Source organism: Rhizobium sp. TAL182 (genome assembly GCF_002117725.1).
GTDB classification, from domain to species: Bacteria; Pseudomonadota; Alphaproteobacteria; order Rhizobiales; family Rhizobiaceae; genus Rhizobium; species Rhizobium esperanzae.
Genome location: NZ_CP021027.1, coordinates 172420 through 287762, shown reverse-complemented (window position 1 = coordinate 287762; position 115343 = coordinate 172420). Strand labels below are relative to the sequence as shown.

General features: G+C 58.6%; 82 protein-coding genes and 24 pseudogenes (2 of these 106 only partly in view). 42 read left to right on the top strand and 64 right to left on the bottom strand.

The window, feature by feature from the left end:
* From Tal182_RS25810 to Tal182_RS25790, 3 genes and pseudogenes are all read left to right on the top strand, one after another.
* A pseudogene (locus tag Tal182_RS25810) lies at window positions 1-44 on the top strand (nitrogenase component 1); its annotated part reaches 247 nt to the left of the window's first position; the annotation flags it as partial.
* A 45-nt stretch (window positions 45-89) separates the two neighbouring features.
* Window positions 90-578 carry a NifX-associated nitrogen fixation protein gene (locus Tal182_RS25805; protein WP_085861394.1) on the top strand — a complete coding sequence of 163 codons (489 nt, stop codon included), beginning with the start codon at window positions 90-92 and terminating at the stop codon, window positions 576-578.
* 1039 nt (window positions 579-1617) lie between these two features.
* Window positions 1618-2550 (top strand): cation transporter, encoded by a 933-nt coding sequence (locus tag Tal182_RS25790; protein WP_012489540.1) that lies wholly within the window; start codon window positions 1618-1620, stop codon window positions 2548-2550.
* Between the two features lie 130 nt (window positions 2551-2680).
* Here the strand turns inward: Tal182_RS25790 and Tal182_RS25785 are convergent.
* The 4 genes and pseudogenes from Tal182_RS25785 to Tal182_RS25775 all read right to left on the bottom strand — a co-directional run bounded on the left by Tal182_RS25785 (window position 2681) and on the right by Tal182_RS25775 (window position 6395).
* Window positions 2681-4274 (bottom strand): annotated as a pseudogene (locus tag Tal182_RS25785) (IS66-like element ISRle3 family transposase).
* Between the two features lie 74 nt (window positions 4275-4348).
* A complete protein-coding gene (tnpB, locus tag Tal182_RS25780) occupies window positions 4349-4693 on the bottom strand; it encodes an IS66 family insertion sequence element accessory protein TnpB (RefSeq protein WP_085861393.1) in 345 nt (114 codons plus the stop codon).
* Complete coding sequence (locus Tal182_RS31950) at window positions 4690-5040, bottom strand: transposase (RefSeq protein ID WP_082935752.1); 351 nt, start codon at window positions 5038-5040, stop codon at window positions 4690-4692. Before Tal182_RS31950 ends, tnpB begins: the two co-directional genes overlap by 4 nt.
* A 626-nt stretch (window positions 5041-5666) precedes the next feature.
* A complete protein-coding gene (locus Tal182_RS25775; protein ID WP_051679592.1) occupies window positions 5667-6395 on the bottom strand; it encodes a carbonic anhydrase in 729 nt (242 codons plus the stop codon).
* Between the two features lie 635 nt (window positions 6396-7030).
* Between Tal182_RS25775 and Tal182_RS25765 the strand changes: the two are divergent.
* A pseudogene (locus tag Tal182_RS25765) lies at window positions 7031-7273 on the top strand (biotin/lipoyl-containing protein); the annotation flags it as partial.
* A 102-nt stretch (window positions 7274-7375) separates the two neighbouring features.
* Window positions 7376-8371, top strand: coding sequence for an IS30 family transposase (locus Tal182_RS25760; RefSeq protein ID WP_085859526.1), 996 nt, complete (start codon window positions 7376-7378; stop codon window positions 8369-8371).
* A 99-nt stretch (window positions 8372-8470) separates the two neighbouring features.
* Here the strand turns inward: Tal182_RS25760 and Tal182_RS25755 are convergent, their stop codons facing one another.
* Entirely contained in the window at window positions 8471-9208 is a 738-nt protein-coding gene (locus Tal182_RS25755; protein WP_085859525.1) for a hypothetical protein, read from the bottom strand.
* 292 nt (window positions 9209-9500) lie between these two features.
* Here Tal182_RS25755 and Tal182_RS31555 point away from each other — a divergent pair, with 292 nt between their 5' ends.
* Window positions 9501-9737, top strand: a complete 237-nt coding sequence (locus Tal182_RS31555) for a hypothetical protein (RefSeq protein WP_094299122.1) — start codon at window positions 9501-9503, stop codon at window positions 9735-9737.
* Window positions 9632-9958: pseudogene (locus Tal182_RS25750) on the top strand (ISNCY family transposase); the annotation flags it as partial. The gene Tal182_RS31555 and the pseudogene Tal182_RS25750, both read left to right, overlap by 106 nt.
* Window positions 9959-10187: 229 nt before the next feature.
* Here Tal182_RS25750 and Tal182_RS25745 read toward each other — a convergent pair.
* Window positions 10188-13151 (bottom strand): Ulp1 family isopeptidase, encoded by a 2964-nt coding sequence (locus tag Tal182_RS25745; RefSeq protein ID WP_245344885.1) that lies wholly within the window; start codon window positions 13149-13151, stop codon window positions 10188-10190.
* A 574-nt stretch (window positions 13152-13725) separates the two neighbouring features.
* A pseudogene (locus Tal182_RS25735) lies at window positions 13726-13947 on the bottom strand (hypothetical protein); the annotation flags it as partial.
* A gap of 88 nt (window positions 13948-14035) precedes the next feature.
* On the opposite strand from Tal182_RS25735, the gene istA reads away from it, so the two are divergent.
* Entirely contained in the window at window positions 14036-15322 is a 1287-nt protein-coding gene (gene istA, locus Tal182_RS25730; protein WP_085861389.1) for an IS21 family transposase, read from the top strand.
* A complete protein-coding gene (gene istB / locus Tal182_RS25725) occupies window positions 15322-16122 on the top strand; it encodes an IS21-like element ISSme2 family helper ATPase IstB (protein WP_085861388.1) in 801 nt (266 codons plus the stop codon). Before istA ends, istB begins: the two co-directional genes overlap by 1 nt.
* Before the next feature lie 503 nt (window positions 16123-16625).
* Here the strand turns inward: istB and Tal182_RS25715 are convergent.
* From Tal182_RS25715 to Tal182_RS25690, 6 genes and pseudogenes are all read right to left on the bottom strand, one after another.
* Window positions 16626-19505, bottom strand: coding sequence for a Ulp1 family isopeptidase (locus tag Tal182_RS25715; RefSeq protein WP_245344884.1), 2880 nt, complete (start codon window positions 19503-19505; stop codon window positions 16626-16628).
* A 561-nt stretch (window positions 19506-20066) separates the two neighbouring features.
* Window positions 20067-23333: a Ulp1 family isopeptidase gene (locus tag Tal182_RS25710; protein WP_085861386.1), complete on the bottom strand. Its 3267-nt coding sequence runs from the start codon at window positions 23331-23333 to the stop codon at window positions 20067-20069.
* 687 nt (window positions 23334-24020) lie between these two features.
* A pseudogene (locus tag Tal182_RS32955) lies at window positions 24021-24284 on the bottom strand (transposase); the annotation flags it as partial.
* 8 nt (window positions 24285-24292) lie between these two features.
* A complete protein-coding gene (locus Tal182_RS32950) occupies window positions 24293-24517 on the bottom strand; it encodes a hypothetical protein (protein WP_245344882.1) in 225 nt (74 codons plus the stop codon).
* Window positions 24518-25216: 699 nt separating this feature from the next.
* Window positions 25217-27385: a Ulp1 family isopeptidase gene (locus tag Tal182_RS25695; protein WP_245344894.1), complete on the bottom strand. Its 2169-nt coding sequence runs from the start codon at window positions 27383-27385 to the stop codon at window positions 25217-25219.
* A gap of 252 nt (window positions 27386-27637) precedes the next feature.
* Window positions 27638-28146, bottom strand: a pseudogene (locus Tal182_RS25690) (transposase); the annotation flags it as partial.
* 524 nt (window positions 28147-28670) lie between these two features.
* On the opposite strand from Tal182_RS25690, the gene Tal182_RS25685 reads away from it, so the two are divergent.
* A complete protein-coding gene (locus Tal182_RS25685) occupies window positions 28671-29558 on the top strand; it encodes a host specificity protein (protein WP_085861385.1) in 888 nt (295 codons plus the stop codon).
* A gap of 117 nt (window positions 29559-29675) precedes the next feature.
* On the opposite strand, the pseudogene Tal182_RS32945 reads toward Tal182_RS25685, so the two are convergent.
* A pseudogene (locus tag Tal182_RS32945) lies at window positions 29676-29940 on the bottom strand (LLM class flavin-dependent oxidoreductase); the annotation flags it as partial.
* 515 nt (window positions 29941-30455) lie between these two features.
* On the bottom strand, window positions 30456-31028 hold the full coding sequence (locus Tal182_RS25670) for a nuclear transport factor 2 family protein (protein ID WP_164517823.1): 573 nt from the start codon (window positions 31026-31028) through the stop codon (window positions 30456-30458).
* A gap of 780 nt (window positions 31029-31808) precedes the next feature.
* On the opposite strand from Tal182_RS25670, the pseudogene Tal182_RS25660 reads away from it, so the two are divergent.
* Window positions 31809-32366 (top strand): annotated as a pseudogene (locus tag Tal182_RS25660) (radical SAM protein); the annotation flags it as partial.
* A gap of 210 nt (window positions 32367-32576) precedes the next feature.
* Here the strand turns inward: Tal182_RS25660 and Tal182_RS25655 are convergent.
* The 8 genes and pseudogenes from Tal182_RS25655 to tssK all read right to left on the bottom strand — a co-directional run bounded on the left by Tal182_RS25655 (window position 32577) and on the right by tssK (window position 44666).
* Window positions 32577-33587 carry a LysR substrate-binding domain-containing protein gene (locus Tal182_RS25655; RefSeq protein ID WP_008536072.1) on the bottom strand — a complete coding sequence of 337 codons (1011 nt, stop codon included), beginning with the start codon at window positions 33585-33587 and terminating at the stop codon, window positions 32577-32579.
* Window positions 33588-33826: 239 nt separating this feature from the next.
* Window positions 33827-34105 (bottom strand): annotated as a pseudogene (locus tag Tal182_RS31940) (carbamoyltransferase N-terminal domain-containing protein); the annotation flags it as partial.
* 822 nt (window positions 34106-34927) lie between these two features.
* Window positions 34928-35122 (bottom strand): annotated as a pseudogene (locus tag Tal182_RS25645) (hypothetical protein); the annotation flags it as partial.
* Between the two features lie 143 nt (window positions 35123-35265).
* Complete coding sequence (locus tag Tal182_RS25640; RefSeq protein WP_085861381.1) at window positions 35266-36882, bottom strand: hypothetical protein; 1617 nt, start codon at window positions 36880-36882, stop codon at window positions 35266-35268.
* A 296-nt stretch (window positions 36883-37178) separates the two neighbouring features.
* Window positions 37179-40784, bottom strand: a complete 3606-nt coding sequence (gene tssM, locus Tal182_RS25630; RefSeq protein ID WP_085861380.1) for a type VI secretion system membrane subunit TssM — start codon at window positions 40782-40784, stop codon at window positions 37179-37181.
* Window positions 40785-40793: 9 nt separating this feature from the next.
* Window positions 40794-42083: a type IVB secretion system protein IcmH/DotU gene (icmH, locus tag Tal182_RS25625; protein ID WP_012489524.1), complete on the bottom strand. Its 1290-nt coding sequence runs from the start codon at window positions 42081-42083 to the stop codon at window positions 40794-40796.
* A complete protein-coding gene (locus Tal182_RS25620) occupies window positions 42083-43303 on the bottom strand; it encodes a type VI secretion system-associated FHA domain protein (RefSeq protein ID WP_210256236.1) in 1221 nt (406 codons plus the stop codon). The genes icmH and Tal182_RS25620 overlap by 1 nt, the downstream gene beginning before the upstream one ends.
* Window positions 43304-43310: 7 nt before the next feature.
* Complete coding sequence (tssK, locus tag Tal182_RS25615; RefSeq protein WP_016737477.1) at window positions 43311-44666, bottom strand: type VI secretion system baseplate subunit TssK; 1356 nt, start codon at window positions 44664-44666, stop codon at window positions 43311-43313.
* Between the two features lie 642 nt (window positions 44667-45308).
* Between tssK and Tal182_RS25605 the strand changes: the two are divergent.
* Both Tal182_RS25605 and Tal182_RS25600 read left to right on the top strand, forming a co-directional pair.
* Window positions 45309-45868: pseudogene (locus Tal182_RS25605) on the top strand (transposase); the annotation flags it as partial.
* Window positions 45869-46833: 965 nt separating this feature from the next.
* Window positions 46834-49317, top strand: coding sequence for a hypothetical protein (locus Tal182_RS25600; RefSeq protein WP_245344881.1), 2484 nt, complete (start codon window positions 46834-46836; stop codon window positions 49315-49317).
* 1216 nt (window positions 49318-50533) lie between these two features.
* Here the strand turns inward: Tal182_RS25600 and Tal182_RS31545 are convergent.
* A pseudogene (locus Tal182_RS31545) lies at window positions 50534-50924 on the bottom strand (IS3 family transposase); the annotation flags it as partial.
* Between the two features lie 126 nt (window positions 50925-51050).
* On the opposite strand from Tal182_RS31545, the gene tssA reads away from it, so the two are divergent.
* The 7 genes and pseudogenes from tssA to tssG all read left to right on the top strand — a co-directional run.
* Window positions 51051-52043, top strand: a complete 993-nt coding sequence (gene tssA / locus Tal182_RS25590; protein ID WP_004680423.1) for a type VI secretion system protein TssA — start codon at window positions 51051-51053, stop codon at window positions 52041-52043.
* A gap of 35 nt (window positions 52044-52078) precedes the next feature.
* Entirely contained in the window at window positions 52079-52633 is a 555-nt protein-coding gene (tssB, locus tag Tal182_RS25585) for a type VI secretion system contractile sheath small subunit (protein WP_085861378.1), read from the top strand.
* Between the two features lie 2 nt (window positions 52634-52635).
* Window positions 52636-54123 carry a type VI secretion system contractile sheath large subunit gene (tssC, locus tag Tal182_RS25580; protein ID WP_004680425.1) on the top strand — a complete coding sequence of 496 codons (1488 nt, stop codon included), beginning with the start codon at window positions 52636-52638 and terminating at the stop codon, window positions 54121-54123.
* A 115-nt stretch (window positions 54124-54238) separates the two neighbouring features.
* The gene (locus tag Tal182_RS25575) at window positions 54239-54772 is read left to right on the top strand and encodes a type VI secretion system tube protein Hcp (RefSeq protein WP_004680426.1); all 534 of its coding nucleotides are present in this window, start codon (window positions 54239-54241) and stop codon (window positions 54770-54772) included.
* Window positions 54773-54858: 86 nt separating this feature from the next.
* Window positions 54859-55362: a type VI secretion system baseplate subunit TssE gene (tssE, locus tag Tal182_RS25570; protein ID WP_004680427.1), complete on the top strand. Its 504-nt coding sequence runs from the start codon at window positions 54859-54861 to the stop codon at window positions 55360-55362.
* A complete protein-coding gene (gene tssF, locus Tal182_RS25565) occupies window positions 55362-57248 on the top strand; it encodes a type VI secretion system baseplate subunit TssF (RefSeq protein WP_008536039.1) in 1887 nt (628 codons plus the stop codon). Before tssE ends, tssF begins: the two co-directional genes overlap by 1 nt.
* Window positions 57212-58183, top strand: a pseudogene (tssG, locus tag Tal182_RS25560) (type VI secretion system baseplate subunit TssG); the annotation flags it as partial. The gene tssF and the pseudogene tssG, both read left to right, overlap by 37 nt.
* Before the next feature lie 105 nt (window positions 58184-58288).
* Here the strand turns inward: tssG and Tal182_RS33245 are convergent.
* Window positions 58289-58426, bottom strand: a pseudogene (locus Tal182_RS33245) (CoA ester lyase); the annotation flags it as partial.
* Between the two features lie 549 nt (window positions 58427-58975).
* Between Tal182_RS33245 and tssI the strand changes: the two are divergent.
* Window positions 58976-61003 (top strand): type VI secretion system tip protein TssI/VgrG, encoded by a 2028-nt coding sequence (gene tssI / locus Tal182_RS25555; protein WP_008536037.1) that lies wholly within the window; start codon window positions 58976-58978, stop codon window positions 61001-61003.
* Between the two features lie 457 nt (window positions 61004-61460).
* Here the strand turns inward: tssI and Tal182_RS33150 are convergent, their stop codons facing one another.
* On the bottom strand, window positions 61461-61589 hold the full coding sequence (locus tag Tal182_RS33150; protein WP_010068000.1) for a hypothetical protein: 129 nt from the start codon (window positions 61587-61589) through the stop codon (window positions 61461-61463).
* Window positions 61590-61719: 130 nt separating this feature from the next.
* On the opposite strand from Tal182_RS33150, the gene Tal182_RS25550 reads away from it, so the two are divergent.
* The 3 genes from Tal182_RS25550 (at window position 61720) to Tal182_RS25540 (ending at window position 63810) form a co-directional block, all read left to right on the top strand.
* Window positions 61720-62691 (top strand): hypothetical protein, encoded by a 972-nt coding sequence (locus Tal182_RS25550; protein WP_004680431.1) that lies wholly within the window; start codon window positions 61720-61722, stop codon window positions 62689-62691.
* Window positions 62692-63216: 525 nt separating this feature from the next.
* The gene (locus Tal182_RS25545) at window positions 63217-63522 is read left to right on the top strand and encodes a hypothetical protein (RefSeq protein WP_004680432.1); all 306 of its coding nucleotides are present in this window, start codon (window positions 63217-63219) and stop codon (window positions 63520-63522) included.
* Window positions 63523-63552: 30 nt separating this feature from the next.
* Window positions 63553-63810 carry a hypothetical protein gene (locus Tal182_RS25540; RefSeq protein WP_040111814.1) on the top strand — a complete coding sequence of 86 codons (258 nt, stop codon included), beginning with the start codon at window positions 63553-63555 and terminating at the stop codon, window positions 63808-63810.
* A gap of 341 nt (window positions 63811-64151) precedes the next feature.
* Here Tal182_RS25540 and Tal182_RS25530 read toward each other — a convergent pair whose 3' ends face one another.
* Together Tal182_RS25530 and Tal182_RS25525 are read right to left on the bottom strand one after the other, a co-directional pair.
* Window positions 64152-64451 carry a hypothetical protein gene (locus Tal182_RS25530; protein ID WP_004680434.1) on the bottom strand — a complete coding sequence of 100 codons (300 nt, stop codon included), beginning with the start codon at window positions 64449-64451 and terminating at the stop codon, window positions 64152-64154.
* Between the two features lie 256 nt (window positions 64452-64707).
* Window positions 64708-65163: a phasin gene (locus tag Tal182_RS25525; protein WP_010024976.1), complete on the bottom strand. Its 456-nt coding sequence runs from the start codon at window positions 65161-65163 to the stop codon at window positions 64708-64710.
* 462 nt (window positions 65164-65625) lie between these two features.
* On the opposite strand from Tal182_RS25525, the pseudogene Tal182_RS32940 reads away from it, so the two are divergent.
* A pseudogene (locus Tal182_RS32940) lies at window positions 65626-65755 on the top strand (transposase); the annotation flags it as partial.
* 41 nt (window positions 65756-65796) lie between these two features.
* On the opposite strand, the gene Tal182_RS25515 reads toward Tal182_RS32940, so the two are convergent.
* The 5 genes and pseudogenes from Tal182_RS25515 to Tal182_RS25485 form a co-directional block, all read right to left on the bottom strand.
* Entirely contained in the window at window positions 65797-66294 is a 498-nt protein-coding gene (locus Tal182_RS25515; protein ID WP_010005427.1) for a helix-turn-helix domain-containing protein, read from the bottom strand.
* Window positions 66295-66392: 98 nt separating this feature from the next.
* Window positions 66393-66782, bottom strand: a complete 390-nt coding sequence (locus tag Tal182_RS25510) for a hypothetical protein (RefSeq protein WP_004674958.1) — start codon at window positions 66780-66782, stop codon at window positions 66393-66395.
* Window positions 66783-66851: pseudogene (locus Tal182_RS33240) on the bottom strand (ATP-binding protein); the annotation flags it as partial.
* Window positions 66852-66963: 112 nt separating this feature from the next.
* Window positions 66964-67197 (bottom strand): annotated as a pseudogene (locus Tal182_RS32935) (DUF5372 family protein); the annotation flags it as partial.
* A gap of 883 nt (window positions 67198-68080) precedes the next feature.
* Window positions 68081-68257, bottom strand: a complete 177-nt coding sequence (locus tag Tal182_RS25485; protein ID WP_008536033.1) for a DUF3606 domain-containing protein — start codon at window positions 68255-68257, stop codon at window positions 68081-68083.
* Window positions 68258-68731: 474 nt separating this feature from the next.
* On the opposite strand from Tal182_RS25485, the gene Tal182_RS25480 reads away from it, so the two are divergent.
* On the top strand, window positions 68732-68926 hold the full coding sequence (locus Tal182_RS25480) for a hypothetical protein (protein ID WP_010068053.1): 195 nt from the start codon (window positions 68732-68734) through the stop codon (window positions 68924-68926).
* A gap of 58 nt (window positions 68927-68984) precedes the next feature.
* Window positions 68985-69095 (top strand): annotated as a pseudogene (locus Tal182_RS31935) (IS630 family transposase); the annotation flags it as partial.
* A gap of 209 nt (window positions 69096-69304) precedes the next feature.
* Here Tal182_RS31935 and Tal182_RS32930 read toward each other — a convergent pair.
* Both Tal182_RS32930 and Tal182_RS25475 read right to left on the bottom strand, forming a co-directional pair.
* A pseudogene (locus Tal182_RS32930) lies at window positions 69305-69578 on the bottom strand (IS630 family transposase); the annotation flags it as partial.
* Between the two features lie 90 nt (window positions 69579-69668).
* Window positions 69669-70580 (bottom strand): LysR family transcriptional regulator, encoded by a 912-nt coding sequence (locus Tal182_RS25475; protein WP_008536031.1) that lies wholly within the window; start codon window positions 70578-70580, stop codon window positions 69669-69671.
* Window positions 70581-70822: 242 nt separating this feature from the next.
* On the opposite strand from Tal182_RS25475, the gene Tal182_RS25470 reads away from it, so the two are divergent.
* The 4 genes from Tal182_RS25470 to Tal182_RS25455 all read left to right on the top strand — a co-directional run bounded on the left by Tal182_RS25470 (window position 70823) and on the right by Tal182_RS25455 (window position 74459).
* On the top strand, window positions 70823-71488 hold the full coding sequence (locus tag Tal182_RS25470) for an ABC transporter permease subunit (protein ID WP_016737469.1): 666 nt from the start codon (window positions 70823-70825) through the stop codon (window positions 71486-71488).
* 4 nt (window positions 71489-71492) lie between these two features.
* On the top strand, window positions 71493-72242 hold the full coding sequence (locus Tal182_RS25465; RefSeq protein WP_085861377.1) for an ABC transporter permease: 750 nt from the start codon (window positions 71493-71495) through the stop codon (window positions 72240-72242).
* A 57-nt stretch (window positions 72243-72299) separates the two neighbouring features.
* The gene (locus Tal182_RS25460) at window positions 72300-73142 is read left to right on the top strand and encodes a transporter substrate-binding domain-containing protein (RefSeq protein ID WP_085861376.1); all 843 of its coding nucleotides are present in this window, start codon (window positions 72300-72302) and stop codon (window positions 73140-73142) included.
* 81 nt (window positions 73143-73223) lie between these two features.
* Window positions 73224-74459, top strand: a complete 1236-nt coding sequence (locus Tal182_RS25455; protein WP_085861375.1) for a CapA family protein — start codon at window positions 73224-73226, stop codon at window positions 74457-74459.
* A gap of 79 nt (window positions 74460-74538) precedes the next feature.
* Here Tal182_RS25455 and Tal182_RS25450 read toward each other — a convergent pair whose 3' ends face one another.
* The 4 genes from Tal182_RS25450 to Tal182_RS25435 all read right to left on the bottom strand — a co-directional run bounded on the left by Tal182_RS25450 (window position 74539) and on the right by Tal182_RS25435 (window position 78989).
* On the bottom strand, window positions 74539-75024 hold the full coding sequence (locus Tal182_RS25450; RefSeq protein WP_085861374.1) for a helix-turn-helix transcriptional regulator: 486 nt from the start codon (window positions 75022-75024) through the stop codon (window positions 74539-74541).
* Between the two features lie 380 nt (window positions 75025-75404).
* Window positions 75405-76811: a hypothetical protein gene (locus Tal182_RS25445; protein ID WP_085861373.1), complete on the bottom strand. Its 1407-nt coding sequence runs from the start codon at window positions 76809-76811 to the stop codon at window positions 75405-75407.
* A gap of 2 nt (window positions 76812-76813) precedes the next feature.
* Window positions 76814-78067: an MFS transporter gene (locus Tal182_RS25440; protein WP_085861372.1), complete on the bottom strand. Its 1254-nt coding sequence runs from the start codon at window positions 78065-78067 to the stop codon at window positions 76814-76816.
* 70 nt (window positions 78068-78137) lie between these two features.
* Complete coding sequence (locus tag Tal182_RS25435) at window positions 78138-78989, bottom strand: AraC family transcriptional regulator (protein WP_244597459.1); 852 nt, start codon at window positions 78987-78989, stop codon at window positions 78138-78140.
* A 289-nt stretch (window positions 78990-79278) separates the two neighbouring features.
* Between Tal182_RS25435 and Tal182_RS25425 the strand changes: the two genes are divergently transcribed.
* Both Tal182_RS25425 and Tal182_RS25420 read left to right on the top strand, forming a co-directional pair.
* Window positions 79279-80292, top strand: coding sequence for a class I SAM-dependent methyltransferase (locus Tal182_RS25425; protein WP_085861370.1), 1014 nt, complete (start codon window positions 79279-79281; stop codon window positions 80290-80292).
* Window positions 80293-80455: 163 nt separating this feature from the next.
* On the top strand, window positions 80456-80926 hold the full coding sequence (locus tag Tal182_RS25420; protein WP_008536021.1) for a hypothetical protein: 471 nt from the start codon (window positions 80456-80458) through the stop codon (window positions 80924-80926).
* A gap of 104 nt (window positions 80927-81030) precedes the next feature.
* Here Tal182_RS25420 and traA read toward each other — a convergent pair whose 3' ends face one another.
* Window positions 81031-85719 carry a Ti-type conjugative transfer relaxase TraA gene (gene traA / locus Tal182_RS25415; protein ID WP_085861369.1) on the bottom strand — a complete coding sequence of 1563 codons (4689 nt, stop codon included), beginning with the start codon at window positions 85717-85719 and terminating at the stop codon, window positions 81031-81033.
* A 173-nt stretch (window positions 85720-85892) separates the two neighbouring features.
* Here traA and Tal182_RS25410 point away from each other — a divergent pair, with 173 nt between their 5' ends.
* Genes Tal182_RS25410 through traG form a run of 3 tightly spaced genes read left to right on the top strand, consistent with a single transcriptional unit; the run spans window position 85893 to window position 88319 of the window.
* Window positions 85893-86180 (top strand): TraC family protein, encoded by a 288-nt coding sequence (locus tag Tal182_RS25410; RefSeq protein WP_080712064.1) that lies wholly within the window; start codon window positions 85893-85895, stop codon window positions 86178-86180.
* A complete protein-coding gene (locus Tal182_RS25405; RefSeq protein WP_009983795.1) occupies window positions 86170-86409 on the top strand; it encodes a conjugal transfer protein TraD in 240 nt (79 codons plus the stop codon). The genes Tal182_RS25410 and Tal182_RS25405 overlap by 11 nt, the downstream gene beginning before the upstream one ends.
* A complete protein-coding gene (gene traG / locus Tal182_RS25400) occupies window positions 86400-88319 on the top strand; it encodes a Ti-type conjugative transfer system protein TraG (RefSeq protein WP_008536019.1) in 1920 nt (639 codons plus the stop codon). The genes Tal182_RS25405 and traG overlap by 10 nt, the downstream gene beginning before the upstream one ends.
* A gap of 8 nt (window positions 88320-88327) precedes the next feature.
* On the opposite strand, the gene Tal182_RS25395 is transcribed toward traG, so the two are convergent.
* Together Tal182_RS25395 and Tal182_RS25390 are read right to left on the bottom strand one after the other, a co-directional pair.
* Entirely contained in the window at window positions 88328-88597 is a 270-nt protein-coding gene (locus tag Tal182_RS25395) for a type II toxin-antitoxin system prevent-host-death family antitoxin (RefSeq protein ID WP_008536018.1), read from the bottom strand.
* A 154-nt stretch (window positions 88598-88751) separates the two neighbouring features.
* On the bottom strand, window positions 88752-89234 hold the full coding sequence (locus Tal182_RS25390; RefSeq protein WP_004676098.1) for a hypothetical protein: 483 nt from the start codon (window positions 89232-89234) through the stop codon (window positions 88752-88754).
* Window positions 89235-89736: 502 nt separating this feature from the next.
* On the opposite strand from Tal182_RS25390, the gene Tal182_RS25380 reads away from it, so the two are divergent.
* Window positions 89737-90042 (top strand): WGR domain-containing protein, encoded by a 306-nt coding sequence (locus tag Tal182_RS25380; protein ID WP_037147023.1) that lies wholly within the window; start codon window positions 89737-89739, stop codon window positions 90040-90042.
* 80 nt (window positions 90043-90122) lie between these two features.
* On the opposite strand, the gene Tal182_RS32440 is transcribed toward Tal182_RS25380, so the two are convergent.
* From Tal182_RS32440 to Tal182_RS32925, 6 genes and pseudogenes are all read right to left on the bottom strand, one after another.
* Window positions 90123-90290: a hypothetical protein gene (locus tag Tal182_RS32440; protein WP_004676096.1), complete on the bottom strand. Its 168-nt coding sequence runs from the start codon at window positions 90288-90290 to the stop codon at window positions 90123-90125.
* Window positions 90291-90635: 345 nt separating this feature from the next.
* Entirely contained in the window at window positions 90636-90959 is a 324-nt protein-coding gene (locus tag Tal182_RS25375; RefSeq protein WP_004676095.1) for a DUF736 family protein, read from the bottom strand.
* 600 nt (window positions 90960-91559) lie between these two features.
* Window positions 91560-91958: a type II toxin-antitoxin system VapC family toxin gene (locus Tal182_RS25365; RefSeq protein WP_008536014.1), complete on the bottom strand. Its 399-nt coding sequence runs from the start codon at window positions 91956-91958 to the stop codon at window positions 91560-91562.
* Window positions 91955-92221 (bottom strand): hypothetical protein, encoded by a 267-nt coding sequence (locus Tal182_RS25360; protein WP_004676093.1) that lies wholly within the window; start codon window positions 92219-92221, stop codon window positions 91955-91957. The genes Tal182_RS25365 and Tal182_RS25360 overlap by 4 nt, the downstream gene beginning before the upstream one ends.
* Window positions 92222-92305: 84 nt before the next feature.
* Window positions 92306-93168, bottom strand: a pseudogene (locus Tal182_RS25355) (DUF2493 domain-containing protein).
* A 237-nt stretch (window positions 93169-93405) separates the two neighbouring features.
* Window positions 93406-93663: pseudogene (locus Tal182_RS32925) on the bottom strand (toprim domain-containing protein); the annotation flags it as partial.
* Window positions 93664-93972: 309 nt separating this feature from the next.
* Here Tal182_RS32925 and Tal182_RS25350 point away from each other — a divergent pair.
* The 3 genes from Tal182_RS25350 to Tal182_RS25340 all read left to right on the top strand — a co-directional run bounded on the left by Tal182_RS25350 (window position 93973) and on the right by Tal182_RS25340 (window position 96690).
* Window positions 93973-95163 (top strand): DUF1173 domain-containing protein, encoded by a 1191-nt coding sequence (locus Tal182_RS25350; RefSeq protein ID WP_037146978.1) that lies wholly within the window; start codon window positions 93973-93975, stop codon window positions 95161-95163.
* 512 nt (window positions 95164-95675) lie between these two features.
* The gene (locus Tal182_RS25345) at window positions 95676-96122 is read left to right on the top strand and encodes a DNA-binding protein (RefSeq protein ID WP_244597434.1); all 447 of its coding nucleotides are present in this window, start codon (window positions 95676-95678) and stop codon (window positions 96120-96122) included.
* Window positions 96112-96690, top strand: a complete 579-nt coding sequence (locus Tal182_RS25340) for a PIN domain-containing protein (RefSeq protein WP_008536010.1) — start codon at window positions 96112-96114, stop codon at window positions 96688-96690. The genes Tal182_RS25345 and Tal182_RS25340 overlap by 11 nt, the downstream gene beginning before the upstream one ends.
* A gap of 43 nt (window positions 96691-96733) precedes the next feature.
* Here Tal182_RS25340 and virB11 read toward each other — a convergent pair whose 3' ends face one another.
* The 13 genes from virB11 to Tal182_RS25275 are packed head-to-tail and all read right to left on the bottom strand — an operon-like array spanning window position 96734 to window position 106861.
* Window positions 96734-97762 (bottom strand): P-type DNA transfer ATPase VirB11, encoded by a 1029-nt coding sequence (gene virB11 / locus Tal182_RS25335; protein WP_037146974.1) that lies wholly within the window; start codon window positions 97760-97762, stop codon window positions 96734-96736.
* A gap of 8 nt (window positions 97763-97770) precedes the next feature.
* Window positions 97771-98943 (bottom strand): type IV secretion system protein VirB10, encoded by a 1173-nt coding sequence (gene virB10, locus Tal182_RS25330; protein WP_037146971.1) that lies wholly within the window; start codon window positions 98941-98943, stop codon window positions 97771-97773.
* Between the two features lie 8 nt (window positions 98944-98951).
* Entirely contained in the window at window positions 98952-99809 is an 858-nt protein-coding gene (gene virB9 / locus Tal182_RS25325; protein WP_037146970.1) for a P-type conjugative transfer protein VirB9, read from the bottom strand.
* Complete coding sequence (locus tag Tal182_RS25320; RefSeq protein WP_008535994.1) at window positions 99806-100477, bottom strand: virB8 family protein; 672 nt, start codon at window positions 100475-100477, stop codon at window positions 99806-99808. Before Tal182_RS25320 ends, virB9 begins: the two co-directional genes overlap by 4 nt.
* A 1-nt stretch (window position 100478) precedes the next feature.
* Window positions 100479-100760, bottom strand: a complete 282-nt coding sequence (locus Tal182_RS32920; RefSeq protein WP_080712063.1) for a hypothetical protein — start codon at window positions 100758-100760, stop codon at window positions 100479-100481.
* 39 nt (window positions 100761-100799) lie between these two features.
* Window positions 100800-101732 (bottom strand): type IV secretion system protein, encoded by a 933-nt coding sequence (locus tag Tal182_RS25310; protein WP_037146965.1) that lies wholly within the window; start codon window positions 101730-101732, stop codon window positions 100800-100802.
* A 2-nt stretch (window positions 101733-101734) separates the two neighbouring features.
* Window positions 101735-101968 (bottom strand): EexN family lipoprotein, encoded by a 234-nt coding sequence (locus Tal182_RS25305; protein ID WP_008537008.1) that lies wholly within the window; start codon window positions 101966-101968, stop codon window positions 101735-101737.
* The gene (gene virB5, locus Tal182_RS25300) at window positions 101965-102666 is read right to left on the bottom strand and encodes a P-type DNA transfer protein VirB5 (protein WP_085861368.1); all 702 of its coding nucleotides are present in this window, start codon (window positions 102664-102666) and stop codon (window positions 101965-101967) included. Before virB5 ends, Tal182_RS25305 begins: the two co-directional genes overlap by 4 nt.
* Window positions 102663-105029, bottom strand: a complete 2367-nt coding sequence (locus Tal182_RS25295) for a VirB4 family type IV secretion system protein (RefSeq protein WP_085861367.1) — start codon at window positions 105027-105029, stop codon at window positions 102663-102665. The genes virB5 and Tal182_RS25295 overlap by 4 nt, the downstream gene beginning before the upstream one ends.
* Window positions 105022-105360, bottom strand: a complete 339-nt coding sequence (locus tag Tal182_RS25290; RefSeq protein ID WP_037145466.1) for a type IV secretion system protein VirB3 — start codon at window positions 105358-105360, stop codon at window positions 105022-105024. Before Tal182_RS25290 ends, Tal182_RS25295 begins: the two co-directional genes overlap by 8 nt.
* 5 nt (window positions 105361-105365) lie before the next feature.
* Complete coding sequence (locus Tal182_RS25285; protein WP_007636189.1) at window positions 105366-105665, bottom strand: TrbC/VirB2 family protein; 300 nt, start codon at window positions 105663-105665, stop codon at window positions 105366-105368.
* Entirely contained in the window at window positions 105662-106321 is a 660-nt protein-coding gene (locus Tal182_RS25280) for a transglycosylase SLT domain-containing protein (protein ID WP_037145469.1), read from the bottom strand. Before Tal182_RS25280 ends, Tal182_RS25285 begins: the two co-directional genes overlap by 4 nt.
* Before the next feature lie 3 nt (window positions 106322-106324).
* On the bottom strand, window positions 106325-106861 hold the full coding sequence (locus Tal182_RS25275) for a hypothetical protein (RefSeq protein ID WP_018446357.1): 537 nt from the start codon (window positions 106859-106861) through the stop codon (window positions 106325-106327).
* Between the two features lie 98 nt (window positions 106862-106959).
* Between Tal182_RS25275 and Tal182_RS25270 the strand changes: the two genes are divergently transcribed.
* Window positions 106960-107331, top strand: a complete 372-nt coding sequence (locus Tal182_RS25270) for a hypothetical protein (RefSeq protein ID WP_037145471.1) — start codon at window positions 106960-106962, stop codon at window positions 107329-107331.
* A gap of 774 nt (window positions 107332-108105) precedes the next feature.
* Here the strand turns inward: Tal182_RS25270 and Tal182_RS25260 are convergent.
* A pseudogene (locus Tal182_RS25260) lies at window positions 108106-109025 on the bottom strand (zincin-like metallopeptidase domain-containing protein).
* Between the two features lie 294 nt (window positions 109026-109319).
* Between Tal182_RS25260 and groEL the strand changes: the two are divergent.
* Window positions 109320-109529: pseudogene (gene groEL / locus Tal182_RS25255) on the top strand (chaperonin GroEL); the annotation flags it as partial.
* Window positions 109530-110290: 761 nt separating this feature from the next.
* Here groEL and Tal182_RS25250 read toward each other — a convergent pair.
* Window positions 110291-113089: a bifunctional diguanylate cyclase/phosphodiesterase gene (locus Tal182_RS25250; protein ID WP_085861366.1), complete on the bottom strand. Its 2799-nt coding sequence runs from the start codon at window positions 113087-113089 to the stop codon at window positions 110291-110293.
* Window positions 113090-113264: 175 nt separating this feature from the next.
* On the bottom strand, window positions 113265-115343 hold the 3' portion of the coding sequence (locus Tal182_RS25245) for a methyl-accepting chemotaxis protein (protein ID WP_016737440.1). Its footprint extends 183 nt past the window's final position; the window shows 2079 of its 2262 coding nt (coding positions 184-2262); its start codon lies off the right edge, out of view — the gene reads right to left on this strand; it ends in the stop codon at window positions 113265-113267.

Sequence of the window (115343 nt, the reverse complement as noted above, 5' to 3'; positions counted from 1 at the left end):
CAGGTCCCACGCTCTGGCGCACGAGCTTCACGGCGCTGACCGAAGCAGGCGCCATTGAAAAGAAGCCTTTCGATGAGGAGGACTAAGAAATGGGTACATTGACAGGAAGTACGAATGGCCCTGCTGTCAACGAAGATGGGGATCTCGCCACCCCTTTTCTCAGATGCCTGATAAGGCTCATCCGCGCTCAGGATGCCCATGGGGCGTGGGAAGGCAAATCGGACGCTGACCTGCTGGCCGACTTCATCCTCACCAAGGAGCAGCGCCGTAAGATCCCGATCATAGGCGATCCGGATCCTGATGTGCTGTGGAGGCTACAGAACTTTTACAGTTGCGTGGGGCTTGTGATCGAAGAGTGCACAGGCCTGTTGGCATCGCCGATCATGACGATCGGCCATGAGGGCTTCGGCCGCTTGCTTTTGACGACTGGACGGTTGGTCGTTCTGTCGAAGACCCTGCGCGATGTCCACCGGTTCGGCTTTGAGACGCTAGGCAAGCTCGCCGAGACCGGCACGAAAATGGTCGATGACGCTATTGAAGTTATCGAAACCTATCCCGACGTGGCGCGGGCATCATGACATCAATTTTCGAGGAAAGAGATCATGTCAGACATTGTGGAGCAGCTGAAGAAGGTCCGCAAGCTGCAGTCCCGCGCCGCCGCTGCCAAAATCTCAGCATTTGCAATGGCCAGAACGAGAGTTCGATGGTGAGCTCACTGGCATGATCATGGCTCTCAACCACGCGGCGGTTGCCGCCTGAAGAACTGCCAGACTCTCGTTGCCGCAGACGACATTGCTGCGCAATCTCGCGAACAAATCAGGAGAACGGTGTTGCGTTTCACAATCTTTTGCGGCCTCCTGCTGCTCGTCGTCTGGGCGAAGGCACTAACGAGTTACTTCGTCTGGCATTCCATCCACGAAGTCATCGTTGCAATGGTGGCTAGTTTGTTGCTTCTTCAGTGGGCGTATATCGCAAGCCTGCTCTTTTCCATCTGGCAATCCAGCCGTAATTACAGGAGTCGCCAAAGGGCTAGACGATCCGATCATCGCTAGACTAGAACGTGGTGTCAGCCACAGCCTATCATGAGGGCGAAAACCTCGGCGTTCTTTGGAACGCCTCTCATCAAATCAGATCCAACCATGAGTCAACGGAATTCGAACCTGCCGGATGACGTGGATGCGTCGAGAGCCCTATCGCCGCGCAAGCTCTGCAACCTCGGGCGTGCCATGATGACGTGTAACAGGTGGCCTGCTCATGCCCTATCTGTGGTGGCTCCGACTTCATTCGCGGCGGCGAGACCGTCAGCGAAGTGCTGGACTATGTTCATGCGTCCTTCCGTGTCGTGCATCATGTCCAGCCCCGCTTTACCTGCAAAGCAAAATTGGCCCTTGTTTAGATAGTCGAGGCCGCACTGCCAGAACACAGCGAGGCGATTTTGTCTTGTGGCCAGGTATGTGAAAGACGCTCATGCGAGCCCACTGGACAGGAGAGGTCAGCATTTGAATTTAAAAAGGTACCTTGATCCAAAAGTGGATGTGCTCGCTTCAGTAGCTGAATTGGATGGTCTGTACCGCGTCCAGAGGACCATAAAGAAACGTAAGTTATAAGGCTGAGCCTATGAATTTCATGAGAACGGAGCAGGGGCTTCTCTGCGTTTCAATTGCCGTTACCATCCTCCTTGCCTGCATCGGCATTTTGTTCGGGATCATTTCAGGTTCGTTCGCAATCATATTCGATGGTGTCTACGCACTGACGGACGCTGCTATGACTGTCGTAGCTCTGCTTGTTACAAAGCTCATCGCGTCATCCGAAGCGCCCTCCAGCAAAGGAAAACTTATCGAGCATTTCACGATGGGGTTCTGGCATCTTGAGCCCATAGTCTTGGCTCTCAACGGCATTCTCATAACCGGGTCGGCTGTTTACGCACTTGTCAACGCAATCGGCAGCATTTTGCATGGGGGACGTCCGCTCAACTTTAGTCAAGCGATCGTCTACTCCGTCGTAACACTCGGTGTGACAGCCACCATGGGGGTTATTGGTGATCGAGCTAATCGTAAGATCAAATCTGATTTCGTTGCCCTGGATACGAAAGCTTGGCTGATGTCCGCCGGGCTAACGATCGGGTTACTCGTCGCGTTTGCCATCGGATATTTCATTCAGGGGTCTTCTTACGAATGGATCTCGCCGTTTATTGACCCGGTCGCGCTGGCATTAATCTGCATTGTGATCATTCCCATTCCGGCGGGCACGGTTCGGCGAGCGCTCGCCGACATACTGCTTGTTACGCCATTAGATCTCAAACAACAAGTTGACGCGGTCGCCAAAACAATCATCGAACGACATGGATTCATATCCCACCGGGCTTATGTGGCCCGGGTCGGCCGAGGCCGGCAAATCGAGCTACATTTCGTTGTCTCAGAGGACCTCCCGGCGAGGAAATTGCAGGAATGGGATAAGATCCGTGACGAAATCGGGCTCGCGATTGGTAACGAGGGTCCGAGTCGTCGGCTCACCATCGCCTTTACAACCGATCCTGAGTGGGCGGATTAGGATTTTGAACCGAATTTGGAGCCCTGTATCGCAGGCATTCCATAACGGGCGTGATCCTCGAACCGGATGCATAGCTCGGCGTTTTTTCCAGCCACCATGCGTCAATTTGTAAGCGACAAGCCGTGGCCGTTCAGGCGGCGTAGTTCCATGGCATGAGCGCGTCGATTTCACTGCTGGGCCATCCATTCGCAAGGCGCTCAAGCGTCTGGGTCAACCAAGCTTGCGGATCGACTGCATTCATCTTTGCCGTTTGCAGGAGCGTCGCGATGGTCGCCCAAGTCCGGCCGCCACCGTCGCTTCCAGCGAATAGACTATTTTTTCTCGTGATCGCTTGGGGTCTGATTGCTCGCTCGACTATGTTGGAGTCGAGTTCGATGCGGCCGTCGGTCAGGAAGCGCTCGAAGATGTCTCGACGCGAGATGGCATACCGCAGAGCTTCGGCGAGTTTGGATTTTCCAGAGACCCGTGGCAGGGTCGCCTGCCAGAGAGTGAAGAGGTCACGGACGATCGCTGCGGAGATCTCCTGGCGTGCAGCGACACGAGCTTCAGGGCTTTGGCCGCGCACACGCTCCTCGATCTCCCATAACCTCGCCATACGCTCGACGGTGTCTGTAGCGACCTTCGAGCTCTTTGCGACATGCAACTCGTAGAACTTTCTCCGGCTGTGCGACCAACAGCCGGCCAGGATGGCGCTGTCATTGCCTCCATCTTTCCGGACGAGCTTGTTATAAGCGGCATATCCGTCGACCTGCAGGATTCCACGATAGCCGCTCAGGTGTCGTGCGACACACTCGGTGGCTCGACTGTCCTCGAAGCGATAGGCTACCATCGGTGGACCGCTGCCCCCAAAAGTCCGGTCATCCCTGGCATACGCCCATAGCCATGCCGTCTTCGCTGATCCGGAACCAGGTGCAAGTGTGGGCAAGGTCGTTTCGTCGGCAAAGATCCGTTCGGCCTTCTTGATCTCATCGAGGATGTAGTCGGCGAGGATATTGAGCTCGAACCCCAGCTTGCCCATCCATTGAGCCATCAGCTTGCGGTCGAGTTCGACCTTGTCGCGTGCGTAGATGGCTTCCTGGCGATAGAGTGGCAGCCCGTCGGCATATTTGGAAACGGCGATCTGGGCCAGAAGTTGCTTCCGTCGGAATGCCACCTTCGATGATATGTGCCGGAGCCGCCGCCTGGACGACACCATCCTCGTTCCTAAAGGCATACTTCGGCCGGCGGGTGACGATGACACGGAACTTCGCTGCCACGACATCCAGCCGCTCGGAGACGTCTTCTCCAATCAGGATTTTGGTCTTACCTGCATGTTCTGGAAGCTCTTCCGGTTCGATCACGACCTCGACGCGCTCAAGATGAGGCGCAAAGCCCTTGCGTGGCCGCGGAGCGCGTTTGCTGTCCGCGCTACCGCGGCCTTTCGTGACCTGAGCCTTGATCGTCGCAATGCCGGTCTCGATCTCTTCGAAGACAAAGGCATGCTGCTCGTCATCGACGGTGGATGATGCAAGCCTTTCCGAGCGTCGGCCAAATCGGGCGCGATCGAAAGCCTTCAGGATCTGCGTCAGCCGCTCGATGCGCTCATCGGCGTCCGCGTTGCGGGCCTCTAGATCGTCAACCTGCTTCTCCAAAGCCTCGACGCGGGCTGCTTTTGCGGCCATGGCAAGAACCATGGCTTTGAGAGCCTCTACATCATCCGGGAGCTCAATCTCGGGCCGCGTCATGGGTATGATCAGAGCATATTTTGCCGCGCTCCGCCCATGCTTTCAGGGACCTGATTCACTTCGCCGCAGCGGTTTTACCCAACAATCTCGGGAGGCTTCACCGGCGTGGATCGAACCCGCTTCCAGTCCATTCCGTCGACTAAAGCCAGAAGCTGGGCATGATTGAGCTGGACGCGATGATGGCCGATCCGGGGCCAGCAGAACTGGGCTTTTTCCAGCCGCTTCGCATAGAGGCAAACGCCGGAGCCATCCCACCACACGATCTTGACTCGGTCTGCTCTCTTGGCCCGAAAGACATAAAGTGCACCGTTGAACGGATCACTGCCAGCATCCCGTACCAGCGAAAGCAAGCTGTCCGGCCCCTTTCGGAAGTCGATGGGATGGCTCGCAAGAAAGACCTTCACGCCGGACCGGATCATGCCGACCGCACCGCTCGGATCACCCGCTGCAGGTGTGCTTCGCCGATATCTGCGTCGGCCCGGATAACGACGTCGCCGATGATAAGCTCGATCATCGCACGTGTGCCAATCGTCCCAGTCTCCGTCTGACCAGCCCGATCTTGCGAGGAGGATCGTTGTCCGTCACGAGCATCACGACGCCAGCCAAATAGCTGCGAGGGATGTATGCCGATGCGATGCGCAATGGCTGAGACGCTTGCGCCGGGCTCCATTGCCTCAGCCACAGCCCGCGCTTTAAAATCATCGGACCAGCGGCGCCGAAATTGCCGTGGGGCGCCCTCAAGCCGTTCCGGAACAGCCTCGATCATATGGAAGTTTCTAGTTCCAGAGCTAGGCGCAGACATAGAAGCTCACAGTTTGTGAATCGTCTGTCCGCAATACAGCGGCCAACGCTACTGACGCCAGATGGGGTCAGCTTGTCGCTTACGTCAATTTCACGGTTCGTACCAATCTTCGATCAATGCGGCCAGTTTCGATGCCGTAGTTTTCCGTTATGCCTCCAGGCGCGATACTCGATTCAGCGAATAGGGTTGGCTGAACCCAGATCGCGCCTTTGCGTTCAAGCTCCACAGGCGGTTTCGCCGTCTTGATCTTGTTGAGATCCTGCCGGAGGCCGATTGTCTCGCGTTCTTTGAAACGAGCGACGCCTATGTCCTTGTACTGGCTCAGGAGGGCGCGGCCCAGCTGCCCAGGTTCCGATAGATGTCATCGCGCAGCTGTCGGACCTGTCGATTGAGCTCACCAAGTTGCGCAGGCGTATGGTCGGAAATTTCCAGAAGAGCGTCGCCCAGGCAGCCAGCTCGCGACCTCAGCTCCGGCCCGCGTAACCCGCCGGGTGATGCTGCGGGCGGCAAGGGTCATCAGCGACTATGGTTCCGCGAACGCGACGAGGCGCCCGCGGATAGCCGTCGGCAACATGAAGTCGCCTCGTAGGTCAGACCTTGTGCAGAAAATCGACCACGCCGGTATCGAGATCATAATAGGCGGGCACGATCTTCACCTTGCCTTCCTCGACCAGGCGAGAAACAATCGCACTTTCGGTGAGGATGCGCTCGGCGCCGTTGAAGGCATTGGCATGGACGGTCTTGTCGACAAAATTGTCGCCGCGATCGGTCTCCGCCAAAGCCACGGGCAGGATCGGCTGGGTCATCTTGCCGATTGAGCCATCGAGCTTGGTGCCCTTGGACACGACCTCGCAGGCGGCGGAGACCGCCCCGCAACGCTTGTGGCCCATGACGACGATCAGCGGCGCATGCAGATGTTCGGTGCCATATTCGATCGTGCCGAGCACATCGGTGTCGACCACGTTTCCGGCATTGCGGGCGACGAAGAGTTCGCCGAGCGTCACGCCGCCGAATACAAGTTCCGGCACGACACGGCTGTCGGAACAGGTCAGCACGATCGCCCAAGGTGCCTGGCTCTTGGCGACGTCCTGCCGGCGCTTGGAAATATTGGCGGCGCAGGCTTCCGTGTCGGCGACGAATTTCTTGTTGCCTTCCTGGAGTTTTGCCAGTGCTTCATCCGGCAGGAGGGCGGGAGCGTTCGAGGCGAATGCCGGCATGGTCATGTCAAAGCCTGCAGTCATGACGGCCACGCCTCCGATGCCGGCAAATTTCAGCAGGGAGCGACGGCTGAGTGGGGAGGAATTGCATTCAAAGCACATGGTATCGGTCCTTTTGCAATATCCGGGATGGCTGCGGAGAAATGGCACCTGCTCCAAGTCATGTCCGGCAATTCTCCGGGAATCGGAGAATGGCCGATTGGTTATGCCTTGATATGGCACTCATCAAGCGGAATTTTGACGCATCGGAGGAGCTAAGCCAATCCTGGAGTATTGCCCCGGCCGTACGGTAGATCAACCCGGCCCTGACGGGTTCTGGCGAGGGATGCTCATGCGCGGCATATTGGGTTGCAAGGGACCCTTTGGGCGCTGCCTTCTGCTTCTTTAGTGGCTCCGCTGCCGCCGGCGGGATCGCATTCATTAACTCACTCGGGAACCTAGGAGCATTTGTGGGGCCGTTCGTTATAGGGTATCTCCGTAGTCAGCCCGGAGGTTTTTCCACAGGCCTATACGCTTTGGCAATCATGGGCCTAGCCGCGACAGTCATGTTGATTTTCCTCCTGCGCCTCCTGCGCCTCCTGCGCCAAACTCGATCGAAACAACCAGATGTTCTTGTGTTTGTTGTCACGTGAGCCGAGCCGGTTAGGTGCACAACGAGATGCGGCTCGGGTCCGCGAGGAACCAACAGCAAGAGCTCGCAAAATTCCTCAGCGTCACCGGCCGCCGTCTTCGCACCCAAGGCCGAACCCGGCAATGCCGCTCATGTCGGCGCACCGATGCCGGGCGCCATCTCGCGCGTCTTTGTGTCGCCCGGACAGGCGATCAATGCCGACGATGTGCTGGTGTCGACCGAAGCGATGAAGGTGGAAACGGCAATTCACGCCGAGGAGAACGGCACGATCGCCGAAGTTCTCGTCAAAGCCGGCGACCAGATCGATGCCAAGGACCTGCTTGTAACTATCGCGGCCGGTTCAGCGTAAAGTTCCATAACGTTGATTATGCTATTTGGTGTTGTAGCCGCGGCACATTCTATCTCGAACTGCAACAAAGGCGCTAAGCTGCCTGCTTTCGGGAGCCATGGTTTGAGCCGTACCTTTTCGCATTTGAGCTTTGACGAACGCCGATCGATTTCCAGGATGTTGGATCAGAAGTTTAGCCAGTCTGAGATCGCCAGACGCCTCGGCCGGGACCGTGCGACCATCTCCCGGGAGATCAAACGCAACTACTGGCACGATCAGGAATTCCCCGATGCCGAGGGCTACTGGGCGATGACCGCCAACGACATGGCGCGCGAAAGGCGCCGGCGGATCGGCAAGCTCTTTCGTCGCGAGGATCTGCGGAACGAAGTGATCGGAAAGTTGGAATCCGGCTGGTCACCGGAACAGATTGCTGGACGACTGAAGATCGAACCAGCGGCCAAGGCAAGCGTCTGTCACGAGACGATCTACCGATATGTCTATTCACCAGAAGGACAAAGGCAGCAACTCGCGCGGCTTCTACCGGAACGGCGGAGAAAGCGCCGGCCGCGATATGCTCGCAAGCCGCAGAATCCAGTCTTTCCAGATGAGCGTTCGATCAAACATCGGCCGGAAGCCATCAACGATCGCAAGGAATTCGGTCACTGGGAAGCCGATCTCATGATCTTCGAAAGGGTTCAGGGCAATGCCAATGTGGCAACGATTGTCGAGCGGACGAGCCGGTTCACCATGCTGTTCAAGAACAACGACCGGCAGTCCAAGCCGATCATGGAGCGGCTCATCAACGTGCTCAGCCCCCTGCCCAGGCATGCCCGGCAAAGTTTGACGTTTGATCGCGGATTTGAATTCGTCTCCTGGCGGCGACTGAAGCAAGGAATGGGAACCGATGCATGGTTCTGCGATCCGTCTGCGCCCTGGCAAAAAGGCTCCGTCGAGAACATGAATCGGCGGATTCGGCGTTACCTGCCGAGGGATACTGCTGTCCTGTCAGTTCCTGATGAATTGATAGGATTACTGATCGATCGGTTGAACAGTACGCCCAGAAAATGCCTTGGTTTCCACACCCCAGCTGAAGTGTTCAGGCGTGAAGTGAACAAATGACGGCAAGCCGGGGCGGAGGACGGATTTTATGAATGATCCTGCGGTGATTGCGCGGCGAGAGAAAGCGTTATTAGGCAGCCAGCGGCAGGATAGAGATCGTCAATGCACGCCGATATCGCTTTGCGTATCCGACTCTAACTGCAGGCAAGCTGCCCAAAGTGGCGTCTTGTGGAAGGATCCATCCTGCAGAAGAGAGAGCCCCTCTCGTGCCTCATAGAGCAAGCCGAGCCAGCATAAGCGTTGGAAGACGCCATACCGAAGATCGGATTTCAACTCCCAGGCTTCTATGGTCATTTCGGTGTCCGACAGAGGCGCCAGGTCTGGATAGAGGACCTTCACAACTTCCATTGGCGTGCAACCTTCTCTGGCCTTGATATTGAGAAGATTGAGGAACATGCGCCACCAGCGTAAACGCGCTCGGACCTCCTCTTCCCGCTCGGTGGCGTGGACATACGAATAGAGATAATCCGTGGCGACCAGATCGAAGAAGGCTTGCGGGTTCACCAGAAACTCCCGGCCGCGTCTGGTTGGCAGCAGCACATCCTTTTTCCGGCGAAGAAGCTTCAGATGATGGGTCATGTCACGCACGACCCAAAGCGGCGGCATGTCGCTTTCATTGAGCACCTTGTTCATGCTGTAGAGGTCTTCGGCTGTGAAGCCCGGCCAGAGGAAGTGCACAGCGGCCCAATGCACGAACTTGCGGTTCATGGCGCCGGTCGCCGTCAATCCTATGCCACCCTCACCGTCAGCATAGGCAATCGAAAGAAGCATGCCACGAACAAGTGGTGACAGAGCGGCGACATCGACGTCCCCGTGCAGATTGATTTCCGGAAGCATCGTGCGGCTTTGATCCCTACCCCGTCCCATGCAGGTGCAAGCGAGTATCAACCGGCGACGGAACAATTGCTACTGAGAAAGCTAAAGCCAAAGGGGAGCGTCATCACCCGCCCCCGTTCCTCCCTTGCAACCCGGCCCAGCCGGTCGGATCGGGGGCTGATCTCCCTGCCCTGTAGCAGCCTTAAGCCCTTGTTGCATTTACATTAGAAGTCACACGCAAAGTTGAAGTGTCCTGATTCTGCAAAGTTGGAATGTCACACTCTCCCCGTTTTGATGACGGCGGAGATTGCAGATGGGATTGATAGCGATGAGCGAGCGTGATCTGCAGCGGATCGAGGTTTTGTCGAAGGTTGCCGACGGCCGCATGACGATGGTGTCGGCGTCGCATGTGCTTGCTCTCAGCGAGCGCCAGGTGCGGCGGCTGTTGGCCGCTATGTCGAGACCTATGCCTATGCCGACGGCCGCCTCGATGTACGATGGAAGGGACATTCCCTGCCCTACAAAACCTTCGACAAGGACCAGCGGGTGACGCATGCGGCGATCACCGAGAACAAACGGCTCGGCGACGTTCTGTCTTATATCAAGGAGCGTCAGGAGCAGCCGTCGAAGCCGGTGGTGATGACCAACAGCGAGAAGAACGGCTATGTGCGACGTGCTCACGGTCCGGGACGGCGGAAGGATTTTACGAACGATCCGGCCGTCATCGAACGCCATAAAGCTGCGCTGGCAAAGCGCGATGCTGCCGAGTGAGGCGTCGATCGCATCGTCTTAAAGCTAAAGCCGATAGGTGCCCCTCACCCGCCCCCGCTCCGCCCTTTCAACCCGGCCCAGCCGGTCGGATCGGGGCTGATCATCAGAGCCAGCGTCGCGTTTCTAACTGGCTGACAATGTCGCCCCTCTAATCAGCTTTGACAGCAATTGTAACCGCAAAGTTAGAATGTAAGAACCACTGGCATCTATTGCTCGATCGATCTCCACCCTATTGCAGGAAAAGGTAAATGTCGCTCTGCATGCCTGATGGCCCCAGAGTGGCCGTGTAGGGCACACCATGGATACTGAAGTTGGTGGGTTTGTCCGCGCTCGGCAGCAAGTCAAACAAGTACATTGCAGGCAGAAGGTCATCTGGTACCGGTTGATTGCCGTGTTGCCAGCTCGGAGGGACAAATCCTCCCAAGTCGTCCACAGGCAGCGTGTACTGTGGGGTGCCGAAGATCGATGCCCCCAAGCTTTGCTCCCATGGTGCGTCTGGCGGATTGACGCTTTGCACCGGTGAATAGGCGGCTGACGGCAAATCCTGCCGGAAGGTCGCTGTATTCCAGCTATCGGGAAGCTGGCCGGGTTGACCCACTCCATGCCAAAACTCTGCGGGATCGGCGATCTGTGTGGAGGACTCCGGTCCAGCCGCCGCAGCCCCCGCTCGAGCACTGTTGGGCGCGGGGCTCAGACGTCGTTGGAGTTGCTCCCGATCGGCGACGAGGTTGTCGAGGTGCAGCACGGCTGGCCGGCCTCTTCGTGCCAGTCGTCTAACGAGCGCCCGCGTGCCGTCAACCACGAAGACTCCGCAATCATAGTCGTTGCGCTGTTGGGTCATGCGGACGGGCTCCAGACGGGTACCCAACCTTTGTGCGAGCATTGCTGCAAACTCGTTGTTCTGGCCCCGGAAGGAGTCATAGTGATAGGCAGCCGGCCCCTCGCGGTTGCGACGGTCAACGAGTAGCAGCGACCAATGGGTGCCGCGGTGATCAGGATCCGAAGCACTGGCATCGCTCACTGGAAGGAACAGGAAGTCGGCTGTATCTCTTCCATTCTGATCATTAACGATGCGCTGGAAAGCGCTCAGCGCGGTGCTCTCATCGCCCAGGCGCAGATGATAATGGGCTATCAGGGGATCGATAAGCCGCGTCCTGGCGGCGAGATCCGGATCGTTTCGCTGCAAGTCCTGCATTAGCAGCTCATAATCCGTCTGGATATGCTGGTCGCCCAGCCATTCGATATGGTCGAGCGACAATCCGCTGCGGCCTTCGATCGATGGATCAACCTGCTGCAGCGGCGAAGTTGATCTGAACTCGGCACGTGGATCCGAACGGCCGTCCAGACCGGCCGGTTCCCGGCCACTTGCCTGCTCAGGGGACAACCCCGACGCTGCGTTCGCCTCAACGACTTGCTGGTACTGCCGAAGCCGCTTGAAAGAGATAGTGTGTTTTCCCATGTCTTCGGTGAAGTCTTGGTAATCTTTTTTCAACGACCATTGCTGCTGATCACTGCCGTTGAGCCGGCTCGCTATGCTCTCCCTACCCCTGGTTTGCAGCCAATCACTAAACTTTCGTTGATTGCTGGCCAGTCTCCAGACGACTCTCCTCTTGGAAGTCGAGGCCGATCCGAGCTTGCTCAGCTCTTCGTTGGCCAAGGCATCAATCATGAGGGCGTCGTCGGGATAAGGATGATGCTGTTTCAACTGCGACTCAGCGCCTAGATACTGCCGCAGCCGATCGAGACTCACGTTTATTTTTACTTCAACGTTAGTAGTAAATTCCCTAAAATCGTCCTTCAACGACCGTTGCTGCTCATCACTGCCAGTCAGGCGACTGCTTATGCTCCCCCGACCATTCTTTCGGAGCCAATTACTAAACCTCCGTTGATTGCTGGCCAGATTCAAGACGCCTTTCCTCTTGGAAGTCGAGTCCGGTCCGAGCTTGCTCAGCTCTTCATTGGCGAAGCCATCAATCATGCGGGTGTCGTCGGGATAAGGATCATGCTGTTTCAACTGCGACTCGGCGCCTAGATACTGTCGCAGCCGATCGAAACCCACGCTTATTTTTACTTCAACGTTAGTAGTAAATTCCCTAAAATCGTCCTTCAACGACCGTTGCTGCTCATCACTGCCAGTCAGGCGACTGCTTATGCTCCCCCGACCATTCTTTTGGAGCCAATCACTAAACCTCCGTTGATTTATCGCCATATTCTGGACAACTTTCCTCTTGGAAGTCGAGTCCGGTCCGAGCTTGCTCAGCTCTTCGTTGGCCAAGCCATCAATCATGAGGGCGTCGTCGGGATAAGGATGATGCTGTTTCAACTGCGACTCGGCGCCTAGATACTGCCGCAGCCGATCTAAACTCACGACCACTTTTCCCTCGGCCTCGGTAAATTTCCTAAAATCCTCCTGCAACGACCGTTGCTGCTGATCAGTACCCGTGAGTCGGCTGACTATGCTCCCCCTGCCCTCCCTTTTGAGCCAATCGCTAAACTTTCGTTGGTTACTGGCATTTTTCTGAGAAATCGAGACCGGTCCGAACTTACTCAGCTCTTCCTTGGCCAAGCTATCAATGACGCGGGCGTCATCGGGATAGGGATCATGAATTCGGCGGCCCATCAGGCGCGGCCCAGCTCCAACGGCTTGGAGTTCTTGCCCCTCAGGTCCGAGCCTCCTGAAATGAGACAGCGCTGAGTTAAGACGGTTCTGATCGTCCTCACCGCTTGCCCAATAATCCGCGATATCAACGGCTAGTGAATCTGGATCGTTTAAAAACCGAGAAGCCATCGAATCTCTGTTTGCTGCTCGGAGCCAACGAGCGAACCTCCTAAGAATCCCTAAATTGTTCTCGACGGTAGCCTCGGGAACCCTTCCGTCCCCTCGGCCGATGCTACCGTCGGGTAGAATTTCATAGCCTCGGACTGCTTCCGCGAACTGGTTGATGCGGGTCTCGTCATCGGGATGCATGTCCCAGTCGGCGGCGCGACCACGCTTGGCGCCGACGCGAACCTTGGTTGAGACCACGTGAGTCTCCGTTGCGGCATCGACGTCTTGCTGCCCCGAACCCCTCTCCGGCGCCAGCGACTGCGGCGTCACTCGCATCGAACCGCCCACGGATCTGCGACGCGGCACACGGTCGCCGGCGTCACTATCGTGCGAACCGAGGCGTAAGTCGCTCGGATCCTGTTCCATGTCTCGGCTCTCTGAATAGTAGTCCTCGATCCAGGCGTCCGTATCGAAAGCTCCGGTCACGCCTTCGATCCACCCACTTACTTCGCGAGAATCGTCATCGCGCGGCTGGTTCCGTCTTGGGTACATCGATGCCGGTCCTCCGGAAATCAAATTTGGAACCTCGATCCTAATGCCTGCCGACCGCCGCCCAGCATGCTAAAGCCAGATCCAATCATGCCCTCAAGGCATGGCCGAACACCATATGGCGACGGCTTGCCGACAATCGTCTGCACTCGACCATCAGGCCGGCACATGGCTTGAGAGGCTCGCCAGCTTGCCGCTTGCCATGCGGAGCCCGCTAAAATTGGCCTTCATTTAAGCAGTTTCGGGTGATGTGTGGAACATGCAGCGCGAAGGGTGCCGTCAGAATTTCCGATTCCAACCAATCTTTCCGCCGGCCTTTCTGATTTCGCCGCCTCAGGCAACGGAACCATTGCGGTGTAGCTGCTGACAGAACCCGTTGCGCGCCTGATAGTTATGCGACCTATGGGGCGGCGATCAGGATGAGACGCGCGCGACAATCTGGATGAGATTCTTATGTCGCGGTCGGGATGAAGTTATCATGTTGATTGTCGCTGGCAAGAGCTTCATCGTGGTCTGATTGCCGCTCCGCGACAAACTGTGCGGTGCCTTTGATTGTCGCGAATGAGGCTGGCCTGCCGCGCTGGCGTTTGGCCTCCATGGCGGAACGTCGTCGACAGCTTTCGACGTTCATTTCGAAGATCGTTGCGTGATGAACAAGTCGGTCCACCGCGGCACCCGCCCGCAGGTGTCAGGCGAAATGAGAAACTGACCCCCTAACGAAATGAAGAACTGCCCCCTCGTGTGACAACGAGGAGAGATGGATGACAAGTGCGATTTCAGCGCATCCTGCATCGTGGGGAACGATGCAGGGCGAAGATATGCTTGAGGCAGATGAGGTGGTGGCAATGTTGCGGCTGCACGAGCTTGGTTGGGGTGCCAAGCGTCTATCGAAGGAATTTGGATGTGCTCGCAACACTGTCCGTCGATATCTTCGTGAGGGTGGAGCGGTACCCTTCAAGAAGCCGGTTCGGAGGAGTGCTTTTGATGGCCTTGATGATTGGCTTCGTGAACGCTTCTTTCGCCATGATGGCAATGCCGATGTGATCCGGCAGGAGCTGGCGAGCGAGCATGGAATTATCATCGGTTTGCGTTCGGTAGAGCTTCGAGTCCGGGAATGGCGGCGGGAACTCAAGGCGCAAAAGCGTGCGACAGTGCGGTTTGAAACGCCGCCTGGTCGTCAGTTGCAGATCGACTTCGGGCAGACGCGTGTCTGGATCGGTGACGAGCGGCTTCGGGTAAACGTCTTTGTCGCCACGCTAAGCTATTCCAGACGCATTCATATCCGTGCCTCATTGAGAGAAGGGCAGACAGATTGGTTCGAGGGGATGGAAGGCGCGTTTCTTCGGTTTGGCGGCGTTCCCGTTGAGGTTTTGCTGGATAATGCGAAGGCACTTGTCGAACATCACGACGCGGTTAGCCGGGAGGTTCGCTTCAATGCGCGACTCTGGGCGTTTGCCCGTTACTGGGGCTTCGCGCCACGCGCTTGCGCTCCCTACCGGGCGCGAACAAAGGGGAAGGACGAGCGCGGGGTCGGGTACGTCAAGAAGAATGCTATCGCTGGTCGCCGGTTTGAGAACTGGGCTTCGTTCGAGGCGCACCTTGACCGATGGATACGAGAGATCGCAGACCGACGAGAACACGGCACGACTGGTGAAGCACCAATTGAACGCTTTGCTGCGGAGGCCGAAGCCCTTCGGCCGCTATCCGGCCGCGCACCGTTTGGACAACTACGCGACCTCGTGCGCAAAGTGCAGGCGGACTGCGCCATCGATCTCGACACAAACAGCTATTCCGTACCCTGGCGTCTCATCGGCGAGAGCGTCCAAGTCGTTGTATTGGCTGGCCGTGTAATTATCCGTCACGCTGGCCAGGTTGTGGCCGATCATCCTCTCTGCCAGGGACGGCGACAACGGATCGTCGACCGGGATCACTTTGTTGGCGTCGCGGGTAGCGAAGGACTGGTTCGCACCGCTCCAGTCGAGCTGGCACCAGCCGCCTTGCTGCGACCTCTTGCGGAATACGAGGCCGTTGTTGGAGGTGGCTGGTGATGACGACCGTCGATCACGATTTACTCATCGCGACACTCGATCGGCTAAAGCTGACGGCGATCCGCGATCAACTCGACACGTTGCTGGACGAGGCGGCCCGCTCGAAGATGACGTTGCGCGAAGCTCTGGCGTTCCTGGTCTCACGAGAGATTGCCCGGCGCGATGAACGGCGCATCTCGATGTCGAGCAAGTTGGCGCAGTTCCCCTGCGTACGCGAACTCGATGGCTTCGACTTCGAGGCACAGCCCTCGCTGGATCGAGGACAGATCAGGGAGCTGTCAACCTGCCGCTGGATTGCTCACGGCGACACCGTCCTATTCCTCGGACCTCCGGGCACCGGTAAGACGCACCTTGCTGTCAGTCTTGGCCGAGAAGCAATCCGCCAGAACTACAACGTTCAATTCGTCACGGCGGCCACTCTGGTTGCGATGCTCGCCAAGGCCCATAACGATGGCTCATTGGACAAGCAGTTGACAATCCTATCGCGGCCGAAACTGCTGATCATCGACGAGCTGGGATATCTGCCCTTCGAAGCTAACGCCGCCCACCTGTTCTTCCAACTGGTCTCTCGCCGCTATGAAAGGGGATCGATCCTGATTACCTCCAATCGATCGGTCGGAGAGTGGGGGAGCGTCTTTGGAGACCCTGTCGTCGCCACCGCGATATTGGACCGCCTGCTGCACCATTCGACGGTGATCACCATCCGAGGTGATAGCTACAGGCTTCGCGAAAAGCGCCGTTCCGGCCTTCTGCAGAAGGCCGGAACAGCGCTTGAGACAAACGAAACAGCAAATCAATGAAGGGGTCAGTTCTTCGTTTCGCCTACGGGGTCAAATCTTCACTTCGCTTGACAGCAGGCATAGTTTGATAGTTGCAGGATACGTGGTCGGCATCGAGTACCCAACTCACACGTTGGCTCATGATCGCCGCATGAAATGCATCCGGCGCCATGGGCAGGTTTCGTCCTGGCCTGAAGCCATAGTAGAACCCGCAAAGGATAGGCCGTCATAGACGGCACTAAGCACTTCAGCGGCCGCGCCAGCATCCTTCGCACCCGAGGCTCTTCCCGCATCCGTATCTGTCTACACTTCAGATGCGACAGCCGTCGCCTCTTGGGATGCTGGCCAAACGTCACGTTTTGAAGGAAGACTGACGACGTGCACATTCGATGTCGCCCCCGGCACTGGGGATCGTCTCATCTGGGTTGGCGCGCTGCACGTGGCCGCGTAAAAACGGATTCTCTCTCAACGGTTTGGTGCTTTTTCAAGAACCACTGGCATCTATTGCTCGATCCATCTCCACCCTATTGCAGGAAAAGGTAAATGTCGTTCTCCATGCCTGATGGCCCCAGAGTGGCCGTGTAGGGCACACCATGGATAGTGATGCTGGTCTGGGGGTTGTCCGCGCTCGGCAGCAACTCAAGCCAGGACATTGCAAGCCGAAGGCCAGCCGGTGCCGGTTGATTGCGGTGTTGCCAGCTCGGAGGGACAGCTCCTCCCAAGTCGTCCACAGGCAGCGTGTACTGTGGGGTGCCGAAGATCGATGCCCCCAAGCTTTGCTCCCATGGTGCGTCTGGCGGATTGACGCTTTGCACCGGTGAATAGGCGGCTGACGGCAAATCCTGCCGGAAGGTCGCTGTATTCCAGCTATCGGGAAGCTGGCCGGGTTGACCCACTCCATGCCAAAACTCTGCGGGATCGGCGATCTGTGTGGAGGACTCCGGTCCAGCCGCCGCAGCCCCCGCTCGAGCACTGTTGGGCGCGGGGCTCAGACGTCGTTGGAGTTGCTCCCGATCGGCGACGAGGTTGTCGAGGTGCAGCACGGCTGGCCGGCCTCTTCGTGCCAGTCGTCTAACGAGCGCCCGCGTGCCGTCAACCACGAAGACTCCGCAATCATAGTCGTTGCGCTGTTGGGTCATGCGGACGGGCTCCAGACGGGTACCCAACCTTTGTGCGAGCATTGCTGCAAACTCGTTGTTCTGGCCCCGGAAGGAGTCATAGTGATAGGCAGCCGGCCCCTCGCGGTTGCGACGGTCAACGAGTAGCAGCGACCAATGGGTGCCGCGGTGATCAGGATCCGAAGCACTGGCATCGCTCACTGGAAGGAACAGGAAGTCGGCTGTATCTCTTCCATTCTGATCATTAACGATGCGCTGGAAAGCGCTCAGCGCGGTGCTCTCATCGCCCAGGCGCAGATGATAATGGGCTATCAGGGGATCGATAAGCCGCGTCCTGGCGGCGAGATCCGGATCGTTTCGCTGCAAGTCCTGCATTAGCAGCTCATAATCCGTCTGGATATGCTGGTCGCCCAGCCATTCGATATGGTCGAGCGACAATCCGCTGCGGCCTTCGATCGATGGATCAACCTGCTGCAGCGGCGAAGTTGATCTGAACTCGGCACGTGGATCCGAACGGCCGTCCAGACCGGCCGGTTCCCGGCCACTTGCCTGCTCAGGGGACAACCCCGACGCTGCGTTCGCCTCAACGACTTGCTGGTACTGCCGAAGCCGCTTGAAAGAGATAGTGTGTTTTCCCATGTCTTCGGTGAAGTCTTGGTAATCTTTTTTCAACGACCATTGCTGCTGATCACTGCCGTTGAGCCGGCTCGCTATGCTCTCCCTACCCCTGGTTTGCAGCCAATCACCAAACTTTCGCTGATTGCTGACCAGCTTCGAGACGACTATCCTCTGCGAAGTCGAGTCCGATCCGAGCTTGCTCAGCTCTTCGTTGGCGAAGCTATCAATCATGAGGGCGTCGTCGGGATAAGGATTATGCTGTTTCAACTGCGACTCAGCGCCTAGATACTGCCGCAGCCGATCGAGACTCACGTTTATTCTTTTTCCTTCAGCCTTGGTAAAGGCCCTCAAATCGTCCTTTAACGACTGTTGCTGCTGATCACTGCCAGTCAGGCGACTGGCTATGCTCCCCCGACCCTTCTTTCGGAGCCAATCACTAAACCTCCGTTTATTGCTGGCCAGATTCAAAACGCTTTTCCGCTTGGAAGTCGAGTCCGATCCGAGCTTGCTCAGCTCTTCCTTGGTGAAGCTATCAATCATGAGGGCGTCGTCGGGATAAGGATTATGCTGTTTCAACTGGGACTCGGCGCCTAGATACTGCCGCAGCCGATCGAAACTCACGACCACTTTTTTTCCTTCCTCCTTGGTAAAGGCCCTAAAATCCTCCTGCAACGACCGTTGCTGCTCATCAGTACCCGTGAGTCGGCTGACTATGCTCTCCCTGCCCTCCCTTTTGAGCCAAGCGCTAAATTTTCGTTGGTTACTGGCATTTTTCCGGGAAGTCGCGGCCGGTCGGAGCTTACTCCGCTCTTCGTTGGCCAAGGCCTCAATAATGAGGGCGTCGTCGGGATAAGGATTATGCTGTTTCAACTGGGACTCGGCGCCTAGATACTGCCGCAGCCGATCTAAACTCACGCTTATTTTTTTTCCTTCAGCGTTGGTAAAGTTACTGTAATCGTCCTTTAACGACTGTTGCTGCTGATCACTGCCAGTCAGGCGACTGGCGATGCTCTCCCTGCCCTCCCTTTGGAGCCAATCGCTAAACCTCCGTTGATTGCTGGCCATATTCCAGACAACATTCCTCTTGGAAGTCGAGACCGGTCGGAGCTTACTCCGCTCTTCGTTGGCCAAGGCATCAATAATGAGGGCGTCGTCGGGATAGGGAACATGAATTCGGCGCCCCATCAGGCGCGGCCCAGGTCCAACGGCTTGGAGTTCTTGCCCCTCAGGCGAGAGCCTCCTGAAATGAGACAGTGCTGAGTTAAGACGCTTACGATCGTCCCCACCGTTTGCCCAGTAATCCGCGATATCACCGGCTAGCGAATCTGGATCGTTTAAAAACCGAGAAGCCATCGAATCTCTGTTTGCTGCTCGGAGCCAACGAGCGAACCTCCTAAGAATCCCTAAATTGTTCTCGACGGTAGCCTCGGGAACCCTTCCGTCCCCTCGGCCGACGCTACCGTCGGGTAGAATTTCGTAGTTTCGGACTGCTTCCGCGAACTGGTTGATGCGGGTCTCGTCATCGGGATGCATGTCCCGGTCGGCGGGGCGACCACGCTTGGCGCCGACGCGAGCCTTGGTTGAGACCACGTGAGTCTCCGTTGCGGCATCGACGTCTTGCTGCCCCGAACCCCTCTCCGGCGCCAGCGACTGCGGCGTCACTCGCATCGAACCGCCCACGGAACTGCGACGCGGCACACGGTCGCCGGCGTCACTATCGTGCGAACCGAGGCGCAAGTCGGTCGGATCCTGTTCCATCTCTCGGCTCTCTGGATAGCAATCCTCAATCCAGGCGTCCGTATCGAAAGCTCCGGTCACGCCTTCGATCCACCCACTAACTTCGCGAGAATCGTCATCGCGCGGCTGGTTCCGTCTTGGGTACATCGATGCCGGTCCTCCGGAAATTCAAATTTGGAACCTCGATCCTAATGCCTGCCGACCGCCGCCCAGCATGCTAAAGCCAGATCCAATCATGCCCTCAAGGCATGGCCGAACACCATATGGCGACGGCTTGCCGACAATCGTCTGCACTCGACCATCAAGCCGACACAGAGGCTCGCCAGCTTGCCGCTTGCCATGCGGAGCCCGCCATTCGATGTTGCCCCGGCACTGGGGATCGTCTCATCTGGGTTGGCGCGCTGCACGTGGCCGCGTAAAAACGGATTCTCTCTCAACGGTTTGGTGCTTTTTCAAGAACCACTGGCATCTATTGCTCGATCCATCTCCACCCTATTGCAGGAAAAGGTAAATGTCGCTCTGCATGCCTGATGGCCCCAGAGTGGCCGTGTAGGGCACACCATGGATACTGAAGTTGGTGGGTTTGTCCGCGCTCGGCAGCAAGTCAAACAAGTACATTGCAGGCAGAAGGTCATCTGGTACCGGTTGATTGCCGTGTTGCCAGCTCGGAGGGACAAATCCTCCCAAGTCGTCCACAGGCAGCGTGTACTGTGGGGTGCCGAAGATCGATGCCCCCAAGCTTTGCTCCCATGGTGCGTCTGGCGGATTGACGCTTTGCACCGGTGAATAGGCGGCTGACGGCAAATCCTGCCGGAAGGTCGCTGTATTCCAGCTATCGGGAAGCTGGCCGGGTTGACCCACTCCATGCCAAAACTCTGCGGGATCGGCGATCTGTGTGGAGGACTCCGGTCCAGCCGCCGCAGCCCCCGCTCGAGCACTGTTGGGCGCGGGGCTCAGACGTCGTTGGAGTTGCTCCCGATCGGCGACGAGGTTGTCGAGGTGCAGCACGGCTGGCCGGCCTCTTCGTGCCAGTCGTCTAACGAGCGCCCGCGTGCCGTCAACCACGAAGACTCCGCAATCATAGTCGTTGCGCTGTTGGGTCATGCGGACGGGCTCCAGACGGGTACCCAACCTTTGTGCGAGCATTGCTGCAAACTCGTTGTTCTGGCCCCGGAAGGAGTCATAGTGATAGGCAGCCGGCCCCTCGCGGTTGCGACGGTCAACGAGTAGCAGCGACCAATGGGTGCCGCGGTGATCAGGATCCGAAGCACTGGCATCGCTCACTGGAAGGAACAGGAAGTCGGCTGTATCTCTTCCATTCTGATCATTAACGATGCGCTGGAAAGCGCTCAGCGCGGTGCTCTCATCGCCCAGGCGCAGATGATAATGGGCTATCAGGGGATCGATAAGCCGCGTCCTGGCGGCGAGATCCGGATCGTTTCGCTGCAAGTCCTGCATTAGCAGCTCATAATCCGTCTGGATATGCTGGTCGCCCAGCCATTCGATATGGTCGAGCGACAATCCGCTGCGGCCTTCGATCGATGGATCAACCTGCTGCAGCGGCGAAGTTGATCTGAACTCGGCACGTGGATCCGAACGGCCGTCCAGACCGGCCGGTTCCCGGCCACTTGCCTGCTCAGGGGACAACCCCGACGCTGCGTTCGCCTCAACGACTTGCTGGTACTGCCGAAGCCGCTTGAAAGAGATAGTGTGTTTTCCCATGTCTTCGGTGAAGTCTTGGTAATCTTTTTTCAACGACCATTGCTGCTGATCACTGCCGTTGAGCCGGCTCGCTATGCTCTCCCTACCCCTGGTTTGCAGCCAATCACTAAACTTTCGTTGATTGCTGGCCAGTCTCCAGACGACTCTCCTCTGCGAAGTCGAGTCCGGTCCGAGCTTGCTCAGCTCTTCGTTGGCGAAGCTATCAATCATGAGGGCGTCGTCGGGATAAGGATCATGCTGTTTCAACTGCGACTCAGCGCCTAGATACTGCCGCAGCCGATCGAAACTCACGCTTATTCTTTTTCCTTCAGCGTTGGTAAAGTTACTGTAATCGTCCTTTAACGACTGTTGCTGCTGATCACTGCCAGTCAAGCGACTGCCTATGCTCCCCCGACCCTTCTTTCGGAGCCAATCACTAAACCTCCGTTGATTGCTGGCCAGATTCAAGACTACTTTCCTCTGCGAAGTCGAGTTCGATCCGAGCTTGCTCAGCGCTTCCTTGGCTAGGTCATCAATGATGCGGGCGTCATCGGGATAAGGATCATGCTGTTTCAACTGCGACTCGGCGCCTAGATACTGCCGCAGCCGATTGAAACTCACGACCACTTTTTTTCCTTCCTCCTTGGTAAAGGCCCTAAAATCCTCCTGCAACGACCGTTGCTGCTCATCAGTACCGGTGAGTCGGCTGACCATGCTCTCCCTGCCCTCCCTTTTGAGCCAATCGCTAAATTTTCGTTGGTTACTGGCATTTTTCCGGGAAGTCGAGACCGGTCCGAGCTTACTCTGCTCTTCGTTGGCCAAGGCCTCAATAATGAGGGCGTCGTCGGGATAAGGATCATGCTGCTTCAACTGGGACTCGGCGCCTAGATACTGCCGCAGCCGATCAAAACCCACGTTTATTCTTCCTTCAGCCTTGGTAAAGCCCCTAAAATCGTCCTTCAACGACCCTTGCTGCTGATCACTGCCAGTCAGGCGACTGGCTATGCTCCCCCTACCATTCTTTTGGAGCCAATTACTAAACCTCCGTTGATTTATGGCCGTAATCCGGACAACATTCCTCTTGGAAGTCGAGTCCGATCCGAGCTTGCTCAGCTCTTCGTTGGCGCAGCCATCAATCATGAGGGCGTCGTCGGGATAAGGATTATGCTGTTTCAACTGGGACTCGGCGCCTTGATACTGCCGCAGCCGATCTAAACTCACGACCACTTTTCCCTCGGCCTCGGTAAATTTCCTAAAATCCTCCTGCAACGACCGTTGCTGCTCATCAGTACCCGTGAGTCGGCTGACTATGCTCTCCCTGCCCTCCCTTTTGAGCCAAGCGCTAAATTTTCGTTGGTTACTGGCATTTTTCCGGGAAGTCGAGACCGGTCGGAGCTTACTCCGCTCTTCGTTGGCCAAGGCCTCAATAATGAGGGCGTCGTCTGGATAAGGATCATGAATTCGGCGGCCCATCAGGCGCGGCCCAGGTCCAACGGCTTGGAGTTCTTGCCCCTCAGGCGAGAGCCTCCTGAAATGAGACAGTGCTGAGTTAAGACGCTTACGATCGTCCCCACCGTTTGCCCAGTAATCCGCGATATCACCGGCTAGCGAATCTGGATCGTTTAAAAGCCGAGAAGCCATCGAATCTCTGTTTTCTGCTCGGAGCCAACGAGCGAACCTCCTAAGAATCCCTAAATTATTCTCGACGGTAGCCTCGGGAACCCTTCCGTCCCCTCGGCCGACGCTACCGTCGGGTAGAATTTCGTAGTTTCGGACTGCTTCCGCGAACTGGTTGATGCGGGTCTCGTCATCAGGATGCATGTCTCGGTCGGCGGGGCGACCACGCTTGCGAACCTTGGTTGAGACCACGTGAGTCTCCGTTGCGGCATCGACGTCTTGCTGCCCGCGCAAGTCGCTCGGATCCTGTTCCAGGTCTCGGCTCTCTGAATAGTAGTCGTCGATCCAGGCGTCCGTCTCGAAAGCTCCGGTCACGCCTTCGATCCACCCACTTACTTCGCGAGAATCGTCATCGCGCGGCTGGTTCCGTCTTGGGTACATCGATGCCGGTCCTCCGGAAATTCAAATTTGGAACCTCGATCCTAATGCCTGCCGACCGCCGCCCAGCATGCTAAAGCCAGATCCAATCATGCCCTCAAGGCATGGCCGAACACCATATGGCGACGGCTTGCCGACAATCGTCTGCACGCGACCATCAGGCCGACACAGAGGCTCGCCAGCTTGCCGCTTGCCATGCGGAGCCCGCTAAAATTGGCCTTCATTTAAGCAGTTCGAGTGATGTGTTGGACATGCAGCGTGAAGGGTGCCGTCAGAATTTCCGATTCCAACCAATCTTTCCGCCGGCCTTTCTGATTTCGCCGCCTCAGGCAACGGAACCATTGCGGCGTAGCTGCTTGCAGAACCCGTTGCACGCCTGATAGTTATGCGACCTATGGGGCGGCGATCAGGATGAGACGCCGTATTGCCTCACCCAAGAGTGTTCCCGGAGAATAATGTCGTTGCCTCACTCGATGTTTTCGAATGCCTCACGGGTTGTTCCGATCGTATCCCCGCACCTGGTGCAGGTGACGGAGGTAGCGAAGCCGCTCGCGAGCGCGCCTCTCAATAGCGCTGTAGCGAGCGGGCGGCTTCGCGGGCGGTCATCATGTTTTCCGGTGGGGTCGGTTGTCGAAGGCCAACCTGGCGGTAAGAGCGCGGATGACGATCCTGTATTGTTCGGTAATGATCTCACTGCCCGACCTCTATACTTTCCGTCTGCCGCGCGGCATCGGCGAATGGCCCGAACACCAGCGCATTGGCCTGTGTACTGCGCCAGATTTTCATTCGGCGCTGCACGGTCCGAATGAGGCCGTCGGGATACACGCCGGGGCATTTGACCTGCAAGCGTTCAAGCAACTCTCGCGAAGTTCGCCAAGGCTCCGCCTCGAACCATTCCTCGAGTTCGGCAGTGACGGCGAGTAGAGGATCGGGCCTCCGCCGCTCTCGCTTGGCCGCTGGCTTCAAACAACGACGAGCGCTGCCCGCACGTCGTCGCCGTAAACCCGGCGCCCTGGCCGAGGACCACCCTTCGCCGGTTTGCGTTCTCCTCGCAGCAGTCGCATCGCATGCTTGCGATGAAAGCCCGTGAGCGCCACGAACTCGTCTAACATCCTCGCCTTCTCGGCCCGCCCGCCTAACACATAGCGACAACTGATCGCTGCCACCAATTCCGCACGTGTCGCCATGCTGACCTTCCTCATCACAGCTCCCGAGGTTGATTCGGCGGGAGCAATTTAGATGAGGCAATAACCCATTCTCAGGGAGCAGTTCAGGCGAGGCAATGCGCGCGACAAACTGGCGGTGCCTTTGATTGTCGCGAATGAGGCTGGCCTGCCGCGCCGGCGTTTGACCCCCATGGGTGGAACGTCGTCGATAGCTTTCAACGTTCATTTCGAATGATCGTTGCGTGATGAACAAGTCGGTCCACCGCGGCACCCGCCCGCAGGCATTAGTTGCAGGATACGTGGTCGGCATCGAGTACCCAACTCACACGTTGGCTCATGATCGCTGTATGAAATGCATCCGGCGCCATGGGCAGGTTTCGTCCTGGCCTGAAGCCATAGTAGAACCCGCAAAGGATAGGCCGTCATAGACGGCACTAAGCACTTCAGCGGCCGCGCCAGCATCCTTCGCACCCGAGGCTCTTCCCGCATCCGTATCTGTCTACACCTCAGATGCGACAGCCGTCGCCTCTTGGGATGCTGGCCAAACGTCACGTTTTGAAGGAAGACTGGCGACGTGCACATTCGATGTCGCCCCCGGCACTGGGGATCGTCTCATCTGGGTTGGCGCGCTGCACGTGGCCGCGTAAAAACGGATTCTCTCTCAACGGTTTGGTGCTTTTTCAAGAACCACTGGCATCTATTGCTCGATCCATCTCCACCCTATTGCAGGAAAAGGTAAATGTCGTTCTCCATGCCTGATGGCCCCAGAGTGGCCGTGTAGGGCACACCATGGATAGTGATGCTGGTCTGGGGGTTGTCCGCGCTCGGCAGCAACTCAAGCCAGGACATTGCAAGCCGAAGGCCAGCCGGTGCCGGTTGATTGCGGTGTTGCCAGCTCGGAGGGACAGCTCCTCCCAAGTCGTCCACAGGCAGCGTGTACTGTGGGGTGCCGAAGATCGATGCCCCCAAGCTTTGCTCCCATGGTGCGTCTGGCGGATTGACGCTTTGCACCGGTGAATAGGCGGCTGACGGCAAATCCTGCCGGAAGGTCGCTGTATTCCAGCTATCGGGAAGCTGGCCGGGTTGACCCACTCCATGCCAAAACTCTGCGGGATCGGCGATCTGTGTGGAGGACTCCGGTCCAGCCGCCGCAGCCCCCGCTCGAGCACTGTTGGGCGCGGGGCTCAGACGTCGTTGGAGTTGCTCCCGATCGGCGACGAGGTTGTCGAGGTGCAGCACGGCTGGCCGGCCTCTTCGTGCCAGTCGTCTAACGAGCGCCCGCGTGCCGTCAACCACGAAGACTCCGCAATCATAGTCGTTGCGCTGTTGGGTCATGCGGACGGGCTCCAGACGGGTACCCAACCTTTGTGCGAGCATTGCTGCAAACTCGTTGTTCTGGCCCCGGAAGGAGTCATAGTGATAGGCAGCCGGCCCCTCGCGGTTGCGACGGTCAACGAGTAGCAGCGACCAATGGGTGCCGCGGTGATCAGGATCCGAAGCACTGGCATCGCTCACTGGAAGGAACAGGAAGTCGGCTGTATCTCTTCCATTCTGATCATTAACGATGCGCTGGAAAGCGCTCAGCGCGGTGCTCTCATCGCCCAGGCGCAGATGATAATGGGCTATCAGGGGATCGATAAGCCGCGTCCTGGCGGCGAGATCCGGATCGTTTCGCTGCAAGTCCTGCATTAGCAGCTCATAATCCGTCTGGATATGCTGGTCGCCCAGCCATTCGATATGGTCGAGCGACAATCCGCTGCGGCCTTCGATCGATGGATCAACCTGCTGCAGCGGCGAAGTTGATCTGAACTCGGCACGTGGATCCGAACGGCCGTCCAGACCGGCCGGTTCCCGGCCACTTGCCTGCTCAGGGGACAACCCCGACGCTGCGTTCGCCTCAACGACTTGCTGGTACTGCCGAAGCCGCTTGAAAGAGATAGTGTGTTTTCCCATGTCTTCGGTGAAGTCTTGGTAATCTTTTTGCAACGACTGTTGCTGCTGATCAGTACCGGTGAGTCGGCTGACTATGCTCTCCCTGCCCTCCCTTTGGAGCCAAGCGCTAAACTTTCGTTGGTGACTGGTATTATTCCGAGAAGTCGGGACCGGTCCGAACTTACTCAGCTCTTCCTTGGCCAAGCTATCAATGACGCGGGCGTCGTCGGGATAAGGATCATGTATCTGGCGCCCCATCAGGCGCGGCCCAGGTCCAACGGCTTGGAGTTCTTGCCCCTCAGGCGCGAGCCTCCTGAAATGAGACAGTGCTGACTTAAGACGGTCCTGACCATCCCCACCACTTGCCCAATAATCCGCGATATCAACGGCTAGTGAATCTGGATCGTTTAAAAGCCGAGAAGCCATCGAATCTCTGTTCTCTGCTCGGAGCCAACGAGCGAACCCCCTAAGAATCCCTAAATTGGTCGTCAAGGTACGCTCGGGAACCCTTCCGTCCCCTCGGCCGATGCTACCGTCGGGTAGAATTTCGTAGCCTCGGACTGCTTCCGCGAACTGGTTGATGCGGGACTCGTCATCGGAATGCATGTCCCGGTCGGCGGGGCGACCACGCTTGGCGTAATCGACGCGAACCTTGGTTGAGACCACGTGAGTCTCCGTTGCGGCATCGACGTCTTGCTGCCCCGAACTCCGCGACGACGTCTTGCCGCTGCTCAATCCGAACGCCTTCTTGAACCCTGACGCCATGCGCGACGTAAATCCGCGGCGTTTGCCCTGCGGCGGCGCGGCGACTTCGCCCGCCTCCGCCATATTGCTCGATGTCTTGCTCCCCGAGCCGCCGAATCGCAAGCTGCTGGAGCCCGCCCGAGAGACGTCTATGCTGTGGCGGGCGCCGCTCAACGAGTTCTCCGGCGCCAACGACTGCGGCGCCACTCGCATCGAACCGCCCACGGATCTGCGACGCGGCACACGGTCGCCGGCGTCACTGTCGTGCGAACCGAGGCGCAAGTCGCTCAGATCCTGTTCCACATCTCGTCTCTGTGAATTGTACTCCCGGATCCAGGCGTCCGTATCGAAAGCTCCGGTCACGCCTTCGATCCACTCACTTACTTCGCGAGAATCGTCATCGCGCGGCTGGTTCCGTCTTGGGTACATCGATGCCGGTCCTCCGGAAATCAAATTTGGAACCTCGATCCTATTGACGCCGGACGGCTCTCCTTCCCGTCGAAGCAGGACGAACAGTCGCCGATAGCCGAAACGCCGACGCTCGTTTGCAAGGTCACGCAGCTTTGCCCGCAGCGCCACCTCCGGCGGTCGGCAGGACCGATAACGCACCGTCTTGCGGTCGGCGGATATGATCTGGCAGGCCCGCCGCTCCGAAAGACCCATCACGGCCTTCAGATGCGTGACGGCTTCACGCTTGGCGGCAGGCCCTACCATTTTTTTGCAAGAAGCTCGCGGAGCGCGGCCGCATCCAGCATCTGTTCGCCCAGCAGCTTTTTCAGCCTGGCGTTCTCGTCCTCAAGCGCCTTCAGCCGCTTGGCCTCGGACACTTCCATACCACCGTACTTGGCTTTCCAGTTGTAAAACGTCGCTTCCGAAATCCCGTGCTTACGGCAGAGGTCGGCCGCCTTCGCGCCTGCCTCCTGCTCCTTGGGTACCGCAATTATCTGCTCTTCGGTAAATCTCTGCTTCTTCATTCGTCCGTCCTTTGATGGGCCGGACTCTAATCATTTCTGGAGGAAATTCGCAGTGGCAGGTCCACTTCACCACCTAAGGGGTCTACGTGGCTCCGCTTTTCCAAAGCATTTTAGAATATCGATTTTGCATGATGGCGACCAGTCCGGTTGCACTAGCATATGCGTAATCTGCAATTGGAGACCAACAACGGTGAAAACAGAACAGGCCCGCGGGGCGGTAAATTTTCCGAGACGCCTCTAACATTCAAGCTAATCTTAGCCCTGCCGCGGCGCAGACACCTCCGACGGACTGTCAGCCGATTCGACGATGGTCTGGCGAAGGGAGCCACGCTTTCGCGGATCCTCGAGGCTTGGGCTGAGGTAAAGGGATCAGGAGCGGCGCATGCAACGCGCACCGCCCGCTTCATCGAGTCTAGCAGTCACGTATCCGCTTTATAGGCCGGACATGTGAGCGCACCGTTCCCATGTGAAGCGACTGAAAAGAATGCGCTTCATCACACCTTTCACTCTCAGGAGAGACCGCCATGGATAACTCAGAACGATCGCTGCGCTACAACATTTCCGAGGAAGATGATCGCACCCGGGCCATGGCGGGGTGGATCGAGAATATGACCGGGGCACAAATGCTTACGGGCATGCCGTCCCGATCAACGCCAGATCCCCATGCTCTTTCGCCTTCGTCGCCAACGCGACCATACTCGCTCTCTTCCGAACCTCCAATTAAGGTGCTCGACAGATCGACATTTGCCAGAAAAGTAAGGGAATTTTACGGTGATGAAATCAAGCACATTTCCGTCAATCCACAAGAGTACTCGCCCTTCGTGTCCTCTAAAGCCCTGCGTACGGCTACCATCGCTCGACTCTACGGCGGCACCGACAATGATACGCCCAGCGCGCGATATTTCAGCTATGATCTGGGAGAACGAAGCGTTGGGCTTTTAAGAACAGAGGATGGATTTAGCATCGAAAACGAGCCGTGGCGGGAACTATTTCCCGGTCGAAGAAGAATCACGTCGATTGTAGACCTTCGCGTTACTCATCCGCTTGTCGAGAACGCAGGCGATATTCTGCTCGAACATCAACTTCAACTCGACGGCGAACAGCCGTTGATCATGTCACGTCCCGCTACGCCGGAGATGGGAACCCGTCTAGAGCAGATGGGTTTCGTTGATGTGGGTGAAAATCGCTGGGTGCTCGACCCTACGCAACATCCCGACAAGTGGACAAAGAATAGCAAGGGTGGATGGCAGCGCGCCGACAAACCTTGGAGTTATCTCTCTAAAACCGTGGAGTATCTTAGCGACGATGAAGCAGGTGTCGAGGAGCATTCGAGTGACGCCAGTGTCGAGACAGATTCATCCGATGATGACCCGTCTTGGTACTTCGAACACCTCAATTTGAACCGCGGCTAAAAGCTTGCCTCATCGTGAGGACTTTTTGCGCCGCCGGCTGAGTTGATACGCCCTTGTATTACGGGAGGACGCAGGCGAAGATTAGAGACTGCAATAATTGCTGCGACTCTCTGCGACGGCCCGCCTCATGCTGCACTCCGATCCTGCCGCGATGCAGATTGGCGGGGCTGGCTTCTGGGTGGTCCGCAACGATATCGCCGTTGGGGGTATCTTCTGATAATGGCCGTCGGGTTCGAAAACCTTCTGGTTGAGCCCCTAAAAGATCACCCAGGTACTCCCCAGGCGCCTCATGAATAACGACACCGAAGCGCTTGAACTCGAATCGCTCGTATCCGGACCCGTCGCCAAGCCCAAGGCGACCGTCCGACACGATGTCGATGAATGATCGACGTGCGAGCTGACCGGAAACCGCACGGTCCGGTCGACATCATCGGGACGCGCCCATGGGCCCCATCGGCACGCGTCTGCGAATAGCGGCGAGATCCGTCTCGTCGGCGCGTTCCAGTTCTCGACCATCGGCGTGCGCACATAGCCGAGCTCTTATGGCCGTCAGGCCCACTCGACGCGACGCCAACTCGCATGCCAAACTTTTCGTGATCAAGATCAGGCCCCTTCCAGGCAGCGTAGCCGTTGCGTCTGGGATCGCCCAGCAACCCGCCCAGCGAGGCCACATTGAAGATCACAGGGCCGCGCGGCAACGCCGCACCGCACCGTTCCGCTTCCAGGAAGATCCACGGCAACGACAATGTCGCCGTTTGTCGCAAAGGCATCGACCAGAGCGCGGCCAATCCCGCCTGCAGCGCGTGTAATGACGGCGGGTGTCTGCTTGCTTCATGGATTAGCTTCTCCTGCTCCGGCGTATGCGATCTAACGCTAAAGGAGCCAGATGACAGCAAGTTAGCACCACGTCCCGGAAAAGAAGAGTTCGGCACCAGCTGAACGCGCCGCTATTCCGCCTCGGCTTTCATGCTCTTTGCCGCTTCCGAGCGTATAGACCGGGTCGTTAGAATGCGATGTTCCGATCGGCTGCCTGAAACCGAACCGCTCAATCTCTGGCGACGCCGCCTGCTGTGTCTGCTCCTCGAGCCAATCATAGACCACTGTGCGGTCGGCAATTCTCCACTCCCCTTCCCTTTTCTGAAAATGGTCGCAATATCGACCACATAGGAGAAACCTGGCAACGTATGATCCGGCCGCAGTCCGGCCCTCGTTGGAGCGCAGTGAAGTAGCTCTCGACAGCTGCTTCGCCGGGCTGATAAACTCAATCAGAACGTTGGTGATCTGGTGGATGTTGCGCGGTTCGGTCTTGAAGACACCAAGCGTGAACTCAATGAATCCCTCGGCGGAGCCCGTATACGCTCCGTGAACGTCCTGCGCATCAGGCCAGAAGGAGCTGCGCAGCCCCGCCTCGTCCGCCCGTCTATCCCGCGGCAATACCGATAGGACAGTCGCGGATCGTTTCGCGATCATGCAATTCGACCCATTTTCGTGGTCCATGGCCCGTCGCAAGTCTGGTCTTGAGTTGAAAATGGCGTTCTATGCATCTGCGAACGGACATTCGCGCCGTCGGCGCTTGACTTGGCCTCGCAATGCCACTTCCCAGGGAACGTCTGTGAACTCAAACAGCGTGCGTAGGACAGCAACTCCCGCGCAATCAAGGACCATTGGTGCGTTGGATTTTGTCTGCAAGAACAGCCAGGGCCTCTCTGCGCTTGTGTGGAACGTAGCTAACGGTCCATTCGGCGACAATGCGGTCGACGAGTTCGCCAGAAAGAGCCCAATGTCGACTGGATCCCCGTTTGCGGCCGCCGGGGCTGCCGGTGCCTGTCTCGGCGAAGTCTCCTCCAAAGCCTGTATCCGAACGATCCTGCCTGGCTCCCAATCGGGCTCGTCTGACCGAGCGGGAGCGGCTGATCGACGCGAGGGAGAAATCTGGGGCCAGGCGGCTCGCCTCTCGGCGTCACCCCACGTTAGGCTGGTTATGCCATCCGCGGGCATCAAATCGGGGTGAAAGAAAGTTCTAAGCCTGGTGTGGTCGAGCGGCCCGACCTGCCCTCCTCAACTCAAGCACTCGAGGCGAGCCGCCATTTTACCGGCGTAGGTCTATTGTCGAATGCCTGACAACCCTATGTCGGGTCGCAAATGGAGGGAACCGGACAAAAAACTCTAACCAATTGAAAACTAACGCAATTTTCATTGGCATGGCCCTTGCTTCTTGAACCGGGACGTTAAGCAGCAACGGAGCCTTTAATGCCCCCACCAATGATTTCGCTCAAGAACCTGACCAGCACGACAACTATGAACCAACTGCTGGCCACAGCGAAGTCCACTGCTTGCGCCGCGTCATTGTGCGGTTCGTCCGCAAAGCCGCACCACGTCGAGCCGGCTGTCTGGGAGAAAATCACGGACCTTTCCTGCTATTTAGAAAAAGCGCACTACTATTTCGCGCGCATGCACGTCGTAGCCGCACCAGCTTGCAATATCCAGTGCAACTACTGCAATAGTAAATACTGCGCCAACGAAAGCCGGCCTACGCCTGACCAGGCGCTGCGAAAGGTCGTTGCGGTCGCCAATGAAGTCCCTCAGCTTTCCGTGCTCTTTATCGCCGGACCAAGCGATGCCTGTTATGACCGGAAGAAGACAAAGGCGACATTTGCACGCGGAGCCACAGAGGTCCCCGATATCAAGCTGTGTCTTTCAACCAACGGTCCGGCAGTGCCAGACCGTGTCGGCGAGCCTGCTGACAAAAATGTTGATCACTTGACGATCACCATCAAAATGGTCGATCCGAGAGCCGGCGCGAAGATATCCGCGCCACTGCAGGGCCGAGCCGCAGCTCAGCAGAAGCCCGGATACAAGCAGACCCCGCGAGCACATAGGCATCCAAGTCTCGATATTCGTCCAACATGCCTGGCACTCTCGGGCGCAGCAGCGCTGAGCCCTTGGTCATCTCCCCGCGCAAAATCCCCGTTTGCTCTCTTTGATGCTTCGGGAGCATCCCGATCACCGCTTCTTGTGTCAGTCTGCTCCCGTCTCCAACGCTGCGGCGACCTCCTTGCGCAGCCATTTATGCTGCGGGTCGTGATGGCACCGCTCGTGCCAGATGAGCATGACCTTGTACGGTGCCGGCTCGAGGGGTGGATCAACAACCCTAAGCGGCAGCATCGCGGAAACTTGGGTCGCAACGCGGCGCGGGACGAGCAATACCAAATCCGTCCCCGAAGCCACCACCGCTGCCGTGAGAACGCTGGAAAAAAGTATGGGACTACGATCCTCTCGCAGGTTGGGCAAGTGGTCGTAGATCGGGCCGAAATGGTCGGGGGAGTCCGTACTGATGGCAGCGTGACGCAAGGTCGCGAAGTTGTCGATCGTCCATTCCTGCGCCAGCGCGGGATGGTCGTGGCGCAACAAACACGCGAAGCGGTCTGTATAGAGACTGCGCCGAAAATAGCCAGGCAGTTGCACGTCAATATGCCCAACGGCCAAATCAATATCACCTTGCTCAAGCCCCCGCATGGCACGATCAAACGGCAAACAGGCGAGTGTGTCGAGATGAGGGGCACGCTCGCGTAACCACGGCAGGAGGCGCGGTAGTACAGCCAAAGCTTGATGATCGGGGATCGCCAGCGTTGCCCCCCTCCCCCATTCTTTTGAGATTACGCTGCGGCTTGTCACCATCTCTCGGATCGTACGCAGTGCCGACGGCAGCCTTTGAGCCAAGTGTTCGCCTTGCGGCGTTGGGATCAAACCCGTTGAAGACCGCACCAGCAGGTCATCATTGAACATGCCGCGCAGCCTTCCCAGTGCCCGGCTCATCGCCGGTTGACTCCGCCCGATGTGCTGGCCCGCGTGCGTCACGTTCCGGTATTCGAGCAGAGCCTCGAGCGCGACCAGGAGGTTGAGGTCTATTGATGCCAAGTTTATCTGGTGTCCAGTGAGGCGCTCTCCTCTCCAATCTTGCAACATCTTTCGCCTATAAGCGAGTTGATCCGTCACCTCTTTTTCTACATAGCGTTTCATGACGTTCATTCCTCAACAATCAGTTCCGGGTCCAACGTTTTCGAGTTCATCTCGGCGGTGGAGCGCGGGTGACAACCTCATGGCATTGTGCCATCACGCGTCCAAGGGGCGGCCAGATCTGTGTGACGATGGCGATCACATGGAACATCGGGGTGTCCCACAGGAATATAGCGCCCGTGTCGACTTCCCCGAGCCCGTTGCAACAGTCTCGGATCCGATGCTGGGGTGCTTGGGTGAAAGAGGCGCACGCGCTCGAGCACAGCGTTGCAATAGGCCTCGGTCGCATAATACGCGATGCGGTCGATGTCGCTCAGGTGAACACCTGCAGATGCGAGGCAATATTGAATCGAACGCGTTGGTAACTTGTTGGAGTGCTTGATCCGGTTAAGGCGCTCCTCCTCGACCGCCGCTATCACTCGCCCGTCGCGAACGGGAACCGCAGCCCCATCGTGCATAAAGGTGTTCGGTAGATCGAACGAATTTTCGTAGACTCTGCTTAGACCGCCACTGAGCCCTAGACACAGCATGTTGCTCTCCAGTTCGTTTCGGAAGGTAGGTCGCTCTGGCCTGGCCACCGGCCTTCGTAGTTTCATAGGGTGGCGCTTGACAGTGCAGCTAGAGCTCACGGGGTCGAAGCCGATACCATTAGTGACCGGCGCGGCGACATTGCCGACAACCGATCCTGCGCAACCTTCTTGATCATTGTTGCGACGCCGCACAGAAACCCGGGCCGAAGCGCTTGCAGCAGAACTGCCTAACCTATCCACATCACTCAATCCTTCATATTTCGGCCCGACAGCCGCAAGAAAACATCACGAGGTTTGGTGGCCCTGCAAAAGGCGCAGACCAAGTCCTCGCGGCTGCGAGCGCGCCTGCTCTGGCTTCTAGTGATTGTGGGAGATGCACTCACAGGTTAGTCGACCAGGGAACAGTGCTTCTTGTGAGAGCCCTATCAGCACTGAAACGGGAGAAGCAACGGTGAAGATTCTGCCCGATCACGACCAGCGTAAGATAACAATCGAGGCCAGGCAACTGACAGAGGGCTCCAGGTCGAATTTCCAGCATCGTCTCCGCACCTGTGGACCCATTTTTTTAGAACTCCACATAATCTACACAGCGCTCTTCAGCGTTTTCTAAGGGCAATCGTTTTGAGCAGTAAAATCGTTTTTGTGGATGGAATGCGTGCAAAAAGGAATGGGTGGATCATAGCAAGGCGAGCGGCACTTTCAAACAGCGGTCGTGATGATCAACGTTTACGGCAAATCCGCCTCCGACGTCGGTGCCGACGACCGACCTCCGAAATCCTCGTGTATCGTCGTACCCGCAACACTCCTTCTCTACTCTGGTTTTCAGCCGATAAACCTAGCCGCAGCTTCGCCAGTCGGCACGTCGATAAGCGTGATCGGGCTTGCTGCAAGGAAACGGCGTTGGTTGTTGGTCGGCGCTGCCGCATCCAGCACCGCAAAACGTGGTGCGTTGGATCGCGTCATGATCCGTCGGGCGTAGGTGCGCAGCATCTGGTCGTTGAAGCGGCAGCCGATGAAGAAGAGCCTCTGTTGGTGCGCCGCTCCTTCACCGCTTCGCTGACCCACCTGAGCGGCGGAACTCCTTCCGTCGCTGATGAGGCCGTTGATGGCCTGCTAGCCCGGCCTTCCGGTGGGTCGGCCGGCATCGAGACAGGCGATTATTACGCGGCGGGCGCGGCGCGCGAGGTTTCGATGCGCTTCAGTCCATCGGTGATGGCCGCGAGCCCTTCCCGCAGCGTCTGCCCTATAGTGCCCGGACCGATGTCGATTGGAGGATTGTCAAGCATGGCTACAATGTCGCTGCCGTTGAGATAATCGAGCTTCTTCTGGACTGTGGTTCGGACACGCTCGGTCGCGCTCGACAGTGCCTCACCGTTGCGTTCGGTGATGGCGGAGAGCTGATCTGAAAGCTCTCCTCCGAACTGCAGGAAGATGTCGTCGACATACCTCCACGTTCCGCCGCGGGCTTCCACATCGACCATCTGGTTGATCTTGCTCTTTACCTCATCCCGCAGCGTCAAGGCAGCGTCGAGATGAGCCTGCCATATAGCTATGATACTTTCGACCGAGTTCTCGATGGATTTGGTCCTTTCGGGCTGGTCTGCGATGCCAAGAAGGACCAGAAGTTGATCATCGTTACCGAGCCGCGGGACCACCGCTGCGATCAGACGCTCCACAACCGCGCGCCTACGGGCTGCATCGCCTAGTTCCTTCGGCCATTGCGACGACACTATCTTCGCAATCCTCTCAGAATTCGCGTTCTCTAGCGGATAAGAAAGCTGTCGCTCCTGAGCCTTTGCCTTGATCAGACGGAACAAGGACTCTACTACCTCGTCTTGATCGAGAGCGCCCGTTGGAACTCTGTTCAGATCGATCCCATTCACCACGACCTCTTCGCGGCGGTCGCCGTTTGTCTCGCCCTGCCCCGCCCCATCGGGCATGTCATCCACATATTGAAGATTTCGCAGATTCTCAGGATAGGCCAGCATCAACAGAAGTCGGCCGGCGAAGTTGTGCAGCGTTGCCTCCTGCTCTTCCGGAGGCGTCGCAGCCAGCACACGTTGCAGCCAATCCGCGATCTTCGTGGTCAGATGGGACAACTCTGCGGTCTGTCCCGCGCCAATTTGCGCGCTGAGACTTACTGCGTGATTGGAAATGGTCGCGGCCGCGGCGGCAATGCCCTCCTTCACTTCCGGGAGAAGCTGCTCCAGGAGCTCAGCCCCGCCTTCACGCTTGCTTCTCTCTTCGGTTTCTTCAACACTCCCTGCAGAGTTCCCTTCCGCGCTATCGAGCGCCGTCATCGGCCGATTGAATTCTTCAGAGTCGTCGGGTGGAAGAAATTGGGAGTTCTCCTCGGCGTTCATCTCAAACTGCTGAATGTCTTCTTCAGTTAAGATTCCTGCTTCCTGCATGTCAGGCAACCTCATGCGGAAGTTCACGAAATACTTCTTCATCACCTTTTGGACCTGCGGGAACCCGGCCTTTCCACCATCAGCCAACTTGACGAGGATAACGCCGTTTTCGTTCATCCTGCCCGTGCCTCTCCGCAGAAGCGAAAAGTTCTCCTTACTACTATCCTCATCATCTTCAAAAGGCATGTTTTTCAAAGTTTGTGCCAATCCATTGAGCTTTTTCTTACTCACCAGGACAGCAGGCTTCCGCAGATCGCCAACCGTGCCGACCGCAAAGCAGAACTCCAAATCCGCTCTGTTCTTCGTCTGGTCGATCAACTGCAGAAATTTCTTCGCTCTTGTCCTATTGTGCTTCATTCCGGCCATTATATCTCTCCAGTTTCCTGTTCTAGATCAGTGTACGTCGGTTGATAGGGTGGGACAGGATCTGATCACCCAACTTCCCGAAGATCTGCCTGATGGAGGTGACCGCGCTCTCCAGCGGTCTAGTCGAGCGGGAAAGCGGCGCGCCGAGATCAAGCGACGATCGCCGCCAGTCGCAGCCGTGACCGCCTCCGATCCGGCCGGCAACCGACATGCCGACCTCTCCCGCCGCAGACCTGCGTGGGCGTCTCGTGACCCCATAGGGCTTTCCCAGCGCCAGTCGGATGCTATCCCGGCGTTCATAAGAAATCTGGACATCGGAATTCTGACAGCAGATTGCGGGACAACGGGCTCATCACGCTGTCAGGCTGGAGGTTAAAAACCGCCCAATGGCGACCGGACACCAGTCGTACCTGAATAAGGTCCCCTCCTCCCAATGGCTGCTTATCCGCCTCATTTAAGAGGCGAAACAGCGCCCAATGGCCGCTCTTAGAGAGGGTGGCGCCTTGAAAACCGATGAAAGCGACGGAAGCGCCGCCGACGCCGCCGGCCGTAGGCCAATGGAAATGCATGGCCGCGGCGGCCGTTCCTCGTCGATGTTCGAGGCGCTGGCCGTCGATGTCTACCACCACCTGGTCTGTCAACGGATCGGTCTCGGCGACGGTGAGCAGGAATCCAACTGACACCTGGCCGGCATCATCGAACATGGTGTCGCGGATCGTGGCTGCCCGTTGGAACTGGGCCAAGGTATTGCGGCCGATAGGGAAATCGACACCGCTCGTTGGCCGAAACTGCCACGAACCTTTGGATTTGTCGACGAATGGGGAAAGGTTCTCGGCGAAGAAAGTGTCGATCTCCGCCTTGCGGCCGAACAGCCGGGCGAAATCGCTCAAAGGGATATCCCGGCGGGATCCGCTCGCGAAGGGATACCGTCCTTCGGTAGCCCGTCGGCACAAATCGCCGGGGCCGCCCGCCCAACCGCTCGCCAACCCGCGCCTCATGCCGCTGACGGTTAGGTCCGAGCTGTGGCGGCTGAGGCCGAGGATCCATTGCCGGATGGGTTCGGGCAGATCGGCCGCCCCCGCCTCGATCTGTTGGATGGCGACGCCCGCCTGCCCGTTGTGTTCCAAGATGTTCGAACCCGCCAGCCCCTGCGCCTGGCTGAGGGAGCGATACAGTTCGCCGAGATCCCGGAGAGCACTGTCGATCGGCGCCTGCGCGCCCGCTTGGCTGTTCGACGGCACTTCGACCAGCTGGTGCAGCCACCGGAAATGATCGCCCATATAGAGCTGGACGTGAGCTTCAGGCGTGTCCGCGGCCGGTTGAGACCGGAACAGTGCCTCGAGCTCGCTTGGCAACACCTCGCCCTGGGGGACACTGTCACCTTTCGTCAAGCCGTCCTCGGGAGCCGGTGGTTGCTTGAGCTTTAGCTCCTGCGCCGCCGCGAAAAGGAACAGGCGCATTGGTGACGTCGGCGCGGACAGCGTGTTCAAGGTGCGCAGCGCGTCATCGATACCCCCAGACGGGCGGATGGACATATCGCCAATGAGCTGGTCCCAGCGCAACGCGAACTCCTGAGCGTAGAGATCCGCCGCCGAACGCCGCAGCTTCTGGCTCACATCACCGGCTGCAATCGGCGCGACTACCTGTGAGTCGAGAACCCAGCCTTCTGCAGCGACAGCGTCAGCCACTTGCGGCAGCAATCGCAGGAAGGTTCCGTAAAACCCCGCCCTCGTGTAGATGCCAGGAACCCCCTCGCTGAGCGGCTGTCCCGATTTGCGAGCCAGGACGCCCTGCGCCAGCGGCCCGGCATGGTCGGCCAGACGCCAGGTTGGCGCCCGCGAGGCTTCGGGACTGGTCGCGATGATGTCGAGGACGCGGCGCGCCATCGAGACGGTCTGGAGCTTCGCGCGGCTCCTCTCGATCAGTTCGCCATTAAGCTCACTATGGGGCAGCGGCCCTTCCATGAGTGCATCCAGGTGATCAGCGAGCGCGCTGCGCAGGCCGGCATCGGCTTCGGCCGGAAACATCACTCGCCAGTCGGCAGCCATCCAGTTTTTGACGACCGCGCGCTGGAGCGGACCCTGCTGACCCAGCATCAGGTAAACCTTTAACGCCTGGTAGACGAACTGATCATCGTCGTGCCGCTCGACCAATAAGGTTTCCAACCGGAACATCAGCCGCGGCAGCAGGATGGTGTTCACGGCGCGGCGGTACGCCGCGAGCGTCTGAACCTTGATTTTCTTACTCTGGTCGAGACCCGAACTTGATAGGCGGCCGCCCGCGCTGTCGCCGTTGGCATCACGCAGCCGCTGAAGCAGTGGCAGGATGGGTCGAAGATCGCCACTCTCAACCCGGTCGAGCTTCAGCTTTTCAGCCCCTCTGGCATAGCTGCCAGCCATTAGGCGAACGCTCTCGATCAGCTGAACATTCCGAATATAGCTGAACGTCCATAAGACGCTGGCGGTAACAATGACCGCCGCTATCATCGTGTAGGCGCCGTACCGGATCCGCCGCTGGCGCCGATCGAAGCGGTGATTGGCATCGACGAGCCCAGCTTCGGCGAAAACGACTTCGCGCAGCAGCCGGCTGATGAAATAATTACGGCCCGGGCCACGAAGCGCTGTACAGGGCGGCTGAGCGATCTCGAAGGTCTGAGATCTGGCGTTCGCAACTCGATCGAAGGGCATGCCAATTTGCGTGCCGCTTAAGAAGTAGACGCCGCGGAGCATAAGCGGTTCCTGGAACGAATTCCCGCCAAAGGCTTCCTTCAAGAACTGTTGCGTCAGGTGCTTGAGGCTAGCGACCTGCTGTGGGAAGCCGAACATGAGCGCACGACGCTGGAGGTTGCTTTCGTGCTGCATTCGTTCAAGCAGCCTTTCGTTTAGGCGGCCAACAAGCGCATCGTATGCTGCGGCAAACGCCATCGGATCGCCTTCGTCCTCCGACGCCTCTTGCGCAAAGGTGAACCCCCACACCGCCTCCCGCCCCTCGCGACCCAGATCGTCGAAGAATTCAACAAATCCCGCCAGCAGATCGCTCTTAGTGAAAAGCACATAAATCGGCAGTTGCAGGCGAAGCTCCCTGTACACTTCGAGGAGCCGCTCACGGATACAGCGCGCGCGATCGGCGAGCACTTCCTCGGATGTAGAATTCAGCTCGCTGATTGCGATCGTGACTAAGACACCGTTCAGCGGCTGCCGTGGCCGGGAGCGTCTGAGCATACGAAGCAAGCCACGCCAAACCGCTTTGTCCCGGTCTGCATCACCCTCCTGTATCGTGTAGCGCCCAGCAGTGTCGACGAACACCGCGTCATCGGTGATCCACCAGTCGCAGTTTTCCGTACCCGCTAACCCACCGGCGGCTCTCAGACCGGACCTCGCCGCCATCGGAAAGCTGAGCCCGGAATTGACTATTGCTGTGGTCTTCCCCGAGTTGGGCGGACCGATCATCACATACCAGGGCCGCTGATAGAGCCACCGCCTGCTGATACCTCCTGCGTAGCGGCGCCCCTTGAGTGTGGTAAGGGTCTCGCGGAAACGATGACGAATCGCCTCCAGCTCTCTTTCAGCAAGCGTGCTGGCTTGCCCCACACTTCGGTCGGAAGGCCTTGGGTCTCCCTTCTTCTGCTCGGCCCCACCCGCGTCCAGCGCTCCCGACACTCGTGATTGGACGAGGTCTTCAAAATAGGCCTGAACCTTGTAAAGCTGGGACTGGATCAAGTAGATCACGGTGTATCCGACCGGAATCAGCATCGATGCCGCGATCTGGCTGCGAAGGCTGTCAAGCGGCGCAAATCCTCCGACCGAGATATGCGGTCCGAGCGTGAAGATTAAGGCACATACGATCGCCGCCCCGCCGACACGGAGCCATTGCCACCTAAGCGCTTTCTTGATTGACTGCATGGCTTGTCTTCATTGTGTCTTTGTGATGATGATTTGAATCCGACGGTTCCGCGCGCGGCCCTCGGGCGTGTGGTTCGAAGCGACCGGTTCTCCGCTCCCTCTGCCCTCTTCTCGCACGCGGCCTGGGTCATCCATCATGGATTTGATAATCTCGGCAGCTGCGCTCGCACGCGCGAGCGAAAGGGAATCGTTTGAAGGGAAGGCGAGTGATTGCACCGGAATGGCGTCGGTGTGCCCGGTCAGGAGGACCGATCCCGACTCACCGTTCAGAGAACGACCAATTCGTAAAAGAAGCGGCAGGAACATTTTCTTCACTTCCGGACTAGCAGAATCGAACATCCCGGAGGCGCGAATGATAACGACGATCTGCTGTGGGTCCTCGGACACAGTGACAAGCCCTTCGCGGATTTCGGGCTCGAGGAAGTTACGCAGTCGGTCGCTGCTCATAACAACCTTTGGTGGCAATGCGATTCTCGCCGATCTGACAACGCCGTTCGGCGGCAATGTCGCGATATCGTTGAAGACAGCGTCGGCGCGGGCATTTAATGCATGCAGGAGTCCGGTATAGATCGAGAGGAGTAATCCTGCCCCAAACGCTACGACGGCCCAGATTGGAACGATTGTGCGGCGTGGCTTCGGATTATTTGAGTTCCTCCGCCAGTGCGGGGATAGTTCGCGCTCGAAGTCACCACGGGCTGCTCGGATCAGGCGGTAGACGTCTTCGCACAGCACACTGAGCTCTGCGGCTCCTCCCGCAGTGACGCGGTAGCGGCCTTCGAAGCCCAACCTCATGCAGTAGTAGAGCAGCTCCAGCAGTTCTATATTGATGGCCGGTTCATTTTTCAATTGCGTCAGCAGATCGAAGAAGCGCTCGCCGCCCCAGGTATCGCTGAACAGCGATCCCACCAAGCTGCGCGTCGTCCAGACGCTGTTGCTGCCCCAGGCTGTGTTCAGAACGATGTCATCGATGGTCGCGCAGAGGGCGTATTTGCAGACCTTGATCGCTCGCGAGGGCAATCCGAGCGGCGTGATCCGACGCTCAAAAGCATCGATCTCCCGCAGCACCCTAAGGCGCAGTGCTTCAACGTCGATATGGCTAGCACTGCTCTTGAGCTGAGCGCTGAGACCCAGCAGCGCCGCCGCGGCCGCGACCAGTGGATTAAGTCGGTCGAGCGCAAGCATCTCCCAGGTAAGTTCGTCCGCCACTGGCGATGACGGCGAAGGGACAGCCAACTGCTCCTCGGCGTGAAGGAGGACGAGTGGCTGGGATTTTGGCATCGTTTCCTCAATCACCATCATCAACCCGCCCACTTCCCTTCGGAGCGGACGCTCTCATCGTGGGATCGGCGGGCGGGTCGACTACGCTCTCGCACTGGGCGCGCGAAGTCGGCGCCGAAGCTCCGGAGCAAATCGGTTTCGATGCTCGATACGACGTCATTGAAGACGCGCACGTACGCACTCCGGTTTCGCGCCTTATGGTTGCGGTGCAAAAGGGAACGGGGCCGCCCCATCGCCTTCTCGATCCCTGCTAGGGACAAGCGTGCACGGACGCTGGACAGAGCCTTCTGCACAGCCGCGAATGACACGTCATGCGTCCCACGGTCGGTGAAGGCTTGCTCAACGGCCAGGTCTCCGCGGAGGGACCCGCTGGAGTCATTGCACAGAACTGCGCGCAACGCCTCACCGACATCGGGAACGAGACTCAGGGTTTTTTCGTCGGAACTCTTATTTCTGAATAATTGTTCGCCAGCTCTCGCTCGGAGAGTATGCTGTGCAGCGCGGCGGAATACAGAAGCATTTTCCCTGCACGATCCAGCACGCTTACGATGCCGGCATTCCGGACATCTGCCAATGATAAGCCGCAGGCGGCAAGGAAAGCCGTGACCGCCGCTCGATGATTCTTGGCGAGATGATTGCTCCACCTTGGGTTGCGTCAAGATGGGGGCCCGATCTGGCACACTGTCTGCGTAGATATCCCACGGACTTCTCATCATGCCCGCCAGCGCGTCTAAACGAGTGCCTAAGAACGGCAATGGTAGGAACTCGCCGTCCCTCAGGTCCAGCAGCGCTTCTTCACCCCGGGTGCAATTGCCCGCCAGGAGCGACGAGGCCGTTTCGAGGGGGCCAAGAAGACTCAACTCCTCACTTGTCGCTGCAAGTTGTCCCTCCGGTTCGGCGGCACTCTCCGCAATGGATATCGAAGGCGACACCGCGACGACATCGGTCATATAGGCGCCGATCTGAATAACATCGCTGGTTTTCCGGGCGACCGGCGCCTCTGACGGAAGCGGCACCGCCTCGTCATTTTGACATGTGTCGTCGCGGCCTCGGTCGATCAGTACGTATCGCCGTGCCATGCACTCGATTGAGCAGTGGGATTTCGAGACCATCTGCTGATCATCCGGCAGAACCAGGCTGTTGCCTGCTCGGCTGGTAGTCAGTCCACCAGCCGCGTCGCCCGGCACGAGATATTCCGGAAAACTACATCTATTGCTGTGTACACGTAGCGTGAGGGGCATTGGTGGGCTAACTCAAATGTGGGTTCTGTCCGGCTCGGATGGCCCAGAGAGCCATTTCGAGATTTGGGAAGTCGCCAGCAACGTGCAGCGCCAAGCCGGCGGATTGGGGCATATCCTTCCAGAAGCGGCTATTTTGATCGATCTCGAAATAGCTGAATCCAACATGGAACGGGATCTGACGCGGCGCGACCGGTAGGGGATTGATGATAATGCCGGGCAGTGCGACATTGACGAGTTCCGTGATTTTCTCCGCCGGGCCGATCTTAATCTGAGACGGGAACTCGCGCCGGAGGCGCTCGACCTCAATATCAGCCCGAGCAGCCAGCACGAAGCTCGAGGTCGTAAAGAGAGAGCGGTCGGCCACCTCAGCCACATGGACACCGTATTTTTGCCGCTGCAGCGGTACGGGGACCGCAGTCTGCTCAATCACTGCACCCAGCGAAGCCCGGATCGACTGTATCACTGGCAAAAACGCCTCCGCGAGAGAGTCGTGCTTGTAAACACCAAGGGTCGGGGCACGTTTATCGACGCGGGCGAACGTGGCTAGTTCACCCGCCAACTGGAGCATGAGAACATACAGCGATTCCGGATTTACAACGGCGGCCTTGGACAGGTGGCAGAAGTACGGCTCGTACCGATTGATCGCCTGCAGCAGAAGGAAGTCCGCGAGCTCTGCAACCCGGTTCGTTCCCGACTGGGAGACCCGAGTGGCCAGAGCTTCACCACGATGGTGAAGCAGGCCGGTGATCTCAGTGATGTAGTTCGAGAGGACCCGGGAGCTGGCGCAGTCGGGGGTTGGCGGCACGTGCGTTTCGTCCAGAATGATCTGTCGGTCGGCCCGGACCTCTATGATACGGGCGATTGGGATGCAAGTGTAGCCAGACCGGTCTGCCGCGTCCGGCAGCAGTCGAAAATCCAGCCTCGCTACGTCGATGGAGGCGCTGCCTCGCTCGCCAGCGTTGGTGTCGACAACATCCTCAGTGGAGACTGCGAAGCGGATAGGTACGTCAATTCCCGCTTGCGCGTCGGTTTCAAGAGCGCCGGGTTGATAAAACGGTACCGCCAAGTGAATAAGCGAATCTCGAAAATCCGGCGGAACGTCGTAGGGAGTTGGCTGGTTGGCTTCGTCAGGAATACTGAAGGGCATCCCGTCCTCCAAGACGCCGCGAGCCGCTTCGATGGCGATCTTACCGAGACCAAGCAGCTCTCGATTGAGCCGCAGCTCGCTGATACCCCACCCGTACCCATGCAAAACCGCCGTCCTGCTGCGCACCAGCTGTTCGACGTGACGATCGGCCTGCTGAAAATGCTGCGGGCGGAGGAACAAGCCCTCCGACCAGACGACCCTATTATTCCACGACATTCAAGACTCGCCTCGCGTCCACCTGACAGAACGGCTTTCTCCGTAAAAGTAGCAGAGCTTCACTGCCCCCTTGCATGCACATCTGATATCCAACAATGCGCTGGTAGAAGGGCATCGCGTGTCGGGACAGCTCAGATATGCAAGCGCCGAAGCTCATCAGGATTGGTCATGAGCCCCCTTGCAGCGCGACAAGCAAGGGGTCTCATCTAGACTGTCGCTCAGTAGCCCGTTGCCCTCAGAGCCTTATTGGTCGTTCATGTTCACACTGACCTACAACGCGCCAATTCGCCTGTCCTGTCACTCGTACGGGATGAATCTCGCAAATGACCGCCCGGAAGCCTTGAGACCCGGCGCCGCAAGTACGGGGCCAAAAGAGCAGCGCAACAGGCAAGGTGACACGTGATGCGCATTGCCTCGTCGAAAATGTTCCTGAATACGCTGAGGCAGTGCCGCCGCCAACATCGTCTTCACGCGCCGCCGCCCCTAAAGCACCTTGACGACCAGTTTAGCGATTAGACAACCACCTCCTGGACACGATCCACGAACCGGTTGCAGTCCCGGTTCGCGCCAGGTGCGGGATAGCAGCCCTGGCGGCATGGATCATTCATGCGGCGAAGATAGGCATTTCCACATTTGGTGATGCCCAATAGCTAGCGAATGGGATATGCGCTGCGCCTCATGTTGGCGCGCGAGCACATGCAAGATGGCACGGTGGAGATCGACCGTTTTCATCTCGGTGAGCGACCGAGAATGGATCCGGACGGTCTACCGCCTGGACGGGGCCGAAAAGGCCTTTCGATACATGCAGGGCGCGCGACGGCGAAAGGGATCGAACCGCAACCTGCCTGATGGGCGGTGAGGCGTTCATGGCGATTGGCAAGAGCTTTGCTACGCATGAGAACGTAAAGCATTCGAGCCGCGAATTCGTCCAAGTCGCCGTCCACTCGGTGGGAGGTTTCAAGTCCCGGGTCCGCCGCACCATTGCCGGCGTCTTTCATCATATCAGCCCGCAGCATGCCTTGTCTTTCCACGAGATCGGCTTCCGCTGGTCACAGCGCATTGTTACGGGCCAGGCAGTGCGGATACTAGTCACGGGTGCCGCCGGCGCTGCGATTGCTGCAAGTCTTTCGCGCTATTACCGGCCGGCAATGCGCAGAAGTCCGGATGCCGGAATCATCGTTAAATCTCCCAGCCTTTTGTGATAAGGCCGCGTTGTTTAGCGGAAGCCAGCAAGGAGTTCGAAGACGAAGGCCGACCTCACTGGCGCCGCAATTGGCGACAGTTGCCACTACCCTGGTATCGTTGGGCCAATCCCACCATAGAAGAGATCATGTCGATGTTTCGTCGTAACCGGCTTGCGCGGCACCGGCGGCCGTCAGCGTTGATAGCAATCCGTGCCGATCGCCACATCAAGCACGGACCTCCGGTCTGGAGAACGGGTCGTCGCTGCATCTCTCGAAGGATCGCCGCTGTCGTTATGGGTTCACGCAGGAGCTGCGCCATAGCCGCTCACTAACCGGATGCGAGCATATCACCTGTGCATGCAATCCAATACCGGGACTGCGCTAGTTTGAATCGCGGGCTCTTCTCCGTGGTTTTTGAGGTTCTGCTGCAATGATGCGTTTACGCTACCAGTTATCAACGGCCTGGCCATGTCTTCGGGATCTGCCGGCCTCCCGTCACCTGAGCTCGATTCCGCAGAGCCGCCCCATGCCACAACAGCAAAAAACGGGACCCACGGTGATTGAGCGGCGTCCGAACGAGGCTCGGCAAGCTGGAGCGGTCGATGGTCGCAGTCGCGCCCCTTGCACTCTGGTTAAGTCGCTTGAGCCCCTGATAAATTCTGACCTTCCGTCAGCAGTCGGTGCCCGACAGCTGACCCCTTGTTTCCTGAAGGCCATATCCCAGGGGGGTGAGCATGGTTGACAGGGACCCTCGGACTAAGGGGCAGGGCTCTTCGCGGCCGGATGAGGGCCGGCACCCAGCGGATCAAAGAGCGCAGTCTTCAGTGGCGCGTGTCGATCAAGTGGCCGACAACTTCAATTCGGACGACATCTGGCAAGAGAATTCGGTATTGCGTTACGTGGAAAGGCTAAGCGTCGACCAGCCAAGCCCGCCGACCGAGCTTCAAAGCCCTGAAGAACAAACCCCGCAAATGATGGCTGACATGACGGAACTGACGAGAGTTCCGGTCGTCCCGGCAGAGACCGCGTTCAACCTCACGAGGACAACAGATGAATACAATAATGCCGATCGCACTATTCACCTCGTCGAGGGCCAGCCGCTGGAGACTGGCCCTCAGCGCGGGGGGCTGCATGGCCTTGGGAATTTAGAAGCCTCAGCGGTTGCCGGGCCCACCGAGGTGCCGGGTGGAAGAGAGGAGCATTCGGCCATGTCCGAGGTGCCCGCGGAGCCCAGCGATCCGACCGGTGGCGGGCGCAAGAGGCGGACTACTGAGAAGGACGCAGATCCCAGGCCCAGCCGCAGGCAGACGTTATATGCTCAAAGGCCGCTGGCGTTGGCGCCTGATCTCAGCGCCGCGAATGCCGGCATAATCGTGGGGGCCTCAACGGGCGATCTCGTCAATCGAGCGGCGTTCCGGACGGTGTCGGCCCAGGACCAGGCGAGGCTGGACGAAATCGCCAGGCAGACACCGCGGCAGTCGAGGCAGAGCAAGGGGGCGTGGGCGGACGCGCTGAAGGCGGCCCATCCCAATCTCAGCGCCGCCGATGCCGCCGTAATCGTGGGCGTCGTAAAGCGGGTTATCGCCAGGAGGGCGGCGTATCGAACGGTGTCGGCCCAGGACCGGGCGAGGCTTGACGAGATCAAGGCGGCGACACCGCAGCTGCCGGGGCAGAGCAAGGGGGCGTGGGCGGACGCGCTGAAGGCGGCCCATCCCGATCTCAGCGCCGCTGATGCCGCCATAATCGTGGGTGCCGTAAAGCAGGATATTGCTAAAAGGGCCGCGTTCCAGACGGTGTCGGCCCAGGACCAGGCGAGACTGGACGAAATCGCGGCGGTGACACCGCGGCTGCCGGGGCAGAGCAAGGGGGCGTGGGCGGACGCGCTGAAGGCGGCCCATCCCGATCTCAGCGCCGCCGATGCCGCCATAATCGTGAATGCCGTAAAGCAGGATATTGCTAAAAGGACAGCGTTCCAGACGGTGTCGGCCCAGGACCACGCGAGGCTGGACGAAATCGCCAGGCAGACACCGCAGCTACAGGGGCAGAGCAAGAGGGCGTGGGCGGACGCACTGAAGGCGGCCCATCCCGATCTCAGCGCCGCCGATGCCGCCGCCATCGTGGGCGCCGTAAAGCGGGTTATCGCCAGGAGGGCGGCTTTTCAGACGGTGTCGGCCCAGGATCAGGCGAGGCTGGACGAAATCGCTAGGCAGACACCGCGGCTGCCGGGGCAGAGCAAGGGGGCGTGGGCGGACGCGCTGAAGGCGGCCCATCCCGATCTCAGCGCCTCCGATGCCGCCATAATTGTGGGTTCCGTAAAGCATAATATTGTAAAAAGGGCGGCGTTCCGGACGGTGTCGGCTCAGGACCAGGCGAGGCTGGACGAAATCGCCAGGCAAACACCGCGACAGTCGAGGCAGAGCAAGGGGGCGTGGGCGGACGCGCTGAAGGCGGCCCATCCCGATCTCAGCGCCGCCGATGCCGCCACAATCGTGGGCGCCTTAAAGGACGATATCGCCGTGAGGGCAGCGTTCCGGACGGTGTCGGCCCAGGACCGGGCGAGGCTGGACGAAATCGCGGCGGTGACACCGCGGCAGGGGCGGAGCAATGCGGCCTGGGCGGACGCGCTGAAGGCGGCCCATCCCGATCTCAGCGCCGCCGATGCCGCCACCATCGTGGGCGCCGCAAAGGACGAAATCGCCAGGAGGGCGGCGTTCCGGACGGTGTCGGCCCAGGACCAGGCGAGGCTGGACGAACTCGCTAGGCAGACACCGCAGCTGCCGGGGCAGAGCAATGCGGCCTGGGCGGACGCGCTGAAGGCGGCCCATCCCGATCTCAGCGCCGCCGATGCCGCCGTAATCGTGGGTGCCATAAAGCAGGATATTGCTAAAAGGGCGGCGTTCCGGACGGTGTCGGCCCAGGACCAGGCGAGGCTGGACGAAATCGCGGCGGCAACACCGCGGCAGGGGGGGAGCAATGCGGCCTGGGCCGATGCGCTGAAGGCGGCCCATCCCGATCTCAGCGCCGCCGATGCCGCCACCATCCTGGGCACCTTTAGGGACGATATCGCCAGGAGGGCGGCGTTCCGGACGGTGTCGGCCCAGGATCAGGCGAGGCTGGACGAGATCAAGGCGGCGACACCGCAGCTGCCGGGGCAGAGCAAGGGGGCGTGGGCGGACGCGCTGAAGGCGGCCCATCCCGATCTCAGCGCCGCCGATGCCGCCATAGTCGTGGGTGCCGTAAGGCGCGATATCGCCGTGAGGACGGCGTTCCAGACGGTGTCGGCCCAGGACCAGGCGAGGCTGGACGAAATCGCTAGGCAGACACCGCAGCTGCCGGGGCAGAGCAAGGGGGCGTGGGCGGACGCGCTGAAGGCGGCCCATCCCGATCTCAGCGCCGCCGATGCCGCCATAATCGTGGGTGCCTCGAAGAAACGGATAGCCAGGAGGGCAGCGTTCAAGGTGATATAGGACGGCTCATGACTCATCACCACATTCCCTAGGAACTGCACCATCATGTGCGTTGGTTGTCCACCACGGGATTGCATGAGCATGTGAGAGCGCCGAATTTTTCTTCAGTCTGGAGGCCAATACCTGGCTCGAGATCGATATTTAGGGGCACGACGGCCGGCGCATTCCGGCTGACTAACACGCCGAGAGCGACCTCGTCTTCGACGGTCGGGAGCGCAGAATGTCGGCTCGCATGCCGCTGCGACCATCAGCCCGCTCCTCGCAAGATTGGCGCCAAGGCCGCCGTCGAACGATGGCGACGAGGCAAGTTTTTCCAAAACTTTCTTTAGCATAGAGGTAGAAGGATCGCTACAGCGGGGTTGCAGTGCGCGGGCGGCTAGGGTGACTAAGTGCGTGCACTCCACGACCGTCAAACGGGGTCGGTGTCCGTCAATTCGAAATCGCAGGGATCTGCACGAGAGACCGCGTGGTTGCCCTGCACGACTAATGGAAGCAGGGTCGACAGTCACGTTGGGATGCGGTAGGTGCGCGATAGAACGGGGGATTGGCGGCGGGACTCGATTCTTTTTAGAAGATCACGCAAAGCCGCATCACACCCATTGTCAAAAGTAAATACCGCGACGATGGTTATTAACCTTCGACTTCCGTCGAAAACGGCAATGGCGCTCACGAAGGAGGCCGGCCGCTGCGAAACCCCGCCATCTCCGCACCCCACTCCTTCGCTCCAACTGGGAGCAAAATGAATGAGGCAACGTGCGAATCTCGGGGAGCATCGTTACATGCGGTCAATACGGATCTCATCCAGATTGTCGCCCTATATGCCTCGTGCGGCGGTCCGGCGGAGCGCAGGAGTATAATGCCGTTGAAGTGCTCGAGCCGTTCTACCACTGACGCCGGGTCGCTGCACGCGCGATGGACCGCCGGCTGGCCGCTCGTTCGATGAGGGTCCGCGCGCCGACACCCCCAAGAGCGATCGCCGAGGACGCCATCCACCTTATGCAGCAACTGGCGCGGAGGCGGCCGCGCGAAGACTTCGTAGTTGGAGGCCTTCAGGCTCACGTTTGCAACGGTACTCCGCAGGTTGCCCTTTGCAACGACTGCCCGACGATGTCAATTCAATCTGGCTGAGCTTGTACCGTCAAGTTTATCCAGTTTGGGGTTCGCTCCAGCGGTGGGTTGCGCATCTGCGGCGGCATCGGCGGGTTTAGGTGCGGAGACCATTCCGGCTGCGCAGCACTGCATCACGTCGCGGGTTGCCGATCTGGGCGAACTCTGCAGGGTTAGTTAGCCGAGGCCAGAGTGCTTGGCTTGCCACGCTCCTCGATAACCCGATCCAGTCCACAGGCGACCGCAGGCCGGAGAGCGAAGTATCGGCGACGAGAGTCCGGCTTTCCTCACGACCATCAGAAGCCTGAACCCGCGCCAACGATCATTGGCAGCCAGCGGGATCAACACCAACGCTTGCCTTTCGCTCGTTTCCGGCCACGGCGCTTGCGCATCGTGAGCTTCTCCTCCCGATGGACCCGGAAGAGCTTCTTGTTGTTCACAAGGTGTCCCTCGCGCCTGAGCAGCACATAGCTGCGTCAAGATCCGAAGCGGCGGCATTCACGCCCCAAGCATTCACGACATATACGAATGTCGATTGTGCATGAGCAATCGCGTCTGCTCATTGCTAAACATTGAGAAACAGAGGCGCGACGATCTTTTATGTCGGGAAAACTGGGATTTGGGTCATGCTCGATGCAGATCATCTATTAAAACCGATCAGCGACGGCAACGCATGCGGGGATGCTCTCGATTACGATTTGAGCTTCCTGGAGCTGGAGATAGCGTCGCATGGCAAGCCGCACCAGCAGATAGGCGACTCCATCGCCACCGAGGAGGCTCCCGATTGGACAGAGGTGTGGCGGCTTGGCCTCGACCTTTCTGCCCGCACTAAGGATCTAAGAGTCGGAATCTTGCTCACACGATCCGCCCTCAGTCAGTTCGGCTTCTCTGGTCTAAGTCGGGGGCTTGAGCTGCTCGCGGCCTATGTCGAGCTCTACTGGTCAGAGCTACATCCGCGACCGGATCCAGAAGATGACGAAGATCAGACCGTTCGCCTCAACGCTCTAGCGAGCCTCTGCGATCTCTCCGGGCTCTTGGCAGAAATACGCCAAGTCCCACTCACCTCCTCCAGGCAATTCGGGACTTTTACGCTCCGCGATTGGGCTGGTGCGCTACGGTCCCAATCTACGGAAATTGATCGTTCGACCATCGAGCACGCCTTCATCGACACCGATCCACTGCAGCTCGAGCAGATCAGCACTGGTCTCCACGCCAGCCTGGCAGCCGCCACCCATCTAGACGCGAGTGTTCGGCAGCACGTCGCGAGTGACGAGGCCGTTCGATTCGACCCTCTGATAGTGCTACTCACCCAGGCCAAGGATCTGGTCGACGCCCATCGGAAAAGGGCCCAGCCTGCAGCCCCGGCATCTCCATTGCCAGACTCTAGCAAGGCCTCTTACCCCGAAGTGATCCGCAACCGCGATGACGTTGTCGAAATTCTTGGCCGCATTTGCCACTGGTACCAGGTGAATGAGCCCGCGAGCCCGCTGCCAGCCCTCCTGGAGCGCGCGCAGCGACTTGTCTCGAAGGACTTCATGGCTCTTATCAAAGAGTTGGCGCCAGAAGGGGTTGCCCAATACCGTTCGATTGCCGGTCTGGCGGTCGGCGAGGGCACGTGACGTGCGCAATCTTCCCTATCAGGAGAGTGGAACACATGACAAAGGCGAGTAGTCAAAAGTTCATCGCGCGGGTTCGTCCGCCTCGCGTACAGATCGAATACGACGTCGAGACCTATGGCTCTCAGAAGAAGGTTCAGCTTCCCTTCGTGGTCGGCGTGATGTCCGACCTCGCCGGCAATGCTGCCGAGCCGCTTGCCCCTGTCGCGGAGCGCAAGATGATGGAGATCGATATCGACAATTTCGATGATCGGCTCAGATCGCTGAGGCCCAGGGTGGTGATGCGGGTGCCGAACCTATTGACCGGAGAAGGCCAACTCGCTGTCGACTTGACGTTCGAGCGGCTCGAAGATTTCTCGCCGGCGGCCGTGGCGCGCAAGGTCGACAGCCTTAGCAGGCTGCTCGAGGCGCGAACGGAGCTCTCCAATCTGCTGGCCTATATGGACGGTAAGAACGGTGCCGAAGAGTTGCTCACCCACTTCCTCGCGGATTCGGCACTGCTAAGCGCCCTCGGCAATGGCATCGAGACTGAGAAGCCTGATGCATTGGTTGCCGCTCCGCCATTGGCATCCCCAGACACAGAGGAGGACTGATCATGATGCCTGCAGATGCCACAGATGTACAGGTCGCCACCGTTGATCTCGGCGATTTCACCCGCATGCTTCGATTCGAGTTCAAGATCCGCTCGGACCACTCCCGTGACTTGGTGGAGAGTGCCGTCCGAACACTGGCCGAGCAGGCACTTCAAAACACGTCGCTAATCAGCGACGATGTCGTCACGACTATCCAAGCAATGATTGCTTCGATCGACCAGAAGCTTTCTGCACAACTCAACGAGATCCTCCATCACGAAAATTTCCAGCGCGTGGAATCAGCTTGGCGGGGCTTGCATCACCTTGCCATCAACACCGAAACCGATGAAACGTTGAAGATTCGCGTTCTCCCAGTTTCAAAGGTGGAGATGTCCCGAACTCTGCGGAAATATAAGGGTGTCACCTGGGATCAGAGTCCGCTATTCAAAAAAATTTACGAAGACGAATACGGCCAAATCGGCGGTGAACCCTATGGCTGCCTGATTGCCGACTACTATTTCGACCATACCCCACCGGACGTAGAGTTGCTTTCGGGACTGGCGCAGATCGCGGCGGCGAGCCACTCACCGCTTATATCTGCCGTCTCACCACATCTGCTGCAGATGGATTCTTGGCGTGAGCTTGCGAACCCGCGTGACATCACAAAAATCTTCCTCACGCCCGAACATGCCCCTTGGCGGGCGTTCCGCGAGAGCGAGAACTCTCGGTACGTGGCCCTGACCTTACCACGCACCCTTGGCCGGCTGCCCTACGGGGCCAAAACCAACCCGGTCGATGAATTCGCCTTCGAGGAGGACACAGACGGCGGCGACAGCGAGAAATACCTTTGGACGAACGCAGCCTACGCCATGGGCGTAAATATCACGCGCTCGTTCAAGCTCTATGGCTGGCTCTCCAGAATTCGTGGCGTCGAATCCGGCGGCTTGGTCGAGGGTCTGCCGGTACATACCTTCCGCAGCGACGACGGTGGCGTCGACCTAAAATGCCCCACTGAGATCGCGATCAGCGACCGCCGTGAGGCCGAACTGTCCAAAAACGGTCTTCTACCGCTGTTGCACCGCAAAAACACGGACCTCGGCGTATTTATTGGCGCTCAAACTATTAACAAGCCGGTCAAATACGAAGACCCCGACGCGTCAGCGAACGCCGAACTCAGTGCCCGGCTACCCTACATCTTCGCAACCTGCCGCTTCGCACATTATTTGAAGTGTATGGTCCGGGACAAGATTGGCACGTTCAAGGAGCGCCACGAGGTCGAGGAGTGGCTCAACCAATGGATTCAGGGCTATGTCCACCCCTCGCCCGAGCTTGGGAGCGAAGAGAGTAAGGCACAGCAGCCGCTCTCCTCAGCCGAGGTCAAGGTGGAAGAGGTCGAAGATAATCCCGGATATTACGTTGCGAGATTTTACATGCGGCCACACTACCAGCTCGAAGGCCTAACCATCTCTTTGAGACTTGTCTCGCGCCTGCCATCCGCCCGCAAGGACTGAGAAAACCCGCAGATGATTGTGCTCCGTTCTCGGCGCCAAAACTCCGGAATAGCTGCCCCGGGCTGGCCGATGCAATCCAGGCCCAATCAGATCAACGAGAAAAGGAAAGTCCATCATGGCGTTCGACGCGGTTATAAAATTCACGCAAGCGTCCAAGGACGGCATTTTGCCCAAGGGCGAATCTATCATTCTAAAGGACGGTATCACCCTAGCGGACGAATGGAGCTTTTCACTCGAAAACAAGCTGAACATTGGGCCTCATACCGCCGGGGCGGGCGCGGGCAAGGCCGAATTCGAGGTCTTCACTATCAAGAAGCAGGTGGATACGTCATCGCCCTCTCTGTACGTTGCCTGTGGTCGCGGCGCCCACTTCAATAGCGTCGAACTGAAACTTTTCAAAGCGACGGGGAGCGGACAAGCTACATCAGAATCGAACCTGTTCTTGCACTGGAGTTTCAACATGCTGGTAGTCGAGAAGGTCGAGTGGTCCTATGCGGAAGAGGCCCCCGAGGAGACGATCACATTCCGGTTCGGCGCCTGCAAGGTCATTTATTACAGGCAGGATGAAAAAGGCGCTCTTACCAAAGCTGGCGAGGGCATCTGGAACCAAATCGCGAACAGCACCGACTTCAATAGGCTCGTCGGCTGATGGGGCCATCGGCAACCCGGGAATATTCGGGGCTGCGCGCGAAAACGACAGATCGACTCGTCGCCATTGCACCTGGAGATTGTAACATGGGCAGAGATGTTAAGCGGGATCTCGTGCAACCATCCCTCCTGGACCGGCTTACGGACGATGAGCCGCGCAGCTCGTGTGAAGCGCAGGACAAGCGCAGCTTCTCTGTTCGCCAACTGGAAGAGGTGATTCTACGCGATGTTTCCTGGTTGTTGAACACCAATCAATTGGGTGCAACCGTAGATCTACAAGCGTACCCTCACGTAGCGGCCAGTGCACTTAATTATGGTGCCTGGCCTCTCAGCGGACAAATTCGCGAAGGCATGGATAAGAGCGCATTGCGCGAAGCGATAATCGAGAGCCTTCAGCGCTTTGAGCCGCGTCTCTTACCGGACACCCTGAAGGTCACGGTCCTGGACGATGGTCAGGGTTGCGGCACTTTTCGCTTTAGGATCGAAGCCGATCTGTGGGCGCAGCCATTGCCGGTGCGAATGGTGATGCGTACGGAGGTAGATTCCGAGCTCGAATCCGCCCGCGTTCATCTCGGTACAGAGATAAGCTGATGGATCCCCGGCTCCTGCGACTGTACAACGACGAACTTGCTTATATGCGCGAGATGGGGGCCGAGTTCGCCCGTGCATTCCCGAAGGTCGCCGCCCGGCTCGGGATGGAATCAGCGGAGGTCGCCGACCCCTACGTCGAGCGGCTTCTGGAAGGCTTCGCTTTCATGGCGGCGCGGGTGCAATTGAAGCTTCAGTCTCGCTTTCCGGAATTCACCCAGCACCTCCTGGAGATGGTCTATCCGCATTTTCTACCGCCGCTCCCCTCGATGACGATCGTCCGTTTCGAGCCCGACCAGGATGCCGGACGACTTGAAAATGGATACCTCGTGCCGCGGGGAACCAAGCTTTTGGGCCGTCTTGCTCCGGGCGCCGTCACACATTGCGAGTTCCGCACGGCCCATGATGTGCATCTCTGGCCAATTGTGGTGAGCGCTGCCGATTATTTTTCGACGCCGGGGCAGATCGCCGCACTGGATCTTCCGGCCCGGCAAGATGCGAAGGCTGCTTTGCGACTACGCCTTCGTACCACCAATGGCATGCCGTTCAATAAACTCGGACTAGAGGCTCTCACACTGCACCTAACAGGCCCCGGTGGCATCGGCGCCGCACTCGCCGAACAGCTTCTCGGTGACGCATGCAATATCATAGCCCGTCCGGTCGGCCGGCCTATCCCTTGGCAGGAAAAGATTCCGGTTCATGCGCTGCAGCAACGCGGTTTGGAGCCGAGCTGTGCTCTCCTGCCCGAGGTGCCACGCTCTTTCGACGGGTACCGTCTCCTACAGGAGTATTTCGCCCTCGCGGAGCGGACGTTGTTCGTCGAGGTTAGCGGGCTGGCAGACGCAGTAGCCCTGTCAACTGCCGAGACCCTTGAGATCGTCTTCGCACTCAGACGTGTCGAGCCACGGCTGGAACGACAGCTCGGGCCCCAAAATATCGTTCTCTTCGCAACGCCCGCGATTAATCTCTTCGAACGCCAGGCAGATCTCGTCCACGTGAGCGACAAGAACACCGAGCATCATGTGATTGTTGACAGGATGAGGCCGCTCGACTTTGAGGTCCACTCGATCCTCGAGATGAGCGGAGACGGGGCGAAAAACGAAGCGGCTCCCGTGAGGTTCTACCCGTTCTATAGCATCAGCGCGCACGGTCAGGAGGAGCAGCATTCCAGATACTACGCGATCCGCCGGGAGCAGCGCCTCATGTCGGAGCACCAGCGTCTAAATGGCGCGCGGACTGGCTACATCGGCAGCGAAACGTTCGTTTCTCTAGTTGATCGCCAGGCGGCTCCCTATTCGGCGGAACTCCGGCATTTGTCTGTAAACTGCCTGTGCTCGAACCGGGATCTGGCGCTGCTGCTGCCGATCGGCCGGGACGAGACAGACTTCACCCTGGAAATCGGCGCTCCAGTTACCGCCACCCGGTGCGTATCGCCCCCGAGCCGACCGCGCCACTCCTTCGCCAATGGCGATATCACTTGGCGATTAATTAGCCATCTTTCACTGAACTACCTCTCGATCAGCAATTCCGATAGGAACGACCACCGGGGCGCAGAAGCGCTACGTGAACTCCTCCGCCTCTACGTCGATCCAGTCAATGCCTTCGCCTCACGGCAGATCGACGGGATCCGGGAGATTCGGTCCAGGCCTGCGGTCAGGCGATTGTCCAGCGGTGGACAAGCCGCCGTAGCACGTGGGATTGAGGTTGGTATCATCCTGGACGAAGCGGCCTTCGAAGGCGTTGGCATCTTTCCGCTCGCCTCCGTGCTCAACCAGTTCTTCGCGAAATACGTATCCATCAACAGCTTCACCGAGATGGTCGTCTCGACGCTACAGCGCGGGGAGGTAATGCGATGGCCGACGATGGCCGGCCGCCGGGCGATCCTTTGATTTCGGGGGCACTCGGCGACTTCCTAAGCTCGCTCAGGGCCGAACCGCATGCCTGCGACTTCTTCCAGGCTCTGCGGCGGATCGATGCAATCTGCTCAGATCGGCCTCGGCTGGGAGAATCGAGCGGTCCCAGCCTGGATCGCGTGCGGATCGCCCAGCAGCCCTCCCTTGCATTTCCGACTCGATCGATCGCGGGCGTGACTGCGCACGAGGAGAACGACCCCGTAATCTCCACCTACGCCTTCGGCTTGTTTGGACCCCACGGTCCCCTCCCATTGCATCTGACGGAGTACGCCCTTCTCCGGCAGCACAACGCCGCGGATGAGACGCTGATCCGATTTGCTGATACCTTTCATCATCGAATGGCCTCGTTCTTCTTCCGCGCATGGGCGGAGGGCGAACCGACCGTGAGCTATGACAGGCCACAAGAAGATCGATTTGCCCTTCAGCTCGGCGCGCTAGCCGGCTTCGGGATGACCTCCCTGCGCGCGCGGGATGCTATGCCTGATCTGGCCAAACTCCACTTCACCGGCCGTCTCGCCTCACACACCCGCAACGCCGAGGGGCTCGCTGCCATCCTCGCCAGCTTCGTCGAGGCGCCGGTTGATATCCGTGAATTTGTCCCAAAGTGGGTGGATCTGCCCCGCATATCGCTCTGCCTCCTGGGCCGCGACCCGGCCACGGGCACGCTGAACAGCAACGCTATTGCAGGTGCGAGGGTCAGAGTGTGGCACCATCGGTTCCGACTCATTGTGGGTCCCCTCAGCCTGGCTCATTACGAATCGCTTCTGCCCGCAGCTCCCGGCCTTAAGTCGATAGCGGAGATCATCTGCAACTACCTTGGAGATGAACTTGACTGGGAGATTAACCTCGTTCTCCGTCAGGAGCAGGTCCCGGAAGTGCAGTTGGGTCGCTGCGGCAGACTCGGATGGTCCAGTTGGATGGGCAAGAGGAAAACGCGCCAGCACGCCGATGACTTGACAACTACCCCGACTGACCGGGGCCCACCGGCTGCCGCATGGCACTCTCCTGAAACGGACATCCATGATGCGGCGGGCCCGCTCGACCTTCTTTTCGGGCGGGGAGAAGATCTCCTTGGCGAGATCGATCTGGAACGGGTGAATGGCCCACGTAACCTCGATACCAAGTGCGGCGGCACGGCGGGCGGCGGCTTGGAAGGCCCGTTATGACAAGCATCGGAAGCTCGACTCTCTTCAGTAAGCTCAACGCAAACTGCAATGGGACCGCCAAGGCCCTTTGCAAAATTCGCCGTGACGCCTCTTTGGAACGTTATCGCCATTTTGACGCCCTTGAGGCTTCAGCAGCGGAGAGGCCTATCGAGCCGACGATCGCGGCGAAACTCGACCACCGTGGTTGTCCGCTCGGGCGCTGCGCCCTGGGCCTGGTTGAATCTTCCAGGAGACACGTCGTCGCTAGCACCGCCGGAATCCGCCAACTCATCGATGTTACAAGGCCGCATGGCGAGATTTGGGTGGGACTTAGCGTGGGTGAGTTCCAAGAGACCCACACGCTTTCTTCACCCCGCCCTCCCCCGCTTGGCTCTGACGATGCGGGCCAGCAAGACATCTTGGCTGAGCAACGGTCGGCGATTTCGATGCACGAAATAAACGCTTTTCGGCATCTTCGCCGATGGCTTCGGCAGCATCCTACTCACGCCATCGGGCGCAACCGCGCCTTCTCATCAAATCTGCGGAACACACACCACCATGGTCGAGTCAAGAATCGAGAGTCTCTTAAGGCACAATCGTTTTGTTGCGGTCACTTCGGCCGCGTCCGAGTTGAATGAAATCTCTCTCCGGCGGCTCAGTGGCACCGAGCGGCTGGGGGAACCTTTCCTCTACGAGGTGAAGCTCGCCAGCCGCAATCCAGTTCAGAACTTTGCTACGATCCCCGGTCAAAACCTGACAATCGGCCTTAAGCTCAAGGACTCGCAAACGCGCTTCTTCAACGGTGTTGTTACGCGCTTCCAATATCTCGGCCTCGACGATACCGAGCACCTCAACTACGTGGCGCAGGTGCGGCCGTGGATTTCATTGCTCGAGCATCGCTCTAACAGTCGGGTCTTTCAGAACAAGACGAGCATCGAGATCATCACCACGATTTTTCGAGAACATAAAGGCAATTTCAAGAATCAGACCGCCCGACGGTTCCCACAGCGCCCATATTGCGTCCAGTACGATGAAACGGATCTGGCCTTCGTCAGCCGCCTCATGGAGCAGGACGGCATCTACTACTATTTTGAACATGCTGAGGACCAACATGACCTGGTGCTGGTCGACAACGCCGCGAGTCACATGGCCTGCACGCCTGAGATCGTAGAGACCCACCACAATCTCAGGCCTGCCCGAAGTCTTTACCAAGAAGATGTCATCCTGCATTGGGACGAGGTCGTATCGCTACAGCCGAACAAGGTCGTTCTCAGGGACTATGACCATGAGAAGCCGATGGCAGAACTGACGTCTGTCGCGCGTGTTCCTCCCGTGAGGACAGGCGGCATTCCGCCATGCAAGCTCACGGGAAGCGCCATCACCCGACCGCGGGAGAGCGTGGCGGTCAGAACGGGCGAGACCTCGTCGGCAAGCAGCGGCTGCACGGCAATGCGGGAGGTCTTCGAGTATCCAGGCCAGTATACAAAAAAAAGCGATGGCGATTTCTACGCCACCATCCGTGCCGAGGAACTCGCCTGCAACGCTTATCGCGCGCGGATCGAAAGCACTGCGCGCCAGATAACGACCGGGTCATTATTCAAGGCGGCAAATCCCTTCTACTACGGCCAGGTCGGTTCCCGCCCGAAACCCACCGATCGCTTCCTGGCAGTCGGACAGGACTTCACTGTCATCGGTGAGGTGGGGGACGATCTCACTGCGGACACCGTGGGGGGGAAGGGCGTGCGGTTCCTCTATCACAGCAACGTAGAGATTATCCCCGCGACCACCCAGTACCGACCGAGGCGCCGCACACCGGCGCGGTTGATTCACGGACCGCAGACGGCCGTCGTCGTGGGCCCCGAGGGCGAGTCGATCGCGACGGATAAGTACGGCCGTGTGAAGGTTCAGTTCTTCTGGGACCGAGAAGGCGGAAAGAACGAGAACAGCTCCTGCTGGATTCGGGTGGCCCAGAACTTCGCTGGTAAGGGTTTTGGCAACCTGGTCGTCCCACGGATCGGCCATGAGGTCGTGGTTGATTTCATCCACGGCAATCCCGACACGCCCCTGGTGACCGGCGTCGTATACAATGGCTCAAATCTGCCGCCTGAAACCCTGCCGACCGACAAAACGCGGTCGACCTTCCGGACGCATACCGATGGCGGCGCCGCTAATGCCTACAATGAACTGCGCTTTGAGGACAAGCAGGGCCGTGAGGAGGTCTATTTGAAGGCCCAGAAGAATCATACCGTCGAGGTCGGGAATATCTACAGCATCGACGTCAAGAGACACTTCCTCCTGACCTCGGGCGGCGCCGCGCCCGACTCCCCTGCCGCAGCGGCCTTAGGTAGCCGCGTCGAGGTAACACCCGACAAGATCCGCCTTGTAGTATCGGGCAGAACCGGCCCGCAGGCCATCGAAATCAGCGGCGATGGGATCGCCATTATCGGCACGATGATTGGCGTTATGGCAACGCCTCCGCGGCTCGGGTCCATCGTCTCCATGCCGCCGCCGACACCGGGTCCACCCACGCCGTCGATAATGAAGCTTATTGCGACACTCGGGCTGCCGCCTGTTACGCCCGAGTGACACGATGTCAAGGTGAACTGGTTCTGGGCCTCGGCTGTCCGGAAGTCGTTGCCTTTAAGTCGGCAGGGCCCTGCAGGCGTAGAGAAAAAGCGTAACGGCTTCGGCGTCGTAAGCTGACCTACCAAATCAACGTGACACTGCGAGATTGCCCGAAAATGAGGAAAGGTTATCGCGCGTGAGCGTTTGTTCCGGGAACTTGCGCCTCAGTTAGATGGAGTTGCCACGCGAAATCGGCCGCAAGCGGCTCCAAATGCGTCTGGTTTAGGTCTCCACCAAGCTGGAACTGGTGGATGAAATACCTTTATCACTCGGCGTCACGAAATTGCGATCAGGGGCGCGGGCGGCGCAAAAATCAGCGTTCTCGATCTGGGCGTTACAGCGCTGCTTTGCAGGGCGGGCTCTCGCCTCGAAGCGCTTCTGGCGGAGCGTGGCCGCCTCGAGCAGCAGTCGAAGCCTTTCACCATGCTCGAAGGTGTCTCGCTTCTATTTGCGTTTCGAGTTCCTGATAGGCGCTGGCCATGCCTGTCAGGCCGAGTTTGCGCAGCATGTCAATGGTGGGATTGTTCAACGTCGCGATAAAAATCATGCGCTGTCCAGCTCGAGGGAGGACGCTGGCCATGCCCCCGAAGCATAACGGGATACGAATTTGGTATTGGAAGGAAAGGTCGCGACGGAAGTAACATCAGCAGTGACGCAATGACCTAAGGAACGACGCAATGTACGGCAGAAGGCAGGGGGGTGTTGGCAATAGTTCCGAACAAGGCGGTGAAGACACCTTTAACTGGGTTGAAGGCTTGACTGGCTCCTCGTCCGGCGAAGCGGCACTGAAAGAAATTTTACTGGCCTGGGCGGAAGACGGGCAGCAGGAGCAGGACGAGGACCGGCACGAGGCAATGGCACGGATCGAGGCCTGGACGGAAACCCGCAATTTTCGTGCCCCCCTGAACTTAACATCGCTGTCCCTAACGGCACTGCCCCCCACCTTACCGGCCGGCCTCCAGCGGCTCAACGCCAATGACAACCGGTTGGGCAGGCTGCCCAACAACCTCCCGCCCGGTCTGCGAAAGCTCTCTGCCTGCGACAACCAGCTGACCACGCTGCCTGAGGTTCTTCCGGACATGCTCGAGACGCTCTACGTCGACGGCAACCGGCTGACCAGATTGCCGAACGAGCTTCCTTCCGGACTAAAGTATCTCTACGTCAACCACAACCGGCTGACCAGTTTGCCCGATAACCTGCCGCCTGAGCTCAGGGAGCTTCATGTCACCCGCAACGAAATCGCGCACCTGCCGGAGAATCTCCCCCTCGAATTGACGGATCTCCGCGCCGAACTCAATAATATAATTCGCCTGCCCGAGCGCCTTCCTGCAAAGCTCACGAGGCTCGAAGTCCCTCACAATGAACTGACTAGCCTACCCGAGGACCTCCCGGCCACCCTAAAGTGGCTCAGCACCGACAGTAATGAACTGACCCACCTGCCCCCTAACCTGCCGAGGGGGCTGGAGGAGCTTAGCGTTCGTGGAAACAACCTGAGAGGACTTGGCGACGGGCGAACTGCACTGCCGTACATTCTGTCGCAGCTTCCGCCTCATTGCAAAGTGTACCTGAATAACAATCCGCTGCCAGATCGACTGCGGGCGCACCTGAGCGCGCAAAGCGGGACGAGCCTTCCGCAGATCTTTTTGTGATGCTGCCTGACAAACGGGCCAAACTAGGTCCCTGCGTTTTGAGTAAAAGGCCTTTTGCCGAAGCCATGGCGGTGGGGTGCAGGCCAGGTATGACGCGTGCGGATCAAAAACAATGAGTTTGCAGGTTTATGCCGCTCGCCGGAATGTGTTGAGTTGTGGAAGCAACAGACGTCTCACTGAAGACTATGGCCGGAAAGCCCAGGCTCGGCACTTGTGTCCTTCGGGCGACCTTGCATGCGAGCCAGTTCGTACAAAGGATTACCCGCTATCGCGTACCAGGAGGTGCGACGCTTACGGCCTAGAGGCATTGCCGCCGGTTGGAACGTTCGGAAGCTGGACCCAGATTTCAACAGGCCTCAAGCGCATCCACCATTTCCACATGGTCCACCCCCAGCATCGCGTATTCGTTGATCTAACTACCCGAGACTCCAGCCTACGGGCCTATTTGCATTCGTCGGCGATCGACGACTCTGTCGCCTATTAGTTGAAATAGGGTTTCGTGGCGAGCCAGCAGAGGAACAGCCCATGGATGAGAAAAACAGCCCCATTGTTTGCATCTCGGGTGTAGACGAACGAAAGCTCGGCGCCGCTCTAATCGCGGTCCAATCGGCATTTAGTGTCGCGATTGCGGAACTATCGAAGCTTCACAAAGGGAACAGTCCTCAGTGGTTCGAAGACCTGGAGGAGGTGGTAATCGCTAACGCAAAAGGCACAGTCACCGAGGGCATCTCGCTGGATGTCGAGGTGGAAAGCCTCAAATTCGGCATCGACGTCCTTCGGGCGATCTTAGATGTCAGCCGCGTTGAGCTAGGCTTTGCAGCAAAGGAATAACCTTTCGCCCAAACGAGGTCTCGATGCTATTTGGCGCCGGAGATGTTCGATGCACACTCGAACCTTCGCATGAGTACCGCGCTCGTCGCCAAAGTCGCCCGCATCGTCACCAAATGGTACGGTCGTCCGACAAACCAGGAGGTCTTGCCGCAGATGATCGACGATACGACCTATGCATGGCGCACCGGCGTTTTTGAGGCAACGCGCGTTTTCCATGCGGAAGACCCGGGCGGACCAACCTTCATCGGGGGCAATTTGCGCAAGCCGGACTCCCATGGAAGACAATAACTTGTCGGACGCTGGGCGCACGAGACTGAGGGACTCAGCGTTGAAGATGTGCCGACAAGCTCGGCATTAGCGATGCACCCTGTATAGCGGGCAGCGACCGCCTTGCCATGCTTGAAGATGCCCTGAGCCGACACGCCCACAGTTGATAAAGATGTCGACTCAGTACCGCCGGCCGCTCCTCACCTTCTACCTTGCTGAGCCGCCAGCCATTGCGGCTCGTGGCAAGGATTTTTCGGACTCTTCCCGAGAATATGCACAACGCGACGCAGCGCTTGTCGACCCGCTGTTTCGTGAAGTTCGCGCTCGCCAGGAAATGGTGCGTGATGAGCCCTTTGTAAGAGTCACCCTTGCGCCGGCAGTCCGAGACCTCCCCGTTCATCTGGTTCGTCGTCTGGAATCGCAATCGATCGATGATCGACCTCCGCCCCTTCGTCGCAGGGATACACATCAAGTGGCATTGACCTGGACAGCGACCGCTCGCGCTGGAGCGCCGAATACCGGCGGCGCATTTCACCGGACGCAATCGACCCTGCCGTCCAAAGAGCGACCAGTTCCATGAAACCCGGGTCTTCATCGATCCGGATTCCTCGCGCCTTCCAACGCGCGATGACCCGCTCGGCTATGTCCCTGCGTGAATCCATTACCACTTCCCTGCCCCCTGCCCCCTACGCGGTTAGATACCAAGATGGTGGGTTCTTCGCCAGTTCAAACCGTCCAATATGTCACGCCGGCCGCCCGCGATCCGTTTTCAGGAGCTTGTTAGCTGGAGCTATCGAGATCGCAGGACACACTTTCCAGCTCTCTCCCGACCTGATGGTCCCCGTCACCATCTTTTCCGTCCATGAATAAGGTAGGCCGCCCCCGATCAGTCCAGGCGATTTAAGTGCGAGTCCGCTTTTACGTCGCCTTGAGGTCCGTCAGCACCTTGTCAAAAGCATCCTTGACCGGCTTTGAGATTTCCTCCACCGCCCTGCTTGAGAGCACCCGGACTTCCTTGGCGTGCTGCAAACTTGTCTCAACCCGCTTGCGGAAAAAGGTCGACTGCTGTTCGAGGATCTGCGACGGCGAATTCGCGCCCAGCAAAGCTTGCAAATGTGAGAAGCTGGCCTCGGCGTCGGCCTGCAGTGCAGCGATCGTCTTCCACCACAATTCGTTGCCGAATAGACTTGTCGTTTCGAGGATCGGAGGCAGCATTTTCTGTGTCGCTTCAGCGCCGGACGCAAATTTCAAAAAAGCCTCTGTCACCTTCTTGTTCCCCTTTTCAACAGATGCGCCGAACTGATCTGGCACCTTGAGCGACGATGACCCCGGGTTTTCGATCGTTTCAAAGGATCTTTCGGAAATCTTGGTCATTGCATTTTCCTTCTCTTTGAGTTGGTTGCAAGCTGTGACATCGGGATTGACCCTTCCGCCGGCGGATGCATGGCCGCTTGGTAGAACGCGGATCCGATGACGAACGGTCAGGTGGCCTCCGTTCCGTTCGTTTCATGAACCGGCATAATGCAGACTGCTTTCTGCCGCTTGTAACCAGGGATCAGCAAACACCATGCCAACTGCTCCGACGCGCCAAGAAGATGATTTTCTTTTATCAATGGGCGGGTTGAGGGCAGGTTGATGTGTATTTGAGGGAGAGACCGGCGAACAAAACGTTCCAATCACGACAAACCTGACAAAAGTGGCGGATGCCCGACATTTGCGAGAAATGTCGACGGTTGCGCTGGGGACAAGGGAATTCACGTGGACTTCAAATCGCGCCAAGGATCATGTGCCTGTTCGTGGCTAAGGGGCGTTACCCGGAAAATCAAAACTCGCGGAGCTCTCCGCTATTCCATATCGCGCCGCGATATCTTCGAGCGCTTCCTGAAAGACGGCCGCGTCGAAGTGGACTCCACATGTTGAGCGGGCAATCAAGCCCCAGGCGTTAAGAAAAAATAGCCTGTTTGCTGAAGGTGACGAGGGCGCGACATACTCCTCATCTGATGATGTCTATAAAAGAGGATTTTGAACCGGATCCTGAGATATCGGACGCCGGGATCGCCTGGCATCGGCTTCGCGGCGCACGGTTTCGTGTTGAAGGTCGGAAAGCTGGATGATCCACGGCGCTCCGGTGCATAACTGGCGAGCGGGAAGGACACCGCTGCTGACCATCCGGTAGGCGGTAGCTCGACTCACCTTTAGAATGTCGGCGGCCTCGTCGAGGGTTCTCTCACCGCGTTCGGCCCGTTCACCTTCTCGATAGACGGAGATGCCGTGGATGTTGCGAAGACTGCAGACGTGGCTTCGCGTCCAGCTGGCGCCATGCCCTGTCCGCTTGCCGGATCGATTCAAGATCGCTGCGATCGACAAATCGGGCAACTGCCTCGCCAAGTTGCGAACGAGATCGACAACATCAGCCTTAACTGCCCAGCGGGTCTGGCCGATCTTGTTTTTCTTCACCGTCATCCGGGTGTGATCGCCACCCTGCCAATGAATGACGAGCGCCAATGTGTCGTCAACGGTATCGACAATGATTTCTTTGATCAGCAGCCGAATGATCTTTTGGCGTGTCTCGATAGACGCGTCGGGACCTGTGCCATGCCTTACTATAGATCGCTACCGAGCATCATCAATCTTGTACGGTCGTCGGCCGATAAAGCAGGCGTGTTACGGTCGGTCGAGAGCATCTCGAACTGGACCTCGAGATCACGCAATAGGATCAGCTTCTCATTCCAGCGCCGCTCCAGTTCGCCGGCGACCAACCGATTGCCCGGATCGACAGCATCATACTGGCGGCGCGCCCTGGCAGCCTCGTATTGTGCTTGCTTGATTAAGTTCTCGAGTTGCTGTTGATTGTCGCTATGACGCTGCGTGTGCGCCTCCATTGCCCGCAAGGCCGCCTCGATTCCCAGAGGTTGCAATCGCTCGAGCACCTCCTGCGCCACGGCCCGATCGACCCGCATGCCGCCGAACCCGATACAGTTGCCGACCGCCATGGCGCCGAACGTGCCGCGACAAACATATCGCTGCGTATTGCCGCCTTTCCCGGAGTATTGAATGTGCAATCGGCGACCGCAGCGACCGCAACGGAATAGTCAGGCAACAAAGCTTGGCGCGCAGTTCAACGAGTTTGGTTGCCGAAAGGCGCGGCGCAGCTACGATCTCGATCGAACTTGCCGCAGGATCAAACATCCATGCCGGAATTTGAAATGAACCACCGTGTGCCAGAATGAGCAGATAGTGAACGCCTTCGTGCTCATGGCTGCCGGTTACCAAGACGGTTTGGTCAACCAGTGGATGGAAGGGATAGGTGACCCTTGCTTCAAACGTCGGAAATCCGGCATTATGAACCCGGCTCGGAAGGCGGCGGCAGGACTTGGGCGACGATCGCGACGCTGCTTCAAACTGCATTTTGCCGCGCGCGGCAAAAGCACGTTTATACTGACCAGCAAACTATGCCGATTAACCGACTTTGCCAACGTTTCCGGCACCATAGCGGCCGCCTAGTCGGCATAGCTTTGGGTCTCTCCGTCGCGAAGGAGAGGACACATGAACGCAACTCAGGATCGCATCGCCCTATGCAGGAAGCTAGTCTACAGTCCACATCGGGACGACGATGCACGTGGCACTCGCTAAGCCTGTTTCGGGATCTGATCGACTGGCATGTCGGCAATGGAATACTCCGCAGGATTAGCGAGGTTCACGTCGACCGCTTCCCTGAGCATCGTTTCAAACACTGGAGACCCGACTCGGGCGATTGATCGGCGCTCCGCCGCTCGCCTTTGGCGTTACGGGAGAATGGCTTAATACCGACCGCGCTTCCTATTCAGCGCAGTGAGCACGAGAAGATCGACGATGCTGGCCGGTCCCAAAAACGGGATGGCAGCTTCTAGAAGTCGATTGAACGGACCGGTCGGGACCGGCGTCCGCACGCGGTGCCCCACGGTCTGTCGGCCTCTGAATTCTGTTCTGCAGGTAAAGTCAGCCGACGCCGTCGCGTATCGCGACTTTGGAGCTCGTTGGGTTCGCTCGCCAGCCCCTTCCTCATGCGATGCGGCTCCGCCCGTTTGCAAGAAACGCTCCGGCGTCCCAATACTTTTGGCTTTGCTCGACGGCGCTGTATCCCGCAGCTTCGATAGCCTTGCTCCGAAACGCTTCCTGCGGGGTCGTCAACTCCTGCAGTCAGGCGCCTTCCGCCGCTGCGTTATGATCCGTCGGAGCCAGACTTTCAGCGGCTGTTTCCGCCGCTGACTTTATGGCTGCGGACCCTCACGGTTGAACTCTCCAACCCGGATTAGTGCCGGTCGAGTTCGGCTTCGACCTTCTTGCGACTGTTGCCTACGTTCTTCACGGTCTTCTTCACCGCTTCCTTGGAAATGCCTTCCTTCCGGGCTTCGTACTTCACCTCGTGATCCTGACCACCTGCGACGCGAGCACGATCCTGGCTGGGGGCTTTGGATGTGGTTGCCATGGTGAGATCCTCCTAATGTCGGTCCTTACGAACGGGCGCCGATTCAATAAGTTCCGGCCTCCGTTATGGTGAGGCGCGCTTCGGCGATGTCGCGGACGCGCTGCACATGGCCTCGGGCGAGATGGTTCACTTCGACGATGAGATCGCGCAAGGCATATCTGCGACCGCAGTTAATCAGTAGCGGACAATTCTTCCCAGGCAGTTGGTACGGCTCGTCGTGTGCCTATGAGCAAACCCATGGATTGATTGTCATAGAAAGCAGGACTAGAACAACAGCGCTAATGCAGGAGCGCTCGGCATCCGAACGCAGAACAAGATCGCGGCGGAAGCCACGCAAGAGCGTCGTCTGCGAAGAGAAACCAAGCGGCTCGGCAGGTTGCGGCTAACCTCTGACCGAGTCGGCACCACGAAGGAGCCAACCCATCGGGGACAGATCCCCCTCAGCCGCTACATCAACGTGATTTGGAGTTTGGAATGGATCAATTTGCTACCGCCGACAACACCTCCGCAGCCGCTCGTCGCCGCGAAGCCAGGATTGCGAAGGGCTACAGCCTTGAGGACCTGGCCATCGCCACCGGACTTACGGTCGAGGAAATCGCAGCGGCCGAGGAACCCCTTCAGATCGTGCCTCAGCACCACCTCGAGCGCATTGAGCATGTGATCTCATAGCTTCCGTCGCCACCGGCACGCGGTCCCGGTTTAGGGGCCGCAGTCAACCACGGAGGGCGCGGAACGAAAGATCGATGCTCTATGGGACGTCCTAGGCGCATTGATGCTCCGCTTCACGCCGACAGAATGCGCAAACTACTTCAGGGCTGCTGGATATGAGCCGGATTGAACAGGATTTGCTCTAGTCGATATTGCGTCCAATTGAAGTGTCATCCGCCATTTTAAGATAACTGCAGAATCACTTAAAGAGAACATGGCACCAATGATCGCACAAACAACCGGTCCGCTTCTGCCAACCGACGCAGTTCCGATTGTCGCGATGTTCTTCTACGATATGGCGCAACTATCTGCTCGGTGGCTTAGGTAAGCCACCGCCGTTCGCGGCTTGTGGCTACTCATCCTGCCGGGCTGCGCTGTCCGTCGCGTCACGCGCCGCACCCAATCGATCGCGATGCTGATGCCAATGCGGAAGCGCTTGGACGCCGCCCGGCACCGCCGCCCGGCACCACACCCCTCCTGTATCACCGCTTCTACAACTTCTCGCGGTTATTCGAAACAGGTCTCGCCATCCAGCTCAGCCTCCTGACCGGCCAGAAGGATGAATCTGATTTGCGTCATAGGGAATCCTTCTCACGGGTCTACCTAAAATCATCCCGCTCTAAGCTTACGCGCACAACTCGCGGTTCAGCATGAACTCGCAACATCTGTTTTCCGGTGCGAGGGTCATACCTCGATGCGATCGTCAAGCAGCCCGATCTGTCAAAGCCGCGACTATCTCTTCCAATGCAAATCTTAGGCTATCACTCAGCTTTCGATCTTTTTGCCAAACGACGACGTAGTGATATGTTGCCCCTGGCTGAAATTCGCGGAATGCAACGTCGAATTCAGCATATTCGCTCGCAATGATCTCGTTCGTAATCGAAACGCCGATCCCTGCCATGACATAGCCAATGTCATGGCCATTGGCGTCATATTCCACGGCGATGTCAGGAGCGGTTCCCATATATCGAAGGGCATTGACGCTCATTTGGTGAGAGGCAATTTGCGGGTCGATATCGATGATCGCCTCACTAGCAAGATCTTCGGCAGTGACAAGCTGCTGTGCCGCAAATCGATGGTTGGCCGGAAAAAGACATACGTTGGTGGCCGAGCCGACGGGCACCCAATCAAGAATGCGCTCATCAAGAGGCAATCGGGAGATGCCAAGATCCGAGCGGCCGTTTAACACATGATCTGCAATCTGCTCATAAGTTCCTGATTTCACCTGAACGGCGTAAGAGCGGCTTCTCTCCCGAATCCTTTTGACCACTTTCGGCAAGGTCGCGAAGGAGAAAGCGCTTGGCGCCGCGATGCCGATCATTCGCGTATCGTTGTTCCGCAGGAAGTCGATTGACGGTCCGATCCGATCAAGTCCGGCAAACGCCGCGTCGATTGTGCGTAGAAATTCCCATGCCTTGACGGTGGGGATCAACCTGTTGTTTTCCCGGCGGAAGAGCGCGAAGCCGACAGTCTCCTCTAGCTGCTTGATGTTTTGGCTGACCGCCGGCTGGGTTATTCGCAACATCTGCGCTGCGAGCCTTTCCGAGCCGGCGCGCATAACCTCCCGCAATATTTGAAGGTGGCGGATCTTCACTCCGGAGTCGGTGATTTCCATGGCCGGGAATCTCAATCGTGGTCGAGCGACGCGCCTCATAAGTTGCGCTTATCAAAACTTCCTGAATCTTATAAATTGACGGCGGCAAGTCAAAGTATATTTTTGACATACGCCAAACTTAGAGCGCTGGTTAAGCTAATAAATCCAATCTACCCTCGGTTAAATCTCGGCAAGCTCTTAGTATATGTCGGGAGAATACCTTTCCGATTTCGGTGCGCTCGCAAGAATATTGGAGACTTGCATTGTACGCATTTGTAGATCAATTTTTATCTGGATTGAAGAACACACTTTTAGTGTTTGCCTTGAGCTGCGCTTTCGGGACCCTATTAGGTTTGCTTATTGCCGTTCTCCGCAACTCGACCCGCAAGTCGGTTTCATCGTGCATGCGGGCCTACACGGGCATCATCCGGGGTGTTCCGGAACTTCTGATCATCCTCCTGACGTATTTCGGCGGAACCGCCCTTTTGAGCGCGATTGCCGGTGGCTACATCGAGATTAATGCATTCGCGGCCGGTGTCGCGGCACTGACCGTCGTGTTCAGTGGGTACGCCGCGGAAATATTCCGTGGTGCGATCAACGCGGTTGCACCGGGCCAACGAGAGGCTGCAGCGGCGCTCGGGCTTTCGAACGCGCAGATTTGGTTTCTGATCATCATTCCCCAGATGATCCCGATCGCTCTGCCGGCATTCTGCAACCTTTGCATCTCCTTGATAAAGGATACATCGCTGATTTCCGTCGTCGGGCTGACGGATGTCATGCGCGTCGCCTATATAGGCGCGGGCTCACTGCGCGCTCCACTCCCCTTCTATCTCGCAGCGTCTGCAATCTACCTCGCCCTCACAAGCCTGTCGCTTCTTTCGTTCCGGTTATTGGAGCGCCGCTATTCGCTCCCGGCGATGAAAGGTTGAGACAATGAGCATGACCATCGCGCTTGAAGCGTTTCTCACCCTTCCCCGCGGCCTTCTTCTCACTCTGGTTCTGACATTCGCATCGCTTGCCGCAGGCTTCGCCGTCTCGGTCCCGCTCGCCTTCCTACGGGCATCATCAAATCCGTGGGCTTCCGCGCCCGTGCTGGCATATACCTATGCGTTCCGCGGCACGCCGCTTCTGGTTCAGCTTTTCCTGATTTACTACGGGATTGGCCAGCTTCCCCTCGTCCGCCAAAGCTTTCTATGGGCCGTGATGCGAGAGCCATTCTGGTGCGCGTTTATTGCTTTCACCCTGAACAGCGCCGCCCATACGACAGAAGTTCTGCGCGGCGGGATCCAGGCGGTACCGCGTGGGCAGATTGAAGCGGCCAAATCCTTGGGCCTTTCCCGTTTCCACACGGCCCGTCTTATCGTGTTCCCTTTGACCCTCAGGATCGCTCTTCCCGCCTATGCAAATGAGGTGGTTGGAATGCTGAAGGCAAGCTCCCTTGCAAGCACCATCACGCTGCTTGAGGTGACCGGGCTCGCCCGGCAGCTGGTGTCGGAGACATTCGCCCCATACGAGGTCTTCATTGCCGCGGGGGCTTTCTACCTGCTGCTTACCCTCTTGATTACGCAAGGTTTCCAGATGCTGGAGACGCGTTGGACGCCGACGGCAAACCGTCCACCGCCGGCGCAACGCGTACGTCGAAGAGCGGACGACAAGCCGCCTCTCGCCTCGGCTGAAACTTGACGCCAGCCCACATCCCGGACGCCAACAATCAAACTCAGCAATGAAAGGAACATCGTCGTGAAACGAACACTTCTGCTTGCCCTGTCTCTTGTCGTCTGCGCCAACAACGCGGGAGCAATGGACAGGAAGACACTGACAATCGCCTCTGAAGGTGCTTCGCCGCCCTGGAATGCCATCACCCCCCAAGGGGAGCTCGCCGGCTTTGACATCGACGTCGGCCGCGATCTTTGCCGGAGGATGAAGTTCGAGTGCACTTTCGTGCCTCAGGACTGGGACGGAATCATACCGGCGCTCACCGTTGGAAAGTTCGATGCCATCATGTCGGGGATGGCGATAACTGAGAAGCGGAAGAAATCGATCGCTTTTTCCAAGCCCTACGCCGGAGGTTTCAACCAACTCGTCATACTCAAAGATCTCGATCTTCCGCCCACGGATACGTCGGCCGAGCTCGACCTCACAACTATCGATCCTGAAAAGCAGGCAAAGATTGAGGAGCTTCGAGCCGCTCTCAACGGCAGAACTCTAGGCGTATTGCGATCATCGAATTCGGAAGCGGTGCTCAATGAACTGTTCGGAAAGGTCGCGACGATCAGGAGCTACGATTCCCAGGACAACATGCATCTCGATCTCGTAGCTGAGCGCATCGATGGCGGCCTTGCCGACTATTTCACCTGGAAAGCCTTCCTCGACAGCACGGATGGCGGGATTGCAACGCTCTACGGCCCGCGGCTCTCCGGTGGCCTGTGGGGCCCGGGTGTCGGCGTCGGGCTTCGGCAAGACGACGGCGAACTGGTTGCGGCATTCGATAGCGCCATCGAGGCCGCCACGAGCGACGGAACCCTGAAGCGGCTGAGCGAGCAATGGTTCAAGATCGATGTTTCGCCGCAGACATCGAACTAGACACTGGCTCTACGACACGCATTTCCCCCGAAGCCATAGCGCGTGAGCAGTCGGCAGTCCCAAAGATCGAAGGTAAACCATATGTCCGCACCCTTTTCCATTGCTGTCACCGGCCAGTCGCTCATCCGTCATGATCTTCGAGCGATCGGCGATCCACGGCTCGCTGAGATCGCCGAGATCCTCAAAGCAAGCGATGTTGCCTTCACCAATCTCGAGACGACTATCTATGGTCGTCATGGTGGATGGCCGCTCAAAGGCAGCTATTTCGGCGCTGCAACGCCGGATGTCTTGGCCGCGTTGAAGGAGCTTGGTTTCAATAGCCTGGCTCTGGCAAACAACCATGCTTTCGATCTTGGACCGCCGGGGATCCTCTCGACGCTGGAGGAGGTTGCGGCACACAATTTCCTGTATGCCGGCATCGGCCACAACAAGCATCACGCTTCCACGGCACAGAAAATGACGTTCGGATCCCGAAATGTTGCGCTGATTGCCATGGACGCTGGGCCAGGCCCGTCTTTCATGTACGCCGAGGACGCAACTGAGGGCAGGATAGCAAGGCCCGGCATCAATAGGCTGAAGGTCTCCAGGGTATTCGACCTGGAAACGGGAACATTCAACCTGCTTCGCTCCATTCAAGAGCGTCTTCTAAGTTCGCCCTTGGAGCGCGCGAACTATGCCCAGCCGGAGAATCCGCCTGATCTTCATGGCCAAGACGAAATTGATTTCTATGGAACCGTGTTTCGCAGATCAGATGAGACGGCTCGCCGCATCGTCGTGGACCGGCACAGCGCCTGGGTTCACCTTTCGGCGATCGCGGAAGAAGCGGGCCGCGACACACTCGTCATCGTGTATTTGCATCATCACCATTGGGAGCCGAACTGGCAGCAAGTCCCCGCCTGGGTGCGAGAATTTGCGCACGATTGCGTGAACGCGGGCGCAGGCCTCTTTGTCAGCCATGGCGCTCCGGTCCTTCAAGCGGTCGAGATATATCGGAATACGCCAATTTTCTACGGCCTTGGCAACTTCCTCTTCCATACGGAAAAGGACGAACAGGAATGGAGCCCGCCGGAGGTGTGGAGAAGCGTCATCGCGACCTGCAATTTTGAATCTAGCGGACGGCTGGAGAATATCCGCTTGCGCCCGATTGTGATCGGGGGAACCGAGGCATTATCCAATCCTGCACGCGATCGCCTCCCCTTCCCTGTGCTTGCCGATGGCAGAACGGCGGCAGATATCCTTGACGATCTTGCCGACCGCAGTACCGGTTTTGGCACTGTGCTTGACCGAGAGAAGAACGTCGGCCAGATCGTTTTTTAGATGCGGAATAAACCTGCAGTGCGCGACGAGAACTTTACGAACCGCTGGCCAATTTGCGGCCGCGCTCTTGTTGGTCTTTTCATGGGGAAACGTCCTTCTGTTCTTCCATCTCTTCATCGACAATCGAGCTGACGAGGGCAACGACCCGGCTGCGCACACGCGGAGAAAGGAGCAAAACGTCGTCTATCAGACGCCGTCCCTCCGCCGTGGAAATATAGGCAATCTTCTCATCGATCTCTGTTATGATTTGCTGGCCCTGAGTGGTTTCGGGATCTGGAAGGCCTTCGAAAAACCTCGAAACAGGGATCTTGAGGCAATTGGCAAGCTCGTAGAGCATCGAAGCGCTGACGCGGTTCTTGCCGCTTTCATATTTTTGTACCTGCTGCAAGCTCACCCCGATGCCGGCGCCGAGATCCCCTAGGGATACATTCGACTGCATTCGGCGGATACGGATTTGCTGTCCGACATGCCGATCAACTGGATGCACCAACTCGCGCGCTAAATTCGACTGTTCGGCTTGCGCAGGCCTCGAAGTCCGGACCTGTGCTGCTGCATAGCGCTTCATGGTGGACACCCCGATGGAGAGTTTCACGCGGTGCGCCCCCGCGGAATAACTCGCTCAACCCACTGATCGGGGAGTTAGAACACCGTGCTAGACGGCCCTGTGGCCTTTAGTTCCGAGGAACCTGGACATACGCCACAGGCTCCTCGACCGAAGGTCAAGGAGTGTGGTGCCGAATCGGCCGACACCAACCGCTAACAGGGGGTTCTAATCCCCAAGGCAGCGCGTACTGCCTCGCTGCCAAAGGTAGTTGAAATCCGCCCGCCGCGCAACCGAATTCTTTACAAGATTCAATAGCTTCGCTTTACGCGCGGACACTTGTCTCAAAAGCGAGAGGTCACGCTTTGGGCGGTAAAGTGGTCAGAAAACCAAAGGAGGTGCGATCAGCGGAACGCCCATTGCGAGGATTGTCTGCCCACTCTCCCGGAGGAATAGGCTACCGCAAGCTCCGCCCATAGGGGGTCCTGGGTGAAGCTGGAAAGGGGCCCGCAAGCGTCGATAATGCTCATCTTGCCGAACTGCCCGAGAAGCGTTTCAATTCCCCCACGGCTAAAAGCATTCAACAGCGAAAATGGCTCGCACGGCGAGGAGATGATGCGATGGCCCCAAACCCCCGGCCGTTCGTCCTTTGACAGTGCGTTGAGAAGCTGTGTGTCACGATGGTTGTTCCTCAACGCCTCGCAGAATGCCCAGCGCATCAACGGATAATAGATCGTATGCCGACTTCCACCCAGGACACGCACGCCAGGCAGGATCGACGTTACGATGAACATCAGCAGAAGGTTCGGAACGATCCGGCCAGTTCTCAGGGCCTCCACAAGACTTGGCGGCGAGAATTCAACACAGACATCATCTGTCTCCTTCGACCGGAGGACCCTGCCATCCAGCCAAAGTGGAAAAAGCCGCCCTTCAATGCAGCCCCAGAAAAAATGCGTCGAGTTTTTCAGCCAGCCTCGCCAAGCCGTGTCAGCGAGTTGATCGATGAAATGGATGAGGCGCATCGCGAATGCTCGGTCCTCGATCAACGAGGCTCGCAGCCAGGACCGGCCATCGGAAAGGTGGTCCGCGACCAGATCGGCAACGTCGCTATCATCAAGCTGAAGAAAGTCCACCTGGCTCTCAGAATACCGCTTCCAGAGGCAAAGATTTGCCGCTTTGAGCGCCTCTGCCGCCGACTGGAATTCGCCAAGAGGCAAAAGGTCTCGCAAGTAGGAAATTGCCTCCGAGTCATCACCGGGCCTGTCGACGTTTTGAAGATGGAATCTGTAGCAGCCGTTTCTGCCAAGAATGCTGTAGGGGATCATTTTGCTGCGCGACAGCCCGAAGACATTGACTGCATCGCCATCGACGTGGAGCCAGGCCGGACCCTTGCGACCGCGTTCTACGAACTTCACTGTCGAGCAAGCGTAGGAGATATAGGATGTCCTGCCATGCGCGCGAAGTCCCATCAGGGAGAACAGATGGGTGTAAAAGGCGTCAGGCTCGATCAACAGGTGGAGGTGGGGGCCACACTGCAGCACCGGAGCGACTTCGATTTCGGTTTGAAAGCGCGATGCGGCTTCTGCTGAATAACCCTGACGTTGCGCGACGGCCGCCACGCGTGACCGCAATAAAGACATTGCCTGGCTTCGCGCGACGCACCCCGATCGATCCGATCCAACCGAGAAGGCCGCCTTTGCGTAGTCGTTCAGCGTTGCCTGCTCAAACTGACGCAACCAAGGGAATAATTCAAAAATGAGGGCCAACACCTCACCTTTTGAAACCAGGTCACTATTGGGCGACGTCTCCATCCTCAGACGAACCGCCTTTCCACCGGCGCTCCCCGATCCATGTTAAAGTAAAAGAAGAGCGCGACGGTCACCATCAGCGCCCCGAAGAGGCCGAAAATCCCCGAAGGTGGAATTGCGTCTCCGATCGTCCCGATGATGCCATACGCAAGAAGCCCTATCGAAACACAGATCGTGTGGATCTGGCTTCGCGCCCGCCCCAACATGTCAATCGAAACAGTCGATTGAACCCGTACATCGATCAGGATTCGCGTGACATTGTAGCAGAAGCCAAGCAACACCAGTTGAACGAGCGCGGACAAAAAGCTCTGGAAAACAGGAAAGCCCAACAGAACAATGCCAGCGAGCGCCGACTGGAAGAGGATGCTTTGTCGTCGCGAACGCGCCCTTCTGAGAAGAAGGGTTGAACAGCCCGCAATCGAACCGAGGGCCCAACCTGCCTCGAGATAACCGAACTCTAGCGCCGACCCCATGAGTTCACGGGTGACATATGCGGCGCCCAATACACTCACAAGCATGCCCATCGCATAGGTCAACGCATACATGACGGCGGTGGTCTTCAGTGAGTGAACGACGAAGGTCATCGGCAACAGATCCATCCGACGAATGCTCTTCGCCTGCAAATCCGATCGAGAACGAGAAAGCGGCAGTCGGCCGAGTGCCAGCAGCCCCAACAGTGATAGGCCGAAAAAGGCGCCAGGGAGGATCGACGTCAGATTCATCCCGATGGCGGTTAAGCTGTACCCGGTGACGATGGCGGCGATGAGATTGCCCGCCTGCATCGCAATATAAGACGCCGAATTGAATGAAGTGAGGTTTTTAGGACGAACGATGTCTGGAATGATGGCCTGCAGCGCAGTCGAATAGGTTCTGTCGAGGAACGCGAAGATGGTCCACGATAGGCAAAGAACATCAAGTGGGTGACCGAACGAGAGACCAATGCCCGTTGAAAATATGAGGATCAACCTGGATAAATCGCAAGCGATACAGACGAAGCGACGATCAAATCGATCAACTAGAACCCCACCAACATTGCTGGTGAGCAACTCGGCGGCACTGCCGAGCGCCAAAAGGATGGCGAGAGCGCTCGTGCTCTTGCTGACATCTGTCGCAACCCATGCCGCCAGCACGAAGTAGACATTGCGGCCGGTGGCCGACGCCAGAACACAGAAGAGATAGATGCCGCGAGAGGCATAATACCCCATGCCGCTGCTTTCTGTCGCGCCCACTTCATCCACACTCCCTACTGGCAGGTTCATGGGGACATGCTATTCTTCTGAATAGCTGGCGGCTTTCATGAATTTGATATTATCTCTCGTCCAGAACCAGCTATTCTTTCCAGAGCGCCCGGTACTCGGCAGGGGAAAATCCCGTCTCTCGGCGAAATCTGGTCGAGAGGTGGCTCCCGCTGGAGTAGCCACAGGCGATTGCGATCTCGGTCACGCTGATCGCAGTTGTGCGGAGAAGGTCGGTCACGCGTTCGAGACGGCGCTGGTTATAGAAGCCATAGGGCGTCGAGCCTTGCGACTGCTTGAAAGCGCGGGAAAAATGCTCGTAGGTCAATCCCGCCTCTTCAGCCAGAGCGCGCACGCTCGGAGGTCGATCGATGTGAGCTTCAATCCGCCCTATCACGCGCTTGAGAACGGTAGGCGACAATCCTCCTCGAGACAATCTGCCAGATGTGCCGGAGCGGCGCTGCAGAAGTCCGAAGATAGCCGCGAGATGCCCTTCAACGATCAGACTCCCCATGGAATCGTCGTGTGAAAGTTCTCCGGCAATCTGCCGCGCCAAGCATTGGATCGGCAGATCTCTAAATCCAAGCTCCGGACGTAAGGTGCCGACGCGCGGCAGCTTAGTTGTAAGGTTGGAAAAAAAATCCTGCGTCACGGTTATCATAAGATAACAACCCTCAGCATCGCCTTCATCCCAACCGCTCCAATGGCAACCGGGCGGAATGTAAACAAGCGAGCCGTCTGGACGCGGACTGAACTCGACTCTTCGTCCGTCCAGAAAGTTTTCGCCGGATGCCGCCGTACCCCTTATGTTGAGGAAGATCAGGTGGTCATCCGCGACAACGTCGATAACCTGTCGCCCGAGACTGCGCCGGCGAACGACATCTGCGCGGGCATGGCTCCAAAGGCCTTGCTGGTGAAGGATGATCTCCCCTTGTGACTTCTTCATCCTCTCGGGGTGAATTGATGGAATGATCCCCACTCGAAAGCTGCTCCCTTGAAAAACCGGTGTGGTAGCGACCCTACCTCACCCCAAGTTGTCAACAAGCCAGGCTTTAACCTCAGGTCGAATTTCATGTCAATTTCATGAAAACCAATCAAAATCGTGGATGCGAAAACATGACGTTCGCGATCATCTTCTGCCGACATCATCGCTGACGGCACAATCTTTTCAGGATGCGCGATTTCCCTCCTGAATCCCAAAAACGCGATGGTGCGAGAGAAAGGCAGGCTTTCGCATGTGTGAATTTGCCGACTTCATTGAGGAGTGCGACCGTGCCCCTCGCCTTAACGAGCTTTCTGAGTTTTTTTCGACCACCGCATCCGGTGAGGCCGGAATGCCTATCCGTCCGCCTGAGCTCGATCGCCGCTTGTTCCCAGTGGACATGACGTTCAGGCGCTTTTCAGCCCTTCATCCGCTGCGCCAAGGTCCATTCGATAAGCACTACCTGAGCAGCATACCCTACCGCCTCGAAGAGGAGTGCCGCATAGGCAGCGCGATCCTCAAATACGCGCGCGCCAGAAAGGGTCAACTGCAGCTCTACACGCTAGGTACAGCCGAGGGGACGATGGCTCGTGTGATCGGCGAACTTGGCAATGGCAAGATAGAAACACTGTCCTGCAGTCCCAACGTCGAGAACCTTAGAAGCTTCTATGCCTATGGCGTTCCTCCTCACGCCATGTTTTTTCACGGACCATTTCATCATTTGACATCGCAAAGGGTCCAAGAAGACGTGGAGCTCCGAAAGTTTGGCAGCGGTTTCGATATCATCCTCGAGGACACGACTTTCCAGATGTATTCGCCAAATCGCTTCGATCAGATCCGTTTCGTCTCGCAGCATCTCAAGACCAACGGGCTCTTCATGTTCGTCGAGAAGTTCAGGCATGAAGACGCCGAGGAATATCGGCGGCGGGAACGCCAGAAGGACCATAGCTTCAAAGCTCGCTTCTTCAGCGCGTCAGATATTCGCGCCAAGGAAGAGACGGTGCTAACGCGAATGGATCGAAACGAAGTCACCCTTTCGGAGATGAGCGAAACACTACGCCGGTTCTTTGGACACTCATTCGTCACCTGGAACAGCGGCAATTTCTACACGCTTGTCTCCAGCAACAGTCGGGAGAATCTCGACCTGTTCCTATCGAAGCTGTCCCCACCCGCGATTCCGGCAGAATATGTCTATGCGGACCTTCCCTACCGCCTTTACCCGGAATCCGAAGCAAGGCGGCTATCGGGGCGATCTTGGACCCTTTAGCGATTCCTCATCTTCACCGTCGCGTAAGCGCAACTGCGTCACGTCTTCACGAGCCTCAACTGGAACAACGTTCGCGTCAGCAGAAAGCGCTCCATCACGTTGAGCAGCCCTCAGCGCTTTGCCACCTCTAAAAGCCTTTTTTCTCCAAATAGGCAGGAACAGCATGAAGAAATCGATTGGCGAAGTCCGTCACTTCGTTGAGCTGAGCCCGCCGTGCAACGCGCATCTGGTCCTGCCACGAGCGCCATCATTCGCGGGTGAGGAAGATGTTCCAAAGTGCGTGCACGTCGCCGAAGCGTGTGTCGCAATCACGCGCACGCAGCACGTTGCCGACAAGATCTGCACGCAAATCGAGAACTTCTACCAATCCCTCGTCTCCGTGGGACCTGACAGGTTTCTAGCTTTCGAAGGTGGAGGCGCGATCATAAGGCCGACCAGTGAAAGCCTGTTCTTCACGGTCTCAGCGCGAGACCTCGTCACTTTCTGTGGCATCCGCGCGCTGCTGGAAGCAGGCTTGTTTCTGGCCACGTCCGTGTCCGAGGGGGCTATAGAGTGGCTTCACGCAGACGGCACCCGATCTGGTGAAACCTGCAATCGCCTCTACAACGACCGCTGCGGAACGGACGAACAGTAGCTTCGACCGCTCCGCCACCCAAAGGAAGATCGATCTCGGGACAATCGGGTCGTAGTGCTTTTCCAATCGACCAACCATTTCGTCCCCCCGCTTTTCTTCGAGTCTCAGAGGTTGATGCCGCGAGCGCGGCTAGCAGCCCTTTGGCGCCGCTCCGCTATGATCTGCTCACTGCTCTGCAGACGGACAGTCTGCTGCAGGACCTTCAGCCGCTCCTGCATCGCCTCGAAAGCTCGACGCTGCGCCGGCGGCACGCGGTTGACAAGATCCTTGTCACCCCGGACGAGGGCATTGCGACCAAAGCGCTCGTCGAGCGCTCGGCTGACAGCGGCAAACTCCCGGCCAATGCCCGGATCGAGGGAAGCGGCGGAAACACTCAGCTTCCTGCTGTCCTTGCTCACCTCGACCGTCAGGTGCGCCAACGCCTCTTCCGCAGCTTTCGAAAGAGCTGGAATGGCAACCGCCATGCGCCGCCGTTCGTCCGTGATAGCCTGGCGTTCGGCATCGAGGGCATTGAGGTGGGCCGCACCGAGCGCGCGCAGGCGCGCTGCAGCTTCCGGCACGGCCGCCACAGCCTCTTTCCGCTCTCGGCCAGAGGTCAGCATCCGGTCCATCAGGCGATCCGAACCACGCAAGGCACCATAGGCGGCAGGATTGTTGGTCACCGCGGCTCCAATGCGCTCGGCGGCAAAACCTTTCTGGAGAAGTTCCTCGATCTTGCCGACGACTTCAGCCGGATCGCGCCAGATTGTCGTTGCCGCGTTGGCCAATGCGCCACGCTGCTGGCGATAGAAAGGGTTGGAGAGCGCCCGCAATCGAGCCTCATCGTCGACCGACGTCTTGAACGCGATGACGGCAGCAAGCATCGGCGGCACGGCGACATTCTCCTTCCCCGGTCCGTTCTCTGTCTCTTGGCCCCGAACAACACTGGCGCCGGCGACGACCTTCGAACGATCCCGACGTTCGGCGAGGTGCTGCTCGTCGGCAAAGCGTCGCACGGCGTCGAACAAGCGGGTCAGCTTTCCGCGCCGTTCATCCGTGAGGTCCTCCGGCATGCGCTCGACAATGTTGCGTTCAGCGATCGCATCCGCCTTCGCGCTAAATGCGCTCCAGCCAAAGCGGGCCGTCAAAGCTTCGCTCACCGCCTTGATCTCCTGCACCACCGATCGATCCTTGGCGGTAAGCGCAAAGGCCGTCTTGTAGGCATCGTCCCCGCCCTGGCGGCGCACCGCCTCGATTTCCATCAGACGTGCCATGGCGCGTTCGGAGAGCGCCGGGATCGACAATGACATATGCGCGCGGCGCGTCTGCTCGCGCAGTACGAACCGTTCGGCGTTCCTGCGGAACTCGGTCGCATGGGCACGGGCCATCGGAAGCAGTTCCTTCACGGCCGCGACAGCGAGATTGCGCTCTTCACGCGCCGCGCCTCCGTCGACGATCAGCTCGGAGCCACGCAGCCGGCCAAGCCGACCAGGGGCTGCCGCAAGGTCGTCGGCGAGCCTGCGGGGTGCGACCCCGATATCCGACGCCAGTGCATTCAGGGAGACGAGCGCTGCATCCGGATCCCGGTAGATCTTCTGCAGCAGCGGCCGCAGGATCACCTCCCGCTCCGTCCAGGCCGGCGACGCAAGCTGCGCCAACCGCGCATCCTCCTCGACGCTGCTGACAAAGGACGTGGCCGGCGGGATCAGATAGCGTGTTTCAGCAGCACTTGCGCCCGAGACGGAGTGGGATGCAGTTCGCGCGTCACTGGACGTCGCTTCGACCATCGTCTGGCTCCGCTCTTCATTGTAGACGACCCGCCGTTCCCGCTCGATGGCAAAGCCGAGCGCCACGCTTGCCCTCTCCCAGAGCTTTTCCACCTGCTCCCGCTTTGCGGCAATCCACGCCCAGCGCCGGGTAAGGCTTTGCTCCATCTCGGCTGCGGCCAAAGAGAGATGATCGAGCCCGCGGCGCCGGGCGAAGTCGTTCGCGTGTGCGCGGTAACTGGCCTCGCTCTCAAAATCGAGCGTCGTCGTCTTGGCACCGGAGCGCGACAAGCGTTCGACGAGCGGATTGAAGAGTTCCGGCCGATGACTTTCCCGCGCGATGCGCTCCTGTCGTGCGCTAGCGGTCTCGACCTGACTGGCCGTCCAGACGTTGCGATCGACCTCCCTCTCCTCGTAATGCTTGTGACCTGTCTTCTCGTCGACTACGGCAATCTGGACCTTGACCCGCTCGACACCATCCTTTCTGAGCGTCACGGTGTCGCCTTCCTGGATGCCGGCCTCCTCGAGTGCCTTCGGCAGGCTCACGCCCCAAAGCCGATGGACGGTTCCGTCGTCCGCCCTGACGTCGGCATAAGGGCTGTCGTCGGCATCCTCGTCATCAGGCCGGAATTTGGCTTGGCCGGTTTCGACAAGCTCGCCGGTCACACCCGCGGCATGATCGACACGCGGCTTGCGTCCCCATTCAGGTTTTGCCGCAAAATCTTCTTTGGCCGCATAAAGATCGACGCGGTCGCGATGCCTCGTCATCGACACATAGGTCAGATGCTGGTCCATCATCCCGGTTGCCAGCACGAAGGTGCGATCGACGGTGGCGCCCTGCGATTTGTGGATCGTTGCGGCATAGCCGTGATCGACATGGCGATAGCTGTCTTCGCTGAAGACGAGCTTGCGGCCGTTGTCGAGCAGAATCGAAAGCAGCGGATCTCCACGCTTGTCGCCGGTGGAAACGACGGTGCCGAGCATGCCGTTCTTCACATACTGTGGCCCGGAGTGCTTGGCGCGCGGCTCAAGGAAGCGGGCGTTCTCCAGGAAGATGATCCGATCGCCGGCGGCAAATTCCCGTGCGCCCCGCTCGCTCCGGAAGCTGCGGCTTTCGCCAAGCGCTCCCTCCTGCGTCATCACCGATCGCAGCGCCTCGTTCAACTTGCGAACATCGTCGTTGGTGTGGGCGAGCACCAGCAGTTCATCACCGCGAAGGCGGCCATCCCCGCCCTCAGACGTTGATCGCTCTATTGCCTCTCTGCGCGCAGCAGCCCAGTCGGAGACGATCCGATCGATCGTTTCCTCGCGTGACCCTGCCTCGACCAGATGGCCATGCCGGGCATAGGCGTCGAGGCCCTTCTCGACCTCGCCGCGGGCAAACAGCCGCGAGGCATTACGTGCCCAGGCCTCACGCTGGCGGCGCACGCCGGCAAGCTCTGCAAAGCCGATGCGTTCGGTAATTGCCCGGAAGGCAGCACCGGCCTGGATCGGCTGCAGCTGCATCGCATCGCCGACCAGCACGACCTTTACCTCAGCCTCCTCGGCAATCTTCAGCACACGGGCCATCTGCTGCGAGGCCACCATGCCGGCCTCGTCGATCACCAGCACATCACCGCGATGGAGCGTATCGCGCCCATTGGCCCAGGCCAGTTCCCAGGAGGCAAGCGTCCGCGACTTGATGCCGGAACTGTCTTGCAGCCCTTCCGCGGCCTTGCCGGCAAGGGCTGCACCGATCACCCGGTGTCCCTCGCTCTCCCAGGCAAGACGTGCGGCAGCAAGCAGCGTCGATTTGCCGGCGCCGGCAAGGCCTACAATAGCGGCAATGCCACCATCACCGGTGACATGACGGACAGCATCGACCTGCTCTGCATCGAGCCGAAACGGATTCTTTGGATCGCCGCTCTCCACGCGTTCGATCGCCACCGTCACATTCCGCTCGGAAACACCGAAGCCGCGACGCTCCGACAAAACCCGCGCCGACTGCGCCATGTCGTATTCGATGCGCAGCATCTCCCGCGTCGTAAACACCGCGGGCTCCGACACCTTTCCTGTCTCTGCCTCGATCTCCTGCGGCTTCAGTATGACCAATTGGTCCGACGCCATCAGCCTGGCGCGGATGTTGGCAAAATCGGTGGGATCGTCGACATAACGGTGCAGCGCCCTGGCGATATCCCTCTCGTCGAAGGTAGAGCGTTCATTGCCGAGCTGCTTCAGCAAAAGCTCCGGCTCTGAAAGCAGCCGATCGGCCATCTCCTGGCGGCGGGCGAGATCGGCCGGCGCGAAGTGGAGCTCCCTGCCCTTCCTCGCCAGCGCCGCCTTCTCCGGCCCGAGATGTTTTTGCGCGATGCCGTCGAGGCCCTGTTCGGCATAGGAGCGACCGTCGAGGCGGATGTCATGTCCGGCCAGCGCCAGATGCCGGTTGGCCGTTTCCGCCCAGGCGATCTTCCACGCCTTCATCGTTTCCTTGTCGCCCGCCCAGACTTTGTAGACGATCTTGCCGTTCGGGCGGTCCGGCGTGACGACACGCAGCGGCTTGCCACCCTCACCAAGCACTGGAACCTTCTTTGCCCCGAACCCCTCCTCCGTCAGCGGCCGGAGCGTCGTCATCAGGTGGATGTGCGGGTTGCCGTCCTTGTCGTGATAGACCCAGTCGGCGATCATTCCTTTCGAGGTGAGATTGTCGCGGACGAATTCGCGCACCAGCGTGATATTCTCGGCCCGCGTCAGCTCCTCCGGCAGCGCGATGATCAGTTCGCGGGCGAGCTGCGCATCTGCCCGCGTCTCGAAGGCGTCAACGGCATTCCAAAACACTTCGCTGGCCTTGCTGACGGACTGACCTGATATCGCCGACCGCAGCCAATCCGGGATCTCATCCGGCAGCGCCAGTTCCTCATACATCAGTTCGCCCGCCCCACCGCGATAGCTGAACGACGTTCCCGCCTGCTCGTCCATCATCCGGGCGCGGTGGCGATAGGCGGCAGCCGAGACGATGCTGCGTCCCGATCCCCTGCTGATCACCTGCGCTCTGACGAACATGATCGCCACTGGCGTCTCCAGACTGGCCCAAGCACGTCGCGACAGCGACGTATATTGCGCCCTCAAACAGATCGGACCGAAGGGCCGATGCCGCTTTTCTGGTTGCACGGTAGCGCATTTTACTGTTTTATTCTAGTTAGTATAATCGCACCTTCGACATCAAAGCAGAAAAGGAACCAGGAATGGCGACAAAATCATCGATTTCCGATCTCGACGCCCAGATCGAAAAGCTGCGCGAACGCAAACGATTGTTGATAGTTAAATCGGCCGAGCGGTTTGCCCGCGCCGCGACCAGAACCGGGCTGGCGGAGATGGAGATCGCCGACGAGGAGGTCGATCGGATCATCGAGGAAATCGCCGCGCGATTTCGGAAGGGGGAAAGGAAAGGCGCCGCTGGCCCCACTCCTCAAACGCGTCGACCAGCAGATAGCGGCGCTGGAGCGCAGGGGCAGGTTCCACATGACGGCTGACCGCAAGCGCGACACGCGCGAAAAGATCCTGCTCGGCGGGATCGTCGTCAAAGCCGGGCTATCGAAGGCGGATCGGGCGTTCCTGCTCGGCGGCCTCATAGAAATGGCAAGGCTCGTCCCAGGCTCCATCGAGCATCGGCGGCTGCGCGATATCGGCGAAGAGGCTTTCAAGGTCTCCTCTCTGAGGAACGGTTCATCGCATCTCGAGGAGAAAGTAAGATGGGCCTAAGAGGGAAACCGCATCCGAGCCTGTTACTCGTTTTGGTACCGATCGCCGTCACCACGATCACAATCTACATTGTTGGCTGGCGATGGCCGGGACTCGCCGCCGGCATGTCCGGGAAGATAGAACACTGGTTCCTGCGCGCAGCACCTGTGCCGCCTCTACTGTTCGGACCTCTTGCCGGACTTCTGACAGTTTGGGCCTTGCCGCTGCATCGGCGAAGGCCGGTCGCCATGGCAAGCCTTTTGTATTTTCTCGGTGTTGCCGCGTTCTATGCGCTGCGCGAATTCGGCCGGCTTGCACCTGCTGTGCAGGCCGAAGTGATCACATGGGATCGAGCGCTGTCCTATCTTGATATGGTCGCAGTCATCGCCGCCGTCGCCGGCTTCATGGCAGTGGCGATGTCGGCCCGCATCTCCGTCGTCGTCCCAGATGAAATAAAACGTGCCCGGCGTGGAATATTTGGAGATGCCGATTGGCTGCCCATGACGGCAGCAGGAAAGCTGTTCCCGCCGGATGGGGAAATCGTGGTCGGCGAGCGTTATCGGGTCGACAAGGAAATCATCCATGCGCTTCCCTTCGATGTAAACGATCGCAGCACATGGGGACAGGGCGGGAAGGCGCCATTGCTCACCTACAGACAGGACTTCGATTCCACCCATATGCTGTTTTTCGCGGGATCGGGCGGATACAAAACGACCAGCAACGTCGTGCCGACGGCGCTCAGATATACCGGACCCATGATCTGCCTCGATCCTTCCACTGAGGTCGCGCCCATGGTCGTCGAGCACCGCACCAATGCGCTCGGGCGCGAGGTCATGGTGCTCGATCCGACGAACCCGATCATGGGCTTCAACGTGCTCGACGGGATCGAAGCATCCAAGCAAAAGGAAGAGGACATCGTCGGCATTGCCCATATGCTGCTGTCGGAAAGCCTTCGCTTCGAAAGCTCGACGGGATCCTACTTCCAGAACCAGGCGCACAACCTCCTGACCGGTCTGCTCGCCCATGTGATGCTCTCGCCCGAATATGAGGGCCGGCGAAGCTTGCGCAGTCTCCGCCAGATCGTTTCCGAACCGGAGCCCTCGGTGCTCGCTATGCTGCGCGACATTCAGGAGCATTCCGGTTCGGCCTTCATCCGCGAAACGCTCGGCGTCTTCACCAACATGACCGAGCAGACGTTTTCGGGCGTCTATTCCACAGCATCGAAGGATACCCAGTGGCTGTCGCTCGACAGCTATGCCGCGCTCGTCTGCGGCAATGCCTTCAAGTCGGGTGATATCGTTTCGGGCAAGAAGGACGTCTTCCTCAACATCTCCGCATCGATCTTGCGCTCCTATCCGGGCATCGCTCGTGTGATCATCGGCTCGCTCATCAACGCCATGGTGCAGGCCGACGGCGCCTTCCAGCGCCGGGCGCTGTTCATGCTCGATGAGGTCGATCTGCTCGGCTACATGAGGGTGCTCGAGGAGGCGCGCGACCGCGGCCGCAAGTACGGCATCTCGATGATGTTGATGTACCAGTCGGTCGGGCAGTTGGAGCGGCATTTCGGGAAGGATGGCGCGACGTCATGGATCGATGGCTGCGCTTTCGCCTCTTACGCAGCGATCAAGGCGCTCGACACGGCGCGCAACCTCTCTGCGCAATGTGGCGAGATGACGGTGGAGGTGAAGGGCAGTTCCCGCAACATCGGCTGGGACACGAAGAACAATGCATCCAGGAGATCCGAGAACGTCAACTTCCAGCGCCGGCCGCTGATCATGCCGCACGAGATCACCCAGTCGATGAGGAAGGACGAGCAGATCATCATCGTCCAGGGGCATAGTCCGATCCGCTGCGGCCGGGCGATCTACTTCCGGCGAAAGGAGATGGATCAGGCAGCGAAGGTCAATCGTTTCGTCAAACCGGTGCTATGATCGTGGTTTTATGAGCGGCCCACCTCGTCCTCGCCGGCATAGGCGTCGACGGCGTTTTCGAGTTCGGCAAAAAGCTCATCGGGCATCGTTTCGATAGTGCCGACGGTGCGTCGGTCTGCCTGCCTGATCAGTTGCTGATAATCTTCGATATTGAGGAGAACCAGCCGGGGTTTGTTCCGCTGGGTGATCGTCACCGGATGACGCAGCGCCTCGGCGATGATGTCGCCGGATTTACGTGAGAGGTCACTGGTTGAATACGTCCCGCTTGGCTTCGGCATTGGGCTTCCTTGCTATCGCTGGAATTTACAGCATTTACAACATTACTGCGATTGTTGTGAAACTTCGCAGCCGTCCTTCCTCGGCTCACTTGAGGGCCATCGGCAACTGAGAGGCAACCTCGTCTGTCGCCTCTCAGTATGTGAGATGGTGCTGCTACCACCATGACCAAACGACGCGCCCCGCATAGACCGGGATGCGAGTTGCCAACGTGATATCCTTGATGATCGGCGCCAGCGAGCCGAGTTCGTCCGCAATCAGCGCAACGAGCTCAGGATAGTTGATATCGACGCCAGTGTCGTCGGCAGCCCAAGCGCTCATCCAATCGCCGCCGTTGACGCGGAATTCATGCGTGTCGTAATCAATTTCGAGTTCGTCCAGCAGATTGATAGTGAAGCGCCCGAAAATCTCGATCTCGCCCTCCAGCTGATATTCGGCGAATTCATCCTCCCCGATGAGAACACTTCGTTCCAATTCCATGATGACGCTGATCCGATCGATTGCCGCGTCGAGCCCCTCAACCAGGCGATCGTGAAGCTCTCGCGAAAAATCGCTGTCGCAGCCGAAGCGGTTTGCCAGGACGACGAGCCGGAAGCCGGCAAACTTGGTGTAGAGTATGAGGTTCTGATCGGTTGTCATAATGTGATCTCCTTCGTTGATGACGGAGATCGGCCACTCTCTTGCAAAGAGGGGTCAAGGACCGCGGAACGCGGCTCGCAAGCGGGGGAACCGATTTTTCCAGAGCGCAGTGAAACGCAGCAGCGGAAAAATTGGGGGAGACGCGCCGTCCTTGACGCCGGATTTGCTGGAGTAAAATTGGACGTCAGAGAGAGAAGAGACCCGCGGACCCGAAGGGGACGCGACCGTTTCCGGCGTGAGCCGGCAGGAGGTGTCGAGGATAGAACCGCCGCCCTGCGGCTGGGCAATTCGCTCACGTCATTCCGCGAGAGGGGGCGTGACCGGAGGCGGAGACGGTGTTCGGGCTCCGTGAGCGGAGCGAATAGCACCCGGCCGCCGATTGGCCGGCTCGCCCAAATCCATGATCTTCGGCTTCAACGATCATCACAAAAATGAATCGGTGTGGGCCGACCGATTCATAAGTGTCGTTAGACGCAAAAGCTGGAAGAGGCGACTCTCCGTCATGCTCACTCAACCCTATCAGCTCTACATCGAACGCAGGGACGCGACGAAAAACATGGCGCGCTTCTACGCGCTCGCAATCGAACCGACGTTGTTCGGCACACCATGCCTGACGCGGCGATGGGGACGCATCGGAACGATCGGACAAGCCATGGTGCATCACTTCGACAGAGAGGAGGATGCAGTCCGTATGTTCCTCGAACTTCTCCGATCAAAACGGGCGCGCGGCTATAGGCCGAACACAAATGTCGGACGGGAACCCACGGTCCGGGCTGTCCGCGGAAGTCTTCCTGGTCCTTGCCGGTAATTATCGGCGTGAAGCGCAGCTTCGGGTCGACGCGCCGGTCGATCCGGCGTGCCGGCCCAGGCGAGGAGGCAAACGCCGCCTCAGAAGGGTGGCGCGGCGTCGATGGCGCCCTCCTGCTCGGCGATCGCTACCCTCAGTTCGGCCCGAGCGATCTCCAGCTCCGCTTCGATCTGGCGGCGCTCAGCCGGATCGGCGTTCCTGAGCTCGGCCCGCAGTTCCTCAACCTGAATTTCGAGTGCAATCGTCATCGTCGTCGTCTCCTGAAATGTGAAAGATGACGCCCGGGGTCGTGAGGATCGGGCCGGGTCAAGGATCGCGTCAGCGACCGGCGGAGCCGGCGAGCGGAGGAACCGATTTTCTGACGGTGCCCTTCAGGGCGCCGGCTGAAAATTGGAGGGGCCGCGAAGTCCTTGAGGCGGCACGAGCCTCACGGCAGACTTCAAGTATCTGAGCAGACAGGGTCCTTGGTCTCGTGTGGCACGACAGGAGGATTGAAGGCGGGCTCGATGCCCGCTTTCAATCCCGCTATTGCGCGCAAAACCTGAGATACGGCGAAGCCGGCCCCGATTGCTCGGGGCCGCTCGCTTTGTTCTTCAGTTCGGGCTGTTCCAGAGGATCACCTTCTTGCTAGGATCGCCGCCGGGTGCCGGTGCGAGATTGCCGAAGATCACACCGATCTCGGGAGCCTCAAGCTTCACTGAGAGGTATTCCTCGCCGGTCTGCCGCGCGATGCGGTTCCAGGCGGCGCCGATCTCGAAGCCCGTCTTGCGGTGAATGACGCGGTAGTCGGGCGCTTCTTCGCTTGCCTTGCTGGCATTTGGGACGATGGCGATCGGGGCGTTGACCCGGATCGTGGCGAAGACGCCTTCGAGGATGCCGTCGGTCTTCTGCGTGAGCGTTGCGATCGTGGTGGCCATGGTTGTTGTCTCCGGTTGCTCGGGACCATTCCCGATGGCGCACGAAGAGACGGCCGACCTGCTGCGGTCAGCTCGCCTGAAAATTTTGCAAAATTCTATTTTCCACCAGGATAAACGAACCGAAATCGAATTTTGCAAAAATTTCGGGCGAGTCTTACCCCTTCAGGGGTTGGCCGCCAAAGCAGGCGGTCGTCTATACGAGCGATATAAAACGGGAATGGTTCGGGGCAATCGAAGGAGACAACAACCATGGCCCCCGGTCCAAGCACTGGGGATATTGGCCGCACACTCCACGGACGCTTCGCCCGCATGTCGATCAACATAATACCCTCGCCCGCTCCCGGCTGCGGCAGGCTGTGAGCACCTCGATAACATTTCTGCTGATCGGCGAGGTCGCCGCGGCACCGCATTGCCGTCTGCAGACCATGCTCCAATCCCGGGTGAAGCTGTTCACGCGGGCGTCGAATGAGTGATCTTCCCCAAACGTGCCCGCTCCCAAGCACCTGAGCCGCCGATGGGTCGCCAGGTACATCGCCATTGGCAAACACGCAACCGGAACGATCTGAGCCGGCTTCATCCGCGGAGCCAAGCTCGGTGAGATCACAAGGCAACAGGATCGGAGCAAGTCACAAACGGAATGCCATAAAGCGCGACATTTTGATCGTCCGAAACCAAATACGCTCCCTCCGCCACGGCTTGCGCCATGAGCAGATGATCGAAAGGATCGCGGTGATGAAGTGGAAGAGCAGCGAGAGCGATAAGATGCGCGTCCGAGATATCCAGCCGGTCGAAACCTTGATCCGGCAAAATCGCAACAATCTCTTCGATATCGGCATCAAGTTTGCCGATGCGCAGCTTCACAGTGATTTCCCAAAGGGAGACAGCACTGACGAGGACATCATTCTCGGGATCGCCAATAAGGCGACGCGCATGGTTCCCTAGCTTCTCGTCGTCGTTCAGCCACCACAGCAAGGCATGTGTATCGAGCAGCAGCCTCACGTCCCGTCTTCCATGGACTTCAGAACATCCGCCGGCAGACCATCGAAGTCATCGGCAACTTTGATCTTTCCGCGCAACGCGCCTGGTTTCCGCATGACGACGCCGGCTGACGGCGGGCCGATTTCGGCGACAACCTTGTGATGCGACGTCAGGACGAACCGCTGGCCGTCTTCGACCTGCTTGAGGAAAGACGTCAGGTTGCCGCGAAATTCCCGCACGCCGACACGGCGGGGAGATGGTATCTGCTGCCGAGATTGGGTCATGGCGAAGCTCCGTTTCAGCGGCAAATGTGTACACAATTTTTGCGAAATGCAAGCATCTCCTTCAGCCGTATGGACAGATGGCGCTTACGCGCCATCTCCCGCCGCTTGCCAAAACGGAGATGCCAAGTCGGCGGGCCTTGTCGGCAAGATTTCCGGTAATGCCGGAGCCGGGGAAGATGACGACGCCAGCCGGCATGACCGAGAGCATGTCGTCATTGCGGCGGAACGGTGCGGCCTTGGCGTGCTTCGTCCATTCGGCTTGAAGGCGATCTGTATCACCTTGCGCGCTTCTGCCCAGCAGGCAGCGATACGTTCGGCGCCCTTCGGCGAGCCGCCGTGCAGCAGCACCATGTCGGGATATTTGGCGAGGGCTTGATCGAGTTTCGCCCAGATTCGTTCGTGATCATTGTAGTCGATGCCGCCGCCGAAGGCGATCTTGGTGCCTGCCGGGATCAGCACTTCGGTCTCGGCGCGCCGGCGGGCGGATGGAAAGTCTCTGGAGTCGATCATCGCCGCGGTCATGTTGGCGTGGCTGACCTTGGAGCCCGTCCGCGGCCGCCATGCCGAGCCGCATTGGCTTCGAAGTGGTCGCCCGCATAGGCGCGCATGAACTCGAAGGCATTGCGGCGCTCAAGCAGCGTGATGCCTTCGGCAACGAGGCGCTCCAACTCGACACTCTTGACCTCCGAGCCGTCCTGCTCGCGCTGACCGTTGCGTTGGCTATCCTCATTACGCTGAAGCTCCCGCTGGATGCGCTCGCCGGCGCGGTGGAAGAGATTGACCGTCGACCACAGGAGGTCTTCGAGATCGGGCTCCAGGCGGGTATCGCCGAGCATTTCGAATAGAGCATCGAACATGGCGGTCAGCGCCGACTGGACGACCGGCTCCTCCGGCAGCGGACGCGGGTCCGGTTCATCCTGGAAGGGGCGATGGCCGTAGATCTGCATCTCGTAGATGAAACGGTCGGTTGGGGACGAGGCGGGGCGGGGCTTGTGCCAGGAATGGCGGGCCGCACGCGGCCCAAGCCAGGGGAAGAAACCTGAGCGACCCGCTGAAGGCCCGCCCGCCGCATGGTAAGGGTCGCCTCTCGGCAGGCCCGCGGGCGGGCGCCTACCCGTGCGGCGACCGGCAGAGACCTGCCATCCTGTAGGCCCTCACGCCCTCACCTTCCCCGTCCGGCTCGATCATGCGGGCAGAAAGGCCAGAGCGTTTCAGAACGAGCTGCGCCCTGAGATTAGCGATGAGCCGTTCCGGACTGAGCCGGCGCAGATCCTCGTTGAAGTCGCCGAACTCCGGGGCAAGCACTAGCGGCAGGATCCCCAGCGCCTGGGCGCGGTAGCTCAATCCCTCGATACGTGCCGGCCGGCCGCATCGGCGTCAGCTGCGATGTAGAGACGCCGGCAGCCATCGGGCAGTCGGAAGGCGGCAAGGTGATCGGCGGTTCAGTGCCGGCCGGCTCGAAGGGCTGGGTAGCACGCGATTAGAACTCACTTCATGCTGGCGCAGCCTCTACATTTTGACCGGCTGACTTCTAATCAACGCACCGTTGACTTCTAATTATCATGATCGTTAATTTTAATTTTTGGAGGCTGGAATGCACGTATCTTCTTTCCTGCCTTGGCGTTGAAATCGGCCCCAGCGGCCGTAACATTTACATACTAACTATTTTGCGCTAGTAAAGTCCGCGAAGCTCATGCTACGCCTTCCTTTTACGGCTCGATCAGCCTTTGGCCAGGCAAGGGAGGAACGACGTGCGACAGTTTTTGATCGGCAACCAGGCGTTCGACGACAGTTCTCCAGAGTTTCTGCCGCAGCTCGAACGCGCTTACGAACAGAAGCTCAGGCCACTTTGCCCGTGTCGGCAACCGCCGGTGCCGATGTATATCGCCCGGATGGATGGCCAATTCCTGATCAAACGGATGCCGCTTTCAGGACGAGATCACGATCCCGGCTGCCCATCCTATGAACCGCCATATGAGCTGTCGGGTCTTGGTCCATTGATCGGCAATGCCATCCAGATCGACGCAGCGACGGGCGCGGCTGTGCTGAAACTCGATTTCTCGCTGTCGAAACGAGGGAACCGATCGGCTTCGGCCTCATCTTCGGAGCCGTCGGAAACGGTGCGAAACGATCCGAAAAAGCTGTCGCTCAAGGCCATGCTCCATTATCTCTGGGAGACAGGGGAACTGACTGAATGGACGGCGCTGTGGGCTGGGAGACGCGGCTGGGGTCGCGTCCGCAGCAGCCTGCTGAACGCAGCGCGACAGATGATTGTCCGCGGCGGTCCGCTTAGCGACATCCTGTTCGTGCCGGAAGTGTTTCATCAGGAGGACAAGGAAGGGATCTCCGCCAGGCGCGCAGCGATGTTGGCCGGAGCCCAGTTAACCGGTCCCGGTCCGCGGAAACTGATGATGACCGTCGGAGAGGTAAAGGAATTTTCCTCAGCGCGCGATGGCCAGAAGATGCTGGTGCGCCACCTGCCTTTCCCCTTCATGCTCGATGAGGGTGCGTGGAAACGGTTGAATGCCCGATATGAAACCGAACTGGAACTGTGGCGATCCAACGAGGGGTTTCATCTCATCGTCATCGCCACGTTCGGCATTTCGGGAGCGGGGATAGCTTCGGTCGAGGAAGTGGCGCTGATGGTGGTCAACGAGAACTGGATCCCGTTCGAAACCATCCATGAACAGCGTCTCCTGGAGCGGCTCTCAAGCCTGAAGCGAAGAAGCGTGAAAGGACTCCGGTTCGATCTTTCGCGCGACCAGCCGATTGCCTCCGTGACCTTACCGGAGGCAAAGCCAGCGCCGATCGCCATGTTCATCGTTCCGACGAAGGCCGACGAAGACTATGACGTTGCACTGAATGAGATGATCGCCGCGAGAGCCGAGATGACGCCGTGGATCTGGCGTGTGGCCGACGGCGAAATGCCGCGGCTGCCATGATCCACACCAGCCTCCTTGGTCAGCGACGTAGGCGCCCTAAAAGGAAGCCATCGCCCGGGCGATCTCGAATGCGTGAAGCTATATCCCGGTCAAATCGGCCCAGAGAACTCTCTGCCATTTCTGCATAGCTGCACTGCACAAAAAATGTTTTACCAAGCGGTCAAAATATGAGCATATTGCCTCCAGTTGATGCAGTCGATGGTTTTCCTCCCAGTGCCATCGTATCAGCTGTTCCCCTCTGGAGGTTATTGACCTTCACACCTTAAAGGGCCCTGGTTTTCCAGCGGCCCTATTTTTCTGCATAGTTGGTGAGGCGGCCCCTTTGCATTGCACGATCACATCGGAAGCGGAGCGCTTGCCGTTGGCGGTAACCCACGCTTCAAGTTGGCGGGTCGAGCTCGTTCGCCGCGCGCTCCTATGGCACCCGGAAATCGGAGATGGAAAGCGGAGGATATTTCAGTTATTGCAGTTATGAGCGACTTGCCCTATATACATGGTCAGAGGTGTTCGCCATGACCAGCCATGTTCTTCAATTTACCAAATTGTCGGATCGCGACCGCAAGGCCGTCGCGCCTATGCCAAATCTGGCGGAGGGCGACCAACTGGAACTACGGATTCGCCGTGAAAGTGGACAACTTCAAACCCTTTCTCTCCCAGCCTCGGCTCTCGCGCCTGTCGAAGCACTCCTCGATCATCTGTTGCGCGGCAAGCGTGTTGCCGTGCTCACGGAAGATCAGGAATTGAGCCCGACCGACGCCTCCACCATCCTCGGCATCTCACGTCCTCTCGTGGTGCTGCGCATGGATCGCGGCGATCTGCCCTTCCGCTATGTCGGCAAGCACCGCCGAGCCAAGTTGAAGGATGTTCTCTCGCTCAAGGCCAAGCTCGATGCTCGCCAGAAAAGCCTCGACGCGCTGGCCGAGGACACAGAGGATCTGATCGTCAATCATGGCCTCTAAGCCGCCTGTCGCGGTCTATGATGCCTGCGTCCTCTACCCTTTCCATTTGCGTAATGTCTTGGTCCAGTGTGCTTTCGACGGTCTCGTCGACGCACGCTGGACCGACGACATCCACGCCGAGTGGATTCGCAATCTGGCCATCGGCTCACCCGAGATACCCTTCCCCCGTCTGGAAGCGACCCGTGATCGGATCAAAAAAGTCTTGCCCGATGCCGATGTCGGCAACCGCCGAATTCTCATCCCCGACCTCTCGCTACCGGATCCGGATGATCGTCATGTTTTAGCTGCAGCCATCGCCGGAAAGGCTTCTGTGATTGTCACGTGGAATCTCAAGGATTTCCCAGCCGCGGACCTTCGGCCTCATGGGGTGACCTGCGTATCGCCAGACAATTTCCTCGTGGGCCTCCATTCCACCTTTTCGAGCGCATTGATCGACAGCATCAGGCACGCCCGGTTGAATTTACGCAAGACGGTGCCGGCGGTTCACGAATTCATTGATGCACTGGACCATCAGGGGCTCCGCGCGTTTTCAGTGGTCCTGCGTGAGAAGGCAGCACAATTGGACTGACGGTCGAGACCGACAGAATTGTTAGAGGCCCGGAAGCAACCCGTTAAGCTCGATCCGACGAAGAGCGGCCGAGGTCAGTCGTGGCGTCTCGATAGTAGATCTCGCTCACCCGAAACCGGCCGTCGATACGCTTGCATTGGATGATGATGTCGACCGCGATCGTCAACATCTCGCGGATGTCGTGCCGTTCGAGGTCCCCACCACCCTCCGACTCCTTGACCAGCAAAGTCAGCTGCTCAAAGGCGAGGCGGGCGGAGTCGGCATGGACGGTGGTGATGGAGCCAGGATGGCCGGAGTTGACATTGCGGATGTAGTAGAATGCCGTGCCGTCTCGGAGCTCCTGAAGTAGGATGCGGTCGGGCCGCATGCGCAAGCAGGATTCCAGCAGATCCTTCGCATCGACTTTAGACAATCCCTGGCCGCCTTTGGAATAGAACAGTCGAACGTGGTTGGGCTGCGGGACCACCAGTTCCGGAGTGTCTTCGATCGAAATAATCCGCTCGCTTTGCGGAATGTGGCGGATCAGCGCTTTCGATAGAGTTGTTTTTCCCGACCCGGTTGCGCCGGAGATGATGATGTTCTTTCTTGCAAACACCGCCTCCCGGAGAAACGCTTTGTAGGCGCCAATGCGATAGTATTCCAACAGCCTTTGGTCCGATCGGCTCCCGTCGCCGTCGACCCGCAAAACATCGGCGAACAATCCCCCATGATCGAGATCCTCAAGGGTCAGCGACACGGAGGACGGCTTGCGGATGGTGATGCTGACGGTTCCCCTCGTCGTTGCCGGCGGGATGACGATCTGGATCCGCTCATCATCCGGCAACGTCGCCGACAGGATCGGTCGCGTCTGGTCGATCGCCTGATTGGAAAAGCTCGCGACCGAGCGGGCGAGACGCATCAACCTGTCGAAAGAGAGTTCGGGCATCTCATAGGTCTGCCATCCCTGTCTCCCCTCCGTGACAACCTGCCCTGGCCGGTTGACGATGACCTCATAGAGGGTCTTGTCACGCAGGAAGCGTGATAGCGGCGAAAGCAGTTCGCGCACGACGCCGGCGTCGGCAGCTTCAGTCATTGCCGAACCTATTTTGTCACGAGCTTCGAGGAGGGGCTGAAATCCCCAAGGACAGCACGGTCGTAGACGCGATTGCGGGGCTCGGTCACGCGAAGCCGATAAACGCTCGAGAAGTCGAGGTCGCGTGCGACGAAGATCGAAACCAGCTCGCCCTGATGTTTCATGAGCGTCGGCGGAATGTTGATCGATTGCTCGACGGCGATCGCCGCCGCCTGCTGACCGGCGCTGGTGGTGTTTTGCGCGTCGACATCGCTGTCCTGCAGCCGGCTGCTGGCATAAGAGCTGGCATCACCGACGATCGACAGGAGCATTGCGCTGCCGAACCGCTCCCACCAATGGGTGTCCACATAACCATCGATGCCGGCCCGGCCAAGCGCATCGGTTGCCGGCGAAGCCAAAGTGATGATCACGCCTTTCGGCGTCTTCGCCCGGTTCCAGAGAACGAACAGGCGCTTTTGGCCACGGCGAAGACCGCCGCGATATTCTCCGACGATCTGCGTGCCTTTTTCCATCAGCACCACGCGGCCATTATCTGAGAGAACGTCCCGGTTGATGACGCAGCTCGTGAACCCTGGCTGATCGGAGGAGAGCGCGGTCTCGAGAACGCAAGGAATGGATGTCCCCATTGCGACAATGAAATCGCGGTTGCCCAACGTGCCGGCACGCGATCCCTGCAATTGCGTCGGCGTCAGCAAGCGGAAGCGCTGGTCTTCGTTTTCACCCTGCGAGCCGAGGCCTGCTTGATTGTTGCCGAACGGCACATAATTCGAAGCCTGATCCGCCGCCGCATCCTGATCCTGCCGCCGCGTGGCCGGCGATTTCTCGCTGCCATAGGCGATGACCGGCGCACGGCGGGCAGCGTCGAGCAGCTTGTCATCGTCGGTCGGCGCCCGCTCGGCGGCGACAGGCGTCGGGAGTTGGACTGCTGGCGGCGGCACCACTGGTTGGACCGGCTCCTTCGCCGGTTCGAAATCCGATGTCTGCCGGATGACAACCCGCTCCGGCTGGGCACCGTCTGACGGTTTGTCCTGCCCTCGCATCGACCAGAGAGCGAAGGCGACAAAGACGACGATCGCCAAGGCGACAACGCCGCGTTTGAGGATCGGGTTATTGTCGAGCCGGCCACCGGCCGACGTCTCGGCGCGCTCGCCCGGAATCTGGGTCATCTCTTCCTCGGCCATGTCACCTCCTATTGCGCCGCGCCGGGCGGCACTTTGACGACGCGCTCGACCGATGGTGACGTCGTGTTAGTCTCGGGATTGGTGCCGACGCGATCGTAGGCTTCGTTGAAGACGCAAAGCACGTCGCCGCCACGGCGCAGTATGAACTTGCGGCTGATCGCGTGAACGAGGACGAGATTGCCGTCGACTGACTTCGGAACCAGGCTTTCGCTGCCGTCGGAATTTTCCGTATAGATCGCCGGCATTTCCTGGTTGCCGGCAAAGGCGAAGGTGGTGACCTTGCCGTTGTCATAGACCGCTTGCGGTTCGAGCGCCTGGGACCCTTGCGCCGAATAACGCCAGTTGCGCGGTCCATAAGCTTCGTGAAGGGCAAGCACGCGATCGGCCTCGCCGGCCTGTGCCGCCTGCGCGCGCGCAGCTGCTTCCTGGCGCCGCCGCTCCGCCTCATCAGCGGGATAGCGATATTTCACATAGAAATAGGTGTTCTGACCGGCTTCGACGCTGCCGTCGCGGACGGTGAGTTCCATCTGATAGCTGCGGGTCGAGCCGTCCCGTCGTGTCGTCACGACCGAGATATTCGTCACCGGCTGATTTTCCCTGGGCTTCAGGAACAGGATGTTGCCGGCCGGCGCCACTTCCCAAGCAACGCTGTTGCCAAGCGCCACATGAGCGATTTCCTCGTCGGCGGCGAATTCGATTTGCACCGAAGACCGCAGCGTGCCGACGACTTTGGTGATGTTATAGGGCTGGTAGTCGACGAAACGGATGCGGCTGTCCTGCGTGGCGCCGCGCGGCGTCTCGAGGGCGAGCGCTGCAGACGAAAACCCGGTGGCCAGGATGAGCGGAAGGAGAAAGTGCGGTCTCAATTGATGGTCTCCGGATCGGCGCGATATTCGCTGACGACGAAGCCGAGCGGATTGGTCAGCCGGTCGGTCGAGGACATCGGAGCGTTGGCATAGGAGAAGGTCAGGGTCGCAACCCAGTGCGTGGTGCGCACCTCGTCACCGCGGGTCACGGTCCTCATATAGCGGACGGATGCCACATTGGCGTTGATCAGCGAGATGGAAACAATGTTGATCCGCGACGTGGCGCTGCGGCCATAAATGTTTTGCGGGGAATCGGGATTGCTGCCGCGGTAGACTGCGGCAAATCGAGTCTGTTCCGGCTGCGTCGACAGCAAGGCGACGGTGCGGAAATTCTCCTCGCCCTCGCTCCAGACGTAGCCCTCGCGGGCGCGGACATATTTGGCCGCGAAATATTTGGTGACGGCCTCGTCGTAGGTGCCGGCGGTGGATGTCAGCGCCGAGACCACATCGACGATGCCGGTGGAATTATCGACCCGCACGACGAAGGGCTCGACGGTTTTCAAAGGAGTGAGGCCGGCAACGGCAAAGACGGAAACGGCAGCAAGCGTGCCGGCGCAAGCAGCGACGAACCAAGCGATGCGGGCGGAACGCTCGACCTGGATCATCCGGTCCTGATCGAACCGGCGGGCTTTGTCGAAGTAACTTTTGAGGTTATTCGTGGTCACCATGTCACTCGCCCTCGCATGGACGGTAGGAGCCCGCGACATCGAAATGCCCGAAAGCGGCCGGTGTGCCTGAAGATGGTTCCGACACATAGGAGGCAGCGTGGCTTGTCGGTTCAGCGGGAACGCCCCGCGTCGCCGGCTGCTCGCCTCCACTGTCCTGCCATTGCCACATGGCGCGGTTCAGCGGCCGGCGGGAATAACCATCACATTTCGGCAGCGGGTGGGACATCGAACCGCAGCCTACGAGACCAGCGGTCAGAAAAAGCGATAAAACGATTCGGAGCATCCAAAAAACCTGTTCAATTATCTGAAGCATTGGTGGCCGTCATTCGGTCCGGCCTGGAGTCAGGCGGCGGCCGACGGAACGCGCGCCGCGGCCGACCGCTCTGACTGTGTGGGATGTCGCCCAGGCGAGCGTGCTTTCATGCGCATCGCGGGCGGCGCCGTAGCCGTAGGTGAGCGACGCCCCGCCCGCCGCGAGAGCTGAAGCGATGCCGGGCAGTTGGTAGAAGACGTAGAGTGCGGCAACGCAAATGGCGCAGAGCGCGATCGGCCGCATAAGCACGTCACTATAGCTTTCGATCGCCGTAAACGTCGTGTCGATGCAGGTGATCAGCAGCGAGCCGATCGCCACCACCAGCACCTGCAGGATGACGAAGTTGGCGAGTTGGCCGATCCAGGATTCCGTGAATCGGCGGGTCGACTGGAACATGGCGAGCGCGATGAAGATCGGACCTATTGCCAGCACGATGGCAAGCGCCAGCCGGGCATAGAGCGAAACTATATAACCGATCGCCGCGACAAGAAAACTTGCGCCGATAACCAGCAGGCCGCCCACGCCGGTGACGATATCGATAGGCCACGAGCCCCGCGACCATATCTCTTTGGCGCACCTCTGGCCCTTATCCAGCAGGCTGTCGAATGTGGAGGCGCTCGGCGCCGCGCCGGAGTTCAGCGCCTGCGAGATTTCGCGCGGCAGCGCATCGAAAAAGATATTGGTGACGTAGGTTTGATACTCGCCGGCATTCCTCACCAGCATGACGATGATGGCGAGCTTCATCGCTCGGAAAGCGAATTCGAGGATCGGTTCCTGCACGGAGCCGCGCAGAACGAGATAACCGTAGAGCACGACATAAAGTGTAAGTGCGGCCGTCAGCGGGCCGCTGACCCAGCTGGCGATATTGGAGGTGCCCGACGAAATGAAGTTCTCGAGCGGTGCCTTGAACTGCCCGTCGACGAAGCTGAAGACCTGATACATCGTCAGCCTCCCAACGATTTGCCCATCCGCTCCAGCCGCAGCTTGCCGTCGGCCGCCTCGGCGTTGCGGCAATTGGGCGTATCACGGAGTTCTCCGGGATTGTTACGGCATTCGCCGATGATTTTCGCGAGCAGAGCATCGTCCGCCATGAACTCATCGACCGTGTAAATCTTCTCCGCCTGCGGGGAGCAGGCCGCCAGAAAAAGCATTGCCGCGCTAAAAAGAAGCCACTTCATTTGAGCGCCGCTCCCATCGTGTCCATGCGCTTGCGCCAGTCCTCGGCCTTCCGTTGGTCATCGACCTGCACCTGGGCCTGCTGGACCATCTGCAGGCCCTGCATGCGCAAGACGTCGGTTTGCAAGAAGGCGGTTTCGGCCTGGAGGCGGGCCTGCAGATCGGCGATGTCCTTGGCGTCGGCAGCACTTGAGATTTTCTGGCGAAGCTCATCGATGCCGTCGATGCGCTTGGTCGCCGCATCGTAGATCTGCTGGCCGAGGCTCATCTGGCCGGCGTTCTGGTTCTGGATGCGCGACAGTTCCTGCGCATAGAAATCATCGGCATCGGTGCGATAGCTGGAGTTGTCCTGCAGGAATTTCGAAGCGGAACTGCCGAAGACGCCGCTGCTGGAACCTTTGAACAGCCCCTCGATCGCGTTGAAGTCCTGTGGAAGCGCCTTGCGGATCGACGGATCGTTCAGCAGGTTGGCGACGTCGGCCATGTTGGTGATCTTGTTCAGCGAGCCGTAGAGCTGCTGGGCCTGCTGGAGCTGCTGGTTCAAGGCGTCGAGCTGGGACTTCAGCTGCGTAATGCTCTCGGTCTGCTTGGCGATCGATGTCTGATCGATGACGGGGATGCCCTGCGCCGATGCCAGCACCGCCGACGCCAAAAGAGCGGCCGATACGAACAATGGCCGCATCGTTCCTGTACGGATCATGCTGTCTTCCTCCTCTGATGAAACACGGCAAGCCAGTCCTCCCGTCCCTCGCCGATCTCCGATCGGATGGCATCGGCAAGCTCGACATTGGCCGTCCGGCCGGAGAGGATGGCGAGCTCGTCGTCGAAGCCGCTGAGGTTCAATTCGGCGACAACGCTGTTGTGCTCCTGCTTGACGATGAACCGGCGGCTTTCGACGGAGAGCTCTCGTGACACGAGCTCGAATTCGCGCTCAGTCAGCTTGAAGCCGTCGACATAGTCGGCGCGGTCGCCGCGCGGGTTCGGAAGAAAGATCTGGGTCGGGCACTGCTCGATGATAGTGTGGGCGATCGGCGATACGATGGCGTCGCGAGGGCTCTGAGTCGCAAACAGCATGAGACCGTTCTGCTTGCGGATCGTCTTGAGCTTGTTCTGGGCGAGATCACGAAAGCCTTCATCATGCAGCGCCTTCCAGAACTCGTCGATGACGATGATGATGCGACGCCCGTCGATCAGTTGCTCGATGCGATAGAACAGGTAAGCCATCAACGGCGTGCGGATTTCCTCGTTGTCGAGGAAATCGGTCATGTCGTAGCCGATGAACCTGGCGCCAATTCCGATATCGTCGGCTTCGTTGTCGAAGACCCAACCCAGCGGCCCGCCCCTCTCCCAGCGTCGCAGACGTGCGGCAATGCCCTCGGGATCGGTGTTGTTGAGGAAGGTGCGCAGGGCGCCGATGGAGCGACGCTCCACCGGCAGGTCCGCCACCCCGTCGACCGCCGAGGCGACGTCGCGCACCTCGGTGATCGATAGTTCGCCAGATCCGGACCGGACCAGCTTGGCGATCCAACCGGTGAGGAATATTTTGTTTTCCGCAGTGAATTCCAGTGCTTTCAACGGCGCGCAGCCGGTGGCGACACCATTCCTCAGCGGCAGATAAGTACCGCCGGCCGCGCGTACGAAGAGATCCGCGCCGCGGTCCTTGTCGAAAAAGACCATATGCGGATCGTGCTTTTCGAGCTGCGACAGCATGAAGTTCAACAGCACCGTCTTGCCCGCACCCGACGGGCCGCAGACGAAAGTGTTGCCGAGGTCGCCGTGGTGAAAGTTGAAATAAAAGGGTGAGCCGGATGCGGTCTTGAGCATGGCGACGGCCGGTCCCCACTCGTTGCCGTCCTTCTGACCTGTCGGATAGGAGTGATAGGGAGCAAGGGCTGCGAAGTTGCGCGACGTAATCGCTCCCGAGCGCGCCCGATAGCGAAAATTGCCCGGCAATTGCGCCCACCAGGCAGCCTCAAGCCCGAGGTCCTCGCGGGCGACGACGGCGCCGCCGCTGGTGAGATAGGCGCGCGCCTTCGCCATGTGATCGGTCAGTTCCTTGACCGAGGGCGCGAAGACGGCGAGCGCAAGGTGATGCTCTCCGAGAACGAAGCGATTGGATTCAAGGTCGTCCATCGCCTCGCCGAGTTCCTCGATCTGCGAAGCCGCCTTGTCGCCGGCGCTGACCATCTGGTTCTGCTTGCGGCCCATGATCGTTCGGGCATCGGCCTTTGAGGTGAAGGCAAAGGACTGCGTCAGGATAAGCTCGAAAGGTGCGGTTAGGATAGCGTCGAGCATGCCGCTGCGCGTCGTCGCCGGATATTCCTTGAAGCCGAACATGCCGGCATAGCGGCTGTCGGCCTCGTGACGGATCTCGACGGTCTCGCGCCCAAAAATCACCCGGTCGGAATAGATCGCTGAGGAAATTCGTCCCTCCGTCAATGGGATCGGCTCCCGCCGTCCACCGACGATCTGGTGGAGAACCTCGCTCGGCTCGGAGAACAGGATGCCGTCATGTTCGTGGAGGGTAAGCTGCCGCGGCTCGAACCGCTGCAGGCCGGCGACGACATCCGCCACCCGGTCGCGCAGATGCTTCAAGGCGTGCTCGTCAAGCTCGATACCGGAGCGGCGCGCCTTGCCGAGCCGGGAGAGAAGCCTGGCGGCCTTTTCGGCGGGATCCCGGCCGGGATGCCAGACGAGGGTGAGATAGAGATCGTTGCGAAACAGATCTTCGCCAACCATCCGCTCGCGGTATTTCGCATTCAGACCGTCGGAGAAGGGATTGACGAAGCGTCCGTCGGGATAGGCATTGTCGCGGCGGCGCACGACATGCGTCCAGAGCGCCAGCCGCTCGTCGGCGATATTGCGATAGAGCGTGTTCAGGCTGCGATGCAGGCCATTGAGGTCCCTGATGTCCGATGTTTCGAAGGAAACGCCGTCAAGAGCGATCATCGCCATCAACGCTCGGGTTTCGAGCGCAATGGTCGTCTCGTCGACATGCCTGATATAGGGAATGAAGGTCTCCGGCCCGAGCTCGCGCGACCGGAGCGTCGCAATGTTAGACAAAGCTGAGATCCCTTTCGTCATAACGCCGGGTGAGCGTCAGAGGCGAGAGTGTGGCGCCGCCCCAATAGGCGGCATTGCGCGAGCGGCCACGGGTTTCGATCCACGCAATCAGGATCCGAAACATATTGTGGTCGTGCTTGACGAGCGCGCGAAACAGGACATGGAAAACAATCCCGACCACCGCGTAGGCGATTGATCCCGCTGTGATGTAGAGGACGGTCGTCAGCATGATATTGACGCCCATCGCCTCCATCGTCACGCCGGCGATCATCGCCGGGCGGGTGCAGGCCAGAAATAGCGTGTCGTCTTCGAGGCTCGGAAGGTTCGCCATCGCGCTCAATTCCCGACGATGGTGTTGACCAGTTCGGTGGCGCCAAAAATGCCGCCGATCCCGATAATCCAGAAGCCGGCCCGCCTCAAATCCATGTAGCCAAACATCCAGGCGATGCAGATGATGATGACGGCGATGACCGCCAGCAGACGGGCGATATTGCCGGTCAGCATGTCGACGATGTTCTGCAAGACGGTTTCGATACCGGCGGCCTGGGCGAAGGCTGGCTCGACCAGGCAGATGACAATGGCGGCCGCCATCAGCGTGGATGCGGCAAGGGGGCGAAGAGGGGCTTTGGAGATCATTCACTTTGCTCCGATCGATCATTCTGGAAAACGAGAACCGAGGATTGCCGCCCTGAGCTGAACACGTCCCAGGATGCGGCCTCGACGGTTTGGGAGGATTGTTTCGCAAGCGCCGGCGCCGCCTCATCTTGCGGCTGCTCTCCAGGCCCGATCCGGCTATCGGGCTCGCCGATGGTGAGCGAGTCAAGCATCGGCGATAACCGCTTTGCTTCCTGGCGTACCTGCCTGTCATATTTGACCATGGCGCCGAGAGATGGATCATCGCGGCCATAGTAGGACTGGAGCATCACCCTTTCGGCCTGAGCAGAATCCCCCGCGTGTAAAGCGGCGCGGTAGTATCCGTCGAGAAGCGTGGCCGTCGCCTTGAGGCTCAGGCAGGGATCGAAGGCGTCGGCGACGGATAGCTTCAATTTTTGAAGCGCCTCTATCGCGATACCGCCGAGCCCGATCTGAATATCCTGGTGATCGGCAATCAGAGACGTCGTGACCTCGATCGCCTCCGCCTTCGATGCGGGTTGAGCAGCGAGTGGTGGGCCGCTGTTGATGCGGATGGCGAAGGGCTGAAACCGGCTCTCAAGGCTGACAATGCCGGCCAGCGTCTCCACCTGAACCATCGGCGCGCAGGTTTGCGCGATTTCGACGAATGCAGCACCCATCGGTCAATACCAAACGCGCTGTTTACCGGCGCCGTCGATGGTGACATCGACATAGTGCGGCTGCGATCGCACATTCGGGCGCGTTGTCGGATAGCCGATGCACTGGCGGTGCCCGTCCACGCGCTGCCAATGTGGCGACAGGACCGAATTGTCGCGGGAAGTATAGTCGTTCCCATCCCAGCAGAGGCTGTTGCTCACCGGCTGCGGCGATGTCGATACGCAGGTTGCTTGCCGACCGCCGCGACCGCTATCAGTCGTGAGCTTGTACCCCGCATCGCAATAATAGGGTTCATAGCCAGGCCGCGAACTCTGAAAACCGACGCCGCTACAGGTCGGGAATGAGTGCCCCTCGGCAAGCTCCCGCCACAGCTTCTGGATCGGCGGCCGGCATTCTGCATATTGCGTCGGCCCGCCGGGATTGGAAAGGCATAGAATAACCTGGCATCCCCAATCCTCGGCCCGCGCTTTACTGCCGAAAATAAGATAGGGTGGCGCAACGAAGCAGACCGTAAGCAGTGAATTCAGGAGAAGGCTTTTCATGAACAGGATCCTTCGAGACGACGGCGTCCCATTGCGTTCAGGAGAACCCGCTTTGCTCGCCCAGGTTTATACTGATCTATATAACACAGTTAAATGACATGACAAGCGCGATTAAAACGCAGTGGCACAACCTTGCCTTCTCGGGGCTCATTCTCCATGAGATCCTCGACCATCCGCTGGAGGACGAGACCCCGCAGGCGAGGCTGAAGCAGATCGGCATGATGACGATCCTCTACACGATGACCCAGGCTCACCAGAAACTAACCCTCTCGAATATCATCGAGATTACCGAGCTGACGCGAAGCGGCGTGAAGGAGACGGTCGATCTTCTGGTCAAGCGGGGAATGCTGGTGGAGACGATGGGAAAGAACTCCATGGGCCGGGGGACGGCACGGCAATTCGAGATCTCGCAGGACCTCCTGAGCAAGCTGAGCTCTTTCCGCGCCAGCCAGGAAGCGGGATTAAACTGACTGATTTTCGATGACTGATAAGGCGAGATGGCGAATCACTCACAACTCCCGATCGCATGGCTGCAGGCAGCCATCAGTGACGATCGGGCAACCCGCCCGCAGGCGGGTTCCAATCAAACAATGAAGAGTATCGGAGAAATCAGCATAGCGGCGCCGTGAGGCGGATTTCGGGAATTCTCGCCCCGCTAAGGGCGGAACAAGGGCAGCCGCAGGAGCCTCAGCATAGCGGCCGTCAAGGGAGGCGGGACCGACTGCCCCCGCCCGTGCGTTCCCTATCTCCGTCGCCGCTCAGCATATGGAGCGCGTTGCGCACCGGCGAACTCGGCTGGAACATGACCTACCGGTGAGGGCGCCAAAGCAATATTTTTTGCTAGTTCCAAATAAATCATCCGACGACCCGCTGTCATCAACGCTTCTCTCGATGCTACGCACGACGACTCCTTCGCGCGGGACATCGTTCTCGTTCGCCCTCGGCGGACGATGGCTTCCGCCATCGCGATGCTAAGGGAGGATCTGCCGGAGGAGGTTGCAAGCCTGGACAGTCGCGTGATTTTCAGCATCGACGGTCGAGGGGATGCGCTGGTTCTCACCACGGGGCCGCATGACGACGCCGTCGGAATACTTCGCGCGTCACTTCAATATGCCGGTGAATACGCCCCACTAGCTGCGCGAGGTCAATGCGTGACGATTTTAGACGCCGGTTCGCGGGATAGGAGCTTGCGGCCGTCGGGTCGCGGCAGTGGGCGGCGTCCGGGTGGCTGATAAGGAGGCGGCTCAAGCCGCCTCCTCCTTGTTGAGATCCGGCTGCAGGTCATGCAGGTAGTCGACGGCCCGTTGCGCATGAGCTGCCGCTGAAAAGATGGCGCGCTTGTCGTTGCCGAGAACCTTGAGCCAGCTGTCGAGATAGCTTGCGTGGTCGGGGCGCGGTTCGAGCTCTGGAACGACACCAAGATCGGCGCAGAGAAAGCAGCTACCAAGTTCGGCAATGAGCTCTTCGCGGGCGCGTTCGCTCCTGTCTTTCGCATAGCGGCTCAGATCCCGATCGAGTCTTCGCGGTGCAGCCGTCCAGTGCGTCATCTCGTGACTGAGGACGGCGACGTAGGAGGCATCGTGCCGGAAGGCGTCGACGCATGGCATCTGGATGTAGTCCCGAGCAGGAGCATAATAGGCCGCCGATCCACCGTGGCGGATCAGGGCGCCGGTATTGGAAAGAAGCGGCCGGCAGCACCGATGCGGCTCATCCAATCCTGGTCAGGCCCGATGGAATGGGCAAGGCCATTGAGCCCGGTGATCTGATCGGTGTTGAACACGGTGTAGGTTTTGAGAAAGGGGATATCCCGTTCGATTTCGGCGCCTGTCTCCGTCCTCTCGGCGCGGATGAAAGAGCTGGCAAAGACGACGGTCGTGCCGGTTTCGCCCCTGCGAACGGCGCCGCCAAGCTCGATTGCCTGACGAAACGTCATCCACCTTGGCGATGCAAAGCCGCGGGCGATGGCTTCAGACCAGAGGAGCAGAACATTGATGCCGGTGTATGGTTGGCCGTTGTGGCGCAGTGGCCGGCTGACCTCGGCCGTCCCGCCTCCCGCCGTCCACGGCTTGGTCCATGGACGGACGCCCTGTTTGAGATCGGCGATGATCTTGGTGGTGATGCGGCTGTAGATATCGGATCGTTGATTGGATTGCTGCCTGTTCATGTCTGAACCTCCGTTCGAGGTCGCGGCCATCGCGACCTGCTACGGCGGCCCAAAAGCCGGGCTGCAAGCGCGGCCCGCACCCGCAGGGCCGCAACGAAGTGGAGGACGGCAAAGCCGTTGTGGGCGGCGCGAGCCTGGCAGGACCAAAAGCCGGGGCAGGACGGGATGCAGCAACACCACGGCGAGACTGGTTTGAAACCCAGGCAGAAATGAAAAATCCAGTCTATTACGCAAGGCGGGAGCGTCCGGGATGAATCGATGGACCCGAAGCGTGGCATCGACCTTGCGCGGCCGTTCCTCGTCGACGCAATGGAGAAGGTTAGCAACGAGAGTGCCATTTCGTCGAGGAAGCCAAGACCGCCGAGACCAAACTCGTGGTCTTCGCGCGCATGCAATTCGACCGCGTACCTCAGCCCCTACTTCGTCGCCAACCAGGACAAGATGCGGGTAGAGTTCGAGGATCCGTATATCCTCATCCACGAAAAGAAGCTATCGAACCTGCAGCCTTGCTGCCGGTAAGTTGAGGTCTGATGGAGCATTCCAATCGGCCGACCGCCTTCAGCAAATAGGCAGAACCATTACGAAATCACGGTGCAATCGCTGGCGTTTTTTTCCGCCACCCGTTCAAATGGCCGAAAGTTTCGAGTTGATCGAATTGAAGCTCCCGTCTTCGGGAAGTGGTGGGATCCGGGAACGTTTGGCAAGATTCAACGAACCACTGGCCGCCACGCCCAGAGAGGGTCATAGGGAATACGATGACAAGCGCGGACGCTCAGTCGTTCAGTCAGGTTGCGAGCACGTATCAACTTGGGATCGGTATGACTCACATAGCGCCTCCAACTGATTTACGGCACTAGCCAAATCGTGAAGTTCCGATTTCAGCGATTGGATGATGTCGAAATGTCCGGAGCCATTCGAATTCGCAGTTGAACTTTTCAAATCCGCAGAATTTCTATTCGGATGGGGAAATGGGATGAGCTTTTGCACGGTTATGCTTTTGACGATATTGACTCTGAATAGTAGATTGTACTGGGCAAGTCTTTGCAATGGCAATCGAAAGCGAAAACACGTCAACGTATGTTTCGTCGCGCAATTCGGTACAGGGCCTGCATATTTCGGAACATCAAAGCACCTGAAGTTTTCAGTAGTTCCTGTTGGTCCGCGTTTTATCCAATCGCCCAGAGTAGTTTGGGCTTCCGTTGGATGAGTGCGGTATAAACAGCGCCGCAGGTGGCGTGGATCCTGCGCGCTGTTAGCCGTAGGCTTCACGCGGTTCGGGTCCCAACAGATGCGGGAGGCAAGCGCATGAGTGCCACCCCTTCCTCTGCGGGCATCGGCGTAAGATGGGAATCACCGCGAGAGAACTCGGGCACTGCGTTTGCAGCGAGAAGTTCGGACTTCGGGATGGGCTTGCTATAGTAGAACCCCTGTGCCACAGCGCAGCCGCTTTCAGCCAAGAATTTTTCTTGATCGACCGTCTCCACGCCCTCAGCGACTACATTTTGCCCTAGGCAGCGCGCAATTGAGAGAATTGCCTTGACCAGTTCTCTACTTCGCTTGTCGGATCGATTGATGAATGACCGGTCAATTTTGAGGGTATCAATGGGAAAGTTAGCCAAATAGCTCAGAGATGAGTAGCCGGTGCCGAAATCATCGATCGCTATGGAAATTCCGCTCGCATGCAATTGAGAGAGTGTCGTCGAAACGCCCTCGCAGTTATGGAGCAGGAGACTCTCAGTTATTTCAACCTCGATCCACTCCGCACGACAACCGGTTTCCTGCAATACGTCCGCCACCGTTTGCGACAAACGCGGGCATTGAAACTGCTTAGGAGACAAATTTATCGCAATCTTGTGCGGGGGCAGTCCATCTGCATTCATGACGGCAGCCGTGCAACACGCCTCATGCAGCACCCATCGTCCAAGATCGATGATCAATCCCGTTTCCTCGGCGACACCTATGAATTCTCCCGGAGGGATCAATCCCATCTTCGGATGATGCCATCGTAGCAGTGCTTCTGAACCGATCACCTTTCCGTTGTCCAATAGGACCTTTGGCTGATAATGGAGTTCAAGTTGCTCATGTTTCAAAGCTAGGCGTAGGTCTGATTCTAGCGCTAGGCGCTTTTCAGCCCCAATCGTGAGATCCTTTGAGTAGAAGCGGAAGTTGCTACGCCCCGAGCGCTTCGCCAAATACATCGCAGAATCCGCATATTTCACCAAATCGTCGGGAGCGTCGCCGTCATTTGGAAATACCGATATCCCGATGCTGCAGGATACAAAGATCTCCCTGTCGGAAAGCATGAAGCGTTCGCCGAATGCGGCAAGCATTCTGCTGGCAATTTGAGCCAAATCGTCATTGTCCTGAACATTGGGCAGCAAGACTGCAAATTCATCTCCACCGAGTCTCGCCACGGTGTCGCTGGCACGGACGCCTTTTTTCATGCGTGTCGCCACCTGCCGCAGTAACTCGTCACCGACGGGATGTCCCATAGTGTCATTGATCGCTTTGAAATGGTCCATGTCGATCAGCATCACCCCGGCTCGCTGGCCCGCCGAAGCCGCGTCCCCGATCATCTCGCGTAGCCGTTCATTGAAAAGTGTCCGGTTAGGCAGGCCGGTCAGAGAATCGTAGAATGCCATCTGATGGATTTTCTTACGGGACGTGTCCAGTTCGGTGATATCGCGGGCGACGCCGAGGATCCCCATCAGCTTTCCCCCCGTGAATACCGGAACCTTACGAGTCTCCAAAAGCGTTGATCGACCGTCCTCGTGAGCGGTAAACCGTTCCTCATTGATGAGAATACGGCCGGCTTGCATGGCCTCCTCATCCTTGTCACGAAAAAACTGGGCGAGTTCGGGAGTAAACAGGTCATAATCCGTTTTCCCGACGATTTCCGCTTCTGCCTTGCCGACCAATTCTTCGAAGGCATGATTGCACAACAGATATTTGCCTGTTACGTCTTTCAGCCATACCATATCCGGAATGGTCTGCAGGACACTTAGGAGGCGAGCCCGAGCTTCAATAGTTGTGCCCTCGGCGTGCTTTCGTTCGGTAATATCGCGAGATAACACCAGAAAAGTGACGGTTGAGTGATTGCTGCTTGGTCGCCTTGCGACCGACAGTTCAAACCAACGGGATTCGCCGTTTGGTAGGGCTATACGGACACAACGACCGTAGGAGGCGCCGGTTTCATCGGCTTCTTCAAGAGCCAGCATAGCGATGTCGGCCTGATCTGGAGGGAGCACATCGCGGACAAGCTTGCCGAGCAGCACTTCTTTTCGCTGCGCCAGGATCTCCTGATTCCTTGCCCAGACCTGCAGGTAGCGACCGTCGGCATTTACCTCGAACAGAACGTCAGGAATGGCGGCAATAATTCCCTCTGCGAATTCAAGAGCCTCTTTGAGATCATGCTCCGCACGTTTTCGCTCTGTGATGTCCAACATCGCGCCAACCAAGCCGATCCTGTTACCAGCGATATCAGTGATTGCGGTCTTGCTGAGTAAAAGATCAACGACACCACCATTCTCGGTGGTGGCCTTTGCTTCATATTGCTGAACACCGCCATTTGCAAAAAGCGCCTCGTCCAACGCGGCATACGTCTCGGCTATGGGTGCGGGCACCAAATCGAAAACGGTTTTTCCGATAATATCTCCTTTTGAGCGGCCGGAGAAGCTTTCGAAGGCCCTGTTGCAACCAAGGTGTATCCCATCTCTGTTTTTGAAGAAGACGGGTAACGGGATCGCGTCGAGTACGACGGCACTCGACATCTCTTCGGCGTTGAATGGCAAGTCGACGTTTGTCGCAGGATGCCGGGGATTCGCCCGGAAAGCCTTCTCAAACGGTTGCTTCAGACTTGCGACATCTGCGTCGTGACCGTGCGATGGCCGGACAGCGGAGGCTTCCGAAAATGGCGGGGCCGTGCCCGTGGCAAGCGGAGGGCTGGCATTGACCGCGTTGCGGAAGGCTCCACGCCCCTGGTCGATTTGAGCATCAGTCGCCATCTGCACTTCCACAGGCTGTTCGGGGCGGGATGTGCGTTCCGATTGACGTACGTGTTTCATGTGCCTGTCCTGCTTTGTCACGTGGCTGAGCAATCATGCGTCAAGCCAGCATTTTGTTAGGACCGCACAAGTCATTTGGCGGAGTACCATGCCGCTACCCCACCGGGATATCGCTCTCATTCAGAATCATCAAAGACGTGTATTTGCATGTGGTCGGCGACGCCGCCCATATCATTTAGAACGCTTGCCAATCATCATTCGAAGGCGCGAGCACCAGGTTACCACGGCGCATCGGATAGTCTCCGCGGTCAACCATTGTCTGACCGGGCGGGAAGCTCTTGCCAAGTTCGCCCGTGACCTTTTGTGGCTTCCCGCTCTCGTCTTTGAAATGGAAATGTTTCAACAGTGCGGCTAGGCTTTGGCTCTCTTGAGCGAGGTGCGATCCTGCAGTATTCATCTCCGCGACCATGCTCGCATTTTCTTGAGTGGCATGGTCCATATGGTTAACCGCGCCGTTAATCTCGCGCAGGCCCGACGATTGTTCCTGGGAGGCCGTTGCGATTGCGTCCATATGAAGATTTACATCCTGCACAAGCTCTTCAATCGTTCTCAGGCCCGATCCGGTTTCACTCACGAGCCTTACGCCTTCGTCGACGGCAAGAGCTGAATTGCCGATGAGATCCTTGATTTCTTTTGCCGCTGTCGCTGAGCGCTGTGCAAGCTCCCTGACCTCCTGGGCAACAACCGCAAAGCCTTTTCCCGCGTCGCCAGCACGCGCTGCTTCGACGCCGGCGTTGAGCGCCAGGAGGTTCGTTTGGAAGGCGATCGCGTCGATGACGCTGATGATCTGGGAAATCTGCTTGGAGGAGTTTTCAATGCGATTCATGGCGCCGATAGCATCGCGTACAACCCGACCGGACATTTCCGCATGATTTCGCATCTGTTGGACGGCTCCGCGCGCCTCAGCCGTCCTCTTCGTGGTCGATGCAACGTTGACGGTTATCTCCTCCAACGCCGCTGCAGTTTCCTCGAGCGAAGCCGCCTGCTGCTCCGTGCGTCTTGAAAGATTTTCAGATGCGGCCGAGACGCCCGAGCTGCCATTCGTGACCGTTTCGACTGAATGGCCGACGGTAACAAGCACGTCCCGGAGCTGACGAATGGAAGCGTTGAAATCCCTGCGCAAACTTTCAAACTGTGGCGCTAACGGCTCCTCAATCTCATAAATCAAGTCTCCATCCGCCATCCGCTTCAACCCGGTTGCCAATGCCGTCGTCGCTCGGATGAGGCGCTCTTCTGCTTCTTTTTCCGCTCTTACCTGAATATCCAGCTTCTCTTGGTCAGAACGAATGCGCTCAGCTTCCGCGGATGTCTCCAGGTTACTTTTCTGTATGGCCGCGCCGCGGAAAAACTCAAGGCAACGCGCCATGTCCCCGATCTCGTCGCGTCGGATTGTCAAGGGCACCGGCGCCGACGTATCGCCTTCTGCGAGTGCCTTCATTCGGCTTGTCAGAGTCCGAATGGAGCTTGAAATTCTCCGAACGACCGAAATGCACAAAATGAGTACCGTAGACATGATCAGAAGCGTGGCGCCGGAGTAGCCGATAAAGGCATTGCGAAGATCGGCGTAACGCTGAAATGCCATCTCGTCCAACTCGTCGCCGGTGCGCATAATGAGTGCGGTCAACAAAGCAGCCCGCTGTTGGGTGATTTCATTCCATCGATCCAACGTCTCGGGGGGGAAGGAAACGCCCGGCTGGTTTGCATACATCTGATCGCGAACGCCCGCGATGAACTTGCCTGCGGCGCTGGCCTCGAAGTCGTCATAAGATTTGACGAGATCGGCGGGGAGAAATTCCTGCATCGCAGGCACATAAAGCTGCTTTAGATTTTTTGACTGTAAGAGGGACGAAAATAGATCGACGGACATGGCTGAATTTTTGACGTAGGCTCGGCCGGGCCTGATCTCCAGCAAACTAGCTTCCGTGATCTGCATGAGCGCATGAAAACCGGTAATTTGGCGTGCTAAATCCAAATCATTGACAGTCGCCCCAGTGCGACGGACGAGCTCCAAGCCCGCAAGGGCAGCTGGGCGCAAAGCAACAGCTCCCTCCGCCTCGCTAGCCGTTCCGTCATCGACGCGCCGGCGGAAGCTATCGATATTGTCCCGCCTTTCACGAATGATCTGTACCGCCCGTTCTATGGCCGGATCGTCGAATGCCTTTTTCCAAGAGTCGTAAGCGGAAAAGACCGCTGTAAAAGCCCTGTCCGATGCAGCTTGCTTTGCCCGACGCACGTCGGCGCCTGCAAACGCTTC

Bases quoted from the DNA above. Each gene is read 5' to 3' on its own strand.
- Tal182_RS25805 (WP_085861394.1), top strand. From the start codon at position 90: ATGGGTACATTGACAGGAAGTACGAATGGCCCTGCTGTCAACGAAGAT.
- Tal182_RS25790 (WP_012489540.1), top strand. From the start codon at position 1,618: ATGAATTTCATGAGAACGGAGCAGGGGCTTCTCTGCGTTTCAATTGCC.
- tnpB (WP_085861393.1), bottom strand. From the start codon at position 4,693: ATGATCCGGTCCGGCGTGAAGGTCTTTCTTGCGAGCCATCCCATCGAC.
- Tal182_RS31950 (WP_082935752.1), bottom strand. From the start codon at position 5,040: ATGATCGAGGCTGTTCCGGAACGGCTTGAGGGCGCCCCACGGCAATTT.
- Tal182_RS25775 (WP_051679592.1), bottom strand. From the start codon at position 6,395: ATGTGCTTTGAATGCAATTCCTCCCCACTCAGCCGTCGCTCCCTGCTG.
- Tal182_RS25755 (WP_085859525.1), bottom strand. From the start codon at position 9,208: ATGCTTCCGGAAATCAATCTGCACGGGGACGTCGATGTCGCCGCTCTG.
- Tal182_RS31555 (WP_094299122.1), top strand. From the start codon at position 9,501: ATGGGATTGATAGCGATGAGCGAGCGTGATCTGCAGCGGATCGAGGTT.
- Tal182_RS25745 (WP_245344885.1), bottom strand. From the start codon at position 13,151: ATGGAACAGGATCCGAGCGACTTACGCCTCGGTTCGCACGATAGTGAC.
- istA (WP_085861389.1), top strand. From the start codon at position 14,036: ATGACAAGTGCGATTTCAGCGCATCCTGCATCGTGGGGAACGATGCAG.
- istB (WP_085861388.1), top strand. From the start codon at position 15,322: ATGACGACCGTCGATCACGATTTACTCATCGCGACACTCGATCGGCTA.
- Tal182_RS25715 (WP_245344884.1), bottom strand. From the start codon at position 19,505: ATGCGAGTGACGCCGCAGTCGCTGGCGCCGGAGAGGGGTTCGGGGCAG.
- Tal182_RS25710 (WP_085861386.1), bottom strand. From the start codon at position 23,333: ATGTACCCAAGACGGAACCAGCCGCGCGATGACGATTCTCGCGAAGTA.
- Tal182_RS32950 (WP_245344882.1), bottom strand. From the start codon at position 24,517: ATGGCGACACGTGCGGAATTGGTGGCAGCGATCAGTTGTCGCTATGTG.
- Tal182_RS25695 (WP_245344894.1), bottom strand. From the start codon at position 27,385: ATGCGAGTGGCGCCGCAGTCGTTGGCGCCGGAGAACTCGTTGAGCGGC.
- Tal182_RS25685 (WP_085861385.1), top strand. From the start codon at position 28,671: ATGGATAACTCAGAACGATCGCTGCGCTACAACATTTCCGAGGAAGAT.
- Tal182_RS25670 (WP_164517823.1), bottom strand. From the start codon at position 31,028: ATGATCGCGAAACGATCCGCGACTGTCCTATCGGTATTGCCGCGGGAT.
- Tal182_RS25655 (WP_008536072.1), bottom strand. From the start codon at position 33,587: ATGAACGTCATGAAACGCTATGTAGAAAAAGAGGTGACGGATCAACTC.
- Tal182_RS25640 (WP_085861381.1), bottom strand. From the start codon at position 36,882: ATGGCCGGAATGAAGCACAATAGGACAAGAGCGAAGAAATTTCTGCAG.
- tssM (WP_085861380.1), bottom strand. From the start codon at position 40,784: ATGCAGTCAATCAAGAAAGCGCTTAGGTGGCAATGGCTCCGTGTCGGC.
- icmH (WP_012489524.1), bottom strand. From the start codon at position 42,083: ATGATGGTGATTGAGGAAACGATGCCAAAATCCCAGCCACTCGTCCTC.
- Tal182_RS25620 (WP_210256236.1), bottom strand. From the start codon at position 43,303: ATGCCCCTCACGCTACGTGTACACAGCAATAGATGTAGTTTTCCGGAA.
- tssK (WP_016737477.1), bottom strand. From the start codon at position 44,666: ATGTCGTGGAATAATAGGGTCGTCTGGTCGGAGGGCTTGTTCCTCCGC.
- Tal182_RS25600 (WP_245344881.1), top strand. From the start codon at position 46,834: ATGACGGAACTGACGAGAGTTCCGGTCGTCCCGGCAGAGACCGCGTTC.
- tssA (WP_004680423.1), top strand. From the start codon at position 51,051: ATGCTCGATGCAGATCATCTATTAAAACCGATCAGCGACGGCAACGCA.
- tssB (WP_085861378.1), top strand. From the start codon at position 52,079: ATGACAAAGGCGAGTAGTCAAAAGTTCATCGCGCGGGTTCGTCCGCCT.
- tssC (WP_004680425.1), top strand. From the start codon at position 52,636: ATGATGCCTGCAGATGCCACAGATGTACAGGTCGCCACCGTTGATCTC.
- Tal182_RS25575 (WP_004680426.1), top strand. From the start codon at position 54,239: ATGGCGTTCGACGCGGTTATAAAATTCACGCAAGCGTCCAAGGACGGC.
- tssE (WP_004680427.1), top strand. From the start codon at position 54,859: ATGGGCAGAGATGTTAAGCGGGATCTCGTGCAACCATCCCTCCTGGAC.
- tssF (WP_008536039.1), top strand. From the start codon at position 55,362: ATGGATCCCCGGCTCCTGCGACTGTACAACGACGAACTTGCTTATATG.
- tssI (WP_008536037.1), top strand. From the start codon at position 58,976: ATGGTCGAGTCAAGAATCGAGAGTCTCTTAAGGCACAATCGTTTTGTT.
- Tal182_RS33150 (WP_010068000.1), bottom strand. From the start codon at position 61,589: ATGATTTTTATCGCGACGTTGAACAATCCCACCATTGACATGCTGCGC.
- Tal182_RS25550 (WP_004680431.1), top strand. From the start codon at position 61,720: ATGTACGGCAGAAGGCAGGGGGGTGTTGGCAATAGTTCCGAACAAGGC.
- Tal182_RS25545 (WP_004680432.1), top strand. From the start codon at position 63,217: ATGGATGAGAAAAACAGCCCCATTGTTTGCATCTCGGGTGTAGACGAA.
- Tal182_RS25530 (WP_004680434.1), bottom strand. From the start codon at position 64,451: ATGGATTCACGCAGGGACATAGCCGAGCGGGTCATCGCGCGTTGGAAG.
- Tal182_RS25525 (WP_010024976.1), bottom strand. From the start codon at position 65,163: ATGACCAAGATTTCCGAAAGATCCTTTGAAACGATCGAAAACCCGGGG.
- Tal182_RS25510 (WP_004674958.1), bottom strand. From the start codon at position 66,782: ATGGCGGTCGGCAACTGTATCGGGTTCGGCGGCATGCGGGTCGATCGG.
- Tal182_RS25485 (WP_008536033.1), bottom strand. From the start codon at position 68,257: ATGGCAACCACATCCAAAGCCCCCAGCCAGGATCGTGCTCGCGTCGCA.
- Tal182_RS25480 (WP_010068053.1), top strand. From the start codon at position 68,732: ATGGATCAATTTGCTACCGCCGACAACACCTCCGCAGCCGCTCGTCGC.
- Tal182_RS25475 (WP_008536031.1), bottom strand. From the start codon at position 70,580: ATGGAAATCACCGACTCCGGAGTGAAGATCCGCCACCTTCAAATATTG.
- Tal182_RS25465 (WP_085861377.1), top strand. From the start codon at position 71,493: ATGAGCATGACCATCGCGCTTGAAGCGTTTCTCACCCTTCCCCGCGGC.
- Tal182_RS25455 (WP_085861375.1), top strand. From the start codon at position 73,224: ATGTCCGCACCCTTTTCCATTGCTGTCACCGGCCAGTCGCTCATCCGT.
- Tal182_RS25450 (WP_085861374.1), bottom strand. From the start codon at position 75,024: ATGAAGCGCTATGCAGCAGCACAGGTCCGGACTTCGAGGCCTGCGCAA.
- Tal182_RS25445 (WP_085861373.1), bottom strand. From the start codon at position 76,811: ATGGAGACGTCGCCCAATAGTGACCTGGTTTCAAAAGGTGAGGTGTTG.
- Tal182_RS25440 (WP_085861372.1), bottom strand. From the start codon at position 78,067: ATGAACCTGCCAGTAGGGAGTGTGGATGAAGTGGGCGCGACAGAAAGC.
- Tal182_RS25435 (WP_244597459.1), bottom strand. From the start codon at position 78,989: ATGAAGAAGTCACAAGGGGAGATCATCCTTCACCAGCAAGGCCTTTGG.
- Tal182_RS25425 (WP_085861370.1), top strand. From the start codon at position 79,279: ATGTGTGAATTTGCCGACTTCATTGAGGAGTGCGACCGTGCCCCTCGC.
- Tal182_RS25420 (WP_008536021.1), top strand. From the start codon at position 80,456: ATGAAGAAATCGATTGGCGAAGTCCGTCACTTCGTTGAGCTGAGCCCG.
- Tal182_RS25410 (WP_080712064.1), top strand. From the start codon at position 85,893: ATGGCGACAAAATCATCGATTTCCGATCTCGACGCCCAGATCGAAAAG.
- Tal182_RS25405 (WP_009983795.1), top strand. From the start codon at position 86,170: ATGACGGCTGACCGCAAGCGCGACACGCGCGAAAAGATCCTGCTCGGC.
- traG (WP_008536019.1), top strand. From the start codon at position 86,400: ATGGGCCTAAGAGGGAAACCGCATCCGAGCCTGTTACTCGTTTTGGTA.
- Tal182_RS25395 (WP_008536018.1), bottom strand. From the start codon at position 88,597: ATGCCGAAGCCAAGCGGGACGTATTCAACCAGTGACCTCTCACGTAAA.
- Tal182_RS25390 (WP_004676098.1), bottom strand. From the start codon at position 89,234: ATGACAACCGATCAGAACCTCATACTCTACACCAAGTTTGCCGGCTTC.
- Tal182_RS25380 (WP_037147023.1), top strand. From the start codon at position 89,737: ATGCTCACTCAACCCTATCAGCTCTACATCGAACGCAGGGACGCGACG.
- Tal182_RS32440 (WP_004676096.1), bottom strand. From the start codon at position 90,290: ATGACGATTGCACTCGAAATTCAGGTTGAGGAACTGCGGGCCGAGCTC.
- Tal182_RS25375 (WP_004676095.1), bottom strand. From the start codon at position 90,959: ATGGCCACCACGATCGCAACGCTCACGCAGAAGACCGACGGCATCCTC.
- Tal182_RS25360 (WP_004676093.1), bottom strand. From the start codon at position 92,221: ATGACCCAATCTCGGCAGCAGATACCATCTCCCCGCCGTGTCGGCGTG.
- Tal182_RS25345 (WP_244597434.1), top strand. From the start codon at position 95,676: ATGACCAGCCATGTTCTTCAATTTACCAAATTGTCGGATCGCGACCGC.
- Tal182_RS25340 (WP_008536010.1), top strand. From the start codon at position 96,112: ATGGCCTCTAAGCCGCCTGTCGCGGTCTATGATGCCTGCGTCCTCTAC.
- virB11 (WP_037146974.1), bottom strand. From the start codon at position 97,762: ATGACTGAAGCTGCCGACGCCGGCGTCGTGCGCGAACTGCTTTCGCCG.
- virB10 (WP_037146971.1), bottom strand. From the start codon at position 98,943: ATGGCCGAGGAAGAGATGACCCAGATTCCGGGCGAGCGCGCCGAGACG.
- Tal182_RS25320 (WP_008535994.1), bottom strand. From the start codon at position 100,477: ATGGTGACCACGAATAACCTCAAAAGTTACTTCGACAAAGCCCGCCGG.
- Tal182_RS32920 (WP_080712063.1), bottom strand. From the start codon at position 100,760: ATGCTCCGAATCGTTTTATCGCTTTTTCTGACCGCTGGTCTCGTAGGC.
- Tal182_RS25310 (WP_037146965.1), bottom strand. From the start codon at position 101,732: ATGTATCAGGTCTTCAGCTTCGTCGACGGGCAGTTCAAGGCACCGCTC.
- Tal182_RS25305 (WP_008537008.1), bottom strand. From the start codon at position 101,968: ATGAAGTGGCTTCTTTTTAGCGCGGCAATGCTTTTTCTGGCGGCCTGC.
- virB5 (WP_085861368.1), bottom strand. From the start codon at position 102,666: ATGATCCGTACAGGAACGATGCGGCCATTGTTCGTATCGGCCGCTCTT.
- Tal182_RS25290 (WP_037145466.1), bottom strand. From the start codon at position 105,360: ATGGCGAACCTTCCGAGCCTCGAAGACGACACGCTATTTCTGGCCTGC.
- Tal182_RS25285 (WP_007636189.1), bottom strand. From the start codon at position 105,665: ATGATCTCCAAAGCCCCTCTTCGCCCCCTTGCCGCATCCACGCTGATG.
- Tal182_RS25280 (WP_037145469.1), bottom strand. From the start codon at position 106,321: ATGGGTGCTGCATTCGTCGAAATCGCGCAAACCTGCGCGCCGATGGTT.
- Tal182_RS25275 (WP_018446357.1), bottom strand. From the start codon at position 106,861: ATGAAAAGCCTTCTCCTGAATTCACTGCTTACGGTCTGCTTCGTTGCG.
- Tal182_RS25270 (WP_037145471.1), top strand. From the start codon at position 106,960: ATGACAAGCGCGATTAAAACGCAGTGGCACAACCTTGCCTTCTCGGGG.
- Tal182_RS25250 (WP_085861366.1), bottom strand. From the start codon at position 113,089: ATGAAACACGTACGTCAATCGGAACGCACATCCCGCCCCGAACAGCCT.